Annotated in this window: 116 protein-coding genes and 1 other RNA gene (1 of these 117 only partly in view); 93 read left to right on the top strand and 24 right to left on the bottom strand. The window is 39.0% G+C overall.

Annotation, left to right across the window (positions count from 1 at the left end; translation table 11 throughout):
* Nucleotides 1-153: 153 nt before the first annotated feature.
* On the top strand, nt 154-354 hold the full coding sequence (locus ACQKN3_RS08030) for a cold-shock protein (protein WP_008404960.1): 201 nt from the start codon (nt 154-156) through the stop codon (nt 352-354).
* A 140-nt stretch (nt 355-494) separates the two neighbouring features.
* Here the strand turns inward: ACQKN3_RS08030 and ACQKN3_RS08025 are convergent, their stop codons facing one another.
* The 5 genes from ACQKN3_RS08025 to ACQKN3_RS08005 form a co-directional block, all read right to left on the bottom strand.
* On the bottom strand, nt 495-674 hold the full coding sequence (locus ACQKN3_RS08025; protein ID WP_251688924.1) for a hypothetical protein: 180 nt from the start codon (nt 672-674) through the stop codon (nt 495-497).
* A 221-nt stretch (nt 675-895) separates the two neighbouring features.
* On the bottom strand, nt 896-1594 hold the full coding sequence (locus ACQKN3_RS08020) for a glycerophosphodiester phosphodiesterase (RefSeq protein WP_427710667.1): 699 nt from the start codon (nt 1592-1594) through the stop codon (nt 896-898).
* A 14-nt stretch (nt 1595-1608) separates the two neighbouring features.
* Nucleotides 1609-1851 (bottom strand): excalibur calcium-binding domain-containing protein, encoded by a 243-nt coding sequence (locus tag ACQKN3_RS08015; RefSeq protein WP_427711641.1) that lies wholly within the window; start codon nt 1849-1851, stop codon nt 1609-1611.
* Nucleotides 1852-1969: 118 nt separating this feature from the next.
* Nucleotides 1970-2746: an enoyl-ACP reductase FabI gene (locus tag ACQKN3_RS08010; protein WP_079525816.1), complete on the bottom strand. Its 777-nt coding sequence runs from the start codon at nt 2744-2746 to the stop codon at nt 1970-1972.
* Between the two features lie 141 nt (nt 2747-2887).
* Complete coding sequence (locus ACQKN3_RS08005; RefSeq protein ID WP_008404945.1) at nt 2888-3136, bottom strand: ferredoxin; 249 nt, start codon at nt 3134-3136, stop codon at nt 2888-2890.
* Nucleotides 3137-3238: 102 nt separating this feature from the next.
* Between ACQKN3_RS08005 and ACQKN3_RS08000 the strand changes: the two genes are divergently transcribed.
* The 42 genes from ACQKN3_RS08000 (at nt 3239) to ACQKN3_RS07795 (ending at nt 40350) form a co-directional block, all read left to right on the top strand.
* Nucleotides 3239-4279, top strand: a complete 1041-nt coding sequence (locus tag ACQKN3_RS08000; RefSeq protein WP_427710664.1) for a helix-turn-helix domain-containing protein — start codon at nt 3239-3241, stop codon at nt 4277-4279.
* Entirely contained in the window at nt 4276-5721 is a 1446-nt protein-coding gene (locus ACQKN3_RS07995) for a RecQ family ATP-dependent DNA helicase (RefSeq protein ID WP_427710662.1), read from the top strand. The genes ACQKN3_RS08000 and ACQKN3_RS07995 overlap by 4 nt, the downstream gene beginning before the upstream one ends.
* Before the next feature lie 81 nt (nt 5722-5802).
* Nucleotides 5803-6498: a LysM peptidoglycan-binding domain-containing protein gene (locus tag ACQKN3_RS07990; protein ID WP_251688914.1), complete on the top strand. Its 696-nt coding sequence runs from the start codon at nt 5803-5805 to the stop codon at nt 6496-6498.
* 179 nt (nt 6499-6677) lie between these two features.
* Entirely contained in the window at nt 6678-7436 is a 759-nt protein-coding gene (locus tag ACQKN3_RS07985; RefSeq protein WP_427710660.1) for a metallophosphoesterase, read from the top strand.
* A gap of 42 nt (nt 7437-7478) precedes the next feature.
* Complete coding sequence (locus tag ACQKN3_RS07980; RefSeq protein ID WP_251688910.1) at nt 7479-8444, top strand: YpdA family putative bacillithiol disulfide reductase; 966 nt, start codon at nt 7479-7481, stop codon at nt 8442-8444.
* A 12-nt stretch (nt 8445-8456) separates the two neighbouring features.
* Nucleotides 8457-9422 carry an asparaginase gene (locus ACQKN3_RS07975; protein ID WP_251688908.1) on the top strand — a complete coding sequence of 322 codons (966 nt, stop codon included), beginning with the start codon at nt 8457-8459 and terminating at the stop codon, nt 9420-9422.
* 128 nt (nt 9423-9550) lie between these two features.
* Nucleotides 9551-10225, top strand: a complete 675-nt coding sequence (prsW, locus tag ACQKN3_RS07970; protein ID WP_251688907.1) for a glutamic-type intramembrane protease PrsW — start codon at nt 9551-9553, stop codon at nt 10223-10225.
* Nucleotides 10226-10387: 162 nt separating this feature from the next.
* Nucleotides 10388-11176, top strand: a complete 789-nt coding sequence (gene sleB, locus ACQKN3_RS07965; protein WP_251688892.1) for a spore cortex-lytic enzyme — start codon at nt 10388-10390, stop codon at nt 11174-11176.
* 13 nt (nt 11177-11189) lie between these two features.
* Nucleotides 11190-12473 carry a PepSY1/2 domain-containing protein gene (locus ACQKN3_RS07960; protein WP_427710656.1) on the top strand — a complete coding sequence of 428 codons (1284 nt, stop codon included), beginning with the start codon at nt 11190-11192 and terminating at the stop codon, nt 12471-12473.
* Between the two features lie 108 nt (nt 12474-12581).
* The gene (locus ACQKN3_RS07955; protein WP_251688888.1) at nt 12582-13235 is read left to right on the top strand and encodes a flagellar brake protein; all 654 of its coding nucleotides are present in this window, start codon (nt 12582-12584) and stop codon (nt 13233-13235) included.
* Nucleotides 13236-13661: 426 nt separating this feature from the next.
* Nucleotides 13662-14336, top strand: coding sequence for a (d)CMP kinase (cmk, locus tag ACQKN3_RS07950; protein WP_079525837.1), 675 nt, complete (start codon nt 13662-13664; stop codon nt 14334-14336).
* Between the two features lie 115 nt (nt 14337-14451).
* A complete protein-coding gene (gene rpsA / locus ACQKN3_RS07945) occupies nt 14452-15594 on the top strand; it encodes a 30S ribosomal protein S1 (protein WP_251688885.1) in 1143 nt (380 codons plus the stop codon).
* A 383-nt stretch (nt 15595-15977) separates the two neighbouring features.
* Nucleotides 15978-17288 (top strand): ribosome biogenesis GTPase Der, encoded by a 1311-nt coding sequence (der, locus tag ACQKN3_RS07940; RefSeq protein ID WP_251688883.1) that lies wholly within the window; start codon nt 15978-15980, stop codon nt 17286-17288.
* A 113-nt stretch (nt 17289-17401) separates the two neighbouring features.
* Entirely contained in the window at nt 17402-18415 is a 1014-nt protein-coding gene (locus tag ACQKN3_RS07935; protein ID WP_251688881.1) for an NAD(P)H-dependent glycerol-3-phosphate dehydrogenase, read from the top strand.
* A gap of 144 nt (nt 18416-18559) precedes the next feature.
* Nucleotides 18560-18829 carry a DUF2768 domain-containing protein gene (locus ACQKN3_RS07930; protein ID WP_251688880.1) on the top strand — a complete coding sequence of 90 codons (270 nt, stop codon included), beginning with the start codon at nt 18560-18562 and terminating at the stop codon, nt 18827-18829.
* A 20-nt stretch (nt 18830-18849) separates the two neighbouring features.
* Nucleotides 18850-19572 (top strand): hypothetical protein, encoded by a 723-nt coding sequence (locus tag ACQKN3_RS07925; RefSeq protein ID WP_427710652.1) that lies wholly within the window; start codon nt 18850-18852, stop codon nt 19570-19572.
* A 97-nt stretch (nt 19573-19669) separates the two neighbouring features.
* Nucleotides 19670-21184, top strand: coding sequence for a stage IV sporulation protein A (gene spoIVA, locus ACQKN3_RS07920; protein WP_285848802.1), 1515 nt, complete (start codon nt 19670-19672; stop codon nt 21182-21184).
* Nucleotides 21185-21383: 199 nt separating this feature from the next.
* On the top strand, nt 21384-21656 hold the full coding sequence (locus ACQKN3_RS07915) for an HU family DNA-binding protein (protein WP_004232618.1): 273 nt from the start codon (nt 21384-21386) through the stop codon (nt 21654-21656).
* A gap of 400 nt (nt 21657-22056) precedes the next feature.
* On the top strand, nt 22057-22626 hold the full coding sequence (gene folE, locus ACQKN3_RS07910; RefSeq protein WP_079525849.1) for a GTP cyclohydrolase I FolE: 570 nt from the start codon (nt 22057-22059) through the stop codon (nt 22624-22626).
* A gap of 55 nt (nt 22627-22681) precedes the next feature.
* Nucleotides 22682-22897: a trp RNA-binding attenuation protein MtrB gene (gene mtrB / locus ACQKN3_RS07905; protein ID WP_008404919.1), complete on the top strand. Its 216-nt coding sequence runs from the start codon at nt 22682-22684 to the stop codon at nt 22895-22897.
* Nucleotides 22898-22966: 69 nt separating this feature from the next.
* Nucleotides 22967-23707 carry a heptaprenyl diphosphate synthase component 1 gene (locus ACQKN3_RS07900; RefSeq protein WP_251688876.1) on the top strand — a complete coding sequence of 247 codons (741 nt, stop codon included), beginning with the start codon at nt 22967-22969 and terminating at the stop codon, nt 23705-23707.
* A 25-nt stretch (nt 23708-23732) separates the two neighbouring features.
* Nucleotides 23733-24434 carry a demethylmenaquinone methyltransferase gene (locus ACQKN3_RS07895; RefSeq protein WP_251688873.1) on the top strand — a complete coding sequence of 234 codons (702 nt, stop codon included), beginning with the start codon at nt 23733-23735 and terminating at the stop codon, nt 24432-24434.
* A gap of 22 nt (nt 24435-24456) precedes the next feature.
* Nucleotides 24457-25431, top strand: a complete 975-nt coding sequence (gene hepT / locus ACQKN3_RS07890; protein ID WP_065216960.1) for a heptaprenyl diphosphate synthase component II — start codon at nt 24457-24459, stop codon at nt 25429-25431.
* A gap of 114 nt (nt 25432-25545) precedes the next feature.
* Nucleotides 25546-25965, top strand: coding sequence for a nucleoside-diphosphate kinase (ndk, locus tag ACQKN3_RS07885; protein ID WP_008404915.1), 420 nt, complete (start codon nt 25546-25548; stop codon nt 25963-25965).
* Nucleotides 25966-26121: 156 nt separating this feature from the next.
* A complete protein-coding gene (locus ACQKN3_RS07880) occupies nt 26122-26337 on the top strand; it encodes a hypothetical protein (RefSeq protein WP_427710647.1) in 216 nt (71 codons plus the stop codon).
* A 39-nt stretch (nt 26338-26376) separates the two neighbouring features.
* Nucleotides 26377-26598, top strand: coding sequence for a hypothetical protein (locus ACQKN3_RS07875; protein WP_251688871.1), 222 nt, complete (start codon nt 26377-26379; stop codon nt 26596-26598).
* Nucleotides 26599-26619: 21 nt separating this feature from the next.
* Nucleotides 26620-26859: a hypothetical protein gene (locus ACQKN3_RS07870; protein ID WP_251688869.1), complete on the top strand. Its 240-nt coding sequence runs from the start codon at nt 26620-26622 to the stop codon at nt 26857-26859.
* An 80-nt stretch (nt 26860-26939) separates the two neighbouring features.
* A complete protein-coding gene (locus ACQKN3_RS07865) occupies nt 26940-27710 on the top strand; it encodes a CheR family methyltransferase (protein WP_251688867.1) in 771 nt (256 codons plus the stop codon).
* A 265-nt stretch (nt 27711-27975) separates the two neighbouring features.
* Nucleotides 27976-29157 (top strand): chorismate synthase, encoded by a 1182-nt coding sequence (gene aroC, locus ACQKN3_RS07860; RefSeq protein WP_079525863.1) that lies wholly within the window; start codon nt 27976-27978, stop codon nt 29155-29157.
* A 1-nt stretch (nt 29158) separates the two neighbouring features.
* Entirely contained in the window at nt 29159-30244 is a 1086-nt protein-coding gene (gene aroB, locus ACQKN3_RS07855) for a 3-dehydroquinate synthase (protein ID WP_251688865.1), read from the top strand.
* 2 nt (nt 30245-30246) lie between these two features.
* Nucleotides 30247-30609, top strand: coding sequence for a chorismate mutase (aroH, locus tag ACQKN3_RS07850; protein WP_251688863.1), 363 nt, complete (start codon nt 30247-30249; stop codon nt 30607-30609).
* A 25-nt stretch (nt 30610-30634) separates the two neighbouring features.
* Nucleotides 30635-31735 (top strand): histidinol-phosphate transaminase, encoded by a 1101-nt coding sequence (gene hisC, locus ACQKN3_RS07845; protein ID WP_427710643.1) that lies wholly within the window; start codon nt 30635-30637, stop codon nt 31733-31735.
* Entirely contained in the window at nt 31732-32829 is a 1098-nt protein-coding gene (locus tag ACQKN3_RS07840) for a prephenate dehydrogenase (RefSeq protein WP_427710641.1), read from the top strand. The genes hisC and ACQKN3_RS07840 overlap by 4 nt, the downstream gene beginning before the upstream one ends.
* 35 nt (nt 32830-32864) lie before the next feature.
* Entirely contained in the window at nt 32865-34151 is a 1287-nt protein-coding gene (gene aroA, locus ACQKN3_RS07835; protein WP_251688858.1) for a 3-phosphoshikimate 1-carboxyvinyltransferase, read from the top strand.
* A 153-nt stretch (nt 34152-34304) separates the two neighbouring features.
* Nucleotides 34305-35549, top strand: a complete 1245-nt coding sequence (locus ACQKN3_RS07830) for a tetratricopeptide repeat protein (RefSeq protein ID WP_251688856.1) — start codon at nt 34305-34307, stop codon at nt 35547-35549.
* Between the two features lie 15 nt (nt 35550-35564).
* Entirely contained in the window at nt 35565-36113 is a 549-nt protein-coding gene (locus ACQKN3_RS07825) for a ReoY family proteolytic degradation factor (RefSeq protein WP_079528701.1), read from the top strand.
* Nucleotides 36114-36183: 70 nt separating this feature from the next.
* Nucleotides 36184-36627 carry a YpiF family protein gene (locus ACQKN3_RS07820; RefSeq protein ID WP_427710638.1) on the top strand — a complete coding sequence of 148 codons (444 nt, stop codon included), beginning with the start codon at nt 36184-36186 and terminating at the stop codon, nt 36625-36627.
* Between the two features lie 175 nt (nt 36628-36802).
* Nucleotides 36803-37309, top strand: a complete 507-nt coding sequence (locus ACQKN3_RS07815) for a ubiquinol-cytochrome c reductase iron-sulfur subunit (protein ID WP_251688852.1) — start codon at nt 36803-36805, stop codon at nt 37307-37309.
* Between the two features lie 22 nt (nt 37310-37331).
* Nucleotides 37332-38006, top strand: coding sequence for a menaquinol-cytochrome c reductase cytochrome b subunit (gene qcrB, locus ACQKN3_RS07810; RefSeq protein WP_008404891.1), 675 nt, complete (start codon nt 37332-37334; stop codon nt 38004-38006).
* A 39-nt stretch (nt 38007-38045) separates the two neighbouring features.
* Nucleotides 38046-38840 (top strand): menaquinol-cytochrome c reductase cytochrome b/c subunit, encoded by a 795-nt coding sequence (locus ACQKN3_RS07805; RefSeq protein ID WP_251688850.1) that lies wholly within the window; start codon nt 38046-38048, stop codon nt 38838-38840.
* A 180-nt stretch (nt 38841-39020) separates the two neighbouring features.
* Entirely contained in the window at nt 39021-39620 is a 600-nt protein-coding gene (locus tag ACQKN3_RS07800) for a DUF1405 domain-containing protein (protein WP_427711639.1), read from the top strand.
* A 55-nt stretch (nt 39621-39675) separates the two neighbouring features.
* On the top strand, nt 39676-40350 hold the full coding sequence (locus ACQKN3_RS07795; RefSeq protein ID WP_251690030.1) for a zinc metallopeptidase: 675 nt from the start codon (nt 39676-39678) through the stop codon (nt 40348-40350).
* Nucleotides 40351-40511: 161 nt separating this feature from the next.
* Here the strand turns inward: ACQKN3_RS07795 and ACQKN3_RS07790 are convergent, their stop codons facing one another.
* Nucleotides 40512-41378: a YitT family protein gene (locus ACQKN3_RS07790; RefSeq protein ID WP_427710636.1), complete on the bottom strand. Its 867-nt coding sequence runs from the start codon at nt 41376-41378 to the stop codon at nt 40512-40514.
* Nucleotides 41379-41569: 191 nt separating this feature from the next.
* Here ACQKN3_RS07790 and dapB point away from each other — a divergent pair, with 191 nt between their 5' ends.
* From dapB to ACQKN3_RS07695, 19 genes are all read left to right on the top strand, one after another.
* A complete protein-coding gene (gene dapB / locus ACQKN3_RS07785; protein WP_427710633.1) occupies nt 41570-42367 on the top strand; it encodes a 4-hydroxy-tetrahydrodipicolinate reductase in 798 nt (265 codons plus the stop codon).
* Between the two features lie 16 nt (nt 42368-42383).
* The gene (gene mgsA, locus ACQKN3_RS07780) at nt 42384-42788 is read left to right on the top strand and encodes a methylglyoxal synthase (protein ID WP_251688844.1); all 405 of its coding nucleotides are present in this window, start codon (nt 42384-42386) and stop codon (nt 42786-42788) included.
* A 74-nt stretch (nt 42789-42862) separates the two neighbouring features.
* Nucleotides 42863-44035 (top strand): N-acetyl-alpha-D-glucosaminyl L-malate synthase BshA, encoded by a 1173-nt coding sequence (gene bshA, locus ACQKN3_RS07775; protein ID WP_251688842.1) that lies wholly within the window; start codon nt 42863-42865, stop codon nt 44033-44035.
* The gene (locus ACQKN3_RS07770) at nt 43959-45164 is read left to right on the top strand and encodes a CCA tRNA nucleotidyltransferase (protein WP_427710630.1); all 1206 of its coding nucleotides are present in this window, start codon (nt 43959-43961) and stop codon (nt 45162-45164) included. The genes bshA and ACQKN3_RS07770 overlap by 77 nt, the downstream gene beginning before the upstream one ends.
* On the top strand, nt 45142-46128 hold the full coding sequence (locus tag ACQKN3_RS07765) for a biotin--[acetyl-CoA-carboxylase] ligase (RefSeq protein ID WP_251688838.1): 987 nt from the start codon (nt 45142-45144) through the stop codon (nt 46126-46128). The genes ACQKN3_RS07770 and ACQKN3_RS07765 overlap by 23 nt, the downstream gene beginning before the upstream one ends.
* Before the next feature lie 316 nt (nt 46129-46444).
* Nucleotides 46445-47281 (top strand): 3-methyl-2-oxobutanoate hydroxymethyltransferase, encoded by an 837-nt coding sequence (gene panB, locus ACQKN3_RS07760; RefSeq protein WP_251688836.1) that lies wholly within the window; start codon nt 46445-46447, stop codon nt 47279-47281.
* A complete protein-coding gene (gene panC / locus ACQKN3_RS07755; protein WP_427710627.1) occupies nt 47281-48144 on the top strand; it encodes a pantoate--beta-alanine ligase in 864 nt (287 codons plus the stop codon). Before panB ends, panC begins: the two co-directional genes overlap by 1 nt.
* The gene (panD, locus tag ACQKN3_RS07750) at nt 48137-48520 is read left to right on the top strand and encodes an aspartate 1-decarboxylase (protein ID WP_251688834.1); all 384 of its coding nucleotides are present in this window, start codon (nt 48137-48139) and stop codon (nt 48518-48520) included. Before panC ends, panD begins: the two co-directional genes overlap by 8 nt.
* 197 nt (nt 48521-48717) lie before the next feature.
* Nucleotides 48718-49296, top strand: a complete 579-nt coding sequence (locus ACQKN3_RS07745) for a 3D domain-containing protein (protein ID WP_285848801.1) — start codon at nt 48718-48720, stop codon at nt 49294-49296.
* Between the two features lie 138 nt (nt 49297-49434).
* Nucleotides 49435-50772 (top strand): dihydrolipoyl dehydrogenase, encoded by a 1338-nt coding sequence (gene lpdA, locus ACQKN3_RS07740; RefSeq protein ID WP_251688833.1) that lies wholly within the window; start codon nt 49435-49437, stop codon nt 50770-50772.
* 112 nt (nt 50773-50884) lie between these two features.
* Nucleotides 50885-51223 (top strand): transketolase, encoded by a 339-nt coding sequence (locus ACQKN3_RS07735; protein WP_427710624.1) that lies wholly within the window; start codon nt 50885-50887, stop codon nt 51221-51223.
* A 166-nt stretch (nt 51224-51389) separates the two neighbouring features.
* Nucleotides 51390-52538 (top strand): cation:proton antiporter, encoded by a 1149-nt coding sequence (locus tag ACQKN3_RS07730; RefSeq protein ID WP_427710622.1) that lies wholly within the window; start codon nt 51390-51392, stop codon nt 52536-52538.
* Between the two features lie 559 nt (nt 52539-53097).
* On the top strand, nt 53098-55884 hold the full coding sequence (gene dinG / locus ACQKN3_RS07725) for an ATP-dependent DNA helicase DinG (protein ID WP_427710620.1): 2787 nt from the start codon (nt 53098-53100) through the stop codon (nt 55882-55884).
* A gap of 76 nt (nt 55885-55960) precedes the next feature.
* Nucleotides 55961-56443, top strand: a complete 483-nt coding sequence (locus tag ACQKN3_RS07720; protein ID WP_251688829.1) for a DUF5590 domain-containing protein — start codon at nt 55961-55963, stop codon at nt 56441-56443.
* Between the two features lie 13 nt (nt 56444-56456).
* Complete coding sequence (locus ACQKN3_RS07715) at nt 56457-57650, top strand: pyridoxal phosphate-dependent aminotransferase (protein WP_251688828.1); 1194 nt, start codon at nt 56457-56459, stop codon at nt 57648-57650.
* Nucleotides 57651-57682: 32 nt separating this feature from the next.
* The gene (gene asnS / locus ACQKN3_RS07710) at nt 57683-58978 is read left to right on the top strand and encodes an asparagine--tRNA ligase (RefSeq protein ID WP_251688827.1); all 1296 of its coding nucleotides are present in this window, start codon (nt 57683-57685) and stop codon (nt 58976-58978) included.
* An 84-nt stretch (nt 58979-59062) separates the two neighbouring features.
* The gene (locus ACQKN3_RS07705; RefSeq protein ID WP_427710617.1) at nt 59063-59794 is read left to right on the top strand and encodes a DnaD domain-containing protein; all 732 of its coding nucleotides are present in this window, start codon (nt 59063-59065) and stop codon (nt 59792-59794) included.
* Between the two features lie 18 nt (nt 59795-59812).
* The gene (gene nth / locus ACQKN3_RS07700) at nt 59813-60475 is read left to right on the top strand and encodes an endonuclease III (protein ID WP_251688824.1); all 663 of its coding nucleotides are present in this window, start codon (nt 59813-59815) and stop codon (nt 60473-60475) included.
* Nucleotides 60472-60819, top strand: coding sequence for a YpoC family protein (locus ACQKN3_RS07695; protein WP_427710615.1), 348 nt, complete (start codon nt 60472-60474; stop codon nt 60817-60819). Before nth ends, ACQKN3_RS07695 begins: the two co-directional genes overlap by 4 nt.
* A gap of 90 nt (nt 60820-60909) precedes the next feature.
* Here the strand turns inward: ACQKN3_RS07695 and ACQKN3_RS07690 are convergent, their stop codons facing one another.
* Complete coding sequence (locus ACQKN3_RS07690; RefSeq protein ID WP_251688820.1) at nt 60910-63603, bottom strand: PBP1A family penicillin-binding protein; 2694 nt, start codon at nt 63601-63603, stop codon at nt 60910-60912.
* On the bottom strand, nt 63590-64273 hold the full coding sequence (gene recU, locus ACQKN3_RS07685) for a Holliday junction resolvase RecU (protein ID WP_251688818.1): 684 nt from the start codon (nt 64271-64273) through the stop codon (nt 63590-63592). The genes ACQKN3_RS07690 and recU overlap by 14 nt, the downstream gene beginning before the upstream one ends.
* A 181-nt stretch (nt 64274-64454) precedes the next feature.
* On the opposite strand from recU, the gene ACQKN3_RS07680 reads away from it, so the two are divergent.
* The 9 genes from ACQKN3_RS07680 (at nt 64455) to ACQKN3_RS07640 (ending at nt 74719) form a co-directional block, all read left to right on the top strand.
* Nucleotides 64455-64685, top strand: coding sequence for a molecular chaperone (locus ACQKN3_RS07680; RefSeq protein WP_251688817.1), 231 nt, complete (start codon nt 64455-64457; stop codon nt 64683-64685).
* A gap of 108 nt (nt 64686-64793) precedes the next feature.
* A complete protein-coding gene (locus ACQKN3_RS07675) occupies nt 64794-65159 on the top strand; it encodes a YppE family protein (protein ID WP_251688815.1) in 366 nt (121 codons plus the stop codon).
* Nucleotides 65152-67428, top strand: coding sequence for a DEAD/DEAH box helicase (locus ACQKN3_RS07670; protein WP_427710611.1), 2277 nt, complete (start codon nt 65152-65154; stop codon nt 67426-67428). The genes ACQKN3_RS07675 and ACQKN3_RS07670 overlap by 8 nt, the downstream gene beginning before the upstream one ends.
* Before the next feature lie 4 nt (nt 67429-67432).
* Entirely contained in the window at nt 67433-68695 is a 1263-nt protein-coding gene (locus ACQKN3_RS07665) for a ribonuclease H-like domain-containing protein (protein ID WP_427710609.1), read from the top strand.
* Nucleotides 68696-68795: 100 nt separating this feature from the next.
* On the top strand, nt 68796-69095 hold the full coding sequence (gpsB, locus tag ACQKN3_RS07660; RefSeq protein ID WP_079528712.1) for a cell division regulator GpsB: 300 nt from the start codon (nt 68796-68798) through the stop codon (nt 69093-69095).
* A gap of 63 nt (nt 69096-69158) precedes the next feature.
* Nucleotides 69159-69542, top strand: an RNA gene (rnpB, locus tag ACQKN3_RS07655) — RNase P RNA component class B.
* A 195-nt stretch (nt 69543-69737) separates the two neighbouring features.
* A complete protein-coding gene (locus tag ACQKN3_RS07650) occupies nt 69738-71486 on the top strand; it encodes a putative bifunctional diguanylate cyclase/phosphodiesterase (RefSeq protein ID WP_427710607.1) in 1749 nt (582 codons plus the stop codon).
* 4 nt (nt 71487-71490) lie between these two features.
* Nucleotides 71491-72630 (top strand): THUMP domain-containing class I SAM-dependent RNA methyltransferase, encoded by a 1140-nt coding sequence (locus ACQKN3_RS07645; protein WP_251688807.1) that lies wholly within the window; start codon nt 71491-71493, stop codon nt 72628-72630.
* Nucleotides 72631-72817: 187 nt separating this feature from the next.
* Nucleotides 72818-74719 (top strand): ATP-dependent DNA helicase, encoded by a 1902-nt coding sequence (locus ACQKN3_RS07640; protein ID WP_251688805.1) that lies wholly within the window; start codon nt 72818-72820, stop codon nt 74717-74719.
* Nucleotides 74720-74998: 279 nt separating this feature from the next.
* On the opposite strand, the gene ACQKN3_RS07635 is transcribed toward ACQKN3_RS07640, so the two are convergent.
* Nucleotides 74999-75463: a chemotaxis protein CheX gene (locus ACQKN3_RS07635; protein WP_427710604.1), complete on the bottom strand. Its 465-nt coding sequence runs from the start codon at nt 75461-75463 to the stop codon at nt 74999-75001.
* Nucleotides 75464-75828: 365 nt separating this feature from the next.
* Here ACQKN3_RS07635 and ACQKN3_RS07630 point away from each other — a divergent pair, with 365 nt between their 5' ends.
* Together ACQKN3_RS07630 and ACQKN3_RS07625 are read left to right on the top strand one after the other, a co-directional pair.
* Nucleotides 75829-76623, top strand: a complete 795-nt coding sequence (locus ACQKN3_RS07630) for an alpha/beta fold hydrolase (RefSeq protein ID WP_427710602.1) — start codon at nt 75829-75831, stop codon at nt 76621-76623.
* Between the two features lie 20 nt (nt 76624-76643).
* Entirely contained in the window at nt 76644-77630 is a 987-nt protein-coding gene (locus ACQKN3_RS07625) for a diguanylate cyclase (protein ID WP_427710600.1), read from the top strand.
* 115 nt (nt 77631-77745) lie between these two features.
* Here the strand turns inward: ACQKN3_RS07625 and ACQKN3_RS07620 are convergent, their stop codons facing one another.
* Entirely contained in the window at nt 77746-78735 is a 990-nt protein-coding gene (locus ACQKN3_RS07620; RefSeq protein WP_427710598.1) for a S66 family peptidase, read from the bottom strand.
* A 145-nt stretch (nt 78736-78880) separates the two neighbouring features.
* On the opposite strand from ACQKN3_RS07620, the gene glsA reads away from it, so the two are divergent.
* Entirely contained in the window at nt 78881-79801 is a 921-nt protein-coding gene (glsA, locus tag ACQKN3_RS07615) for a glutaminase A (RefSeq protein ID WP_427710596.1), read from the top strand.
* A gap of 51 nt (nt 79802-79852) precedes the next feature.
* Here glsA and abc-f read toward each other — a convergent pair whose 3' ends face one another.
* On the bottom strand, nt 79853-81352 hold the full coding sequence (gene abc-f / locus ACQKN3_RS07610; RefSeq protein WP_427710594.1) for a ribosomal protection-like ABC-F family protein: 1500 nt from the start codon (nt 81350-81352) through the stop codon (nt 79853-79855).
* 388 nt (nt 81353-81740) lie between these two features.
* On the opposite strand from abc-f, the gene ACQKN3_RS07605 reads away from it, so the two are divergent.
* The 4 genes from ACQKN3_RS07605 (at nt 81741) to ACQKN3_RS07590 (ending at nt 84333) form a co-directional block, all read left to right on the top strand.
* Entirely contained in the window at nt 81741-82466 is a 726-nt protein-coding gene (locus tag ACQKN3_RS07605) for a DUF2087 domain-containing protein (RefSeq protein WP_427710592.1), read from the top strand.
* Nucleotides 82467-82480: 14 nt separating this feature from the next.
* Entirely contained in the window at nt 82481-82825 is a 345-nt protein-coding gene (locus ACQKN3_RS07600) for a DUF6176 family protein (protein WP_427710590.1), read from the top strand.
* Between the two features lie 220 nt (nt 82826-83045).
* Entirely contained in the window at nt 83046-84095 is a 1050-nt protein-coding gene (locus ACQKN3_RS07595; protein WP_427710588.1) for a YeeE/YedE thiosulfate transporter family protein, read from the top strand.
* 13 nt (nt 84096-84108) lie between these two features.
* Nucleotides 84109-84333, top strand: a complete 225-nt coding sequence (locus tag ACQKN3_RS07590; protein WP_008404823.1) for a sulfurtransferase TusA family protein — start codon at nt 84109-84111, stop codon at nt 84331-84333.
* Between the two features lie 351 nt (nt 84334-84684).
* On the opposite strand, the gene ACQKN3_RS07585 is transcribed toward ACQKN3_RS07590, so the two are convergent.
* On the bottom strand, nt 84685-85602 hold the full coding sequence (locus tag ACQKN3_RS07585) for a LysR family transcriptional regulator (protein ID WP_427710585.1): 918 nt from the start codon (nt 85600-85602) through the stop codon (nt 84685-84687).
* Nucleotides 85603-85776: 174 nt separating this feature from the next.
* On the opposite strand from ACQKN3_RS07585, the gene ACQKN3_RS07580 reads away from it, so the two are divergent.
* The gene (locus tag ACQKN3_RS07580; protein ID WP_427710584.1) at nt 85777-87696 is read left to right on the top strand and encodes a penicillin-binding transpeptidase domain-containing protein; all 1920 of its coding nucleotides are present in this window, start codon (nt 85777-85779) and stop codon (nt 87694-87696) included.
* A gap of 65 nt (nt 87697-87761) precedes the next feature.
* Here the strand turns inward: ACQKN3_RS07580 and ACQKN3_RS07575 are convergent, their stop codons facing one another.
* Both ACQKN3_RS07575 and ACQKN3_RS07570 read right to left on the bottom strand, forming a co-directional pair.
* On the bottom strand, nt 87762-88412 hold the full coding sequence (locus ACQKN3_RS07575) for a ZinT family metal-binding protein (RefSeq protein ID WP_427711637.1): 651 nt from the start codon (nt 88410-88412) through the stop codon (nt 87762-87764).
* A gap of 140 nt (nt 88413-88552) precedes the next feature.
* On the bottom strand, nt 88553-89563 hold the full coding sequence (locus ACQKN3_RS07570; protein ID WP_427710582.1) for a DUF2332 domain-containing protein: 1011 nt from the start codon (nt 89561-89563) through the stop codon (nt 88553-88555).
* A 78-nt stretch (nt 89564-89641) separates the two neighbouring features.
* On the opposite strand from ACQKN3_RS07570, the gene ACQKN3_RS07565 reads away from it, so the two are divergent.
* A complete protein-coding gene (locus tag ACQKN3_RS07565) occupies nt 89642-90559 on the top strand; it encodes a LysR family transcriptional regulator (RefSeq protein WP_427710580.1) in 918 nt (305 codons plus the stop codon).
* A gap of 91 nt (nt 90560-90650) precedes the next feature.
* Here ACQKN3_RS07565 and ACQKN3_RS07560 read toward each other — a convergent pair whose 3' ends face one another.
* Both ACQKN3_RS07560 and ACQKN3_RS07555 read right to left on the bottom strand, forming a co-directional pair.
* A complete protein-coding gene (locus ACQKN3_RS07560) occupies nt 90651-91112 on the bottom strand; it encodes a DUF2691 family protein (RefSeq protein ID WP_427710578.1) in 462 nt (153 codons plus the stop codon).
* Nucleotides 91109-91561, bottom strand: coding sequence for a DUF4275 family protein (locus ACQKN3_RS07555; RefSeq protein WP_427710576.1), 453 nt, complete (start codon nt 91559-91561; stop codon nt 91109-91111). Before ACQKN3_RS07555 ends, ACQKN3_RS07560 begins: the two co-directional genes overlap by 4 nt.
* 278 nt (nt 91562-91839) lie before the next feature.
* Here ACQKN3_RS07555 and ACQKN3_RS07550 point away from each other — a divergent pair, with 278 nt between their 5' ends.
* The 5 genes from ACQKN3_RS07550 to ACQKN3_RS07530 all read left to right on the top strand — a co-directional run bounded on the left by ACQKN3_RS07550 (nt 91840) and on the right by ACQKN3_RS07530 (nt 99268).
* Complete coding sequence (locus ACQKN3_RS07550) at nt 91840-95451, top strand: dynamin family protein (protein WP_427710574.1); 3612 nt, start codon at nt 91840-91842, stop codon at nt 95449-95451.
* A gap of 14 nt (nt 95452-95465) precedes the next feature.
* Nucleotides 95466-96263 (top strand): sulfurtransferase, encoded by a 798-nt coding sequence (locus ACQKN3_RS07545; RefSeq protein ID WP_427710572.1) that lies wholly within the window; start codon nt 95466-95468, stop codon nt 96261-96263.
* Between the two features lie 149 nt (nt 96264-96412).
* Nucleotides 96413-97219: an MBL fold metallo-hydrolase gene (locus tag ACQKN3_RS07540; protein ID WP_427710570.1), complete on the top strand. Its 807-nt coding sequence runs from the start codon at nt 96413-96415 to the stop codon at nt 97217-97219.
* A gap of 394 nt (nt 97220-97613) precedes the next feature.
* Nucleotides 97614-98234: a DUF47 domain-containing protein gene (locus tag ACQKN3_RS07535; protein WP_079525974.1), complete on the top strand. Its 621-nt coding sequence runs from the start codon at nt 97614-97616 to the stop codon at nt 98232-98234.
* A 17-nt stretch (nt 98235-98251) separates the two neighbouring features.
* Entirely contained in the window at nt 98252-99268 is a 1017-nt protein-coding gene (locus ACQKN3_RS07530; protein ID WP_251688765.1) for an inorganic phosphate transporter, read from the top strand.
* A gap of 292 nt (nt 99269-99560) precedes the next feature.
* Here ACQKN3_RS07530 and ACQKN3_RS07525 read toward each other — a convergent pair whose 3' ends face one another.
* On the bottom strand, nt 99561-100376 hold the full coding sequence (locus tag ACQKN3_RS07525; protein WP_251688763.1) for a S1C family serine protease: 816 nt from the start codon (nt 100374-100376) through the stop codon (nt 99561-99563).
* A gap of 389 nt (nt 100377-100765) precedes the next feature.
* On the opposite strand from ACQKN3_RS07525, the gene ACQKN3_RS07520 reads away from it, so the two are divergent.
* Nucleotides 100766-101980 carry an NAD(P)-dependent malic enzyme gene (locus ACQKN3_RS07520; protein WP_427710567.1) on the top strand — a complete coding sequence of 405 codons (1215 nt, stop codon included), beginning with the start codon at nt 100766-100768 and terminating at the stop codon, nt 101978-101980.
* 96 nt (nt 101981-102076) lie between these two features.
* Here ACQKN3_RS07520 and pepF read toward each other — a convergent pair whose 3' ends face one another.
* Nucleotides 102077-103882 carry an oligoendopeptidase F gene (pepF, locus tag ACQKN3_RS07515; RefSeq protein ID WP_427710565.1) on the bottom strand — a complete coding sequence of 602 codons (1806 nt, stop codon included), beginning with the start codon at nt 103880-103882 and terminating at the stop codon, nt 102077-102079.
* Between the two features lie 158 nt (nt 103883-104040).
* Here pepF and ACQKN3_RS07510 point away from each other — a divergent pair, with 158 nt between their 5' ends.
* A complete protein-coding gene (locus ACQKN3_RS07510; RefSeq protein ID WP_427710563.1) occupies nt 104041-104898 on the top strand; it encodes a patatin-like phospholipase family protein in 858 nt (285 codons plus the stop codon).
* 171 nt (nt 104899-105069) lie between these two features.
* Nucleotides 105070-106209: a cation:proton antiporter gene (locus tag ACQKN3_RS07505; protein ID WP_427710562.1), complete on the top strand. Its 1140-nt coding sequence runs from the start codon at nt 105070-105072 to the stop codon at nt 106207-106209.
* A 53-nt stretch (nt 106210-106262) separates the two neighbouring features.
* Here ACQKN3_RS07505 and ACQKN3_RS07500 read toward each other — a convergent pair whose 3' ends face one another.
* The 4 genes from ACQKN3_RS07500 to ACQKN3_RS07485 all read right to left on the bottom strand — a co-directional run bounded on the left by ACQKN3_RS07500 (nt 106263) and on the right by ACQKN3_RS07485 (nt 109682).
* On the bottom strand, nt 106263-106976 hold the full coding sequence (locus ACQKN3_RS07500) for a DUF2812 domain-containing protein (protein WP_427710560.1): 714 nt from the start codon (nt 106974-106976) through the stop codon (nt 106263-106265).
* On the bottom strand, nt 106973-107287 hold the full coding sequence (locus ACQKN3_RS07495; protein WP_427710558.1) for a PadR family transcriptional regulator: 315 nt from the start codon (nt 107285-107287) through the stop codon (nt 106973-106975). Before ACQKN3_RS07495 ends, ACQKN3_RS07500 begins: the two co-directional genes overlap by 4 nt.
* A 160-nt stretch (nt 107288-107447) precedes the next feature.
* A complete protein-coding gene (nhaC, locus tag ACQKN3_RS07490) occupies nt 107448-108830 on the bottom strand; it encodes a Na+/H+ antiporter NhaC (RefSeq protein ID WP_427710556.1) in 1383 nt (460 codons plus the stop codon).
* A 165-nt stretch (nt 108831-108995) separates the two neighbouring features.
* Nucleotides 108996-109682, bottom strand: coding sequence for a phosphoribosylaminoimidazolesuccinocarboxamide synthase (locus tag ACQKN3_RS07485; protein ID WP_427710554.1), 687 nt, complete (start codon nt 109680-109682; stop codon nt 108996-108998).
* Between the two features lie 175 nt (nt 109683-109857).
* Between ACQKN3_RS07485 and ACQKN3_RS07480 the strand changes: the two genes are divergently transcribed.
* Complete coding sequence (locus ACQKN3_RS07480) at nt 109858-110280, top strand: universal stress protein (protein WP_251688750.1); 423 nt, start codon at nt 109858-109860, stop codon at nt 110278-110280.
* A 51-nt stretch (nt 110281-110331) separates the two neighbouring features.
* Here ACQKN3_RS07480 and gdhA read toward each other — a convergent pair whose 3' ends face one another.
* Nucleotides 110332-111699 carry an NADP-specific glutamate dehydrogenase gene (gene gdhA / locus ACQKN3_RS07475; protein ID WP_251688748.1) on the bottom strand — a complete coding sequence of 456 codons (1368 nt, stop codon included), beginning with the start codon at nt 111697-111699 and terminating at the stop codon, nt 110332-110334.
* Between the two features lie 171 nt (nt 111700-111870).
* Here gdhA and ACQKN3_RS07470 point away from each other — a divergent pair, with 171 nt between their 5' ends.
* From ACQKN3_RS07470 to ACQKN3_RS07460, 3 genes are read left to right on the top strand one after another with little or no spacing between them, the layout of a single operon-like run.
* A complete protein-coding gene (locus ACQKN3_RS07470) occupies nt 111871-112329 on the top strand; it encodes a YaiI/YqxD family protein (protein ID WP_353056572.1) in 459 nt (152 codons plus the stop codon).
* Nucleotides 112330-113658, top strand: coding sequence for a D-serine ammonia-lyase (locus tag ACQKN3_RS07465; RefSeq protein WP_427710552.1), 1329 nt, complete (start codon nt 112330-112332; stop codon nt 113656-113658).
* Nucleotides 113659-113672: 14 nt separating this feature from the next.
* The gene (locus ACQKN3_RS07460; RefSeq protein ID WP_251688744.1) at nt 113673-114023 is read left to right on the top strand and encodes a DUF4181 domain-containing protein; all 351 of its coding nucleotides are present in this window, start codon (nt 113673-113675) and stop codon (nt 114021-114023) included.
* Nucleotides 114024-114065: 42 nt separating this feature from the next.
* Here ACQKN3_RS07460 and ACQKN3_RS07455 read toward each other — a convergent pair whose 3' ends face one another.
* Nucleotides 114066-114887 (bottom strand): squalene/phytoene synthase family protein, encoded by an 822-nt coding sequence (locus tag ACQKN3_RS07455; RefSeq protein WP_251688742.1) that lies wholly within the window; start codon nt 114885-114887, stop codon nt 114066-114068.
* A 332-nt stretch (nt 114888-115219) separates the two neighbouring features.
* Between ACQKN3_RS07455 and ACQKN3_RS07450 the strand changes: the two genes are divergently transcribed.
* Nucleotides 115220-115343, top strand: the 5' portion of a protein-coding gene (locus tag ACQKN3_RS07450) for an RAxF-45 family protein (protein WP_427710549.1). It continues 8 nt past the right edge of the window; only the first 124 of its 132 coding nucleotides appear in the window; the start codon lies at nt 115220-115222; its stop codon lies off the right edge, out of view.

The following is a 115343-nucleotide window of genomic DNA, read 5'->3' as shown; positions in this document are numbered from 1 at the left end:
ATACTAAGGTCAATGAGATAGTTATAAGACATTAAATTCACCTATTACAAAAAGTATTTCGTGGTTTAGTTGGTACTTTTTGTAATATGTGAATTTTTTTCTTTTTGAAGAATTGCGATCTTATTAAATTTAATTAATTGGAGGTCATTTATTATGACACAAGGTACAGTAAAATGGTTTAACTCAGAAAAAGGTTTCGGTTTCATCGAAGTTGAAGGCGGTTCTGACGTATTCGCTCACTTCTCAGCTATTCAAGGCGACGGTTTCAAAACTCTTGAAGAAGGTCAAAAAGTTGAGTTTTCAGTAGAAGACGGTCAACGTGGACCACAAGCTACAAACATCGTAAAACTTTAATTTTAATGATGTAACTATAAAAGAGGGATCCTTTCATTAGGATTCCTCTTTTTTTGAGTATTTTTAGACAAAAATAAAGCAGTTCAAATTTATGGGGAAGTAAATTTGAACTGCTATTAATTTTGCTTATTTTTTAAAGTTTAGCCGACTAAGTTATGCTTAACTACTTCATAAGCTTGGCAAATATTTTTGTAAGCATCTTTATGCTCAGCGATCATTTCAACTGCAATTTCATATAAATCAGAAGAGTCTGTTGTAACTAAATCGTTTAGTACAGCTGCTTCCATTTTCTCTACAAATGATAAAATTTCTGTATTCATAATTCCATCTCCGAATCTGTTTGTTGTTACTCTTAATATACAGTAAACAGACGTCTGACTTCAAAGGGAATGGGGGTGAAAACGGGTAAAAATTTTAAAGTTTGACGATAAAATGAACTTAACAAATTTTAGCTCTTTGAAAGCGTTTTTCTAAAAATTGTCCAAATATTACATAAAAAACTGTTTCAAAAGAGTTCTTCTGAAACAGTTTTTTAGCATCTTTATAGGTTTACTACATCGGAAAACACGGCATCCATACCAAGTGATTCCATTTGCCGGGCTATTGCTGCATCATTTACTGTATAAGTTCTGACAATCATGCCGTTCTTAATTGCTTGCTGAACAATGGAGCGCATCCCGTAGTAGTAGGGGATATGTATAGCATCAGCGCCAAGCTCCTTTACATAATCCTCTATGTTTACAATAAGCGAAGCGAATAGCAGCGCGGTTTTCACATTTGGCATGATTTGCTGGAAACGCGCAATGCTTTCATGATTGAAGGAAGAAATAATGACACGGTCTTCTAAATTAAAAGCATGAATTTCATTTGCAATGAGCGCTTCAATCCCGGGGTATTCAAAAATATCAGACTTTATCTCGATATTAATTTGAAAGGGGGTTGATTTAAAAATAGCCAAAGTTTCCGCTAATGTAGGTATTTTTTGACCTGCAAACTCCGGAGCAAACCATGAGCCATAGTCGAATGCTCGCAACTCTTCCAGTGTCATATCCTTTACATAGCCTTTACCTGTAGAAGTACGGTCAATTGATTCATCATGAATAACGACTAACTGGTTGTCCTTTGTTAAATGGACATCAAATTCAACTCCCCAAATGTCCATCTTTGCAGCTTCCTGAAAAGCGATCATCGTATTTTCAGGGTAGTTGGCACTGTAACCACGGTGAGCGAGAATCTTCATATTATTCACTTCTCCTATTTTTCGCAAGCAATCCCGTCTTTATCGCGATCGCTTTTCGCATTTAATTTGTAAAGCTCAGCTGATACGAAAGGTTTATATTTTGTTTTCCCGCCTTTGTTCGTAGTTTTGGCATCTTTCGCAACGCCGCCTTTATATACCTTATTTAAATCAGTGCAATTTTTATAAGCAACTGCTTTTGTAGCTGCTTCTGCTTCTATTGCCGAAAGTGAGAAACCGCCTATTAAAACAGCTCCCATTAATAATCCTGAAATGTACTTTTTCACTGAAAAACCCTCAATAAACAGTATTTTCTTTTCCAGTATTTTAACATATAAAAAAGCGAATTCACAAGGGAGGTAGTGAATTCGCTTTAGATTAACCCATAATATTATAACCGCTATCGATATAAATCGTTTCGCCTGTCACACCGCGGGATAGGTGGCTTAACATCACAATTGTCATGTCAGCTACTTCTTCCTGATTTGTGTTGCGTTTTAACGGAGAAGTTTCTTCGATTTTGTGCAGGATCTGATTGAAGCTAGGAACACCTTTTGCTGCCAATGTACGGATTGCTCCGGCAGAAATCGCATTAACACGAATATTATCCGCACCGACATCGGCTGCCAAATAGCGCATTGAAGCTTCCAGTGCTGCTTTCGCAACGCCCATTACATTGTAGCCGTCAAGAACACGCTGTGCACCTAAATAAGACATCGTTACGATAGAACCGCCTTCTGTCATATAAGGTTTTGCAGCTTTTGTTACAGCGATCAGCGAATAGGCACTCGTATCTTGTGCAAAGGCATAGCCATCGCGTGTTGTTTCGACGAATCGGTTGTGCAGATCTTCGGCATGTGCGAAGGCAACAGAGTGGATAATTCCATGAATTACTTTAAATTGCTCACCGATTTGATTGAATGCTTTTTCAATACTTTCGTCGCTGTTTACGTCACATTCAATCACTGTTGCATTGTGCTCTTCATAATTTGTTAATAATTTTTCGATTTTTCCTTTTGAACGTTCTTTACGATATGTGAAAATTACATTTGCTCCGACATCAAATAGTCGTTTCGCGATGCCCCAAGCAATACTGCGCTCATTGGCAACACCCATTACGACAATATTTTTCCCTTTTAATTGCAATAAATCCATAACGACACCCCTAAAATGATTAGTTAATATTAGTACCTACTACTAATATTAACTATAACATCTCGATTATAGATTCGCAATGAGAAAAAAGAGCAAAATAAAAAACGACCCTTGAAAGGAATCGTTTCGTATGTTTGTATACTATTCGAATTTTAATGAGTCGCCGTCAAATGTTTCATCTGCAACTTTAATTGAGTCAGTTGGACAGCCTTCAAATGCATCTTGCATATCTTCTAGTAGATCTTCTGGAACTTCAGCAGTACCCATGTTATCATCTAAAATAACGAAAGCGATTCCTTCATCATCATAATCATAAATATCCGGTGCAGCAGCGCCACAAGCGCCACATGCGATACAAGTATCTTTATCTACGATAGTATATTTTGGCATTGTTACCTCTCCTTTATCCGTTCGTTTCCATAAAGCTCTTACTTATTCTAATGGTGTTTTCGGCACTTTTCAACCTAATACTACGAAAATGAGGGATTTGATATGCTAATCCAACAAATTCTTTTAAAAATTTTACATACTTTTCAACAGGAACGTACTGTTTCCGCAGCCTATCATTTATTGAAAGGGAAGCGGTCAGGACAGACAATTCATGATGTGGGACTCTTTAATTTATATTCCTATTTTGGTCTGCTCCCAAAACTAGCTCGTCATAAATTTGATGAGCAAATTGATCTCATGTTTGCCAAGAGTATTATTATAATAGAGGAAAACGGTTTTTATACAATGACGGACAAAGGAAAACAGCTTGCTTCACAGCCGGTGCCTCTTTCTTTTGATGGCTGGCATTATCGCGGCAATGAACATATGTTTTTCGGCAGGCTTTCGCTTATTATTCAAAGTCTGTCACATCAGCTCCATCATAAAAAAGCGTTTATACCGATAGAAAGAAATGAACAGACACAGCAATGGGTACGTCAATTTTTAGTGCGCCACCATTATCAGAACGGCTTGCTGCAACAAGCAATTTACAGAGAAATGACGGCAAGCTTATCCGAAATTGCAATTGAAGAAAACATGAAAGATATACTCATGTATCGATTAACCGGCTATAATGAACCGGGATTTACTTGGCAGCAACTTGCATTTGGCTATAATATGCAGGAAATGGATGTTCAACTGCATTACATAAGCGCATTGCATACTTGGTTGAACGAATTGTACCGTGAAAAAACACAATACCCGATATTAAATGAAATTATGCAAAATATACGTGTAGAAGTAGTGTTGACTGCTTCGACAAACTCAACCGCCCAGTTATACAGATCGGGGAGAACATTGGAAGAAATCAGTCATATTCGTCGATTAAAAATGAGTACGATTGAAGATCATATTGTCGAACTTGCAATGAATGAACCGAACTTTTCGATTGAGCCATTTGTAACAAGTGAAGAACAGAAACAAATTCTGGCTGCAGTTGAAGGTTATGACACGAAACGATTAAAAACGTTGAAGGAACTACTGCCGCAGCTAAGCTATTTCCAACTTCGGCTAACGCTGGCGAAAGGAGCGACACCAACATGAATTTACAAAGTGCCTTAAAGCGATATTTCGGCTATGATGCATTCCGTCCAGGACAAGAAGAGATCATTAACAATATTATTGCTGGTAAAGATGTTGTTGCCATTTTACCAACCGGGATGGGGAAATCCCTTTGTTACCAGCTGCCGGGCTATTTATTTCAAAAACCGGTCCTTATTGTGTCGCCGCTTTTATCGCTCATGCAAGACCAGGTCGATCAGTTGAAGCAAATGGGGGAAAAGCGGGTTGTGGCATTGAATTCCTTTTTAACTCCAGACCAGAAAAGGTATGCCCTACACTATTTGGAAGAATACCGATTTATTTTCGTATCTCCTGAAATGCTGTTGCAGCCTCAAGTAAAGGCGAGAATCCAAGGAATGGAACTTTCATTAATTGTTGCGGATGAAGCACATTGCATTTCACAGTGGGGATTTGATTTTCGTCCGGACTATTTACGGATTGGCGAAATATTATCGGAATCGAAGCGTCCGCCAATCCTTGCGTTATCAGCGACAGCAACAGATACGGTTTTGGCAGATATCCAGTCTTATTTAAAAATGAATTCACCTTTTCACTATATGCATGATGTGAACAGGGAAAATATTCATCTAGTAAAAAAACTGTTCTCAGAGCGTGAGGAAAAGATGGAATGGATTATTGAACATGTTAAAAATACAGCCGGCCCGGGCATAATTTATACACAATCCCGGTCAAAAGCAGAGGCGATCAGTTTACAGCTTCTACAGCAAAATATTTCGGCGGCTGCTTATCATGCCGGGAAGGAAGCGCAGGACCGCCAGTTTATACAGCAGCAATTTTTAGCGGGTCAGCTTGAATGGATTGTTGCGACAAATGCATTTGGTATGGGTGTCCATAAAGAGAACGTCCGTCAAGTCATTCATGAAACAATGCCTGCAACGTTGTCGAATTATATGCAGGAAATTGGGCGGGCAGGTCGCGATGGCAAGAAAGCTGTAGCCTTTTTGTTATATTGTGATGGTGATGAGCAATTTGCAAAGTTTATCGCTTCAGAAGATTTGCCTAAAAATATACATGTTGACCGATTCACAGAAGTGATAGCAGCCGGGGAGCAGCCGCAGTCATTACTTGCAAACGGAGAAATGTCAGAAGTGGTTTTCCGTGTTTTAAGTTATTGGCTGGCACGTGAATCAGCCGAGGAAGTAAAGAGCCGGATGCTGAATTTACAGATTAAGAAATTTGAAGAAGTCCGACTTGTATTAAAGCTTATTGAACATTCGGATTGTATGCGAAAGCAAGTAGTTCAGTACTTTGGACAGCAATTAACAGAGCAGCAGGAAAATTGTTGTTCCAACTGTGGGATCGACCTGTCTCAACTTGTTGAAGAGAGAGATATTTCAAAAACTATGATTAAAATGACAAATTGGCAACACCGTCTCAAGAAAATATTGTTAATAAACTCTTAATCTACTATCGAACCGTTTACTTTTATGTAGAAATTGGTCATAATAAAGTTATAATTTTTAGTAGTTGGAGGGGTGCAGGCCATGACAAAAGAAGATTACCGGGAGAAGGTAGAGGAGCATCGTCAAGAGATTGACCTACATAACGAGTCAGGTACAAAAATGTCACGTGTTAGCCGACATCGAAAGAAAAACGGAAAAAAACAAACAAACCCGATTATGACGGTTTTAACAGTTGTCTTAATTTTTATTCCATTAGTTATTTTAGCTTATGTGTGGTTGATCTATGAACCAAATACATCTGCAAGTGAAAACGTAAATGCGGATAAGAAGGACGACTTAGTAGTGGAGATTCAAAAACAGGATCCGAAAACACAGCCATCTGCTACTAACGATGACGAAGAAAAAGAAGAAACAAATGATGACAATACGGCCGAAGTGGATGAGGCTAAAGCTAAAGCGGAAAAAGCTGCTGAAGAAGCGAAAAAGGCGGAAGCAAAAATCGCAAAAGAAAAAGCTGAAAAAGAAGCAGCGGAAATAAAAAAGGCGGAACAAGCACAGAAGGCAGCGGCGGCTAAAGCGAAAGAGCAGGAAGCGAAGAAAAAAGCTGCTCAAGCACAGCAAAAAACGCATACTGTACAATCGACTGACAATTTATACCGCATTGCATTAAAGTACTACGGTAATGGTGGTCCTGAATATGTTAATAAAATAAAAGCTGCCAACAATTTATCATCCGACAGTATTGCGACAGGGCAAGTTTTAGTAATTGTTCCATAATTTTTTCTATCTTGTATAACGACTAGTAAAAAGACGAACCGTTCCGGCTCTCGTCTTTTTCTTTATGAAAGAAATTTATTATTTTAGAAAACTTAATAATACTACGTTAAATTAATGGTTAATAAAACATTAAATCAGGCTATTGTATAATTAGTCTTTTTTGAATTGGAGGACCGTGTATGGTCATAATAAGTATTATCGGAATCGCCTGTATTTCAGTGCTTCTCTATATGTATAAAGAAGCGCATGAAAATAATATCCGGTCACATGAAGTGAAAGCAAATGGCGAAAGTGAAACAATCCATCTATTTTTTATATCGGATACGCATGCGCGCAAAATTAATGAGGCGATGATTGATTCGATTGATCAAAATATACATGCTGTCCTCATAGGGGGAGATTTTGTTGATCGTCGGACTTCTGAAGACACAGTGCTTCATAATATACGTATGCTTAAAAAACTTGGCCCTACCTATTTTATATGGGGGAATAATGATGTCGAATTCGGTGAACAAAAGCTGCGTCAACTACTGAAAGACCATCAAATCCATATTATAGAGAATGGGTCAATCAAGCTCGAAAGCAAAAATGATATGTCAGTGAGCGCGGTTTCATATCGTCCAGGGGAGCAGAACATCCAGCGTGCAATCGAGCAATGCGAAGAAAAGAACAACGTTTTCATTGCACATAATCCGGAGTTGTTCGGCAAAGTACATAAGCAGTTTCAGCCACTGCTCAGTATTGGGGCACATTTACATGGCGGGCAAATCCGCCTTGGGAAATTTGGACTGCAGCCGCACGGATATTTTAAAAAAATCAAAAACCGGTATGAACTTGTCAGTAACGGGTATGGTACGACTCTTGTCCCGATGCGCCTCTGCGCTAAGCCGGAAAGTCATTTTATTACAATTAAATTTGAGCAAGATGAATTGAAATGAGTAAATAATGTTTTACAGGAATTGGAATAAGGAGATGTTAGTATGCAAAAGGTAGAAGCAATCATTGTTGGTGGAGGTCCTTGTGGATTAGCTGCAGCGATTGAACTACAAAATCTCGGATTGTCGCCAATCATTATCGAAAAAGGTAATATTGTCAATGCGATTTACAATTACCCGACACATCAGACTTTTTTTAGTACGAGTGAAAAGTTGGCTATCGGTGATGTGCCGTTTATTATTGAGCAGCGAAAACCGAAACGCAATCAGGCACTCGTCTATTATCGTGAAGTGGTGAAGGCGAAAAAACTTCACGTAAATCGTTTTGAAACAGTGGAAAGTGTTAAAAAGACGGACGGTTTATTTCATGTACAGACAGATAAAGACAGCTATGAAACACCGTATGTAGTTATTGCAACTGGCTATTACGATCATCCGAACTATTTGAAGATACCGGGGGAAAGCTTACCGAAAGTCCATCATTATTTTAAAGAAGGACACCCGTTCTTCGATTTAAATGTACTTGTAATCGGCGGTAAAAACTCTGCAATTGATGCAGCATTGGAGCTCAATAAAGCAGGCGCACATGTGACAGTCATCTATCGGGGCAATGATTATTCCCCGAGCATTAAGCCATGGGTATTACCGGAATTTTTAGGGCTTGTCCGAGAAGGTGAAATTACAATGCACTTTAATACAGAAGTAAAAGAAATTAAAGAAAACGAAGTCATTGTGGAAATCGAGGGCAAACAAGAAACAATTGCTAATGATGTCGTATTTGCAATGACCGGTTATCACCCTGATCATCGCTTCATCCGTGAAATGGGCGTAGAGATTGATGAACAAACAGGAAGACCGACATTTAATCCTGAAACAATGGAAACAAATGTAGAAAATTTATTTATTGCCGGTGTCATTGCAGCAGGAAATAATGCAAATGAGATCTTTATTGAAAACGGCCGCTTTCATGGGAACATGATTGCTCAGAAAATTGCTCGTCAAACTACATAAGGGGTGAATGTTGTGAAGAAAAAAGTAGTGCTGATTACGACAGGTGGAACGATTGCGAGTACACGCAATAAGAAAAACAAACTGGAGTCCGGCAAGCTGGATGGGCAAGCCATTTTATCGATGTGCCAGCTTGAAAATGAGATGGATATTGAATTGATTGATTTATATCAGATTCCATCGATGCATATGACATTCGAAAATTTAAATCTATTGAATCAAACGGTCAAAAATGTATTTAAAGATCAAACGGTAAGCGGAATTGTCATTACACATGGTACGGACAGTTTAGAGGAGACGGCCTACTTTTTAGAGCTGACAATTCATGACGAACGTCCGGTTATTGTAACAGGTTCCCAAAAGTCACCTGGCGATATTGGTACAGATGTTTATTCCAATCTGCGCAATTCCTTATTGGTTGCTTCGAATGAAGAGGCAAAAAATATAGGGGTGTGCGTTGTCTTTAATGAAAAAATCATTCATTCTAAATACGTAAAAAAAATGCATTCTTCAAGCATTAACGGCTTTGGTTCAATCGGCTATGGGATGCTTGGCTTTATCGATAATGACGAGGTCATCATTTATCAGAAGCCAACCCATAAAGAAGTATACGAAACAAAAGAAAGCTATCCTGCTGTTGAAATAGTATTTGCCTATTTAGGAGCAAGTTCTATTATTTTGGATGCCCTCTATGAAGCAAATGTTGAAGGTGTGGTGCTAGTCGGTGCCGGCCGAGGACAAGTTGCTCCGAAAATGATGGATGCGATCGAAAAGCTTTGTCAAAAAGGAACGAAAGTTGTACTAACAACATCGACTGAAGAGGGACGTGTTTTCCCGACATACGATTATTACAGTAGTGCGAATTACTTGAAAGATACCGGTGTCATTATGGGCGGAGACTTTGATCCAAAGAAAGCGCGTCTAAAGCTCCTGTTGATGATTGCTAACGGTAATACGGATTTTGATACATTTATGCATTAATCATAAAAACTCGGCAGGAAATTAGCCGAGTTTTTATATTTTCTAGACAAATATTGGGTATGCTACACTGTTGTGAAAAAAATAGTGCTATACTAATTAGGAGTCAAGAATCGAAAGGAGCCGGCATGATGTTTATACTTTTATCAGCAGCGATTGCGCCGGGTTTAGCCCTTTTAAGCTACTTTTATTTACGCAATGAGATGGATACCGAACCACGGCGTACACTAATGCATTCATTCATATATGGTGGGGTTATTACATTCCCCGTTTTATTTATACAGTTCGTAATAAAAGAAGAACAGACATTTTCGAATCCTTTCTTTATCAATGCTGTTTTTACCAGTTCGATAGAAGAATTCGTGAAATGGCTCATTATTTTAGCGGTAATTTTACGTCATATTGAGTTTGATGATCCGTATGATGGTATTTTGTATGGTGCAGCTGTTTCATTAGGATTTGCTACTGTGGAAAACGTCCTCTATCTATTATCTTTCGGAATTGATCAAGCTTTTATGCGTGCGTTATTGCCGGTATCAAGTCATGCACTGTTCGGTGTAGTAATGGGTTACTATTACGGTAAAGGGAAGTTTTCAAGTAACGAAATACAGAAGAAATATATCGCGCTTGCACTCTTAGCCCCTGTAGGACTTCATATTATGTATAATTCAATTTTAATGTTAGAAGAATACTTTATGTATGTGATGCTGCCGTTTATGTTGTTTTTATGGACGTTTGCATTGCGCAAAGTAAAGCAGGCACACGAACATCTAATTGAGCACTTATCCCGCAGCAATCATTTATAAAAGGTTTGTTACAAATATTTTTGTAGCAAACCTTTTTCTATGTAAAAAACGGATTAGCAAACTCAAAATAAGTGATGAGAATATTCTCTATAGACATAAAAAAGCAACTTTACAATGTATAAACTTTTCAATTTTCTCCATCCTACTGAAAAAGGAGTGGAAATGTCAGTGAAAAAAATCGTCTTGTTCGTATTCATTATATCAAGTAGTTTTGTAAGTCATACATTTGCATTTTCAGGTCAGGATGTGCAACGGGGTGCATTTGGTGACGATGTAATTGAGTTACAGGCACGACTTCAATACTTAAGTTACTATAATGGAAAAATTGACGGAAAATTTGGTTATGGAACGTATTGGGCGCTTCGTAATTTCCAGGAGCAGTACGGGCTACCTGTAGACGGAATTGCCGGAAGAGCGACGAAGGAAAAGCTCGAGAATAATTCGGATTTTGATAAAGTATGGGTTCATAAACAAATCAATGCAGGGAACAGTTTTACGTATTATGGCGGAATAGCGTTGGAAAATCAGGTGAAAAAAGGCGGGAATGGCGGTAAAAGTGCAAATGATACAACCTCCATGCAGCTTCCGCCAGGCTACACAGATCAGGACTTGCAAATTTTAGCGAATGCAGTATACGGGGAAGCACGAGGCGAGCCGTATGAAGGACAAGTTGCAGTTGCAGCCGTAATTTTGAATCGTCTGGAATCACCGGAATTTCCGGATACGATTTCGGAAATTATTTTCCAACCGTTAGCTTTTACAGCAGTTGCGGACGGCCAGATTTGGCTTACACCAAATGAACGTGCCAAACAGGCTGTATTGGATGCAATTAACGGCTGGGACCCATCCGAGAATGCTTTGTATTATTTTAATCCTGTTACAGCGACAAGTGATTGGATTTGGTCTAGACCTCAAATCAAACAAATTGGTGAGCATATTTTCTGCTTATAGGCGGGGGTAAAACATGAAAAAATTTGCATATTTATTAGGTTTATTTGTCGTCATATTAGCCTTTGTTTCCTTTGATCTATTTACACAAAATAAGGATTTGGAGCGAGCTGTTTATGCTACCCAATCAAGGGACCTTTCGGCAGCCACTGAAAAATTATCGGTATTGCATACAACGGTAGAACAATCTTTACTCTTTCAGGATGAAAAAGCTCTAAATAATGAGTTGGATTCCATATGGCGGATGAGTAGTGATTTAAGAAAAACTGTCGCCAACTTACCGATCCAGGCAGAAGTACAAAATGAATGGATGCGTTATTTAGGAAGAATTGGTGATAATGCAAAACAAGCGGCCGCTACAGGAGACTACGAAAATTGGCGTAACAAAATGGGAACGGTAGCTTCCAATTTACATGCATTCGCAGAGGAATGGAATATTGCCACTGTTGCATTTTATGAAAATGACGGCAATTTTAAAAAATGGTCAACGAATCATACGACCAATCTTAAAGATTCGCCATTTATGAACGTATCGAAACAATTAAAAACATATAATGAAACCGATTTTCCATTAACGGCGAGTGAATCGGACTATGAGAAAAAGCGGGAATTACAGCATTTAAAAGATAAAAAAATTACGAAAAACGAAGCTATTCAAAAATTTAAAAACTTTTTCCCGAATATCGATGATTCGATTGTAACGGTTACGAAAAGCAGTGATGATGCACCATATCCGTTCTATCATATTCAATTTATCCACGGTTCAAAAATCGGTTATGCTGACATAACAGAAAATGGCGGTCACCTTCTTTCGTTCCTGCTAGAACGGCCGGTTAAAAAGGATGCACGTTCACATGAGGAGATTTTGAACACTGCAAAAAGCTTTATGAATAAAGTGGGATACACTGATGTGAAGCTTTCAGAGTCACGAGAAAATCACGAAGCATGGCATCTCGTGTTTACGCGAGTGTATGGAGATGATGAAGCATTAATTTACCCGGATAGTATTCAAGTGAAAATTGCGAAAGATAACGCTGAGATTTTAGGTGTCAACGCAATGGAATATATTCAGGAAGAGAAAATTAAAGAGCAAAGCGAAGTGCCGATAGATTGGGGTAAATTTTTTGCAGATCATGTAGGTGTTGAACAAGTGCAAAAAATTTATACAGGCAATGGAAATCTGGAACTTCGTAAATGTTATGAAGTCATTGCAAGGCTCGACAATAAGACACAGGATACGTATCGTGTTGTAATTGATGCGGAAACACATGAAGTAATTAAAAATGAAAAAGTGTTTTAGTTGCATGTATCTGGTGCAAGGTCCAGTAAAGTTAATTGTAAAAATATAGCTATATTTACATTCCCATGAGATAATAAAGTATCAATAATTTCTTATGGGGAGAGGCAAATGGAACTAAAAATTGGAACGCAACTAACGCTGGAGCCAACCTATACGGAAAGGGCCGAAAAATTTAAATGTCGAGTTGTCGATCGACAAGACAATATGATTTTTATCGATTATCCAATTAATACGGCAACTAAAAAAATCGCTTTTTTAATAGATGGTGCACAATTCCGAGCAACATTCAGTACCGAAAAAAAAGAAAGTTACTGCTTTAATACAGAAGTTTTAGGACGTAAAGGCGGCAATGTTCAGATGATTCTGCTTGCGTGTCCACCTGCTGAAGAATTTATTAAAATCCAGCGACGCGAATATGTTCGTGTGGAAACACCTGTAGATATTGCGATAGAACATGACGGACAGAAATTTCAGTTTGCGGCCGAAGACATTAGCGCAGGGGGAACATTAATTCATATTAAGTCACCTGTTAATTTTACTGAGGGCGATACAGTTAAAGCTTTCGTCGTCCTGCCATTTGTAAATGGTGAAATTCGCTATGTCGAAACAGATGCGAGAGTCGTGAACACGTTCGAACGTAATGAAATGACGATGGCATCATTGAATTTCACAGATACGGATGATTATGATAAGCAGCAGATTGTCCGATTCTGCTTCGAACGACAAGTAATGATCCGCAAAAAAGAAATGAATGAATTATAAGCGGGATTGGCTAGAACTTTGAATTGAAAGAACACTTAAATAGAAAACGGATATTTTGTAAAATTGATTGGAATGAAGGGCGACTCCAGCGGGAATTGCGTGATGCCTGAGACTAGGAACAAAAGCTAAGAACGCCACTTCCTGTGGCAACGCTTTTGTGACCAACATCCTGTTGGCCTCACGCCAGCGCAAAGCGTCCCGGAATGGAAATTAATTTTTACGCACAGCAAAAAAATGCCATTTTTCTCCGGAGAAAAATGGCATTTTTGCATTATGTGCCAGCCTGTTTTAAATAAGTACAACGAATGTGATGGGAGACGGTCCAGATTGTATGGAGGGGCAGCTTTTTTTCAAAAAATATAGCGTAAAGAAGGTAAAAATTTTTTCGGTTATGATACAATAGCAACGGAAAGTAGGGAGTTAATTATGATGAAAAAAATTCAAATTGCAATTGATGGTCCTGCAGGTGCGGGGAAAAGTACCATTGCAAAAATTGTAGCCGAAGCACTTCGATTTACATATATCGACACAGGTGCAATGTATCGGGCAGTGACGTATAAAGCGATGAAAGAAAACATACAATTACATGACGCAGAAGCAATTGAAAAAATGCTGCAAGAAACGGCGATTACATTGAAACCGTCGGAGCAGGGACAACTCGTTTTTGTGGATGGACAAGATGTGTCACAGGCTATACGTTCAAATGAAGTTACGGCAAATGTTTCAGAAGTTGCGGCGCATGCAAATATTCGTGAAATTCTCGTAGCGATGCAGCAAAAGCTGGCTGCGGACGGTGGAGTTGTCATGGATGGACGTGATATTGCAACACATGTATTAAAAGATGCAGAGCTTAAAATTTACATGTCTGCCACAGTCGAAGAACGTGCACATCGACGCTTCCTGGATAATGAACGCCGCGGTATTCCTTCAACAATCGAATCCTTACAGAAGGAAATTGCACTGCGGGACAAGCTTGATAGTGAACGTGAAGCTTCACCGCTCATCCAAGCAGAAGATGCTTTATTTTTAGATACGACGCATTTATCAATTGATGAAGCAGCGCAGGAAATTTTGAAATTAGCGCAGCAAAAGATGCAGTAAACGCTAGTGCAAAATGAAGCTAACGTACGAAATTTCTGAAAATAAAGGGTTATTTTTTGTCTTTGTAGAAATTATCGAATAAAATAAAAGTGGAATACGCGAAGGAGGGCTACATATGTCTGAGGAAATGAATTTAGGGTCAAACCAAAAATTTCAAGAAGGAGATATTGTGAAAGGTGTTGCTGAACAGGTTGAAGAGAAGTCAGTAACGGTTTCGATCGAGGGGGCACCTTTCGACGGGATTATACCTATTAGCGAACTTTCAAGCTTACACATTGAAAAAGCTTCTGATATAGTTTCAGTTGGCGATCAGCTAGAGCTTATGATTACGAAAGTTGAAGAAGAGAATTTTGTATTATCAAAACGCAAAGTAGATGCACTACACGCGTGGGATGAATTAAAAGCAAAATTCGAATCTGGTGAAGTATTCGAAGCAGAAGTAAAAGATGTTGTGAAAGGCGGACTTGTCGTCGATTTAGGCGTGCGCGGTTTCGTTCCGGCTTCACTCGTTGAAGATTATTTTGTTGAAGATTTTGAGGATTACAAAGGCAAAACATTACGTTTAAAAATTACAGAGTTAGATAAAGAAAAAGGCCGACTTATTTTATCTCATCGTGCAGTACTAGATGAAGAAAAAGCGTCGAAAAAGCAACAAGTGATTCAAAACATCCATCAGGGTGATATGCTGGAAGGTACTGTTCAGCGCTTGGCGAAATTCGGTGCGTTCATTGATTTGGGCGGCATCGATGGATTAGTCCACATTTCACAAGTAGCGCATGAACATGTTGAAGATATTTCAACGGTATTACAGGAAGGACAATCTGTCACTGTAAAAGTACTTTCAGTCGATATTCCGAATGAGCGTGTTTCATTATCAATCAAAGATACGCTTCCTGGTCCGTGGACAGACATTGAAGAAAAAGCTTCTAAAGGCGCAATCTTAACGGGTACTGTAAAACGTCTTGTTACATTCGGTGCGTTTGTAGAAGTATTCCCTGGTGTAGAAGGTCTTGTCCATATTTCTCAAATTTCCCACAAGCATATTACGACACCACATGAAGTCTTAAAAGACGGGCAAGAGGTGGAAGTAAAAGTACTTGAGGTAAATGAAGCGGAAAAACGCCTTGCACTAAGCATTAAAGCATTGCAGGAAGATTCAGCGAGCGACGAGGACTTCGATTACGAGCTGCCTGAAGAAACTAAAGGCTTCTCATTCAGCGATGTTATCGGTGATCAGCTAAAAGGATTTAAAAAATAATAACACGAAAACCGCCAATGTAAGCATTGCTTATGTGGGCGGTTTTTTTGCTTTTCGGGAAGTTGTTGTCTTCAGGGCGTGTGACTTTATTAGAACAATTATGCAGTTTACTAGAAAAAGATAGTTAGATTTTAGAAGAACTGTAATCAATATTTGAACAAATGGCATTCATTTTAGCACTTTTGGGAACTATATTAGAAAACCGCATATTTATTAGAACAAATAAAATTATATTAGATAATCTCTAACTATTATAGAAAATCACACCGTGCGAAAAGTTTGACGATAAATCGAAATCGATTTTGAATGTTGCGAAAAAATGATATAATAGTCAAATTCGTGTATAATACGGAAAGACAAGAGTTTGGAAGGATGAAGTACAGATGACAAAACCAGTAATCGCCATCGTAGGACGTCCGAACGTAGGTAAATCGACAATTTTTAACCGAATTGTTGGAGAACGTGTATCGATCGTGGAAGATATCCCAGGTGTAACACGTGACCGTATTTATAGTTCGGCTGATTGGCTAGCACATGAATTTAATATTATCGACACTGGTGGTATTGAAATTGGAGACGAGCCGTTTTTAGAGCAAATTCGTCAGCAAGCGGAAATCGCTATTGATGAGGCGGACGTTATTATTTTTATGACTAATGGACGTGAAGGTGTTACAGCTGCAGATGAACAAGTAGCAAGAATTTTATATAAAACTAAAAAACCGGTTGTCTTGGCAATTAATAAAATCGATAACCCGGATATGCGTCATATGATTTATGACTTCTATTCATTGGGCTTCGGTGAGCCTTGGCCGATTTCAGGTTCACACGGTTTAGGTTTAGGGGATTTATTGGATGAATGTGCCAAACATTTCCCGCAGCCGGATGAAGAACAATATGATGATGATACAATTAAATTCTCTTTAATTGGACGCCCGAATGTTGGGAAATCATCTCTTGTGAATGCCTTTTTAGGTCAGGATCGAGTTATTGTAAGTGAAATTCAAGGAACGACTCGTGATGCAATTGACTCTCCGTACTCATATGATGGACAAGATTATGTCATCATTGATACTGCAGGAATGCGTAAAAAAGGGAAAGTCTATGAATCAACAGAAAAGTATTCGGTACTTCGTGCACTGCGCGCAATCGAACGTTCAGATGTTGTTTTAGTTGTTCTGAATGCTGATGAAGGTATCCAGGAACAGGATAAAAAAATCGCTGGCTATGCACATGAAGCTGGTAAAGCAGTCATTATTGTTGTAAACAAATGGGATGCGATTGAAAAAGACGAAAAAACGATGAATCTCTTTACAGAGCAAATTCGTGAGCATTTCCTGTTTTTAGATTACGCACCGATCATTTTCGTTTCAGCAAAAACGAAACAGCGTGTCCACAATATTTTACCGATCATCAAGCGTGTGAGTGAAAACCATGCAATGCGTATTCAATCATCAATTTTAAATGAAGTAATTGAAGATTCGATCGCACGTAATCCGGCACCAACAGATAAAGGCAAGCGTTTACGTATTTACTATGCAACACAAGTAGCGATTAAACCGCCTACATTTGTTGTATTCGTAAATGAACCGGAAATGATGCACTTCTCATACGAGCGCTTTTTAGAAAACCGTATTCGAGAGACTTTCGACTTTGAAGGAACTCCAATACGCCTAATTACACGTGCTCGTGACTAAATCAATAAAAAGAACGCTAGTTTATGAAAATGAACTAGCGTTTTTGTTCATAATAGGGTTTGACTTGAAGGATAAATTTTCAACTGACTTTAAGTGAAATTGGGGGTTATTTAATGGAAAATGTAGTAGTTTTAGGAGCAGGTTCCTGGGGAACGGCACTGGCCATTGTTTTAGCTGAAAATGGTCATAATACGTTAATTTGGTCGCATCGCGAAGATCAGGCAGCTGAAATTAATGAACAGCATACAAATAAAAAATATTTGCCGAATACAATTTTGCCAAGTAACTTAAAGGCGACTTCAAATTTAGAAGAGGCTGCAAAACACGGTTCTACTATTGTAATGGCAGTACCGACAAAAGGGATTCGGGAAGTTTGCGGTAAGATTTCGGGCTACTTAACTGAGAAAGCATTATTTGTCCATGTTTCTAAAGGAATTGAACCGGATACATTAATGCGTATTTCAGAGCTGATGAAGGAAAGCCTTGCTGACAATGCAGTAAGTGATATCGTAGTTTTATCAGGTCCTTCGCACGCGGAAGAAGTCGTTTTAAAACATCCGACAACCGTAACGGCTGCTTGCGAAAATTTAGAAGCTGCGGAAAAGGTGCAGGATTTATTTATGAATCAGTACTTGCGTGTCTACACGAATGATGATGTAATTGGCGTTGAAATTGGCGGTGCACTTAAAAACGTCATCGCGCTGGCTGCAGGGATGACGGATGGTCTGGATTTCGGTGATAACGCAAAGGCTGCCTTGATAACACGTGGTCTAGCTGAAATTACGCGGCTCGGTGTAAAAATGGGCGGGAATCCATTTACGTTTGCCGGACTGACAGGTATGGGTGATTTAATCGTTACATGTACGAGTGTCCATTCCCGAAACTGGCGCGCAGGCAATATGCTCGGTAAAGGAATGAAGCTTGAACAAGTATTGGATGAGATGGGAATGGTTGTCGAAGGTGTACGTACGACAAAGGCTACATACCAGCTCTCAAAAAAATACGATGTTTCGATGCCGATAACATCAGCCTTATATGATGTGCTGTTTAATAATATGGAACCGAGAGCATTGGTCGAATCATTAATGTTGCGTACGAAAAAAAGTGAAATTGATGAGATGAGCTGAACTAGTATATTTTGCAGGATTTCCAATTAATTTAATAACTTGTCACAAATAAGGAGGGATACTTGTATGCCTCCTGTTTTTTTTTACCTGAAAAGGCTATAATTATTAGCGGTATCAACAATAAATAGAAAGGCGGTTTTAATAGTGCAACTTACTTTGCAGCTCATGCATCCACTATCAAATTTACTCTTAAATTCTGCACGTGGCCCATTAGCGAGCATGCATGCGTTAGATGTTATGTGGATTTCTTTTTATTCGATTGGTTTACTGTTAGTATCAATTCTCATTATTACAGCAGTCCGTAAGTGGGTACATAATATGGTTTTGTCATTTTTATTGAAATTAGTAGCTTATGTCATGTTTTTTATCGGCACATTGTTAATGGTACTTGTCATACTTACATGGCCGAACTAATATAGGGGGAAATACATAATATGAAATCATCAAAATGGTTTGTTCTTTTATCGTTGGTCATTTTAGTGTTGACCGGCTGCGGCTCACCGACAAATTTTGACCAGTCCAGTTTAAGGCCGGATGTCGATATGCTTGCCGGCGTACAGCGTGCGGTCAATGAATATCGAGAAGATACAGGGGTTCTTCCGATTAAAACACGTGACCAGGATACAGATATCTTCATTAAATACTTAATCGATTTTGAAAAGCTTATCCCAAAATATATCGGCTCACCGCCGGCAAATTCCTATGAGAAGGGCGGTATTTTCCAATATATCATTTGGGATCCGGAAGAAAATCCAACTGTAAAGCTCGTCGATTTACGAACACCGGAACGTATTCGTGAGATTAATATCCGTTTCAAAGGAACAACATATCCACAATTCAAAGATAAAATAGTGGAGCACGTCTACACGGTTAATTTTGAGAATATTGGCTATAAGGAAGATATAACTGTACAAAGTCCTTATTCGAACAATCAGCTCCCGATTGTCGTATCTGCTGAAGGGGATTTATATGTCGATTATTCGATTGATTTATATAATTATATGAAAGACAATAATATTACAGCAGAACCGGGTGATGACATTCGCGAAATATTGGTGGAAAACTTTCCGGTTGTCCCTGCTTACTCATTGCCATATACGGTAGATGAGAACAATGAGCCTGTCATTATGTATGATCCAACCAAAAAAGAAAATTAAACTAAAAAAGGTGTGTAAAAAGTTAAATCTTTCTGCACACCTTTTTCATATTTAAAAATGTCAGTACATATAGTGTTTTGATAATGAATACTTCTAATTGGAGAAGATTACGGTATATAAAGGAGGCAATACAATTAGCGAGCATATTTTTCAGCAATTGGCAGAACGTACGAATGGTGATCTTTATATCGGCGTTGTAGGACCTGTTAGGGTAGGGAAATCCACGTTTGTTAAGAAGGTAATGGAAGGCGTGATTTTACCTAATATCGAAAATGCCGAGGACCGTATGCGGGCGATGGATGAACTTCCTCAAAGCTCACCTGGACCAACAATTATGACGGCTGAGCCAAAGTTTGTCCCAGCACAGGGAACTACGGTTGCCTTTGGGGAAAGTGCAATACCGTTTCGTGTTAGATTGGTAGATTGTGTAGGTTATGTAATTGATGGAGCAAAAGGCTATGAAGATGAGTCAGGACCGAAGTTTGTGCAAACACCTTGGCATAATGAAGCGATAGCGTTTCAGGAGGCTGCTAAAATCGGTACCGACAAAGTTATTCGGGACCATGCCAATATCGGAATTGTTGTAACAACAGACGGAACTGTAAATGGCATGTCGCGAGCAGCGGTAGAAAAAGCGGAGCAGCAAATTATTGAGCAGCTTACAGAGATCGGAAAGCCTTTTGTCATTGTGCTCAATAGTACGACACCGCATTCAGCTGAAACACTGCACTTACAAAATGCCCTGGCACAAAAATATGATGTTCCTGTTATTCCGACAGCCATTCAACATATGCAGTTGAATGACGTAATGCTCATTTTGCAAGAAGCATTATTTGAATTTAATGTGAATGAAATTCAAGTGGAAAAACCGGATTGGTTGGATGTTTTAGATGATACTCACCATTTAAATGAAACATTGGCATTTGCGACGGCGCAATTACAAGATGATGCAATGAAAATCCGTGATGTGGAAGCTGCAAGTCAACTGCTTCGCGAAATAGATTTTGTAGAAAGTTGCACCGTTGAAAATATTGATGCTGGACAGGGGATTGCGACATTACGTGTCAACATTCACAATGATTACTATAAGGAAACGTGTACCGAGTTTCTTGAAAAACCAGTCGATACAAAGAAAGAGTGGCTCCTATTTATTAAGGAAGCTTCAGAGGCAAAAGCAGCACAGCGAAGATTCCGCGATGCGATTGAACAAGCGAAGGAACACGGCTATGGTGTCACACTGCCTGCGATGGATGAATTTGATCCGAGCGAGCCGGAGCTGATCGAGCAAAATAATTTCTATGGTGTTCGTATGAAGGCGAAAGCCCCTTCTTATCACATTATCCGAATTGATATGGAAGCGGAATTCTCACCATTAATCGGATCTGAATTCCACAGTCAGCACTTGCTGAAAGACTTGCAGCATGCGTATGAATTTGACCGCCAGGCATTATGGCAAACGCAATTGTTTGGGACACCGCTTCATGAAGTACTGACGGAAAGTATCCGTTTCAAAATGAAAAGTGTTCCGACACATGCGAAAAATAGAATGCGCCTCATGCTGGAAAGATTAATAAACGAAGGCGAAAGAGGTTTAATCACGTTTATTATCTAACATACTAATTGAATAGGAAGTACCTACGATTACAGGACCGTTCACTTTTATAGGTGAATTGTCCTGTAATTTTAGTTTTTTTTCAAAAAATGTTGAAATATATACAAAACATGAAGGAATTCAGTTGCGTCGCGGTTTTCTGTATGTTAATCTTTTTACAGGATTTAGATTCATGACCCTTTGAGAGGAGGTGAATGGTGTGAATAAAACAGAATTAGTAAACTCTGTTGCTGAAGCTGCAGGTCTTTCTAAAAAAGACGCTTCTAAAGCAGTTGAAGCTGTATTTGATACAATTCAAGATGCTCTTGCAAAGGGTGACAAAGTACAATTAATCGGTTTTGGTAACTTTGAAGTTCGTGAGCGTGCAGCACGTAAAGGTCGTAACCCACAAACGGGTAAGGAAATCGAAATTGCTGCTTCTAAAGTACCTGCTTTCAAGCCAGGTAAAGCACTTAAGGACGCTGTAAAATAATTCAGTTTCTCGAGGTACATAGAGCAGCTCTCAGTCTAACTGAGAGCTGCTCTTTTTTACGTCTAGGCTCAAGCGCCAGCTCCTCGCACCATTAGGTCCCTCGTGCAAAAGTGGTGAAGCGTTTACTTTTGCGTCGGGCCCTCCAATGTCTGTCGGAGCTGAACGTGCGCTTTAGCGCTTTTGTTCATTTCAGTTGTTTTTACCTAACTATGCTAAAAATAGTATAACTGTTTTGAACTTATGAGCTTTATGTGCTACGATTCAAGAGTGTATTTAACCTTTTTTGCTAAGGTATTATCAACTAGCGAAAAATTTAATATAGAATAAAAATTAATTAAAAATTAATTAGATATAGATTTGTACATAATAAACGTTTTGGTTTGTAGGAGGAATTTGTTTCATGTCAAATGTCGATTTAAAAAAGATAGAAGAAGCGGTAAAGATGATTTTGGAAGCAGTTGGGGAAGATGTAGAGCGTGAAGGATTACTGGATACACCAAAACGTGTTTCAAAAATGTATGCAGAAATGTTCAGTGGCTTACAAGAAGATCCGCGTGATTATTTCAGTACGGTATTCCATGAAGATCACGAAGAACTAGTTTTAGTGAAAGATATTCCATTTTATTCAATGTGTGAACATCACTTAGTTCCTTTTTACGGAACAGCCCATATCGCCTACATACCTAAAGACGGAAAAGTTGCAGGATTAAGCAAACTTGGACGCTGCCTCGAATCAGTAGCACGCCGCCCTCAACTTCAGGAACGCATTACATCAACTGTAGCGGATACAATTATGGAAATGCTGAATCCTAAAGGAGTGTATGTTGTCGTGGAAGCGGAACATATGTGTATGACGATGCGCGGATTAAAAAAACCGGGTTCTAAAACAGTTACAGCGGTTGCGCGCGGTATTTATGAACAGGATGATGTAAAGCGCAATGAAGTGAATACATTCATCCAAATGAAATAATAATAACAATTATGGTATTATAGACAAAGAAATTAACACGTGGGGAGATTGTATAATGGGACAATCAGAGTATATTATTATCGAAGCAGAAGAAGATGGTGTACATGTTATTGGTTTAACACGCGGGACAGATACAAAATTTCACCATTCAGAAAAGCTGGATGCTGGTGAAGTTATGATCGCCCAATTTACTGAACATACATCGGCCATGAAAATACGCGGAAAAGCTAAAATTCACTCTGCACATGGTACAGTACAAAGTAAAAAGTAGCATATCGTAATTCTCACATAAATATAAAATCGTACTTATGCTTTATAACATTGAAATGGAGTAATTTCTATGAATGCAACATCTATTACACAATCGGTTCAGACGCTAAAATCTAATATTCTTCAGCATGTTCATCATAGAGCATTACTTCAAAATGTTGGACAACCGACCTTACAGGAAGAACAGCTTTTTTTCATTCAGCTCCCTTTTTTAAATGGCGCTCTTATGACTGATGAACACCAAATAAGTGCGGTCACAGTCGGGATTGTACATGCTTCACTTACAGAGCACGAAAAAGTGAAGGAAGTGGAAGCGACGAGTAAAGAACAGCAGCTGCTTGTCCTTTCCGGTGATTATTATAGTGGTCGGTATTATCAGTTACTCGCAAAAACGGGCAATATTTTCTTAATCCATAAGTTATCGGAAGGAATCGTAAAGCGCTGTGAGCATCAAATCCGTATTTACGAGGACCAAAAACGGTCACTTGAACAGTGGATTGAGAGTTTAATGACGATAGAAAGCGAATTGATTGCCCAATATTATGATGTATACGGTTTCACATCCTATACAGAACTGATGCAGCAAACTTTAACATATATTCGATTGAAAAAAGAGCTGGATTTATTGAAAAAGGGGCAGCAAAGCTTTTTAAATAAGGCGTTTGCAGCTGATTTGACTATGATGAATTCTATTATTGAAGCCTTCCAGGATCATTTATATGACATGGAGCGACAATTGAGAGGAAATTTGACGAATATTGATTTAACAGATGAATTAAAACATTCCATTGAGCAATACATCACTTTTTAGTGGATTTAGAAAGGTCTTGAAAAAAATGGCGAAATCGAAAGAACAACATGTTCATGAAGTGTTTGAAAGCATTTCAGAGAGCTACGATAAAATGAACTCGGTCATTAGTTTCCAAATGCATGTTGGATGGCGTGAAGATACGATGAAACGTATGGCAGTAAAAAAAGGTTCGAAATGCCTTGATGTATGCTGCGGTACAGCTGATTGGACAATCGCTTTATCGAAGGCAGTCGGTGAAGAAGGGGAAGTAAAAGGGCTTGATTTCAGTGAAAATATGCTGAAAGTCGGTAAGCAGAAAACCGAAAATATCCCGAATATTGAACTGATTCACGGAAATGCAATGGAACTACCATTTGAGGATAATACATTTGATTATGTAACAATTGGCTTTGGCTTACGAAATGTACCGGATTATATACAAGTTTTGCGTGAAATGAACCGGGTCGTTAAACCAGGCGGAATGGTTGTATGTCTGGAAACTTCTCAGTCCGAAATTCCGGTATACCGCCAACTTTTCCGTTTTTACTTTAATCATATTATGCCGCTGTTCGGAAAGATTTTTGCGAAAAGCTATAAAGAATATTCTTGGCTGCAAAAGTCGGCGAATGATTTTCCTGGCATGAAAAAATTAGCGCAAATGTTCCGGGAAGCCGGATATGAGAATGTCACATATAAACCATATAGCGGTGGGGCAGCAGCTATGCACATGGGTTTTAAGAAGAAATAAAAGTGGGAGTAGGTTTTGACGCGTGGAAAAGATGAAAATCAAAATGCTATATGCCGATATTAAATCAGATATAGAAGTCATCGAAAACGAATTGGAACAAGCGTTGAATTCATCTTCACACTTATTGAATGATGCCTCAGTCCATTTACTGCAAGCTGGTGGAAAACGTATTCGACCAGTATTTACGTTACTAAGTGCCAAGTTTGGTGACTATAATATTGACCGAATGAAAAACATTGCCGTCCCCCTGGAATTAATTCATATGGGTTCATTGGTGCATGATGATGTAATTGACAATTCAGATATGCGCCGTGGCCGGGAGACGGTGAAAGCACAGTGGAACAACCGTGTGGCGATGTATACAGGTAATTTTATATTTGCACGTGCATTACAATATGTAACAAGCATAGAAAATCCAAGAGCCCATCAAATATTAGCAAAAACAATGGTTGAGCTAGTAAATGGTGAAGTCATTCAAATTGAGGATAAGTTTCGTTTAGATCAAAGTTTGAAAGATTACTTCCGACGTATTAAACGTAAAACAGCTTTACTGATTGAATCGAGTTGTGAACTTGGAGCAGTCGTAAGTGGTGCCGATGAAAAAACAGCAAGGCATTTAAAGCGTTACGGTTATTTTGTAGGAATGAGCTTTCAAATAGTAGATGATATATTAGATTTTACAGCGACAGACAAACAGCTCGGGAAACCGGCTGGCAGTGACTTAATGAACGGGAATGTCACATTGCCGATATTGTTGATGAAAGATGATCCGCAGCTTGCCCCTTATTTGACGAAAGTGGCAGAAGCAGGATTAACGGAAGAAGAGCGTCAAAGTATGCTGGCATTAGTTCGGAATTCGGAAGCAATAAAAGAAGCAACCCATATTAGTAATTTGTATTTAAAAAAGGCTTTAAAAGAGGTCGAGGCATTGCCGAAGCACCCAATGAAGAAAAAATTGCGTGATATTGCGCTGTTTATGGGTAAGAGAAAATCTTAAAATAATCTAGCCAATTTATGGGCAAATCTAATATTTGTTGCAGTATGAGTAGGATTTTGGTAATATTTATCGGTAGGTGTAAAACCTTTTACTCAAATTTAAGGAGTGTTTATAATGGCAATCGAAAAAACATTTTTAATGGTTAAACCAGACGGCGTAGAACGTCAAGTAATCGGAGATATCGTTGATCGTTTTGAGCGTCGCGGTTTCGTAATGCGCGGAGCAAAATTAATGGTACCAACTCGTGATTTAGCTGAAAAACACTATGCAGAGCACGCTGAGCGTCCTTTCTTCGGTGAATTAGTAGACTTCATCACTTCAGGCCCAGTATTCGGTATGGTATGGGAAGGCGAAAACGTTATCCAATTATCTCGTATCATGATGGGTGCTACAAAGCCAGAAGAATCAGCTCCTGGTACAATCCGCGGTGACTACGCTGTAACTTTATCACACAACGTAATCCACGGTTCTGACTCTTTAGCTTCTGCTGAGCGTGAAATCGGTTTATGGTTCCCAGAAGGAATCGCTGAATAATTAAACTTACAGAAAAGCTATCACTTTTAAGTGATAGCTTTTTTTATATGGAACAGGAAAAAGATGGACTATTAATGGTATAATAAATCGGAATAATGAAACTATTTTTGGAATACATACGTATAAAAAGTACTGATTGAAATTAGGGGGATGTATATGTGGGTTTTGGCCGTTATTTCAGTTATGGCAGTAGGGGCGATTGCAGTCATCACCGATGCACGCAATGAAAGTAAACGGATTGAAGTAAATAAATTAACAAAAGAAATTGAGCTGGAACAATTACGTCTTGAAAATTACGATAAAGAAACAGAAAAAATGAGACTGGAATTGGAACATTCAAAGCAGATATTGTTGGAGTATAACCAAAAATAATTTTTCTTCTAATTTAACTATTCATAAGGGGTGACATCCATGTTCTGGGTAATGATTACAATAGTCGCTGTAGTAGGGATTTTAACGGATACGTACACGAAAAATAAAAATATTGAACTAAAACGCCTTGATAAAGAAATCAAGCTGGAAAAACTAAGACTCGAAACTTACGATAAAGAAACAGCGAAGATGCAGCTTGAATTGGAACAGACAAAGCAATTGCTGCTTGAAACACAATTGACAGATCGATCAGACAGGTAAAATAATAATTAGAGGAGCGTAATGAAACGAATGGAAGATATTATTATTATATGTATTATTTTCGGGTCAGGGGCTTTGATTGCATTAACGGCAATACTGACAGCACATAAACGATCGAGTATGAAACTGCAAATTAGAATGTTGGAGAAAGAGGCCGAACTTGAACAGATTCGTTTGCAGAGCTACAATTCCGAGACGGAGAAGATGAAGCTTGAACTTGAACAATCGAAACAACTTTTGCTGGAAAGACACATTGATTAACGTTTATGGACGAAATCTGTTTCGGGTTCTGAAATTTTCAGCTATAATAGGCATACGTTAGATGAGGGGAAAGATGAATAATGTCAGATTATGTACAATTTATTGATGGCATTAAGCGCAAAACGGGCATTGATTTAGCCCTTTATAAAGAAGCGCAAATGAAACGTCGGTTAACATCATTATATGAAAAAAAGGGATATCGGGACTTTGTTGATTTTTATAATGCATTGATAAAAGACCGTGAACTGATGAATGAATTTTTGGATCGCATGACGATAAACGTTTCTGAATTTTACCGAAACGGAAAACGCTGGGAAGTATTACAAAATAAAATTTTCCCTTTACTGCTTCAATCTAACAAACGCCCGAAAATATGGAGTGCGGCTTGTTCAACTGGAGAAGAGCCGTATAGTTTGGCGATGGTGTTGTCCCACCACTTACCGTTGTCCCAAGTGAATATACTGGCAACGGATTTGGATGAAAATGTTATCCAAAAGGCGAAGTTGGGTCTTTACCCGGAACGTTCTCTTGCAGAAGTGCCAAAACCTGTTCAATCAAAGTACTTCGTTCAAGAAGGTCCGTTTTACAAAGTGAAAGATGAGATTAAGCGTACGGTTAATTTTAAGAAACATAATTTACTGAATGATCCTTATGAATCGAATTTTGATTTGATTGTTTGCCGAAACGTGATGATTTATTTCACTGAAGAAGCGAAAGATCAGATCTATGCAAACTTCAGTAAAGCATTGCGTCCAGGCGGCATTTTGTTTGTAGGCTCAACTGAGCAGATATTTAATCCTGCAAAATATGATTTTGAAGTAGAAGATACATTTTTTTACCGTAAAAAATAATAGTACAATATTAGATGCTCTGTAGAACGTAGAAGCTTAAGTTGAGATATACTTTAAAAAGCTATATATGAATGCGCTTTTCGGATAATAGAGCGAAAAGCGTATTTTTGTTTCTTTTTGCTGATAAATGTGTCATTTTCTAGTTGGAACGTTCAGAATATTCTAAAATAGCTTATCGGATGGCGGAAACAGTACTGTTATTTAATTTGAAATATGTTATAGTGAAAAATACATACTTTAGCGAGTTGAAGGGAGAAAGTGTTTAATGCGTTATTTAACAGCAGGTGAGTCACACGGACCACAATTAACAACAATTATCGAGGGGTTGCCTTCTTTACTTCCAGTAACAGCAGAAAAAATAAATTATGATTTAAAACGTCGTCAAGGTGGTCACGGTCGTGGTCGTCGCATGCAGATCGAAACAGATACAGTGGAAATTGTATCAGGAGTTCGTCACGGGAAAACATTAGGCTCACCGGTCGCATTAGTCGTTACAAATGATGACTGGAAGCATTGGACAAAAATTATGGGTGCGGCAGAGTTGCCGGAAGATATCGACCCATCTGAAATTAAACGTCAAATCTCACGTCCACGTCCAGGTCATGCCGATTTAGTCGGAGGGATGAAATACGGTCACCGTGATCTGCGTAACGTACTGGAGCGTTCAAGTGCACGTGAAACGACAGTGCGTGTGGCAGTTGGCTCTGTTGCAAAAGCATTGTTAAACGAGCTTGGAATTTCGATTGTTTCTCATGTTACGGAAATTGTAGGGATTAAAGCAGACAGCAGTTTGTTGGAAGGTAAAACAGCAGATGAAATCCGTGCAATTATTGAAAACGATCCATGTTACTGTATCGATCCTGAAGCATCAGCAAAAATGGTTACAGCCATTGATGAAGCAAAGCAAGCTGGAGACTCAATCGGCGGTGTCGTAGAAGTCATCGTGGAAGGTTTGCCGGCAGGTATCGGATCTTATGTGCATTACGACCGCAAACTGGATGCGAAACTGGCATCTGCAATGCTGAGCATCAATGCATTTAAAGGCGTTGAGTTTGGAATCGGTTTTGAAATGGCACGCAAAAAAGGTTCAGAAGTACATGATGAAATTTTATGGGATGAAGAAAAGGGCTATACGCGCGCAACAAATCGTTTAGGCGGTTTGGAAGGCGGTATGACGACAGGAATGCCGATTGTCGTTCGCGGTGTGATGAAGCCAATTCCAACATTATATAAGCCATTGCAAAGTGTTGACATTGAAACAAAGGAGCCGTTTAAAGCAAGCGTGGAGCGTTCTGACAGCTGTGCAGTACCTGCAGCATCAATCGTTGCCGAACATGTTATTGCCTGGGAAATCGCAAATGCAATTGTAGAGCAGTTCCATAGTGATCAATTACCACAATTAAAGGCGCAGTTAGATGAAATGCGTCAGTACACGAAGGAGTATTAATATGGAGATTCCGGTTCGAACTCCTTCACACTCGTACGCTGTAACGATTGGGAAAGGTATATTACGTGATGCTTTGACAGCACAGCATGACTTGCTTACAAAAGCAGATAAAATCATCGTATTGACAGATGAAAATGTTTGGACAGCACAGCAAAGCTATTTTGAAGCGAACTTTCCATATACTTTCGAAGTACATGTTATGCCGGCAGGGGAAAAGTGTAAAAGCTTTGAAAACTATAACGACGTGCAAACATATTTACTTAAGCAAAAGTGTACTAGAAAATCGCTCATTATCGCATTTGGCGGTGGTGCAGTCGGTGATTTGGCCGGTTTTGTTGCAGCCACTTATATGCGGGGCATTCCGTTCATCCAAGTGCCGACAACAATTTTGGCGCATGATTCAGCTGTTGGCGGAAAGACGGCCATCAATCACGAATTAGGAAAAAATATGATCGGTGCTTTTTATCAGCCTGAAGCCGTAATTTTCGATACAGAATTTTTACATAGTCTTTCCGAAAAAGAAGTGCGTTCAGGGATGGCGGAAGTGATTAAGCATGCTTTAATTTCCGATGCACAATGGGTGGAAGAGCTGCTCGAGGGAGATCATGTAACGGAACTTCCGGAAGATCTGTTGGCAAATTATTTGGCGCATGGCATTCAAGTAAAAGCTACGATTGTTGAGCAGGATGAAACAGAACAGTCCGTCAGAAAGTATCTTAACTTAGGCCATACATACGGGCATGCGATTGAAGCTGCTGCAGGCTATGGACGTGTAGCACATGGTGAAGCTGTGATGATTGGCCTTATTTATTCACTTCTATTAAGCGAAAAATACGGTAAAGTCAATCATCAGTTTACAAAGCGCTTTTTACATTTTGCAATGGAAAACGGCTATCCGTTTGAAGCGGTTCATGAATTTACATTCGATCAACTGATTGAATATTTACTTAAAGATAAAAAAGCCGACTACGGACAATTGCAGTTCGTGCTGCTTGAAACAATCGGACAACCATTTGTCCAAAAAGTTGAACTTGAACAATGCAGAGAAATTGATCGTCAACTTAGAGCATTATTAGCGGAGGTGTAGCAATGATTCGTGGAATTCGCGGTGCAATTACGATTGCTGAAGATAAAGCCGAGTACGTATGGGGAGAAACGGCAAGACTAGTGAAAGAAGTTGCGAAACAAAATACTATTGAACCGGAAGATATTGCCTCTGTGACAATTTCTACAACACCGGATATTCATTCCGCCTTTCCTGCAAAGTCGGTACGGTCAATGCCAGGATGGCAGTATGTGCCGATTATGTGCATGCATGAGATGGATGTGCCGGGTGCGCTGCCATTATGTATCCGCGTATTATTACATGTAAATACGGATACACCACAGCATGAAATTCAACATGTATATTTAGAAGATGCGGTAAAATTAAGACCAGATTTAGTGAAATAATTGCGAGTTAGAGGAGACGTTGAGGATGAAGTGGAAACAACAGTTATTTGGAATGAAAGCTTACCAACCGGGAAAACCAATCGAAGAAGTTAAGAAGCTTTTCGGATTAGATGAAGTCGTGAAGCTTGCTTCAAATGAAAATCCCTTTGGCAGCTCACCAAAAGTAAAACAATTTTTACAAAAAGATGAATCCAATCATGCAATATATCCGGACGGTTATGCTCAAAGCTTACGAACATCATTGGCGAATTTCTACGGCGTTGCCGAGAATGAACTCATTTTAGGGAATGGTTCGGATGATTTAATCGCAATCATTACCCGTGCATTATTATATCCAGGTGTGAACACAGTCATGGCAGATTTGTCATTTTCTCAATACTGGCATAATGCAGAGATTGAAGGAGCAGAAGTGCGTAAAGTACCATTGAAAAATGGAGTCCATGATTTAGAAGCAATGCTGGAGGCAATTGATGAAAATACATCGGTTGTTTGGGTATGTAATCCGAACAATCCGACAGGTACAATCGTATCGGATGAAACATTGAGTGCTTTCTTGGCTAAAGTGCCTAAGGATGTTTTCGTTGTATTGGATGAAGCATATGTGGAATACATTAACGATGCCTCTTATAAAGATACATTGCATTATTTCCGTGACTACCCGAACTTAATTTTATTGCGTACATTCTCAAAAGCGTATGGACTGGCTTCTTTCCGTGTCGGCTACGGAATTGCCCAAGCAGAAGTTATTGCGAAGCTTGATCCGGTGCGTGCACCATTCAACAATACGATCCTAAGCCAACAAATTGCGCAGGTCGCTCTACAGGACCAGGAATACATTGCCAGCTGCCGTGAAGCGAATGAAATCGGCAAAAAGCAGTTTGTTGAATTTTGCGAGCAGTACGGTTTAAATTATTTCCCTTCGCAAACGAACTTTGTCATGTTTGAAGTGAAAGCTCCAAGTAATGTTGTATTTGAAGAAATGATGAAGCGCGGATTTATTATCCGAAGCGGAGCAGCATTAGGATTGGAAGGCTATATTCGCGTGACGATCGGTACAGAAGCTCAAAATGCAAGATTTTTACAACTACTGGCAGAAGTCTTAAATGAGCAAGGAGTACTTGCATGACACGAAATGTCTTCGTAATCGGACTAGGGTTAATTGGTGGATCTGTAGCGATGGCTTTGCAGAAGGCACCACATACAAAAGTGTTCGGCTATGATGCTCATGAACAAACACGACAATTAGCGGATACATTACAAGTCGTTCATGAAGTAGTTAAAAATCCTGCTGAGTTTGCAAAAGAGGCGGACGTAATTATTTTTGGTACACCGGTAAATGTCACACTCGACTTTATGGAACAGTTGAAGTCGTGGGAATTAAAACGCAATGTCATTATTACAGATACTGGCAGTACAAAAGCAAAAATAATGGAAAAAGCATTAGAGCTGCGGCAACTGGGTATTACCTTTATCGGCGGGCACCCAATGGCGGGTTCCCATAAAAGCGGAATTACAGCAGCAAAGCCATATTTACTGGAAAATGCCTACTATATGCTGACACCCCATGAAGGGGAAGAACTTGAAAAACTTGCTGCACTGGACGATCTGCTGAAATTTACGCTCGGGAAAATGGTCGTTGTCGATGCAAAGGTACATGATCATATGACAGCGGTTGTCAGCCATTTCCCTCATATTATCGCGGCATCTTTAGTACATCAGCTTAATAGTGAAAAACAGACATATCCAATGACCTCTTCGTTAGCTGCTGGCGGTTTCCGTGATATTACACGTATTGCTTCCTCAAACCCTGCTTTATGGCGTGATATTACTATGCAAAACAAGCAGGAATTAGTCGGACAGCTTGATAATTGGCTTACTGAAATGCAGCGTGTCCGTGATCTATTGGCTGAAGGTGATGCGAAGGCAATCGAGAACTATTTCAGTGAAGCGCGTGATGTCCGGGACAGTTTGCCGGTTGCCAACGGTGCCTTGTATATGCCGTATGATCTTTATGTCGATATACCGGATTATCCAGGGGTCATTTCAGAAGTAACAGGTTTATTGGCGGAAAATAATATAAGTATTACAAATATACGTATCGTTGAAACACGTGTTGATGTATTCGGTATTTTGGTCATTAGTTTCCAGACAAACGAAGACCGTGAACGTGCCGCACAATGCATTGCACACAAGGCAAAGTTTGATACTTATATTTCATAAAGACAAATGGGATTTTCTTAAAAGGGGGTTCATATATGAGTACAACATTGCAATACAGTCAACCGTCATTACAAGGAGATATTACGGTACCGGGTGACAAATCGGTATCGCATCGCTCGGTGATGTTCGGCTCCATTGCAAAAGGAAAAACGACTGTCAGAGGCTTCTTATTAGGAGAAGATTGTCTGCGTACAATTGACTGCTTCCAAAAGCTTGGGGTAGATATCGAAGTTGACGGGACAGATGTAACGATTAACAGTCCAGGAATCGACGGTTGGACAGAACCGAAAGAAGTGCTTTACACAGGAAATTCGGGTACAACAACGCGTTTAATGCTAGGCCTGTTATCCGGCACGAAACTACATACAATCATGACAGGTGATGCATCGATTGGTAAGCGTCCAATGCGTCGCGTTGCAGACCCTTTACGTTTAATGGGTGCGCAAATAGCAGGACGTGACAATGGACAATATACGCCACTCGCGATTCAAGGTGGACCGTTAAAAGCGATCGACTACAAAATGCCTGTAGCAAGTGCCCAAGTGAAATCAGCTATTCTACTTGCCGGTATACGTGCGGAAGGTACAACGGTTGTGCGTGAGGAAGAGATTTCACGTGACCATACAGAGCGTATGCTGCGACAGTTCGGGGCAACGGTAACTGTTGAAGATGGTGTTGTGTCATTGCAAGGCGGCCAAACACTGACAGGAACACATGTAAATGTACCAGGTGATATTTCCTCGGCTGCATTTTTCCTTGTTGCTGGTGCCATTGCGAAAAACAGCAAAATTGTTCTGAAAAACGTGGGTGTCAATGAGACGCGTGACGGCATTTTGGAAGTGCTTCAAAAAATGGGTGCTGAAATGTCGGTTGCAATCGATGACGAGAATGCGGCAGAACCAACTGCTACTATTACGATTGAAACGTCCGATCTAAAAGGAACGACAGTGGAGGGCGCTATTATTCCTCGCCTAATCGATGAAATTCCGATTATTGCGCTGCTAGCTACACAGGCAGCTGGTAAAACAGTCATTAAAGATGCGGAAGAACTTAAAGTGAAAGAAACAAACCGCATTGATGCGGTTGTAAATGAGTTAAAGAAGCTAGGCGCAAATATTGAAGCAACAGATGACGGTATGGTTATCGAAGGTCCGACATCTTTACATGGAGGAAGCTTAAAAACATATGGTGATCACCGTATTGGAATGATGGGTGCAATCGCTGCCCTTATAGCGGACGGAGAAGTGGAATTGGATGATGCGGACTGTATCGCTGTTTCCTACCCAACTTTTTTTGATCATATCAATAATATTTTAAAATAATGATTTGCGGAGATGTAAAAAGAACTCACTTTTTACATCTCCTTTTCACTTTGCCAAGATGAATTTTATAAAACAACCAGATTCTTTTTCTTGTGATGCATTGCTTCGTCATGTAGCATAATATTGAGAACAAAAGAAAAAGGTGAACTACACATGGAACTATTACTACAAGCGATTCAAGAAGGAAATTTAGAGGAGATTAATCGACTTCTTGAATCTTTTTTAATGGATGCTGAACCCGCAGCACAATATGAAGTGGCAGAAGCACTTATGCATTACGGATTTTTAAATGAAGCAGACCGTGTATTTGAACATCTGCAATTTTTATTTCCTGAGGAAGCGCAAATTTCAATCGATCGTGCAAGCGTATTAATTGAGCTAGGTGAAGAGGATAATGCCCTTGATTTATTAATGGGGATTGCCGATGATGCACCAGAATATCCTCAGGCATTGTTAGTATTGGCGGACTATTATCAAATGCAGGGATTATTTGAAGTGGCGGAACAACGAATTAATGATGCGTTGCAAATTTTACCGCATGAGCCTTTACTGCAATTTGCCAAAGCAGAATTATTATTTGAAACAGGACGTTTTACAGAGGCTGTTCGAATTTATGAAGAGCTTTATGCAATCGATAAAAAGTTTGCTGGTATAATTTTAGCCCAACGTCTTGCGGAAGTTTATCGTGCAGGTGCAGGCTATGAAACTGCCCTGGATTATTATATGGAAGCACTTGAAGAAGAAGTTACAGCAGACTTGCTGTTTGGCTCGGCCTATGCAGCTTTCCAGACGGAAAAATATGAGTTAGCTATAAAACAGTTGGAAGATTTAAAAGAGTTGGACCCTGATTATTTCTCAGCGTATTTACTGCTGGCTGAAAGTTATGCAATGCTCGAGGATAATGAGCGTGCATTAAAAGTTATTAAAGAAGGTCTTAAACGAGACGAATACGATAAATCCCTCTATTTATTTGCAGGGAAAATGGCGATAAAAAATGGCAAACAACAGGAAGCGATAGAATTTTTAAGTGAGGCCATTGCCTTGGATCCGGAATATATGGAAGCGATTTTAGTATTGATGTCTGTTTACAATACGGAACAACGCTATGAAGAAATTATTTCACTATATGAACAATTGCATCAAAATGAATTCGAATGGGTCGCATTATATCCATTTGTAGCCAATGCTTATAATGAAGAAGAACTGTTCGAAAAAGCATACGAAATTTACAAAGAGGCATATAATGAATTTAACGATGATGTTGAGTTTTTAGAGAAATATTTCCTGTTTTTAGTTGAGGACGGCAAGCGTGATGAAGCAAAACAAATTGCCGAGCGACTTGTCCAATTACAGCCTTCTGAACAGCAATGGACTGATTTATTAGAACGCTTTGAGTAAAGGGAGGATTGCATGTTGACATATTCCGTACCACTGAATGACAAAAAGTTGTTTATCAGGTGGTTTTTAAAAAATTTTCAGTTAAAAAGACGTGAAGGTGTATGGATTTTAAATTACTTATTAAGTAATGACGACTTGTTGCAAAACGTTCATTTCGTTGATGAAGCACATTATTGCCCGCGCTCCATTGTAATGTCGACAATTGAGACAACGAGTATCCCATTCCGATTTTATAAAGAAAATATTATGACATCCGATGCTGAAAAAGCATTTCATGATTTACGAATCAATGCACATGAAGCAATTTACTTTCAGCTGAACTTCCCGAGTGTACCGCCTGATCCTCTGTATTTGGCGGTACTGGAGGAAAACCCGTATGTACCTGCTGATATCTTTATTAGTGAAAAAGACCGTCTAGCAGCAGAGCGTTTACTGGAAAATAGTGTACTAGAATTCCAGGAACAGCAACTGTTAAAAGAAATAGATGAAGCGCTGGACAGTGGAGATAAAGATCGTTTTTTCGAGTTATCTAATTTATTGCAAGCATTAAAGCATACGAAGTAATTTTGAACTTTATTAAAAAAATTACTTCTTTCCTATTTTCAGAAGTTTAAAGGTACTAGGAGGAAAGAATATGAACTTTATTGTAAAAGATGTAGAGCAGTTCCAGGCACAAAAGCAGTTTATAGATACGGCAATTGTCCCGCTCGTGCAATTGGATTTTTCTGATCAAGGAATAAAGCAGAGCAGTTCTGCTTCAGAATATTTAATGACGTTGACCAATTTCATAGAACAGCAGTTTAAAGGTCGTCTTTTATTATTGCCCCCCTTTTCATATACGATGGGAACCAAGTCAGATAATATGCCAGCAACAATGGAAAAAGAATTGAAGGAAGCAGGTTTTAAAGCAGTGGTCTTTATTACCTGTGACCATTCATGGACTGAATTTAAAGAATATTTAAATATTATTTGGCTTCCGGCTATCCCACTTGAGTCCATGGATCAGGGTGTAAAACAGAGAATTTTGGAAGACCAGTTAAAACAAGTCATCCCAACTTTTACGAAAATTTGGGTTTAACGAGCATATATGTGCGACATTTGTTTCATTAAATGTTCACAAACTACACTTTTGGAAATGAATGCTATATTGACCAACTTATTCAGTTGATATATCATAGATATGTCCTAGTTATTTACTATTTTTAAAAGTATATGTCCGTTGGACTGACCTTTTAGTAAGAGGGGGGAAAAGGATGAGTAGGAATCGAGTTACAAGACGTCAATTTTTAACTTATACAATTACTGGTGTAGGTGGATTTATGGCGGCAGGAATGTTAATGCCAATGGTACGTTTTGCTATTGACCCAATTCTTCAGTCAAAAGAAGATGGTGATTTTGTACAAACAAGCAAAAAAATTGCCGAGATTACAGAAGTTCCAGTCAAAGTGGATTTCTCGTATGAACAGACGGATGGTTGGTACAAATCAGAAGTAGCAGATGCTGCTTGGGTTTACAAAGAAGGCGACGAAATCATCGCAATCTCACCTGTATGTAAACATTTAGGGTGTACTGTAAACTGGGAAGGTAATCCAGAACACGCAAATCAATTCTTCTGTGCATGTCATGCGGGACGTTATGAAAAAACAGGCGTAAACGTAAAAGGTACACCGCCTCTTGGACCACTGGATATGTATGAAGTGTCAGAAAATGATGGTTTCTTAATGCTTGGGAAAAAAATCGCTAACACACACAGTAACTAAATAAGTTAGGGGGTACGACACAGTGCTAAATAAAATTTATGATTGGGTCGATGAACGTTTAGATATTACTCCTATTTGGCGTGATATTGCCGACCATGAAGTGCCAGAGCACGTTAACCCTGCCCATCACTTTTCAGCATTCGTTTACTGTTTCGGAGGATTAACATTCTTTATTACAGTAATCCAAATTCTATCAGGTATGTTCTTAACTATGTATTATGTACCAGATGTAGAGAATGCTTGGAAATCAGTTTACTATTTACAAAACGAAGTAGCATTCGGTGAAATCGTTCGTGGTATGCACCATTGGGGGGCATCTTTAGTAATTGTTATGATGTTCTTACATACACTTCGTGTATTCTTCACAGGTTCTTATAAAAAACCGCGTGAATTAAACTGGTTAGTTGGTGTAGGTATCTTTGCCATTATGTTAGGTTTAGGTTTCACAGGTTATTTATTACCATGGGATATGAAAGCGTTATTCGCGACTAAAGTAGGTATCGAAATTGCTGCATCTGTTCCGTTTTTAGGTGAAACGATAAAAATATTATTAGCTGGGGATTCTACGATTATCGGGGCACAAACTTTAACTCGTTTCTTTGCTATTCATGTATTCTTCTTACCAGCAGCACTATTTGCTCTATTGGCAGTTCACTTTATTATGATCCGCCGCCAAGGTATTTCAGGACCTCTATGATCCGAAACTAATTGTACTATTTTTTAAGGAGGGGACACTATGCAACGCGGAAAAGGTATGAAGTTCGTAGGTGATTCACGTGTAAAAGCGAGTAACCGTATGCCGAACGTGCCAAAAGATTATTCCGAGTATCCAGGGAAAACAGAAGCTTTCTGGCCTGACTTCTTATTAAAAGAATGGATGGTTGGTGCAGTTTTCTTAATCGGTTATTTATTATTAACTGTCGCACATCCTTCACCACTTGAAGGCCCGGCAGATCCAACAAATGCATCGTATATACCGTTACCGGACTGGTACTTCCTATCAATGTACCAACTATTAAAATATTCTTATGCGTCTGGTCCATATAACGTTATTGGCGCAATGGTTATTCCAGGTATTGCATTTGGTTCATTAGCATTGATACCATTTTTAGATAGAACACCTGAACGTCGACCATTTAAACGACCATTACCTACAGCATTTATGTTGTTGGCAATAGCAGCACTTATTTATACAACATGGGAATCTGTTCAGGCTACTAACTGGGAAGCAGTTCATGCTCAAGGTGAAATTACGGATAAACATTTAGGCTTACTTCCGGATGTTGAAGTAGATGAAACGTCCGAAGGATATGAAATCTATCAAGCTCAAGCTTCATGTATCGGCTGTCATGGTGGAGACTTGGCTGGGGTTTCCGGGCCAATGCTTCTTGGCAATGAGTTATCAGCTGAAGAAGTTCAAGAAGTAATTGTGAATGGACGTGGCGGTATGCCGGCTGGAGCATTTACAGGTACAGAGGAAGAACTTCAAGTTTTAGCTGAATTTATCGCAGGATTAAAAGAAGCTGAATAATTTTTACACTAGAGAGTCAGAATATTGACTCTCTTTTTTATTTTCATTTATTTGTATTTTTTAACGAAAGCTTGCGTAACAAATAAGAACATATATAATTAAAGACGTACAATATTTGGTTTAGTTGCACACACTACATAATAAGGAATAATGAAGAATGAGGAAGAAAAAGGTGAACAAATGAAAGCATATATGATGCAATTGTGGTACGTATTAAACCATCGTGCCTTTTTAACATTACTGCTTATTATTAACTTGCTTGGTACAGTTTACGGCTATTACTGGTATCGGGGGCAGTTGGCAGTAACAGACCCGATTTACTATATATTCGTACCGGATTCGCCCACTGCAAGCTTATTTTTCTGTTTTGCCATTATTGGTTGGCTGATCGGCAAAAACTTCAAATTAATGGAAGTTCTTGCCTTTATCACGTTAATTAAATATGGATTATGGGCAGTTGCGATGAATCTTCTAACATTTGCGGAGAATGGACAGTTGGGAGCAGACGGGTGGATGCTCGTTGCTTCACATTTTTTAATGGCAGTACAGGCTGTTCTGTATTTACCGAATTACCGATTTAAAATGTGGCACGTGATGGTTGCGGCTATTTGGACATTGCATAACGATATAATCGACTATTTATTTGGCCAAATGCCATTTTACAGAGTCATTTACCAGTATCCAAGCGAGATCGGCTACTTCACTTTTTGGCTTTCGATGGCATGTATAGTCTTTGCTTTTCTTGAAAGCCGTAAGCGTGAATATTTGCAACAAGACTAGAAAGCCTTTAAAATTAAAGCATAGAAAGAGATAGAAAGGGAGTTTGATAATAGTGATGTATATTATTTACTTTATCATCATTTTGCTGTTACCGTTGTATGCGCAAATGAAGGTAAAGAGTACTTACAAAAAGTTTGCTAAAGTTCCAGCTGAAAAAGGAATGACAGGTGCTCAAGTAGCACGTTATATTTTAGATCAACATGGTTTAACAGATGTTCGTGTAGTACCGACTCAAGGTTTTTTAGCTGACCACTATAATCCTGCAACTAAAACGGTTGCCTTGTCTGAAGACAACTACTACAATTCTTCAATCGCCGGTACATCTGTAGCAGCGCACGAAGTCGGTCATGCGATACAGCATGCGGAGGCTTATTCGTTCTTAACATTGCGTTCGAAATTAGTGCCGGTAGCTAATATTTCATCGAATATGTCTTGGATTTTTGTAATAATCGGTATTTTAGCTTCATCTTCAGGCTTCCTGTTGCTGGGTATTGCTTTATTATTAGCGGGTGTTGTGTTCCAAGTTGTAACATTACCGGTAGAGTTCGATGCATCCAAACGTGCGATGAATGAAGTCGTATCTTTAGGGATTATCAACAATACTGAAGAACGCTCAGCGCGTAAAGTTTTAAATGCAGCGGCAATGACATACGTGGCAGCAGCAGCTGTAGCAATAATGGAACTATTACGTTTAATCCTGATTTACACAGGCATGACTTCGGAAGATTAATTTTTAAACTAATAGAAATTAAAAAAGTCATTTTCTCATTAGGGAAAATGACTTTTTTGTTTGAACATTATTCAAGCATTGAATGTTCTTACTAAGTTGTGTCCGTTTTGATTAAACGGATACTGTAAGAGAGGGCAAAACGATTAGATAACTTATTTAGCCTAATGAAGAGGCTGTTTTTTATCGTCCAATGTGAAACCTTCTCCAGTTACATCGCGGACATCCATGACGGATACGAATGCATGCGGATCGATGCCGTGGACAATATTTTTTAGACGGACAAGTTCATTTCGTCCGATTACACAGTACAGAACATCCCGGTGTTCTTTTGTAAAATGACCATGACCGTCAAAAACGGTTACGCCACGGTCCATATTATTCGTAATTAGGTTTGCGATCTCATGGGACTTCACCGAAATAATAAATGCACCTTTTGCTGAATAGGCGCCTTCCTGCACTAAATCAATGACACGGCCGCCAACATATACGGCTACTAATGTATACATCATCGAACGGGCATCCAAAAATGTCATCCAGGAAAGGATAATGACAAAGAAATCAAAGCCGAACATCGTTTTACCCATACTCCAACCAAGATATTTATTTGCAAGTCGGGCTAAAATATCGACCCCGCCGGTTGTCCCGCCGAATCGAAACACAATTCCTAAACCGATCCCGACAAATACCCCTGCAAACAACGATACAAGGAATAGATCATCCTGCAAGTTCATATCCACTTCGTATATTTGGAAGATTTTTAAGAATACTGATACGCTAAGTGTACCGATGATCGTATAGATAAATGATTTTTTCCCTAGTAAACGCCATCCTAGAATAAACATTGGAATATTTAATAACAAATTCATTAATGCTGGGTCCCAATTTAGTGTAAAATATAAAATAAGTGTAATACCACTAAATCCACCTTCACCCAGTTGGTTTTGCATATTGAAGTGGACAAAACCGAAACTGAATATTGCGGAACCGATAAGAATTCCGATGATATTCTGTATTTTTATTCCTTGCATAGTAATCCCCCTAAAATCAGTTGAGTAAGAATATATGTGTTGGAGCAGAAAAAAGGTTACATTGTTTATTATGTTTGATTTTGTCGTATTTGACAACAATATGGATGAACGCAAAAATGGCGCATCTTATTACTCAAGATTATTTAAATAAGGATAAAAAGCAACTAACAGTAAAAAGGAGTTTTTTTAGTATGACAATCAGAGTAGCAATTGCCGGTGCACGAGGCAAGATGGGAACAGAAGCAGTACATACAATCATGAATAATGAAGGAATGGAGCTTGTATCAGCACTTGATTATAAAGAAGTCGGTACATCACTAGCCTTACTTGAAGAGTTTCCGAATCATTATGAAGTTCCGATTTATACTAATTTTGTTGAGCTTGTGCGTGAAACAAAGCCGGATGTACTTTTAGATTTAACAAATCCGCTTTGTGTTTATGAACGAACAAAACAGGCATTATTACATAACATACGTCCAGTTGTTGGGACGACCGGTTTTACCGACGAACAACTTGAAGAACTGCAGCAAATGGCAACAGAAAAACAATTAGGCTGTATTATTGCGCCGAATTTCGCGATTGGTGCAATATTAATGATGAAGTTTGCCAAAGATGCCGCAAAATATTTCCCGGATGTGGAAATTATCGAAATGCATCATGATCAAAAGCTAGATGCGCCATCTGGTACTGGTATTAAAACAGCACAAATGATCAGTGAAGTTCGAAAAGCGAAAAAGCAAGGGCATCCGGAAGAAAAAGAAACACATACTGGTGCAAGAGGCGCAAACTTTGACGGCATGCATATCCATTCAGTAAGACTTCCGGGTTTAGTTGCGCATCAACAAGTACTGTTTGGCAGCACAGGTGAATTATTAACGATTCGTCATGATTCATTAAATCGCGGAAGCTTTATGAGCGGTGTTACATTTAGTATTGAAGAAGTAATGAAAACCAATACATTAATCTACGGATTAGAGAACATCATTTAGAAATGGGTTGATAATTATGAAAATAGCATTAATAGCACATGACCGGAAAAAAGATAATTTAATTCAGTTTGCGATTGCGTATCGCGATATTTTAAAAGAGCATGATCTATATGCGACAGGCACTACGGGTACGATGATTGAAGCGGAAACAAGACTTCCGATTACGAAGTTTCGCTCAGGTCCATTAGGGGGAGATCAGCAAATCGGTGCGATGATCGCCAATAATGATATGGATATGGTATTTTTCTTCCGTGATCCATTGACAGCACAGCCACATGAGCCGGATGTCATGGCATTAGTGCGGTTATGTGACTTGTATCATATACCGCTTGCGACAAATATGGGAACAGCAGAAATTCTATTAAAAGGGCTTCAGGAAGGTTTTGTTGACTGGCGCATTTTAGAAGAACGCAGAAAATAAAAAGGCAGTCAATTTTACTTTGTTTCATTTTTGAAGAAAGTTAAAATCGTATAGTTGAAAGGATGGGGAGCCGAATGAAAAAATTAAAAATTGGTATTACATGTTACCCGACAGTGGGAGGTTCGGGTGTAATTGCAACAGAGTTAGGCAAAATGTTAGCAGAACGAGGACATGAAATTCACTTTATTACTTCAAGTGTGCCATTTCGACTTAATAAAATTTATTCAAACGTTTTTTTCCACGAGGTGGAAGTGAATAATTATTCGGTATTTCAATACCCACCATACGATATTGCATTAGCAAGTAAAATGGCTGATGTTGTTAAAGAGGAAAAACTTGATTTATTACATGTTCATTATGCGATTCCTCATGCGGTTTGTGCGGTTTTGGCCCGCCATATGAGCGGCGAGAACTTTGGCATTGTCACAACACTTCACGGAACAGATATTTCTGTTTTAGGCGAAGATTCTACATTGGCACAGGCGATCAAGTATGGGATTGATTGTTCCGATGCAGTAACGACTGTTTCGGAATCATTGAAACAGCAGACATATGCTATGATCGATACGAAAAAACCGATTGAGACGATTTATAATTTCGTTGATGAGGACGTATTTAAGCCTGTGGATCCCGGTAATTTAAAAGAGCAATTTGGTATTTTGCCGCATGAAAAAGTAATTATCCATGTCTCGAATTTCCGTAAAATAAAAAATCTGCCTGACGTGGTCGATTCATTCCTGAAGATTCGTGAGCGCATGCCGGCCAAATTATTATTAGTCGGGGATGGACCGGAAAAGCATCGTGTCACAGATATTGTTAAAGATTCACCTTATACGGATGATGTATTGTTTTTAGGTAAGCAGGAAAACATTACAGAACTTTTTGCAATCAGTGATTTAAAGTTATTGCTTTCAGAAAAAGAATCGTTCGGGCTTGTATTATTGGAAGCTATGGCATGCGGTATACCTGGCATAGGTACAGCGATCGGCGGGATTCCTGAAGTGATCGAACATGGTGTGAACGGCTATTTGGTTCCGCTTGGAGATACGCAAGCTGTCGCGGATTATGCGGTCGAACTGCTGCAGGATGAGGAAAAACATAAAGCTTTCAAAGAAGCCGCACTACAATCGGTACGCGAACAATTCCATGAATCAAAAATGGTTGAACAATATGAACGTATATATGAAAGTGTGGTTGAAAAAAAGAATGATTCCGCAACAATGGCAAGCGGCAAAGGAAGTCATTAAAAAGATTGAACATGCCGGTTTTGAAGCTTTTATTGTAGGAGGAGCGGTGCGGGATTATTATTTGCAAAAAGAAAATAATGATGTCGATATCGCAACGAGTGCATTGCCAGAAGAAATTCAAACAATCTTTTCCCAAACAATTGATGTCGGCATCGCTCACGGGACGGTCATTGTACTGGACTGTGGAGAACCAATCGAAGTAACAACTTACCGGACAGAGTCTACTTACAGTGACCATCGTCGTCCAGATACAGTAGAGTTCGTTCGAAATTTACAAGAGGATTTAAAACGCCGGGATTTTACAATGAATGCAATGGCCCTAAGTCAAACGGGAGAGTACATCGATTATTACAATGGCCGCCACCATATCGACAGCAAAGTTATTTGTGCTGTAGGGGAGCCTGATCAACGTTTTGAAGAAGATGCTCTCCGAATGCTGCGGGCTGTCCGATTTGCTGCACAGCTTCACTTCTCAATCGAGGAAAACACTTTCGAAGCAATCCGGAAAAAAGCAGCATCGATTGAATATGTTGCAATCGAGCGCATTCAAGTAGAACTTTCAAAGATTTTTATCTCTGCTCATGCTGCATTCGGTATTGAATATATGGAAAAAACGAATTTGGGTAATTTTCTATATGGCGATTTTACTTCTTCTGATTGGGCATGCTTTTATTCGGAAGACCGACAAGTTGGCTGGGCATATCTCTGTTTAGTAAACGGCAGTGAATTGACGCTCCTTACGAAGTATCGCTGTTCGAATAAGGATAAGCTCTTCGTGAAAACGGTGTTGGAAGCTTATGAAAGCCTGCTCAGTGGGATGAGCCTTGGTGATCTAATGCGCTTTGATACAACGATTCTTAAAACAGCCCACCAATTTACTATTTGGCAAAATCATAAACTTGAATTGAGTTATGAAGAATTAGTGGCACGAAAGAGCGTATTGCCGATTCAGCATGTGCATGAGCTTGCGATTACAGGAAAAGACTTGTTGGAGTGGTCCCCGAAAAAACGCGGCAGCTGGATTAAACAGACGCTTGATGCAGCAGTGGAAGTGGTCTTAAATGGGAAAGTCCAAAATGATAAACAACAATTAAAGGAATGGTTTTATGCATTTCACGATGAAGGATGAAATTTTGAAACGATTTTTGACTGCGGATGGAGAACCGATTTCCGGCCAAGTGTTGGCGGATGAGCTTAACGTCTCCCGAACAGCAATATGGAAGCATATGCAAACATTGAAACAGGAAGGCTATGAGTTTGAAACGGTAAAAAAACGCGGGTATAAACTGTTATCTGTACCGGATAAAGTGGATATGGGTCAATTACAGCAATTTTTGACAACGGAACGCTATGGCCGACAAGTTCATTGTTATGAAACGGTTGAGTCGACACAGCTTGTTGCGCATGAACTTGTCCGAGCGGGTGCACCGGATGGCACGGTTGTTATCGCTGAGCACCAAAAGGCAGGGCGAGGGCGCATGATGCGTGAATGGGAATCGACAGAAGGACAAGGGATTTGGATGACTGTCATCATACGCCCGGATGTTGCCCCGCACCAGGCCCCACAATTTACTTTAGTTACTGCTGTGGCCATTGTTGAAGCGATGAAGTCGAGTTTTAAAAATTTCACACCTGAAATCAAATGGCCGAATGATATTTTAATTAACGGCAAAAAAACAACGGGAATTTTGACTGAAATGGTAGCTGAGGCTGATCGTATCCAGGCTTTACTCATTGGTATTGGGATTAATGTCAATCAGCAGAAGAGTGATTTCCCTGAACAGCTGCAATCGATTGCAACTTCGATTGCGATTGAAGAAGGAGAGCCGATTGAACGTGTGCATTTCGTCGCCGATGTGCTTGAATCATTGGAGAAATACAGTGATGAATACGTGAAAAACGGTTTCGGTCAAATTAAACAACTATGGGAACAGTCTTCGGGGACAATCGGAAAACAGGTGAAAGCAACAACACTCCGTGAAGTCGTTGAAGGGGAAGCTGTCAGTATTACTGAGAGCGGTGTCCTGGAAATTCGTAAAGAGAACGGAGAAATTATTGGTATTTATTCTGCTGATATTGAACTTTTATCGTAAAGGCCTCGTTAAAAAAAGTTTTTACAGTAATTATTTATTCTGTACGTTTTCTTCCAAACTTGTTATAGTAGCTTTAGGACAGTATCTTAATAGAACTGTACCTGCAACTGCTAGTCAACATTAAAAAAATCTGCTTTGATCTACACAAGACAGAGACGGAAGAAAACGCGCATAAATTAATTCATTTTATACTGGTAATTCGATTCTATTTCCACTTAAAGTATGAAATGTGTTGAATTTACGTATGGTACTACCCTTCTGTCTAATTTTAGATAGAAGGGTATTTTTGTTTTCTTTCCACTTAAGGAGGAAGAATATGAAAACAACTGCACAGTTTTTAAAAATGAAAGAGCAAGGCGAAAAAATTGTCATGATTACCGCCTATGATTATCCCGCAGCGAAATTTTCCGAAGCGGCAGGTGTTGATATGATACTTGTCGGGGATTCCCTCGGGATGGTTGTACTAGGCTATGAATCGACAATGCGTGTAACTGTGGAAGATATGATTCACCATAGTAAAGCGGTTCGCCGAGGTGCACCAGATACGTTCATCGTCGTCGACATGCCATTTGGTTCTTATCACGGAGATGTGAACGAAACATTGAAAACGGCTGTGAAAATGATGCAGGAAACGAATGCAAATGCCGTAAAAGTAGAAGGGGCCGATGATATCGTACCTGTTATTAAGAAGTTAACCGATGCGGGTATCCCGGTAGTGGCACATTTAGGATTGCTGCCACAATCGGCAGGAGTTCTTGGAGGTTATAAAGTGCAAGGCAAAACAGCCGAGCAAGCGGAAAAATTAATAAAAGATGCTCTACTTGTTGAACAGGCAGGTGCATGTGCTGTCGTGCTGGAATGTATTCCACATCAGTTGACGGAAGTTGTCTCGCATAACTTAACGATCCCGACAATTGGTATCGGTGCAGGTGTAAAAGCTGATGGGCAAGTACTTGTATACCATGATTTATTACAATACGGAAAACATCATATACCAAAATTTGTTGAAGCATTCGCACAAGTCGGTGAAGAGGTAGCGAAGGGGATTACGAATTATACAAATGCTGTAAAATCAGGTACATTCCCGACCTTACAACAAAGTTTCACAATGAAAGAGACAGAGCTAATCGAGCTCTACGGAGGCGTAAAATAATGAACGTATTAACAACAATAGCCGAGTTGCGGGAAGTAGTTCAAATGGCAAAATACAATCGCCAATCAATCGGTCTTGTCCCGACAATGGGTTATTTACATGAAGGCCATCTAACATTGGCTGCAAACGCACGCAGCGAAAATGAACTTGTTATCATGAGTATATTCGTCAACCCAACACAATTTGGTCCAAATGAAGATTTTGAATCATACCCAAGAGATTTACCACGCGATACAGAATTGGCAAAATCGGTAGGGGTAGATTATATATTTGCACCGTCTGTAGAGGAAATGTATCCACACAATGGAGGGATTTCTATTCGTGCAGGACGGCAGGCGCATATTTTATGCGGAGCGACCCGTCCTGGTCATTTTGACGGAGTTTTGCAAGTCGTGGCGAAGCTCTTTAATTTAGTACAGCCGGACCGTGCTTATTTCGGTCAAAAGGATGCCCAGCAAGTGGCGATCATTCAAACAATGGTACGCGATTACAATTTCCCGGTGACAATCCGTGTTGTTCCGGTTGTACGCGAAGAGGACGGTTTGGCAAAATCAAGCCGCAACGTTTATTTGTCTGCTGAAGAACGTTCACAGGCACCTGCAATTCAGCAGGGACTACAACTGGCGAAAAGAGAGCTGTTGGAATCCGGAAGTGTGGAATCGGCAATTGCACTCGCAAAAAGAATCATTCATGACAACACGGATGGCCACGTTGATTATTTAATGATTTTATCTTACCCGGATTTACAGGAAATTGATGATCGGACAGAGCAAATCGTTGTTGCAGCTGCCGTTCAAATTGGTAAAACACGTTTAATCGATAATTCAATTTTTTCATTAAAAGGGGAAGTAATCCATGTTTAGAATGATGATGAACAGTAAAATCCACCGTGCCCAAGTGACACAGGCAGATTTGAATTATGTTGGATCCATTACAATAGATGAAGATATTTTGGATGCGGTTGGAATGCTGCCGAATGAAAAAGTTCATATTGTCAATAACAACAACGGAGCACGCTTTGAGACGTACATTATCGCCGGAGAGCGTGGTTCAGGAGTTATTTGCGTAAATGGAGCAGCAGCTCGTCTTGTTCAAAAAGGTGATATTGTTATCATTATTTCTTACGTGTATGTGGATAATAAAGAAGTTGCCGAACATACTCCGACTGTTGCGATTATGGGGGAAAACAATACAATTAAAGAAATAATCGAATACGAACCGGAAGCAACAATTATGTAAAATTTAAATATGAAAAGCTGTCATGAAGGATTATTCCTATATGACAGCTTTTTTTATATTACATTTTTGGTTTAAAAAGGATATTTTTGTAATTTTTATATCATCTCCTTGTAATCTTTTTGAAATATTAAATGTGTAGACTTGGATTTAGCTTTATTTTACAAAATAGACAAAAGATACAGGGGGAAATAATTAATATGTTTCAAAATAAACTATTATTTAGCTTTGCCTTCTTTGTGGTCACTGCCTTATTCTTCACAAGCGCGGCAATTGCAGCAACGCATACTGTGAAGAAAGGTGAGGAATTGGATGAAATTGCAGATCTTTATGACACATCAGTATATACATTGCTTGAATTAAATGAAGTTAACGACATAGAAGAAGTAACGGAAGGCTTCGTACTGAAATTACCGGATCATATTCAAAATAAGAAGGTTCCGGTTGAAAAAAAGGAGAAAAAGGAAACAATTGATGACTTTGAAGTTGTTAAAACTTTAACAGTTGAAGCAAGCGCTTTTACAGCATACTGTAAAGGATGTTCGGGAAAAACGGCGTCGGGAATTGACTTGAAGAAAAATCCGGATATTAAGCTGATTGCGGTTGATCCAAAGATTATCCCGCTTGGAACGAAAGTATGGGTGGAAGGGTACGGAATTGCAGTTGCTGGTGATACAGGCGGTTCGATTAAAGGAAACCGAATTGATGTTTTTGTTAAAACAAAAAAAATCGCGCTTAATTGGGGACGTAAAAATGTAGAAATTAAAGTATTAAAATAACGAATAAATGGGCGGCGAATGCGATTGGCATTTCGCTGCTTTTTATTTGTGTGAATATTGGGAATTAAAAGAATATCGGTGGCCGAATTGTTGCATTCACCATACTGTAATGCTAATGTGAAAAATGAGGTGGTATATATGGAAAAATTTGATTTAGCCGTCATTGGTGCAGGGCCTGGTGGATATGTAGCGGCAATCCATGCCGCAAAAAGCGGGTTAAAAGTAGCGCTTGTCGAAAAAGATAAAGTTGGTGGTGCCTGCTATAATGTCGGCTGTATTCCATCAAAAATTATGCTTGAGCATAGTAAGCTGGTGCAGGAAATTCGGCGCGGAACTGATTGGGGTGTGACGGTACCAACGATTAATATTGATTTTCCGAAGTTAATGCAGCGAAAAGATCAAGTGGTTGATGAACTGTTATCTAATATTGAAACATTTATCGGAAATGCACAGATCACAATGTTTCGGGGGAAGGCGACAGTGACCGCAGAACGAAAAGTGATTATCGGTAATGAGGCGTTTACAGCAGATCATGTCATTTTAGCAACAGGCAGCCGTCCGTTCGTTCCGCCATTTAAAGGGCTTGAAAACGCCAATTATCATACGACGGATACGTTTTTTTCGATCCAGGAGCTGCCGAAACAATTAACAATCATCGGAGGCGGGGTCATTGCAATTGAAATGGCATTTGCTTTAGCGCCAATGGGAACAAAAGTAACCGTATTAAACCATAGTAAAGATATTCTGCAAACAGAAGAACCGGATGCACGACCGATTATTAAAGAAAAAATGAAACAACTGGGAATTGAACTTGTGACCGACTTTACATTTGAAGAAATCCATGCTGACCATGTTCAAACATCAATCGGCAATTTCCCGTTTGAAAATTTACTGTTTGCTACAGGGCGCCGACCAAACACTGAAATTGCTGAAGCGCTGGAAATGCAGATGGATGGCCGTTTAATTAAAGTAAATAATCACTATGAAACGAGTATTCCCGGTATTTATGCGATAGGTGATTTAGTCGGCGGATTCCAGCTTGCCCACTCTGCAAGTGCAGAAGGTGTACATGCAGTAGACTATATTTTAGGAAAGCATCCGAAAGTGATCAATCAGCAGGAAATCCCGCGATGTGTATATACACATCCTGAAATTGCGACTTTCGGCATGCTGGAACACGAAGCACCTGCAGATAGTATTGTAACGAAGATGTATTTACCTACGAACCCTAAAGCATTGCTTGAAGGAAATACACAGGGCTTTATGAAGTTTGTGGCGAGTCCTGAAGGTGATATTTACGGGGCATGTGTCGTTGGTGATGGCGCGACGGAAATGATTAACTCTATGCTTGCGGCAAAAGTATTAGGAGGATCAGTAAAAGATTTGGCAAGGCTTATTTTCCCGCATCCGACGGTCAGCGAGCACGTCGGCGATGCGGCACGTTCTGTTTTCGGAAAAGCGATTCATGCAAAATAACTTGTTGCTACGGTGCAGTTGAGATGTACCGTAGTTTTTTCAATCCAATTTCTTTTTTATTGTGCTGAATTCTACTATACTTGTTGTATACAATTCCAACATGAGGTGACATATGAAAAATCAGTCAATGGAGCTTGTAGAAAAAGAAGTGGAAAACACATTATATCAATGTATTGATTTTAATATAGAAGAAAACTATATTGCGATGGGACAAGAGTTTGCTAAGGTGCTCGCGCTACTGCAGGAACATGGTCTTATTAGTCCGGCATTAAAAGTGATTACTGACCCGGAACAATGTCTGACGGAAACGCGTATATTGCTCGAAAGTCTGCAGGAAGCGCAAAAAAGGCATACTTCACGGAGAAAACTGCTGACACATCGGCATATTTTAAATGTATGGCTTAGAAAAAATCAGTATTTTCAGCGAGAGGTTTTACCGGGTTTTTTCTAATCTATCTCTTTGTTTATGTATAAGAAATATTCAGATAATGATAAAATGTTATTGCTTTTTCTTTTTTTATTGTTTAAAATAAAGCTAATCTTATACGAAGCAAGGCATGGTGGAGTCAGTCAAATCTGGCTCCTTCATGCCTTTTTGTATGGAAAAGGGGGATATTATGTTTATTTTTCAAATTGTTATCGTACTATTGGCTACTAAACTCGCAGGACATTTATCAGTACGTTTAGGCCAGCCTTCAGTACTCGGTAAAATTCTGATCGGTATCATTATCGGTCCTGCAATGCTTGGCTGGATTACTGACAATGAAATTATGCAAACATTCAGTCAAATAGGGGTAATTTTATTAATGTTTTTAGCCGGTTTGGAAACAGACCTGGAAGATTTAAATGCAAATATGAAGGGGGCAATTTTCGTAGCAATTGGCGGTGTCATTTTACCGATTGCAATGAGTTATCCGTTAGCATTGGCATTTGGCCTTACACAAGGTCAGGCGATTTTCATCGGATTAACATTAGCCGCTACATCTGTAAGTATTTCGGTTCAGACATTAAGTGAAATTGGGTGGCTGAAGAGTAAAGAAGGTTCTACTTTGCTAGGAGCTGCTGTACTGGATGATATTATCGTCGTTGTGTTAATTGCAATTGCAATGAGTTTCCTTGTAGGGGATGATGTTTCGATTCCAGCATTAATCGGCGGAAAAGTATTCTTTTTTGTTCTATTGGCTGTTGTAATGATATGGGTGATTCCGACATTCTTAAAACTGTTTAGCCGCCTGAAGGTAACGGAGGCCCTGTTAAGCGGAGCACTTGTTGCATGTTTTGCTTTAGCTTACATAGGAGAACATTATTTTGGTATTGCTACAATTATCGGAGCGTTCTTTATCGGTATTGCGATTGGACGTACTCCATTTAAAGATACAGTCGAACATAAAGTAGAACCGATTGCAAACGGGTTATTTGTGCCATTCTTCTTCGTAAGTATCGGATTGTCCGTTACATTCGCTGGAATTACAGAAAATATCTGGTTCTTAGTGATTTTCTCGATCGTGGCAATTATATCGAAGCTTATCGGTTCTGGTCTTGGTGCAAAATTGGCAGGCTTCAGCTGGAAATCTTCAACAGGTATCGGTGCCGGGATGATTTCTCGTGGTGAAGTTGCACTGATTCTCGCGGGTATGGGATTATCAAGCGGATTGCTGCCGGCGGAAGATTATACACCAATGGTAATCGTAATTATTATTACAACGTTGGTTACACCACCAATGTTAAAAGGTATTTTCGGAAATCGTTCAAATTTAATTGATTAATCTAGTTGAATGATTCCTCAAATTGTTGTATTCTATGTTTTAGGTGCCAAAACCTCGGTGAAGATTTAGTCTTCACAACAAAAGCCTCCACCAACAGCACGGATTTGCTGGGAAGCTTTTGAATTGTGCAGGGAGATGAGCCCCTGCACACCTATACATAGTATATTAACCTAGTGTTGTCCTTGAGGCGGCACTAGGTTTTTTTGTCGCCAAATAAAGTAGAGGTGCCCTTAAATTTTATTAGAACATTTAGGATATATTAGAAAACTTGGATGGATATTCGAATAACCGGAAAGGATATTAGCACAAACGGGACTTATTTTAGAACAGTTAGCGGTTATATTAGAAAATCGTGGCTTTATTAGAATAAATAAAATTTTATTAGATGATTTTAAAATATATTAGAACTTTTAGAACGTTCATATATCGGCTCTAACTCTATATTTACGAACGCAGCATTCCACCTCCACGTTTCAGCCGTTCTATCCAATTACATGACCTCATCACCTCCAGTATGATAAAATGCCGTTATATTACTTGAACTGTGAGTTGAAGAAAAATGAAGGAAAGTCAAAAATATGCGATTGTGGACATTGAAACAACAGGGCATTCCCCTGCAAGCGGCGACCGTATGATTCAAATCGCCATTGTCATTATGCAAGGTTGGGAAATCGTTAAAAAATATTCTAAATTTATTAATCCGGGAAAACCGATTCCGTTATTTATACAGGATTTAACTAATATTACAGACGAAGATGTAAAAGATGCTTTACCATTTGAAGCGCATGCGGATTATATTTATGAGCTGCTTGAAGGGGCTGTATTTGTAGCCCATAATACAGATTTTGACTTGAACTTTTTACAGGCGGAGTTTAACCGTGCCGGAATATCGAAATGGCACGGAAAGAAAATCGACACGGTTGAATTGACTAAAATTTTGTTCCCGATGTCGTTAAGCTACAAATTATCGGATTTAGCGAATGATTTTCATATCGAGCTGCAAAGTGCACACCGCGCGGATGACGATGCACTCGCGACAGCGTACCTGCTTAAACGTTGTTGGGAAGAGCTGTTAACATTGCCGCTCGTTACTTTGGAGCAATTGCATAAACGTTCTTTCCGTTTGAGAACAGACTTGTCCCAGCTGTTTTTTGATGCGCTTGTCATTAAACGCAATAAAGCAATAACGGATGAAGGGCATGTCTTTTACCGTAAAATCGCCATCCGCAAAATGGCACCGACGCCAAAAAGTGATGGAGATGAACTTGTTTACCCGCAAACAACAGATGAAAAGATGGCCTTATTATTAAAAGGGATTCCCGATTTTGAAGAGCGCCCGCAGCAGTTTCAAATGATGGACAGCATATGGCATGCATTCAACGCAAAGGCGGAACATGTCATTGAAGCATCAACGGGAATCGGAAAAACAATGGGTTATTTAGTGCCGTCGATTTATTATGCTAAGAAAACGAATCTGAAAATAGGAATCAGTACGTATACTTCTCATTTGCTGGATCAGCTTATGCAAAATGATATTCCGATATTGGAACAGGCGCTTGGCCAGCCGATTAAAATGACCTTGTTAAAAGGGATGAATCATTATATCGACGTCGAAAAATTCGAGAAAGAGCTTAAGACACAGGATGTTTCATATGATCAGACATTTACAGTACTGCAAACACTTATCTGGCTTTCGAAAACGGAGACGGGTGATTTAAGTGAACTGAATGTGTCGGGTGGTGGCCAGCTGCTCATTGATAAAATCCGAAAGACCGCATTGCCGAAAACGACAATGCCACTTTATGATTTTTATTCACGTGCAATTCAAAATAGTCGCCAGGCGGACATTATTGTGACAAACCATGCGATGCTGCTCAGTGATCTTGTACGCAATGAACAGATTTTTAATTCATTAGGCGGCTGGGTAATCGATGAGGCCCATCAGTTTATACAAGCTGCAATCAATCAGCACGAAAAAATATTCACTTATATGAATTGGAAATATTTATTTGGACAAATTGGTATACAGGAAGATGAACAGCTATTTTATAAAATCCGTCGAGTGGCAATAAAAAAACAGTTGTTGAATTATCAAACACTTGATCAGCTGGAAAAGCGCTATATTCAAATGGTCAATGCATTTGATACGGCAATGACGGCATTGCTTCGAGGAGTGAAAGAAGCGCATCATCACCAGACTAAGCAACTTCAGAAAATCGAAGTTTTCATTTCTGAATTGAAATTAGGTCGTGAAGTTTTAATGAAAGTTTCACTCACTGTGCAGCAATGGGTGGATGAAGCGACCGAGCTTATCCGGAAGTTTACTTCAAGTGTGGAAGAGCTTGCACCGGAGCATGAATATTTAATTGAGCAATGGCAGTATATCGTCAATGAGTTTACAATAAAACTGGCAGAATGGGACGATGTATTTTTAAGTGAAAATCCTGACTATTCATGCTGGCTTGAGCTGGACCAGCGCAGTGTACCGGGCAGTATCCAGCTCTATAAAAAACCGATTGAAGTGACATCAACGATCAGGAAACTTTTTGATCCGATCCGTGAAAAAAGCGGCATCGTCTGGACATCCGGTACGTTAACAGTACCAAGTAATGAGCGTTTTATTACGAACCAGCTTGGGATCAATCCGACGATCCCGATTGAAAAGCTGCATGCGGACCCGAGTTATTATGACGGGGCAGAAGTGTATATTGTCAATGACATGCCTGACATTCAGGCCGTTTCACAGTCTGAGTATATCGAAGAGGTTGCACATGCCGTTACAAATACAGTGCGCATGACGAATGGAAGATGCTTTGTTTTATTCACGTCACAGGACATGCTGCGTAAAACAGTCAACCTTATACAGGAAAGTGAATTGTTAAGCGACTATATGATTTTTGCGCAAGGTGTGACATCCGGAAGCCGTATGCGATTATTAAAGTCTTTCCAAAAGTTTAATCATTCCGTATTATTCGGAACGAACAGCTTCTGGGAAGGGGTCGATGTACCGGGCGACGGTCTGTCTGCGGTCATTGTTGTAAGGCTGCCGTTTTCTTCACCGGAAGAACCTGCGTTTAAAGCGCGGGCTAATTATATAACGCAGCAAGGGCGAAATTCCTTTACAGAACTGGCCCTGCCGGATGCCATTATCCGGTTCAAGCAAGGATTCGGCCGATTAATTCGTTCCAGCCATGATAAAGGGGTATTTATCGTTTTGGATCGACGGATTGAAACGAAATCATACGGACAACAGTTTATCGAGTCATTACCGCCAATTTCTATACAAAAACTGCCTCTACACAGTATGGTGCAAAGCTTAGGAAATTGGTATAATGAAAAACGATGAGGAAGGAAAGCAGGTTGACAAAAATGAAACAAAACTTTAAACAACATACAAATACATCGGATTGCAAGGTGCAGTTATGAAAAACTGGATTATCTTTTCGGTTGTCTTTATTTTATCTTTGTCGCTTGTTATTTCAGTGTTCGTATTTTGGAAGGCCAATGCACCGTTTAGTGAAATAGAACAAAAGGCGGAAAGTTTTGCGCTGGATACGAAAGCACTTGCTGTTGTTGATGATTCCTATGTTTACAATGGGAATAAGCCATATGTCACTGTTTTCGGAGTGGATGAGTATGGGAAGGAAAAGGCAGTCTTCGTCCCGATGAGTTTAGATGAGAATTCAATGCAGGAAGTATTTTTAGCAGATGGCATCACTGAAGAAAAGGCGTTGTCTGTTTTTCAGGAAGATACTGCTGCGAAAGAGATTCTTCATATGAAGTTAGGATTCGAGGAGCCGGGTCCAGTATGGGAAATTACCTATAAAAATGAATCCGGCAGCTTGAATTATGTCTATCTTCTATTTGAAGATGGGCAATGGTGGAAACGCATATTGAATTTGTAGAGGAGAGAGCAACATGAAACAATTGTTGGCAAATCGTGTAAAAACTTTAACACCATCTTCTACTTTAGCGATTACAGCTAAAGCGAAAGAGTTAAAGGAGCAAGGTATTGATGTAATTGGTTTAGGTGCAGGGGAGCCGGACTTTAATACACCGGAGAATATTTTAAATGCAGCAAAACAATCGATGGATGCTGGACTGACAAAATATACACCGGCTGGAGGTTTACCTGCTTTAAAGAAAGCAATTATTGATAAATTGGCTCGAGACAATAATCTTACATACAAAGCAAATGAGATAATCGTTGGTGTCGGAGCAAAACACGTTCTGTATACATTGTTCCAAGTTATTTTAAATGAGGGCGATGAAGTAATTATCCCAATTCCTTACTGGGTATCTTACCCTGAACAAGTGAAGCTTGCTGGCGGTGTTCCTGTATATGTGGAAGGAACACAGGAACAGAATTTTAAAATTACAGCACAGCAACTACGTAATGCCATTACAGAGAAAACAAAGGCGGTGATTATTAACTCGCCGTCCAATCCTTCTGGTATGATTTATTCGAAGGAAGAATTGGCTGAGCTTGCACAAGTGGCAGAAGAAAAGGATATTTTAATCGTTTCAGATGAAATTTATGAAAAGCTTGTTTACAATGGAATAGAACATTATTCAATTGCGGAAGTTTCAGACGCAGTGAAAGCACGTACAATTGTTGTGAACGGTGTTGCAAAATCTCACTCTATGACAGGATGGCGCATTGGCTATGCAGCTGGTGACGCGACAATCATTAAAGCGATGACGGATTTAGCATCTCACTCTACTTCAAATGCAACAACAACAGCACAATATGCAACGATTGAAGCATATAACGGCTCGCAGGATGCAGTAGAAAAGATGAGACAAGCGTTTGAATCACGTTTAGAAGCGATTTTCCCGAAATTAGCAGCAATTCCTGGTGTGAAAGTATTAAAGCCACAAGGTGCTTTCTACTTATTGCCGGATGTTTCGGAAACAGCTGAGAAAACAGGCTATACTTCAGTGGACGATTTTGTATCGGCACTATTAACAGAAGCAAATGTTGCGGTCATTCCAGGTTCAGGATTTGGTGCACCAGCGACAATACGTTTATCGTATGCGACATCTTTAGAATTATTAGAAGAAGCAGTTCGCCGAATCGATGCCTTTGTTAAAGCAAAATGGCAAGATTAAGCGTCCTTGCAACATAAGCTTTGGAGGACTTTATGAAAAAAATTATGATTAAAGATATGCCAAATCATATTGGCGAAACAGTAAAGATTGGTACATGGTTAGCTAACAAACGTTCTAGCGGTAAATTAGCTTTCCTACAGTTACGTGATGGCTCGGGCTTTGCGCAAGGTGTAGTTGTAAAAGCAGAGGTGGGCGAAGAACTATTCGCAGTAGCTAAAGGCATGACACAGGAAACATCGATGTATGTTATTGGTGAAGTTAAAGCGGACGAGCGTTCTTCTTTCGGTGCTGAGTTAAATGTTACAGGTATCGAAGTAATCAGTCCTGCTAAAGACTACCCAATTACACCAAAAGAGCATGGTACAGAATTTTTAATGGATAACCGTCACTTATGGTTACGTTCTCGTAAACAACATGCAATCATGAAAGTACGTAACGAAATTATTCGCGCAACATATGAATTTTTCAATGAAAATGGCTTTACAAAAATGGATCCGCCAATCTTAACAGGTTCTTCACCTGAAGGTACGTCAGAGCTGTTCCATACAAAATATTTCGATGAAGACGCATTCCTATCTCAATCTGGTCAGCTTTACATGGAAGCTGCTGCAATGGCATTAGGAAAAGTATTCTCGTTTGGTCCTACATTCCGAGCAGAAAAATCTAAAACACGTCGTCACTTAATCGAATTCTGGATGATCGAGCCTGAAATGGCATTTGTAGAGCATGATGAAAGCTTGGAAGTACAGGAACAATACGTATCTCATATCGTACAATCTGTACTGAAAAACTGTAAGCTTGATTTAGAGCGTCTAGGCCGTGATACATCAAAACTGGAAAACGTGAAAGCACCATTCCCGCGTATTTCTTATGATGAAGCGATCGAGTTCTTACATGAGCAAGGCTTTGATGATATCCAGTGGGGTGATGACTTCGGTGCACCACACGAAACAGCAATTGCCAACCATTACGACAAACCAGTATTTATCACATGCTACCCGATCGGTATTAAACCGTTCTACATGCAGCCGCACCCAGAGCGCGATGATGTCGTTTTATGTGCAGACTTAATCGCTCCTGAAGGCTATGGTGAGATTATCGGTGGTTCTGAACGTATTTATGATTATGAATTAATGAAATCTCGTTTAGAACAACATAACTTATCGATGGATGCATATGCATGGTATTTAGATTTATGTAAACAAGGTGCAGTACCTCACTCAGGCTTCGGTTTAGGGTTAGAGCGTACAGTTGCATGGATTTCCGGAACAGAACATATCCGTGAATCTATCCCGTTCCCACGTTTATTAAACCGTTTATATCCATAATTAATTTTAATTTATACAACGAGAAAACGTCCGGAATTTTGCCGGGCGTTTTGTCGTTACGAGCGCACAAAGGGGGATTCAACTATGTCTAAAAATTTTAATCGAATCCGCGTTTGGACGGAGCAATTACAAATTACTATTCCACAATTATATTTTAAACATTATAGCGAACTAAATATACAAGATGACGAAGCATTAATCATTCTACATTTATTAACGTTCGAACAGGAAGGAATCGACTTTCCGACACCAAATGATTTAATGCAGCGGACAAATTTCCAATTGACGGCTATTTCTCAAATAATTCAACGCTTAATGCAAAAAGGATATGTCGAAATTTCTCAAAGCACTGATGAGTCTGGACGCCTTGCCGAGAAATATTCGATTTATCCTTTATGGGAAAGACTGCTGGATCTGCTGCAATCAAAAGCACAACAACAGGTTTCAACTGCCAACAAATTGGACGAGGCGAAAATTTTTCAGCTGTTTGAACAAGAGCTGGGACGCCTGCTTTCTCCAATGGAAATTGAAACAATCGGTATGTGGATGGACTTGGATCAGCATAGTCCTGAAATTATAAAAGCTGCATTAAAAGAAGCGGTACTTGCTGATAAAGTGAACTTACGCTACATTGACCGTATTTTGATCGAGTGGAAGAAGCGCAACATAAAAACACTCGCACAAATTGAAAAACATAGTGAGCAATACCGGAAAAATACGATGGCCGCAGCACCGATTCAACCGGTACATCAGCAAGAAACAGTTCAGAAAACGGAAAAAGTTTCTTTCTATAATTGGTTAGAGGAGCGAGAATAGGAGGACACCAAAACTTTTATGTTAACAAAAGCAAAATGGAATCACTTTTTAGATGAGATGGATCGCATGTTTCCGGATGCACATTGTGAATTAGTGCATGACAATCCGTTTGAGTTGACGATTGCGACATTATTATCTGCGCAATGTACGGATGTCCTCGTCAATAAAGTGACGAAACAATTATTTCAAAAATATAAAACTCCGCAGGATTATTTAAACGTTTCGCTTGAGGAACTGCAAAATGATATTCGTTCAATTGGCCTTTACCGGAATAAAGCGAAAAATATTCAATTATTATGTGCACGTCTGTTAAATGAATATGGCGGGGAAGTTCCGGCATCTCGTGAAGATCTTGTCACATTGCCAGGTGTCGGCCGTAAAACAGCGAATGTTGTCTTGTCGGTTGCATTTGATATTCCTGCGATGGCTGTCGATACGCATGTAGAGCGTGTCTCGAAGCGATTAGGGCTTTGTCGTTGGAAAGACAGTGTGCTGGAAGTAGAAGAAACAATCATGAAAAAAACGCCGATTGAACGATGGAGCCGTGCACACCATCAAATTATTTTCTTTGGTCGTTATCATTGTAAAGCGCAAAATCCCGGCTGCGGGTCATGTCCGTTATTGGATGACTGTCGGGAAGGGCAAAAACGTTTGAAAAAAGGTTTGGTAAAAATAGGATGATTTCAGTTCAACAAGAGGCAATTTCAAAAGAAGTGGTGGACGCTTGGTACGGTGAATGGGAGACAATGCGTGAAACGATTCACGCAGCCCATGAACGACGTGACGGATCAGCACAGCAATTCATGGTAGAAGGAATCGAACATTTTGAACAGTTTATTGTAAACGGTTCTATTACAGATATACCGTTTTCAGTGCAAAGCGAGTATGAGCTCATGCCAATCAACGGGATGGAACGACTGCAGTTTATAAAAGCTCGTCCAGGGCAATATGCATGCTATCGTCAATTGGACGAACTTTATAAAGAAACGAAAAAGCGCTGCGCAAGGCTGAGAATGAAAAAGTAAAATAACCGAACAATCGTTATTTTTCAACTTAAATAAAAAAGAAAAAAACATCAATTTTTCTCCTTGTGAGAAAAATTGATGTTTTTTAGTTTAATCTTCTTCTGAGTCTTCAGGCCTTGTTTCGCCGCCCGAAGTAGGAGGGTTTGGTTGGTTCGGTACTGATGGATCAGGGTCGGACTCATCCGGCTCTACAGTATTACCGCTGCCATTGCCGTTGCCGTTATTTCCATTTCCATTGCCGTTTCCATTGTTTCCATTCCCGTTCCCGTTGTTGCCATTGCCATTGCCGTTATTCCCATTGTTGTTCCCGTTACCAGGCTGTTCCGGTTGTTCTGCTTCATTCGGATCTTCAATGGAGTCATTCGGATCTTCTGGCTCTGTTGTCGCATCGCCTTCGACGAATAATGCAACGCTTGCCGGATCACTTCGTAAATCACCCGAAATGGCTGTAACTGTAAATGTATATTCTTTACCTCGTTCGATGTTAGGTACTTGAATTGCGGTTGCGCTTGTCGTAGAAATGACCGTTGCCGGACCGCCATCAACTTTCATCGATACTTCAAATGTAACAGGATCTGTATCTTCACCGGAACCGTCAAGTGAAGAATGTGACCAGGAAACATCTGCTAGTTGTGCTGCTTCATTGTATGCCGCTTGTAAACTAGTAGGTGAATCTAGATTTTGAGGTACAAATTCCTGCGTATACTCAGTTGGCTCGGTTCCCTTAACAAACAGCTCTGTTGCTTTTTGTGTAGCTGGTGTATATTCATTCGCCAGTTTTAATGGATTCGATCCGACAACAATCGAAGCCGATACGACACTGCTTGGCTGTTTAAATGATGACGACGGGTTATGCTGATTTAAATCCGTCATGATCGATTTAAACAATGTTTGTGGCAACCAGCGCTCTTCCCATGTTGTAATGGCATCTTTACGCTGTGAATAACCGCCCCAAATAGCGATTGAGTAGTTTGTTGTATACCCGGCAAACCATGTATCCGGTACTGAGCCACTCTTTAAATTGAACTTTTCAAATTCATCTGAGCCATAGTTTGTTGTACCTGTTTTACCGGCGATATCAACGCCTGATACTATCGCACGTGTCGCAGAGGCATTGCGTTTGTTACTAACTACATCACGTAAAATATCCGTTACCATATAAGCGGTATAATCACTCATTGCTTTTTTGGATTCCGGTTTAAACGATTTTGATGTTTTTCCATCACGGAAAACAATCTTAGTAATGGCATGCGGACTATTATAAGTACCGTTGTTGCCGAATGCTGCATAAGAAGCGGCCATTTGGACAGGAGAAATATTGACGCGTCCTCCACCTAAAGCCTCGGATTCTGTCAATCCGCTTGACTCAATACCTAAATTGCCTAAAAACTCTTTAGCACGTTCCGGACCAACTTCACGGAAAGTCTTCACTGCCGGAATATTTCGTGATGTATAGAGTGCTTCACGTACTGTCATCGTACCTAAATAGCGGCCGTCCCAGTTCCCGATAACTTGATCTGAACCGGAATACGTAATTTTTTCATCGACCGTTGTTTGACCAGTCGACCATTTTAAATATTCAATGGCAGGACCATAATCAATTAAAGGTTTTAAAGTCGAACCAGGCTGGCGGGTTGTCATATCGTAGGCGAAGTTATAGTTAAACTCACCTGTATAATTGCGTCCGCCGCCAATTGCACGAATTTCACCTGTAGGTGTATCGATGACTGCAACACCGGCCTGCATCTCTTCAGTAGGGAAGTTGCTGTCATTGTTCATCAAATCTTCTACAATCGTCTGTGCTTTTGGGTCTAGCGTTGTATAAACTTTGATCCCTTCGGAAGTCAGTTCGCTATCTCCATTTTTTTCGAGTTCTGCTAAAACGACATCCAAAAATGCAGGATATTTCGTTGTGCTGTTTGCTACACGCTCTTCTTCAGGAATGAGCCCGCCAGTAATAGGTTCCTTTTTCGCTTTTTCCGCTTCAGCCTCGGTAATTTTCCCGTGCTGAACCATTAAGCCTAAAACGATATTACGGCGTTTTTTTGCACGGTCCGGCTTTTTGTATGGGTTATAATTGTTCGGACTTTGCGGCATCCCTGCTAATTGAGCATATTCAGCCAATGATAATTCACTTAATTCTTTTCCGTAAAATTCTTTTGCTGCTGTACCAAAGCCATGAATTCTACCTGACATTAGGATTTTATTAAAGTACATTTCAAAAATTTCTTCTTTACTATATTGACGTTCCAGCTTAATTGCGAGCCAAGCTTCCTGCGCTTTACGCTCCAACTTTTTCTCATTGGTAAAGAATGAGTTTTTTACAACTTGCTGTGTAATTGTACTCGCACCTTGAGCACCAAATCCATCACGGAAGTTGGCAAGTACGGCACCGCCAAGGCGCCACAAGTCAACACCGAAGTGATCAAAAAATCGTGCATCTTCTGTTGCGATAATCGCGTCAATCATTTGCTGTGGAATATCTTCATATTTTACATAATTTCGTTTTTCTGCACCAATTGTTGCAAAAAGTTCTCCATTTATATCATAAAATTCCGATGAAATCGGATCCTTTAATGCATCCTCATCCAGTTCAGGTGCTTTGCTTACATAGTAGCCAAACAATGCGGCACCACTTAAGAAACCAATTACCCCAATTAAAACGATTGCTAAGACAATGCGCTTAATCCATTTCCCTGCAGAAGTTTTCGGTTTTCTGGATTTTTTGTTTTTTTGTTGACGTTCGCGCTTAATTTGTTCGCGTGTTTTTCTATTTTCCGTCACGATGTTTCTCCTCACTTTCACAAACATTATTGTTTGCGATTAACTTTTTTACCGCCTGTAAGTAATCGAGCCTTGGTAAATAGCCTTCGGAAATTTCGATGGCATCCTGCTCAAAAACGGCGATTGGTATAGATTTTCTTCCCCCTTCATCCATTGCTGAAAACCATTTTGCCACAGCATGATACGAAATGACAAAATTACGGTTTAACGTGCTGAATCGTACAATGAAAAACGCAACTCCTCGCTGATTTGTCACGGAATGCATATGATCCATTTGGTGAGGGTGAATGTTTTTTAATGGAAAGGATGTTTTACTATCCGTTTCTTTTGCTTCAAAGTCAATGTAATATCCATTCCATACGCCATTATAATCCGTCGTTGAAGGGGTGCGGAAATAAGCCTCTTTAATAACAGCAGCACTTCTAGCCGGATAATCTACTTTGACGATTTGTATAGGAACAGGTTTCTTGTGTATATTTGCCATATTCCTATGTAAATAAAACATATTTGTTTCATTTAGGTCATCTTCTAAGCTTTTTCCACGGTTACTGTAATTGACGGCTCTTTTATTTTTTTCTTTAGCAACCGATTGAGATTTAGCGGATTCCTTTTTTTTCTCAATCTTTGGCGCACTTTCATAGAGTTTACCGTTTGGATAACGAATCACCATGGAATCACCTTCTTTCCTGGAAGAAATAATACTTTAATAGTGTATCACAAACAATGTACCCGTTAATAATTTTGTAAAAGCTATGCAAAATATAACTTCTTTTAGCGAATGGACACTATTTTTGCCACATGACAAGGATTCCGTGGAAAAAGAAAGAATCATTGTGAAAAGGGGGCATTATATGTCGAAATTATCACGCTTAATCGAACAAGTAGAAATGGCACAAACATTATTATCATTGCAAATGGAACGCGAACAATTAAGAATGAAAGTGGAGCATTTAACCAATCTACTCACAGTTTATCAAAAAGTTAGCTTAGCAGAAACAAAGAGTCAAGTAAAGAATGCCTGTTCGCATATGAGTAGTACAAACGATGAGAATTTGATACACTTAAGAACAAATATACTTTAGCCTGAATGGGCAAAGATGAATAAATTAATAAAAAAGTAGCTGTTGTAGCGAACTATGATATTTTACGCTACAAGGTTAAAACAGATGAAATTACTCGAGGTGCTCTTTATGCAATTAATAGATGAAACATACCAATTAATAGAAGAATGTGATGCGTGTTTACACCGTTTTCATGAAATGCGACGTTTAGACAAGGAGCCGGATTTCTTTAATGAGGTCAAGCCACATGTCGATGAAGTCCATACACGTATTCACGAATGGCAGCAGCATGCGACAAATTGGATAAAAAGCCAGCACCCAAAAAATTTATATGTACAACAAATTGACCACGCAGCCGATGCAATGGAGCAATTTGTTGTACAGTCTTTCTTTAAAGGAACGAGCAAAAAACGGTTTATTCAATCGATCCAATCTGCCCAATATACATTAAAGCTACTCGCAACAAAGGTTGAGGAAGGTGAAGACGATGCTTAGCAAAAAAAGAACCATTTCGCAGCTTGTCGACGAGTGGCAATATGATGAGGAAATGAAGCAAAATATTGTCGCCATGCATACGATTGATGAAAAGCAGGCCCAATATGCAGATTTTCCGTCTAATTTACACCCATCGATCATTAAAGCATTGCATGGGCGCGGTATTGAGCAGCTTTATATCCATCAGCGCCAAGCATTCGACTATGCACAACAGCAAAAGCATTTTACTGCGATTACACCGACTGCTTCGGGAAAATCGTATTGCTACCATCTGCCGGTTTTACAGCAAATTTTAGAAGATCGCTCAAGTCGCGCTATTTATTTGTTTCCTACAAAAGCGCTTGCACAGGACCAGAAATCAGATCTTAATGAATTGATTGAACTGATGGATGAGGATATTTTGAGTTACACATATGATGGAGATACTGCACCAGGCATTCGCCAAAAAATCCGGAAAGCCGGCCATATTGTCATGACAAATCCCGATATGCTGCATTCAGGCATTTTACCGCACCATACGAAATGGGTATCCCTTTTTGAAAACTTGAAGTATATCGTCATTGATGAGTTACATACGTATAAAGGCGTGTTCGGTTCACATGTCGCGCATGTTATAAGAAGACTTCAGCGTATTTGCGAATTTTATGGAAGCAATCCGATTTTTATTTGTACGAGTGCCACAATCAAAAACCCTAAAGAACTAGCGGAAAGCCTGACAAACAGTAAGCATGAGCTGATCGAACAATCAGGTGCGCCTATCGGGAAGAAGACATTTATTTTTTACAACCCGCCGATCGTCCACCCGACATTTGGAGTTAGACGGAGCGCAGTGCTCGAAGTACGCGATATTTCGAAGCGCTTGTTTGAAGCGGGCATACAAACGATTATTTTTGCGAAATCAAGAGTTCGTGTGGAAATGCTCGTGACGTATTTAAAGTCGTTAACATCGAAAAAAATTATGGACGAATCGATTCAAGGATATCGTGGCGGTTATTTGCCGAGTGAACGGCGGGAAATCGAAAAAGGCTTACGAACAGGATCAATACAGATGGTCGTTAGTACGAATGCACTTGAATTGGGTGTTGATATCGGCCAATTACAGGCATGTATTATGACAGGCTACCCAGGGAATATCGCGAGTGCGTGGCAGCAAGCGGGCAGAGCAGGAAGACGTCAGGACGAGGCGCTCATTGTTTATGTTGCGCAATCAACGGCATTGGATCAATATGTTGTCCAAAATCCTAGTTATCTATTAGGAAGTTCACCAGAAGAAGCGCGTATTAATCCGGAAAACCTGTTAATTTTAATGGAGCATCTAAAATGTGCGGCATTCGAACTGCCATTTTCGATGGAAGATACGTATGGGGAATATGAAGTTCAGGAACTATTAGCCTATTTAGAAGAAGAGGGTGTTCTTGTCCGTACAAGCACGAAATGGCATTGGATGAGCGACAGATTCCCGGCACATGAAATTTCACTGCGTTCAGCTGCACAGGAAAATGTTGTCATTATCGATATCTCAACACCTGCCAATACGAAAGTAATCGGTGAAATGGATACGTACAGTGCAATGACTCTTTTACATGAAGAAGCTATCTATTTGCATCAAGGTATTCAGTTCCAGGTCGAAAAACTCGATTGGGAAGAGAAAAAGGCATTCGTTCGGGAAGTGGATGTCGACTACTTTACAGATGCAAATTTGGCTGTCGAGCTGAAGGTGCTAAGTGAAGATAAATCGGCCCCATATAAAAACTCGACAGTAAGTTACGGAGATGTAAGTATCTTAGCTATTCCGACCATTTTTAAGAAAATCCGTTTTAATACACATGATAATATCGGATCTGGTCCGATTACGATTCCTCCAATGGAAATGCATACAAATGCGACATGGATGAGCTTTGAGTTGCCGAATAACTGGACGGAAGAACAACTGACCGATGCGCTGACAGGAGCTGCCTATGCAATGGGAAGCTTTATCCCGTTATTCATCCACTGTGACCGGTCGGATGTGTCGGTAGTCCCGCAAGTAAAAGCGGTTCATAATGAAAAACCGACATTGTTTATTTATGACAGTTATCCTGGTGGTATCGGTTTAAGTGAACGTGTGTACGATGTTTTACTGTCGCTGCTTGAAAGAACAGCTCAGCATGTGGAGAACTGTCCGTGTCAGCAAGGTTGTCCTTCATGCATTGGTGCGCAGGATAGTTTGGGAGAAAACAAAAAACAAGTTATGAAAGTGTTAAATATTTTAATCAACGAAATGATGTGAGAACATGTCGTATGAAAATAAGCTATTGCAAATGAAAAAACTGCTAGGCAAAAAAACGGAGCAAAAAAAAGAGAAACCAAAATTCATCAAACCTGAACCGCCTTTATATAGCGAACAATGGCAACAGGAAGGGCTTGAACTGGTAGAAAATGAATTCGGCATGCTTTTTAAACGGGAAGTGCATTATCCATTTGATTATCAGCACGGTGACTACAAGCTTGGGGAATTGTTTCCTTCCTTAAAGCGCTGGAAGTCCCAAGCTGAGGATCATCCGTTTGCCATTAGCGGTGATGAAACGATCGTGTTTTTTGATACAGAAACAACCGGTTTAAAAGGCGCGGGTACCCATATTTTTTTACTTGGTTTCCTGGAAGCAAATGATGAAGGTTTTACGCTCACACAATATGTATTGGCGGACCCTTCGAATGAAGCGGCACTACTGTTTGAATCAGAGCTATGGCAGCGAAATGTAACGATTGTTTCCTATAACGGAAAAAGTTTCGACTGGCCGCAGCTTCAAGTGCGCTGGACATTGAACCAGCAATTTTTGCCGCCGCTGAAATCACAGCGGCAAATTGATTTGCTGCATAGTACGAAACGACTTTGGAAAGACGATTTATCACGCATGAAGCTTACCCAAGTTGAACAGGATAAGCTTGGGTTTTACCGAATCGGGGATATACCGGGTCATTTGGCTCCGATTATATATTTTGATGCGGTCAAAAGCGGGAATGCGGAAACGCTGATGAAAGTACTGTTGCATAATGAATGGGATTTACTGTCGCTGATTACATTGTATATTCATTCGACGAATTTATTGTTTGATGATATATCAACGGAGTCGGCAACTACGTATACGAATATCGGAAAATGGTTTGGCGATTTGAAAAAGCGGCAAACAAGTACGGAAATACTACAGGCAGTGACGGTACATTTCGAAACAAAAGATACCGGTTATGCACATTTTTATTTGGCATTTGAATTAAAGCGGATTGGAGAAACGGATTTAGCGATCCAATCATTCCAAACAGCACTTCCGGCCATCCCTGTCAGAAAACAGCTGCAGGCATACGAACAACTGGCAATGCTATATGAACATAAATTAAAAGACTACGAGCAGGCATACATTTATACGGAAATAGGGAATAATTTACTTCCTGAAATCCCTTTTCAAAAAGAATCACAGCTGCAAAATCAGCAAAGAAATTGGCAGAAAAGGCTTAGTCGTTTGGCCAATAAAAGAAATAAAAATTTTTTCGACAAATAATGAAAAATTTTTCGACAACTAGAACATATGTAGTCGTCCCATTTGTCAGACCTATGCTATAATAAATCAAAGAAGTAGCGTGATGGAAGGACGAGGAATAATGGATATTAAATTAACAGCTGACCATATATTGGAAAAAGAATTTAAAAAGAGTATGAAAGGTTATAACATTGACGAAGTGGATCAATTTTTGGATCTGATTCGTGAAGATTATGACACATTTACTGCAAAGATTGCTTCTTTAGAAGAGGAAAACGAGCGCTTAAAGCAAGAGCTGGCAAACTCAAGCCGCAAATCGGCGGTAGCTCCTGCTCCAACAGCGAATAGTACAAACTTCGATATTTTAAAGCGACTTTCAAACTTGGAGAAGCATGTTTTCGGGAGTAAGCTTTACGAATAGTTAAACTATTCATGGGAATATTGTTTTTTTTCTATTATTGCAGTATACTTTATTCATACATCAATATTCGAGTAATCGCTGCGACTTTTAAGGTCGTAGAGGAAAGTCCATGCTCACACGGTGCTGCGATGCCCGTAGTGTTCGTGCTTACTGAAAAAATAAGGTAAGGCAAGAGAATTTCTCTTGACGGCGGAAGGAACTCCTAAGTCTTTTAGATACGGACGAAACTTCCTGAAAGTGCCACAGTGACGGAGCTTATAGTGAAAACTATGAGGTGGAACGAGGTAAACCCCATGAGTGAGAAACCCAAATTATGGTAGGGGCACTCTCCTGAAGGAATTGAACGGATGGAGGGACGGTCAGCTTGGCCGTAGATAGATGATTACTACCTAGTCGTACGAGGCGCAAGCTGCTTGAGTACTTAGGAACAAAACATGGCTTATTGATTATTGATGCTTTTTTTTGAACATATAAAAGGGCTCTCCATTCTTTTGTGGAGAGCCTTTCTTAGTAGAAAAAATTATTATAAATATAAAAATAAAGGTTCATGACGGGGAATTAGGGAACTAAATCAATAAAACAATACCTCCTTCTGTCGGAGTGAATATATAAAAACTGTTCTTTATATAAGGGTGAGATGTCTTGAGCGAATTGAAGTCTAATAAATCCATCATACAAGAGCTGGCATTGTCACAGTTTCCAAAAGAATTAATCGAAAGAGTTTTTGAAAATATTGCGGAAGGTATTATGATTACCGATCGATATAGAAGAATTTTATCGATTAATGTTGCTTTTGAGTTTGTTACAGGCTTTAAATTGGAAGAGGTACAAGGGAAGAAACCGTCTATTTTGCAGTCTGGCGTGCATGACAGAGCTTTTTATATTGATATGTGGAAACAAATTGGCAAGGCAGGCATGTGGCAAGGTGAAATTTGGAATAGACGCAAGACGGGTGAATTATACCCCGAATGGCTGACAATACTAGCAATTAAAGATGATGCAGGTAAAATTACAAATTACTGCGGCATTTTTACAGATTTATCTGAACGTAAAATCGTGGAAGACGAACTTGAAAAAAGGGCTCTTCATGATTCATTAACAGATGTGTGCAATCGTTTTGCCTATATTGAACGTATGAATGCACTTCTGGAAGTGACAGAGAACAAGGTGATGCCGATACAGCATGCGGTTCTTTTTATGGATTTAGACCGCTTTAAGCAAGTGAATGATTTGCTCGGTCATGCCATTGGTGATCAGTTATTGGTAGAAGTATCCAAACGCGTGAAAACTTTAGTGAGAAATAAGGATATTTTAGCGCGCTTTGGTGGGGATGAATTTGTCATTACATTAGCAAATATCCAACATCCAAGAGAAGCTGCAAAATTTGCTGAGCAGGTGCTTCGGGTTTTTGAAACGCCGATTAAAATTCACGATCAGGATATTTATATATCGACAAGTATGGGAATCAGCATTTACCCGGCGGACGGTATGACAACAGAACAACTATTGAATCGTGCTGATCGGGCCATGTCATTTTCAAAAGACAATGGGCGCAATTGCTACTCATTTTACTTTGACGATTTGGAAACTGATTCGAATCGAGTGCTGACACTTGATAGTGAGCTCCGTAAAGCGATTGAAAACAGGGAATTTACGCTTGCCTACCAGCCGAAAGTTAGTACCGAAAACAATGAAATTATCGGAATCGAAGCATTAGTACGTTGGAACAGTGAGAAACTTGGCTTTGTATCACCTGCTGAATTTATCGAACATGCCGAAGAATCGGGTTTAATTATCCCACTGAGCGAAATGATTTTCGAGCTTGCATGTGAAGGCTATCATCAGCTTGTTTCTGCCGGGTACCCAAATGTACCGATAGCAGTAAATGTTTCGAGCATTCACTTCCAGCAGCAAAGCTTCTTAGATTCGGTTCAAAAAATTTTAGAGCGGAATAATGCTTCGGCACAGAGCTTTGAAATCGAAGTGACTGAGCGAACAGTGATGAACAGTGCGCAGGAGACAGTGAGTAAACTAGTAAAACTGAAGCAATTAGGTTTTAAGCTTTCGATCGACGACTTCGGGACAGGGTATTCTTCATTAAGTTACTTAGTGCGATTCCCGCTCGATGTGCTGAAAATTGACCGCAGCTTCATTCAGCATATTTGCTCGCTTGATGATAAGCAGGCAATTGTCGATGCGATTATTCAAATGGCGCATCGCCTGCAAATGAAAGTAGTAGCTGAAGGTGTGGAAACAAGCCAGCAAGTCGATTTGCTTAAATCGATGGGCTGTGATTATATACAAGGGTATTACTACAGTAAACCTTTGCCTATGGAAGAATTAATCGACTTCATCCAATATTGGGAAGTCGAGCATCAAGGAAGGATTTAAACGCATGACAAAATTTAATTTAGTTGCAACAGCTGCGATGGGCCTAGAGGCAATTGTAGCAGAAGAAGTACGTGATCTAGGATACGAAACGCGTGTCGATAACGGCAAAGTATATTTTGAAGGCGATGAGATGGCGATTGCTCGCACGAATCTATGGTTGCGTGTAGCAGACCGTGTGAAAATCGTCGTTGCCCAATTCCCGGCTAAAACATTTGACCAGCTATTTGAAGGTGTAAAAGCTGTTCAATGGGAAAAATACTTGCCGGTGGATGCAAATTTCCCGGTGTCAGGTAAATCGGTCAAATCAACATTATTCAGTGTACCGGATTGTCAGGCAATCACGAAAAAAGCGATTGTTGAACGAATGAAGCTTGCCTATAAACGTTTAGGGTTTTTAGATGAATCCGGCCCGACATTTAAAATCGAAATTTCGATTTTAAAAGATATGGCAACATTAACGATTGATACATCGGGTGTAGGCTTGCATAAACGCGGATACCGCACGACACAAGGTGAAGCACCATTAAAAGAAACACTTGCAGCAGCATTAGTGAAAATTTCAAAATGGTCACCAAGCCGTCCGTTCGTAGACCCTTTCTGTGGTTCGGGAACGATTGCATTGGAAGCGGCTATGATAGGCCAAAATATCGCACCAGGCTATAACCGTGAATTTATTTCGGAATCATGGCCATGGATGAAGCAGGATATTTGGGATAAAGCGCGTGATGAAGCGGATTCTTTAGCGAATTATGATCAGGAATTAACGATCATCGGTACAGATATCGATCATAAAATGGTTGCCATTGCGCAAGAAAATGCACTTGAAGCAGGCTTTGGCGATCTATTAACATTCAAGCAAATGCAGGCGACAGATTTCACAACGAAGCTGACAGACGGGGTTATTGTTACAAACCCTCCATATGGTGAGCGTATCGGTGAAGTAGAAGAGATCGAGAAAATGCTGCGCCAGTTTGGTCAAGTTATGCAAAACTACCCAACATGGTCAGTATACATGCTGTCATCAATGGAAGACTTTGAAGTACATTACGGTAAAAAAGCGACGAAAAAGCGTAAATTATTTAACGGATTCATCCGCACAGATTTATACCAGTATTGGGGTCAAAAATCTAAGCGCGAAAATTAATAACGAAGAGCGTGTCCGAGAAGACATTCCGGAGAGCGCTCTTTTTGTTGCATATTATTAGTCTTTTTTATGTGAATCGTTGTATAATGATAAGTACGGAATTTTTTAATATAAATTGTAAATTGTTATTATTTGCGGGAGGAATTGTATATGTTCCTTCCGCCTCATATTGAGGGGGAACATCCATTTGAGAAAATCTTTACCTTTTGAATTATCGAGAGAGAAAACTTTCTTCGACTCTTTAGGCGATTGGTTAGGCGATGTCCTGTATGACGAATTGCCTGAACGAGGATTTGAATGCCGTGACGAACAAATTTTCATGGCTTACCAAATAGAGCAAGCTTTAAAAGAAAAGAACGTGTTATTTGCGGAAGCTGGGGTAGGAACAGGAAAAACAATTGCCTACTTATTACCGGCAGTATCTTATGCACGTTATACAGGAAAACCGGCACTTATTGCCTGTGCAGATGAAACTTTAATCGACCAGCTCGTAAAAGAGGGCGGCGATATTCATAAACTTCGTGATGTATTAGGACTGGATATTGATGTCCGTCTTGCAAAATCACGTGACCAATATTTATGTTTAAAACGCTTTGAAGAAGCGGAAAAAACGGAAACAGAAGAGTGGATTGATGATATTGCATTTTCAATTCCGGATGGGGTATATGCACAGGGCAGTATGATTGCCGTGCAGCCATACGGGGAGCGCTCGGATTATCCGTTAGTGACGGATGAAGACTGGGAGAAAGTAAACTACAATTCAATCATGCAATGTGCGGTTTGTGATTTACGTAATCGTTGCGGCCAAACATTACACCGTGCACATTACCGTAAATCGACGGATCTTATCATTTGTTCACAAGACTTTTTAATGGAGCATTTGGCGACAAAGGAATCACGTGAACGTGAAGGGCAATTACCGCTATTACCGGAAGTTTCAATGATGGTGCTTGATGAAGGACATTTACTTGAATATGCAGCCCAAAAAGCATTAACGTACAAAGTTCAGGCGTATACGATTGTAGAGTTATTGGAACGATTAATGGTAGATGGTGTTCGTGAGCGTACATTATATGCGATGGAACATTTACAAGATCACCATGAACTGTTTTTTGACCAGTTGCGTGAAGATGTCATTAAATCAGAAGAAGACCGTAAACGTATTGTGAAATCAGAGCGACTGATCCACTTAGGCGAGCGCGTCATTGCATATGTCGATCAGCTGCTGGAAGAATTCGTTTTTGAATCGGAACTCTATATGATTCCGGAATATGAGCTGAATATGGCGGAAGAGTTTTTAGAGCATTATGTAGCGGCAATTCGTATTTTTGTTGCACAAGGCGATGCTGTTGATTGGCTGGAGGATAATGATGGAGAAGAGACGCTCGTCATTATGCCACGCCTGATTACAGATGTTCTTTCTGAAACGTTATTCTCGAAAAAAATGCCAATCGTGTTCTCATCGGCTACACTATCGGTAAATAAGGATTTCAGCTATATCGCATCAAGCTTAGGCATCGAACAATACCAAAGCTTCAGTGTACCATCACCGTTTGATTACGAAGAAGTAATGAAAATTTATTTACATGAACTTTCGCAATCCGAAAAAACTGCAAAAGTAGAGCAGCTTTTGAAAGATGGTAAACAAACATTAATTTTATTTAAATCAAAACAGGCAATGAATCACTTTAAATCTAATGTTGGTTTAATGGAACGCTTAAATATCGCATTTGAAGGTGACCGTGAGCTTTCGGCAATTGTCCGTGAGTTCCAAAACGGTGAAGTGAAAACATTATGTTCGTATCATTTATGGGAAGGCTTGGATTTACCGGAAGAAGCGTTAACGCGCGTCATTATTTTCGACTTGCCATTCCCGCCGCATGACCCATTATTTGATGCAAAACGTTCATTTGCACAAAATCCATTTGAAGAAGTTGAGTTACCATTCATGCAGCTTCGTCTTCAGCAAGGAATGGGCCGTCTAATTCGTACATCGAATGATCATGGTGACATTCATATTTTATTAAATAATGAAGAAGCAAGCGTGAAATCACACTTCACAGATATTTTAGCAGTGGATCCACAATAATGTTCAACCCCGTTCGAGTGTTTCGAGCGGGGTTTTCCTTTGGATTTGTAGGGCGCGCTATTTTCTAATAAGTAGTAGTGATGTTCTAATTTAATAAAAAATCTTCTAATAAAATGCTGATTTTCTAATAAGTGAATCATTTCTTTTTAATATGAAGATGAAAAGTTCAAAGATAGTAGTGAAATCTTCTAATAATTATTAGGGTTGTTCTAATATCCGTAAATTTCTTCAAATAAAAAAAACCTTTCATTGAAAGAATCAACAAAAGGCAAAAATGATTTACTCTTCTTCTTCAGTATCAATTGTATATAGAATAATTAAATCCCCGATACCTTCTAAAGTAGCAGGTATTTTAAATGCTTGCTTAAAGCCGTATAATTTTGTATGACCAACCATCACGGTAGGTGGCGTAATATCAAGTTCCAAATCATGTTGGACTGTGTATGTACATAAATTACCGGCAATCATATTCCCGAGTTCGCCTGTAAAGGACTCAAGCATAGCACCTTCTAAAGGCATTCCGAACATCGCAGAGCCGATTGCACTAAAACTTTCCGGTGTGCCGTCAATGATAATGCGTCCTTTAACATCACCAACTAATCCTATAAGCACACCCATCTCAAGTTGTTCGTACGGTTCATTTATGATGGAAGGAGATTTCACATCTATAATCATAGGTAATATAGTTTTTAGTGAATGGATTGTCCCGTTTAAAATAGTTTGAATATGCGTCGAATTACTCAATAATAATTTCTCCTTCCTAGACTTTTAATTCATATTAACATGTTGTTTCGGTATATGTATAGAAGAAAATTAAAAGACACTGTATTGACAGAAAATTTCGGAGCATATATAATGAAAATGATAATTATTATCAACTAATGGGGCGGTGTTTAAAATGTTGTATGCTTTTATTGGAGCAACAGTGATCGTTTATGTGGCAATTGGAAACTATGTTATGAAAAATACAGCAAATTAAAAATAAAATATTAAAAACTATTCATCGCATTGTCATATTGACAATGCGATTTTTATGTAATAGAGTAGAAATTTCATGAAATATGTTCCAAAATAGGAAGTATAGATATTTAATAAGTGAGGTCATCACATTGGTCAACGTTGTAAAGAGAAATAATATTTCGATCAAGGGTAAGGGAGAGCAAGTTTTATTATTTGCGCATGGGTTTGGCTGTGATCAAACTTTATGGCAAAGTTTGATTTCTTATTTTGAGGAATCGTACAAAATTATTCTTTTTGATTATGTAGGTGCTGGTAACTCCGATATAACGGCATATGATAGGGTGAAATATAATAGCTTAGATGGTTATGTACAGGACGTCATTGACATTATTGAGGCATACGATCTTAAAAATATTATTTTTATTGGTCACTCTGTAAGTTCGATGATCGGTATGCTCGCTGCTATAAAAATGCCGCAATACTTTTCAAAGCTTATTATGATAGGCCCTTCCCCTTATTATTTGAATGATGGAGATTATAAAGGGGGATTTGATCGAAGTGAAATTGATGAACTGCTTGTAACAATGGAAATGAACTTTGAAGGTTGGGCAAGCTATTTGGCCCCAATTGCAATGGATCAATCAAGTGATTCACCATTAACAAAGAGACTTGAAGAAACATTTGTATCAACGAATTCAAGTATTGCGAGACAGTTTGCAGAAGTCACTTTCTTTAGTGATTCACGATATCGATTAGGGGAGACGCAAATTCCTATATTAATCCTGCAATGCGCGAATGATAGTATTGTACCGATTGACGTAGGCTATTATTTAAGCGCTCATATTCCGAACAATGAATTGGTAATATTAGATACTAGGGGTCATTATCCACATTTAAGCGACCCGAAATTAACAGCAGAAATCATATTAAACTATATAAAATAAGAATAGGGGCGTATGCATCGATGGAGAGACGTCTAGCTCAATTGCCTTGTGGATATATTGTTACAAACGAGCAATATACAATTATTGATGTAAATGAAACATTTTTGCAATGGACAAATTACAGGCTTGAAGAGTTATATGGACAACATCTTGAAAAGTTGTTTTCATCCAGTAGTAAATTAATTTTCCATTCGTATTTTTATCCTAATATGGCAATGTATCAATTTGTAGATGAACTTTTTATTAATATACAGAATGCTGCTGGACAAACAATGCCATGTTTAGTCAATGCAAAACAAGTAAATAAGGAAGGTAAGAATTTTGTCGATATTGTCATGATGCCAATGAACAAGCGAATTGAATATGAGCGTGAAGTTCGACAAGCGAAACTATTATTGGAAGAAGCATATAACGAAAAAACAACCGCCCATGAACATTTGCAGCGAATTAATAAAAAAATTGAAGAGAAACAGCAGCAATTAATTCAACTGAACGAAGAACTACAGTATATTTCCAATACAGACAACTTAACCGGTATTGGCAATCGCCGTTTTTTCCAGCAAAAGCTTCAAATCCATATTGAGCAGTTTGATAAATATGGAATTCCATTTTCCTTGCTCGTAATGGATATTGACCATTTCAAACAGGTGAATGATATATATGGGCATGCAATAGGAGATTTGGTTTTAGCACAATTAGGAGTTCTATTGAAAACAGCTGCTCGTGACCAGGATATTCCTGCACGATTTGGGGGCGAAGAATTTATTTTACTGTTAGGCCAAACAGATGAAGAGAAAGCGTTTGAAATTGCCCAACAGTTGATTAAACAGTTTGAGAAAACAATATGGCCATCAGTTGGTCGGTTAACGGTAAGTATCGGCTGTACAACATTTAAAAAGGGTGATACTGAGAGCTCTGTTTTTGAACATGCGGATGATGCACTCTATGAATCAAAGCGAAATGGACGCAACCAGGCAACACAGTATGAAGCGATGAAAAGGATGTAGCTTTCTTTTTAGTTTTAGGATAATAGATACATACAATAAAAGGCTATTGAATTAATTACTTCATTAGCCTTTTTAATGTCGATGAAGTTTTCGTACAATTACATTTTCTTAATAGCTAAAGCCAATGTTCAATACAAGTAATTGATTGGTTGATCGTATCCAGACGGATTTTTTTGCCGATCGCCAAAGGGAACATCGGGTGGGTATGGGCACAGTCGATATCGGCAAGAATAGGAATAGTTTTATCATCCAGCTGTTCCAATAACAGGTCAAGCGGCAGCTTGCCTGTCCCTTCATCATCAAAGAGCTCGTGTTTTCCAAGGATAATACCGCCAACTTTGTCGAATATCCCGTGCAATTTCAACATCGCAAAATTCTTTTCTACAGTTGACGCACACTTCAATGAATCCTCAATGAGTAATATATCACCGGTATTAATAACAGGAAAATAAGCTGTTCCGATGAAACCGTACATTGTATTATTATTGCCGCCTATTAAACGCCCTTCAACAACACCTTCATGAACACTGATCCATTTATTTGAGTAGAGTGTTTTTGGCTTCTCATAATCTAGCCAGTTAATCATTTCATCTGACCAAATTCGTGGCATTGGAATCGAGTACGGAACGCTTGGTTGACAAAAATAGCGGTCAAAATAATTGTATGTTTCATGGACAAGCGGCTCAAATTCTCCGAACGAAGGGATGAGTGCCGGACCGTAAAATGTAGGAATATTCGTTTTGGCAAAAAGAGCCAATAAAATTGCAGTAGTATCAGAGTAGCCGACCACAATTTTCGGGTCATTTTTAAACGCATCGTAATCTATATAGGGGAGAAGGCTATTCGAATTCGTACCGCCGATTGAGGACATGATCATTTTAATTGATGGATCTCTTAGTAGCTGATTAAATTCTTCAGCACGTTCCTTTGGCGTCCCTGACCGATAGCCATCTTGTTTACCTGTAAGATTACCCTCGATAATTTGAAATCCTTTTTCCTCCAAAAATTCTTTACCGCGACCGTATCGCAACTTTGCGGTAGTTGTTGCCGGTACAGAAGATGAGAAAATGCCGATCTTATCTCCACGTTGTAATGGATGAAACATATAATCACCTATCTTTGCTAATTTATAGTTTCGGGTATATGTTAAAATTATACAATATATTCGCGCAGAAAAAAGGAAATAATAAATGTAGAGTATATGATAGAAAATGAGGAGGTGAGCAGCTAGTTACGGCAACTAGTGTCCAATGAACAAATTACAAAAAATTTATGATCAGGCAAAGCAAATGACAGCAGGTGGTAAGGTCGCCTCATATATACCAGCACTTGCTGCAGCAAATAGCGATTTGTTTGCGGTGAGTTTACTAAGTACAGAACAGGAAATTGAATTAGGTGATTGTACAGAAACTTTTACACTTCAAAGTGTCGTGAAAGTAATCAGTTTTATGGTTGCTGCAAATCATCACGGTATTGAGGAAATCATGCATTATGTTGATGTGGAGCCGACAGGAGACTCATTTAACTCAATTGTGCGATTGGAAGGGCATAATAATAAGCCTTTTAACCCGATGATCAATGCAGGGGCGATAACAATTGCTTCGTTACTTCCGGGTGAGACAATGTTCGAAAAAGTGAAATCTGTGACGACTTATTTAGAACGCATGATCGGAAAGAAAGTGCATATTAATAATGAAATCTATTTTTCGGAATACCAGTCAGCTGATTATAATCGGGCAATCGCCTATATATTACAGGCGAACGGTTTCCTGAAATCTGATGTTGAGGAAGCTCTCCAAGTCTATTTACAGCTTTGCTCGATTTCAGTAGATGTGACCGACTTAGCGAAAATGGCATTTTATTTTGCGACTAATGGAAAAGATAGTGAAGCTTGCTGCAATAAAGAGGTAATTAATATTGCAAAAGCTTTAATGCTCACATGCGGCATGTACAATGCATCCGGAAAATTTGCAGCGTTTGTAGGGTTGCCGGCAAAAAGCGGTGTATCCGGTGCAATCATTGCCGTAGTCCGTAATGGTGAAATAGAACAACTGCAAGGTCCGATTGGAATTGGCATTTATGGACCAGCCATTGATCAAGTCGGCAATAGTGTAGCGGGTATCGAGTTTTTGATGCATCTGTCAAAGGAATATGATTTGTTTTGTTTATAACAGGAAAAGGAACATTCTCTCAAAAAAATGAAGGAATGTTCCTTTTTTAATTTAACGATAAGGAAGGAGCTCAATAACTTTCGTTGCTGTGTTTTTTACGAATGTGGCATCATGCTCCACAAATAACAAAGTTGGTTTAAATTGAGCAATCATTTTTTCGATCTGTTGATGGTTAAAAACATCTAAATAGTTCAGCGGTTCATCCCAAATATAAAATTCTGCTTCGAGTCCGAGCGACTTTGAAAATTCGACTTTCTTTTGTTGACCCATGCTCATCTTTTCAATTGGTACTTGAAAAACATCACGGTTAAATCCGAAAATACGTAAATTGTTTAAAAATAATGTGTAGTCGATTTGCTGCTCAAAGGCAAAGTTTTTTAACATCCCTTGATTATCCTCATAATTTTGGCGAATAACACTTGTGCTCAACCCTTGTGGCATAATCATTTCGCCGTCTACAGTACCAGGAAATGTACCCTGTAAATATTGAACAAGTGATGTTTTACCACTGCCATTCGGTCCGACAATAGCAACTTGCTCCCCTTGGAAAATTTCAAATGAAATAGGTTGGAACAGGGGTTGATCATTGTAGCTCAACGTAAGGTTTTTCACGCGAAGTACAGGATTCCGATGCTTCAATTGGCAGTTAATCGTCAAATCGCTTATTGTTTCAATATTTTTCAGCAGCTTCGTTTTATCCTCAATTTTTTCCTGTGTGCGTTTTTCAATTGCTTTTGCTCGTTTATTCATACGCTTTGCAATTGCATTTCCGAATGGATCATTTCCTGAAGGCTTTTCACGTTGCGCGGCCCAGTTAGACTTTTCGCGAGCCGTTTTTTGCAGGCGGTTGATTTCAGCGTTTAATGAGCGATTTTGCTCGAGTTCAAACTCGTCCTGTAGCTTCTTCTGCTGTTCATAAACTGAAAAGTTTCCTTTGTATACGCTAATTTGACTTTTTTCAATCGCCAAAATATGTGTGACAACTTCATCGATAAATTGACGGTCATGACTGACGACGATAAAGCCTTTTTTCTTTTTTAAATAGTTTGCAACGATGGACCGGCCTTTCAGATCGAGGTGATTCGTAGGTTCGTCAAGCAGAAGAAAACGGTTTTCTTCACCGAAGACAGCAGCAAGCATTACTTTTGTTTGTTCGCCGCCCGACAATTGTTCAAAAGGCATCCATAACAACGATGAGTCAAGCGACAAAAGCTGGCATTCCCGTTCGAGCTTCCATAACTCAACGGGCATGGCCTCTTTAATCGCATAATACGTAGTAACCTTTGGATCACGAATGGCAAAGGGAAAATAATGAAATTCTTCATCACTTATTACTGTTCCGCTATATGGTAATTTATTTTGCAGTAAATGAAGTAAAGTTGTTTTTCCGCGACCATTACGTCCTATTAGACCAAGCTTCCAAGTATTATCGATCGTTATGTTTATATTTTTAAATAATGGTTCTTCGAGTAAATCATAGCTAAATGATACGTTTTTCAATTCTATTGGCATATAGCATACCTCCAAATTTTGATTTGAAAGTATACGCATTCACAAAGAATATTTATATATAAAAAATCCTTCTGAAAGTGTCAGAAGGATTAGTAATCATACGTAAATAAGCCTTTAAGTTCGCTAAAGGAGTATAAATGGGCAGACTAATCCTATTTTATGTGAAAATGCGTATACATTTTTACGTGTAAAATAGAATTACTTATCCATCAGCCATTCATCTTCCTTTCCAGTAAATTATTAGTAGTATGCCATAGATTGTTCGGAAATTCAACCCACTAATTCTAGAGGATACAACTCCTATAGAAAATCCTGTTGTTCTCTGGAGAAAATTATAAAATCAGAATGGCCTAAAATAGTAAACATAAAATAAAAATGTTTACAAATATAGTAACGTATATTATAAATGTTATAGAGGTGATATTTTTTGGAAATTCAAAATATTTCAATGGAAGTACTTATAAAAGGATATGAAATGAAACAGGAAAGGTATCAATGTTTGTTTTGTAAACAGTCCTATCATTTAGATGAAGTCTTCCCATATGACAATCGTTTTCTGACAGCGAATGGCATGATTAAAAAACACATTGAGCTGGTACATATTTCACCATTTCACGCATTGCTTGCTTTAGATAAAAAAGTAAGCGGGTTATCAGATGTTCAAATTGAAATGTTGCAGCATTTTTTCGAAGGCAAAACCGATCAGGAAATTGTAAATGATAGCAATGTATCGAGTGTATCAACAGTTCGCCAGCACCGCTTTAAATTTCGCGAAAAGGAAAAACAGGCGAAAATTTTTGTTGCTCTCATGCAGCTAATGAAAAACCCTGAACATTATCAAATACATAAAGGGGCGAGACAAGTGGACGAACGTTATAGTATTGAACAGAAGGAACGAGAAAAAGTATTGACTACCTATTTTAAAAACGGGTTGGATGCGGGGGTTGAAACAATTCCTAGTAAGGAAAAGAAAAAGCTCATTATCCTCCAGCATATTTTAAAGCGTTTTGATGCAGGAAAGCGCTACCATGAAAAAGAAGTAAATGAAATTTTAAAGACTGTCCACGATGATTTTGTATCACTGCGCCGTCATCTGATTGAGTATGGCTTTATGGAGCGGAGTGACGATGGTTCAGAGTACTGGGTGAAATGATAGGGGGTCTTTCAATGAAGGTAGAGCTGACACGATATCGTGTAAAAGCCGGGAAAACTTCTAAAGTAAAAGAATGGATGGATTTTTTAAATGATCATATAGAAGATGTACTTGTAACACTTGAGGGAGAGAAAATGTTTGTGGAAACGATTTTCCACGAACATTTGAATGGTGAAGAATATTTATACTGGTATTCGGTACAAGGAAGCGGTGGGGTGGATGTAGATGATTCTACCCATTGGATTGATAAAAATCATTTGGAATACTGGGAGGAATGCATCGATGAAAATTTTGGTTCTATTGATTTGAAAACAGAAGTCGTAATGATTCCTGAAAATGTACGAGCTAGTATGAACTGATAAAAGTATAATTTGTAATATTAGGAAAGTAAATTTGCTGAATATAAATTTTACTCTGTAGGATTTCAATAAAATACATTCATTTTCGTCCTTTAAACCATAAAACCAACTAAATTTATACGATTATCTTAATCTTAAACAAAATACTTGTATTATAGTAGTAAAATATTATATTATATCCCTATTGATAAACTTGGTTTTAATAATAGGAGGAATTATTTTGTTGCAAATGGCAATTACGGGTATCCTTTGTGGTACTCTTTTAGGCTTTGTGATGCAACGTGGACGTTTCTGTTTAACAGGCGGTTTCCGTGATATGTACATCGCAAAAGATAATCGTATGTTTTATGCTTTACTAGTAGCCATTGCAGTTCAAGCGGTAGGTGTATTCCTACTAATTGAGGCAGGGGCGTTTGAATATACAGCAGGTCAGTTCCCATTATGGGCAACGATTGCAGGCGCATTTATTTTCGGTATCGGGATTATTTTTGCAGGCGGTTGTGCTACAGGTACTTGGTATCGTGCAGGGGAAGGCTTAATCGGAAGCTGGATAGCATTAGCATTTTACATGTTGATGGCAGCTATTATGAAGTCAGGTCCATTAGCACAATTTACAGTTGATGCACGTACACCGGTAGTAGGTACTGATTCAATTGCCGATACATTTGGCATTAATGTCTGGTTTTTAGTCATTCCATTTGTTGCATTGGTGGCGTTCATTGTTTACCGTGAATTACGCAAACCACGTGTGAAAATTCCAGGCTTGAAACCTAAGAAAACAGGCTTGGCACATATTTTATTCGAAAAACGCTGGAATCCTTATGTGACAGCAACTTTAATCGGTTTGATCGCAACATTGGCTTGGCCTTTAAGTGCGGCATCAGGACGTATTTTCGGTTTAGGGATTACAACACCTTCAGCAAATATTCTACAGTTTTTAGTAACTGGGGACTTAGACATCATTAATTGGGGAGTATTCCTTGTAATGGGTATTTTATTCGGTTCTTACTTCGCTGCTAAAATGAGCGGTGAATTCCGATTACGTACACCAGATACAAAAACAGTTGTCCGAAGCTCTGCCGGCGGTATTTTAATGGGGTTCGGCGCAAGTCTTGCAGGCGGCTGTTCAATCGGGAACGGTCTTGTAATGACATCAATGATGACTTGGTCAGGTTGGGTTGCTTTACTATTCATGATTTTGGGTACTTGGACAGCATCGTACTTCGTATTTGTGCGTCCATCAAAAAAACGTGCAACAGCGCGTGCTTAAGGAGAGAATTTAAATGAAAAAAACATTAGAAGTATTAGGAATGGTTTGTCCGTTTCCATTGATCGAAGCAAAAGAAGCAATTAAAGAGTTAAACACAGGTGATGAGCTGGAAGTACAATTCGATTGTACTCAAGGCACGGAATCAATTCCGCGCTGGGCAGCAGAAGACGGCCATGAAGTAACAAACTACGAGCAATTAGGCGAAGCTTCTTGGACAATTACAATTAAGAAAAAATAATTTATGAGTTACAGGCAGCATCTCGATTTATGAGGTGCTGTTTTTTTATTGGGGTGACAGGATAGATAGGGATTACATATTACCCGACACTATAAGTTGTGAGATTTTATTTATTATGAAGCTATTAAGGCAAATTAAATTTAAAATAAATTTAGGCTATGGCAGAGCTTTTATTAGAACATTTAGGGGAGTTATTAGAAAAAAACGGAGCGATGTTAGAAGTTTGAACAACGATATTAGAATATAGCGTGCCAAAATTTATTTGAAGATTTCCGATTATATTAGAAGAACTCCCATCATCACAGCCCTTCATCTTTTAATAAATGACAAAAGGGACTATTGTATAGCCCCTTACAATGAATTAGCAGACAATGACAACTGATAATTTGTCAGCGCAGGTTTCAATAAATCAAGAAACGCTTTAAAAGCTGGTGATTGCTGGCGCTCCTTCTGATAGATCAGCAATGTTTCTCTTTCCAGTATAGGGTGCTGAATGATATGAGCCTGCAGTTTGTCCGACGCATGTAAATCAAACAATGTTTTGGCTACAATCGTTCCGCCAAGGCATTGCTCGACAAACTGAAAAATAGCCGGAATGCTGGAAGTTTCAAACTTTGGCTCAACCGTTAATTTGTCCGATTTAGCTGCAGCATTTAATATCCGCCGGCAAAGATGCGCATTTGGAAACAAAACAAGTGGTTCTTTTAAAATATGGCACAATTGCACGGGTTCTTCAAGTCGTGTAGCAGAGTCTTTGCTTTCTACATAGCAGAACTTTTCAGTGTATAAAGGAATCTCCACAAACTGTTCATCGTAGTTTTCAATTAGTGGTGAAAAAGTAAATCCGAAATCGATGGTATTGTTTTTTATTAATGAATGAATATCTTCACCGGAAGTAACCGTTACTTGTATATGCGGATATTTATGCATGAACTTTAAAACTAAATCTGACACAATATTAGTCAATTCACCAGGCAACGCGCCTACACGAAGAATCCCTTTTTCAAGTGAAGCCAATTGTTGCATTTGCATTTTAGTTGTATGCAATGTTTGAAATATCGTTTGTGCTTGGCGATAAAGAATCTGACCAGCTTCCGTAAGGGTGATTTTCTTACCAATCCGGTTAAACAACGGGGTATTCACTTCATTTTCGAGCACTTTAATTTGCTGGCTTAAAGTTGGCTGTGCAATATTAAGCCGTTCAGCAGCTCGAGTAAATTGCATCTCCTCACATAACATTAAAAAGTATTCTAACTGCCGTAATTCCATAGAAAACGCCTCACTTTTATAGTTATAAACTATTATATGTACTGTTTATATAATTAATATCTATTGTAAGGTAGAACCATATAAATAGAAAGGGGTTTAATATCCCTATTCGACTGGCAGCTGCTTGAATAGAAATTCCCTTTTATTCATAACGTGAATATTGAGGTGAATTTTTTGAAGTGGATTTCAACTATTTCCAAAAAAAGATTGAGATTAATCTTTTCTGCTTTTATTCTTTTCGGAGTAATTGTTTTTATAAGACTGTTTTATGTGCAAATTATTCAGCATGATAAACTAACGGAACTTGCCAAGACGAATTGGGATCGGGAAATTCCGTTTACTTCAGAGCGCGGGAAAATTACGGATCGAAACGGTAAACTTATTGTTACGAATGAATTAGCGCCAACGCTTTATTTCATGCCAACACAGAATGAGAATATTGAAGAAGCTGCAAACCAGATTGCAGAGGTGCTTAAGTTGGACGCCAAAAAATTATACGAAAAAATGAATTCTAAAAGCTATCTAGTCAAACTTGCACCGGAAGCGAAAAATATTTCATACGAACAAGCCGTTAAAATACAAGAATTGAAAATTGACGGGCTATATAGTGGTGTAGATTATGACAGGAGTTATCCGTACGGGAATTTGTTATCACGACTAGTCGGATTTACAGGGTATGATTCGCAGGGACTTGCAGGAATTGAATATCAATATGATAAACTTTTGACTTCTAAAGATGCAGCAATTAAGTTGTTTACTGATGCAAAGGGGAAGGCATTACCCCATGTGAATGATGAATGGCGAGAAGGGAAGCAAGGGGCAACGCTAGGCTTAACAATTGATGTGGAAGTTCAGAAAGTAATTGAACGAGAACTGTCTCAAGCTATGACAAAATATAACGCAGAACAGGCACTGGCCATTGCGATGAATCCTAAAACAGGTGAGATTTTAGCTCTTTCTTCATATCCTACATACGATCCTTCTAAGTTTGAAGAAGTAGAATCATCTATTTATAACCGGAACTTGCCGGTCTGGATGACATATGAGCCGGGATCAACCTTTAAAATTATTACACTGAGTGCTGCTGTTGAAGAAAATGTAGTGGATCTCGAAAAAGATACTTTTTTTGATAAAGGTTATACGATGGTGGAAGGTGTAAGACTTCGCTGTTGGAAACGTGATGGTCATGGAGAGGAAACGTTTTTACAAGTAGTGGAAAATTCTTGTAACCCGGGATTTATCGAACTTGGTCAACGAGTAGGTGCTGACAAGTTAATGAAGTACATTAAGGATTTTGGGTTTGGTAAAACAACTGGTTCTAATATTGCCGGAGAAGCGTCAGGTATATTATTTTCCGAAGAGGCATTTGGACCGGTTGAACATGCCACCACTTCTTTTGGGCAAGGTATATCTGTGACACCTATTCAACAAGTGCAGGCAGTTTCTGCAGCTGTAAATGGCGGTAAACTCTTTACGCCATATGTTGTTTCAAAAGTATACAACCCGGAAAGTGGAGAAGTGGTTATAGAAAATAAGCCGACCTTAAAACGCAATGTGGTCAGTGAGGAAACTTCCAAAATAGTAAGAGACGCGCTGGAGTCAGTAGTAGCAAATGGGTCGGGGCGGGCTGCTTACCGGGATGGACTTCGCATAGGCGGGAAAACGGGTACTGCTCAAAAAGTAGAAAATGGACGCTATAAAGATGGGGACTATATCGTATCATTTATAGGTTTTGCACCGGCAAATGATCCTGAAGTTGTCGTATATGTAGCGGTTGACAGTCCTAAAGGCGAATTAGTATTCGGCAGTACAATTGTAGCGCCGATTGTTGGACAGATTATTGAAGATATTGCACTTATTTTAGGGATCGAAAAAGATCGAGAAGGCCAATTGGAAAAGCAATATCGCTGGGGTGATGAATTGACGGAGCGCGTACCTGATTTAGTAGGTGTATCTGTTAATGAAATTATGGAGTTGGAATATCCTTATCAAATTAAAGTACATGGAGAAGGCGAGACAGTAAAAGCGCAGTTACCTGAGCCGGAAAGTGTATTAGAACTAGATGGCACTATTCATCTTTATTTAGAAAAATAATATTAAACTTTTTGAAGAACAACCATTTGCTCAATGAGCAAATGGTTGTTTTTGTGTACACATTTTTAATGTACTATCATCTCGTGTGCAATCTCATGGCCATCCATATTTGAAGGGTAATAGGTTGGCCAATTCGTTATTTCTTTTAATAAAGCTTCACGATCATCCCCCCAGTAGATGTGGTAATGCCCTGATTTTTGAGGTGCGATTATATGGTCACTGAACTGAACATAAGCCGGGACGCCTGTTTCTTCGCCGACATGTTTGAAAATAAACCGGACCCCACGATTACCTTTTTCATAGGTTAATATTTCATAACCATCATATGTGTATTCTCCTTTATGCGCGTGACCGTGATCATGAAATGTAATAAAACGATCTTCAATGACAATACGGTCCGTAGTAGTATTATAGCCAGTTTCATAATAAGATTTAATATCCTCAAATGTTTGGCTGTCATCATGGGAAGCCTTATGTTCAAAAACTTCATCCAAAGTACCATCCTGCAAATAAGGGTAGACCGATTGCCAGTCGCCGCTCCAATCGCTTAATGGCCGGTCCTGTACTTCTTCGTCTTCAAAATAACCGTTATAAATTTTTTCCTGTTTTTCATTAATTTCATGTTGATGATCATGCTCATGAGCCTTTTCTTCTGTTACAACATCCGCAGTTGCATTGACCTCTTCTTTAGAATTTTCAGCACAACCAACCAGCATGATGCTAAACGCTAAAATACTTAAACAATTTAATTTCCTTTTCATACCTTACCTCCTAAATAGTAACTGTTACGATTTATAATATTATATAGTTGTGCCTTGCTTGTCAATGCAAATCGTAATTATTACTATTTGAGAAGTTAATTCCACCTAAAATACTTCCCATGACCATCAGTATTTTCTAGTATTTTGACGGTTCTAGTTATACCAGCATCAATGAAATCCACATGTAAATCCTTATCATACATATTGTTGTAGATGTGATAAATGCTATGAATATGGCTTAGTTGCTGAAGCAGTGCCAACAATTCTGACTTTAATGTAGCGGAAAACTGATTTGCTACATGTGTGTGGAAAATAATAATTTGGCTATTTTTAAGTTCATGGTTTTCAAATAGTGGGGGAATAAGGTTTCTAAAATCTCCGGTTAGTAAAAGCTTTGAATATTGCCGGTGAATCACCAATGCTCTCGCTAAATTTTCTTTCCGTGTAATTTGTTCGGGCCAATTTAAACTTTTCAGCCATAAATATTCATCAGAATCTTGTAGATCAATAATATTTAAATCAATTCCAAATCGGTGTACAATGTTCAGGCTTTTCACAGAAGTTATAGGCGTGCCGTAGTTTTTCGCAAAAAGAGTGAGAGGGCTATTTTCATTGCCAAATGAAATCGGCGGTTCTTGTTCAATTTCATATCGGTACCCATCCAAATTAAGCAAAAGTCCTGCACTTGTACCGATTTCCAATAATGATAATGGTAGTTTCGCCTCTTCGGCAATTTCCGAGAAAATCGGGTAAAGATAGCTGGCACGTTGGACTTCATTTGTTTGAACAGATTTTGTCTGAAACAACTGCAACAGTTCATCCGAGTGTTGTGTACAGAAACCGATGAGTAATTGAAAGCTTTCTTCCAGATTTACTTCATAAGGATTTTCGAATATTCGTTTTAGAGGGGTTTCTTTTTGGGCTGATAAATACTGGACAGACCCAAAAAATAAATTCGGCTTTGGCTGTGTCTCCGGAATATGCATAATGAGATGCAATAGTTGCTCATTTGTTATAATCCTTTCACACCAATATTCGTAAAGTGGGCTATTGTTTTTCGCTTCCTGTTTGGCAAAACGTCTAAAAACTGCGACTAGTTGTTCCATTTAAAACACCTCATTTCATGTATTGCTTACAGTGTATAATAGACTTACAATTAATAGAATTAATGAGTTTTAATGTATTTGATTAATAATATTAATAAGAAGGTGATAAATATGGATATAAAATGGCTGAAATCATTTATAGCGGTTGTTGAAGAAGGGAGCTTTCGAGCGGCGGCAGAAAAACTGTATATTTCCCAGCCCAGTATTACTGTACATATGAAGTTATTGGAGGAACATTTACAGGTTCAATTGTTTCACCGGGAACATACAAAGGTAAAGGTATCTGCAATTGGTGAAAAATATTATCCTATGGCCAAAAAACTTGTGGCTGAAATAGAAGCAAGTACGAAAGAAATTCTCCTGGAATCTCTACATCCGACTGTTCCATTAATAATTTCGGTTTCACCCGCTTTGCTTCATACGAATCTATTAGAGCGAATACATAATTTTATTGAAGTACATCAACAATACAACGTGGAAATTAAAATGGAAGATCACATGCAGTTAGAGAGTGCAATAAAAGAACAGCGAATAGATGTAGCACTAGGTTTACATAAATTCATTTCTAAAGAATTTCATTCGGAGCGAATTGACCGTTCCCCGTTGAGAATAGTATATGCTTCAAAATTTCAGCTTGCGGAAAAGGAGCTTGATTTACAGCTTAAGGCGCTTTTTAATGAGCAACCGCTTTATATAGGTTATTTAGATGAACATACCCCGTTAGTTGAATGGTTAAATAATGAGTACGATATAAAGAAATTCAACAAAATATATGATGTTATTTTTGCTATAAAATTGATTAAGGAAGGGTTAGGTATCGGGCTATTGCCTGAAATTTTGATTGCAGAGGAAGTTGAAGAGGATTTATTAAGGGTTGTGGATATAGGTCCGATCGGGACTATTTATCCAGTTGATATTTATATGAGCCACTTAAGAAATTCTACTAAAATTATTCCTCTGACGAGTTTCATCCGAAAAAGCTCAATAGATTATTGAGGAAAAGGGGGGAGCATAGTTAAGTTTTTTATTAGTGAATTTAAATTTAATAAAAAAAGGTGAAGCAATAATTATTGCTTCACCCATTTATTTAAAATGAGGTCAATGCTGTACGAGGGTCATTATGATCCGTAATGTAAGCTATATTTTCGTACCCATTCTGAACCGCTTTTCTATAAATACGTTCAGTTACATGTTGATCTTTTACATAAATTGTTATATAGGAACTATCAACAATTAAAAGGGCGATTTCACACTGGCTATTAAGGAAATCTTCATATGTAGCAATACCCTGTATATGTGTGTTTTCCTTAAATGCTTTTAAGTCTGCAAATAAAACATAATAGTCTTTTGCAGAGATTCGGTTGTAAAGGTCTTGACCGTTATATGTATAAGGCTGCGGGAACATTGCTTCGCCTATCTGTTTATTATCAATATAATATGCCTCTCCGTCACCTGATTTCCAAAAGTAATTTTTGATGTTGATGTCTTCTAAAATGTCATATAAATAACGGCCGTACCGGTTCGGTATTTCAAAGGATACCCCTCTCATTGCTTCATCATCTCCTCCAGTAATTTAATTGTAAAATAAGGACCGCAGCTCTCCTCGTGAGTAACGACATACGTCCAAGTAAAATTTTTATCTACTATATAAATATCTTCTTCCTCTAATAAATCTTCTGCTTTTAATGAATTAGCGTCCTCAACATCGAAAACTTCAGGGAAATGTTCATAAAAAATATAGCACTCTGTTTTCTTAAGTGAATTAAAAGTTTCTTCGGCTTTAATCTGGCTCAGATGGGGAATCATTTTGTAACTGAACAGATGCCACAAGTAACCACTAAAATAATGGTCTCCAATAAGAAAAATTCTTTCTTTTTCTTCCTGAAGTAAATGATGGGCAAATGCGTTTTCCCATCGCTTTTTAAAATATATCCCCCAGTGAAGATTCTCGGTAAATTTCATGTTTTTTCTACTCAATCTTTTAGATAAATCGTCCATTAGCTGCTCCAATCTTTTTATTTTCTCATTATACTGATATTATGTTGGGTAATAATAAGATTTTTTATATCTTTAGACAACAATCATAAAAATGCTTTCAAATGCGCATAATAATCTGGTTATTCCGAAATAGCAATTTCATAAGATAAAAGTTGATCTTTAATGGAAAAATAATGAAATAATAATTTTAATAAAATACTAGCCGATTTTCTTGACTGGGCATGGTACTATAGAAATATGGCGAATTTAAGGCAAAAAGATATAAAGGGGTAAGTTATATGACGATGTTTGACGAGAAAATTCAGGGATTGTTACAGCAATCGGCATTACAATACATAATTTATAAAGAAAATGAAGATACAGAACGAATTGAAAAGCTTCATTTATTTGCACGCAAACTTTTACAAAAGGAATTTGTTATCGGGTTTGCCGGTCACTTTTCTGCAGGTAAATCGAGTATGATCAATGCACTGTCGGGGGAAAACATTTTAGCGACAAGTCCAATTCCGACAAGTGCGAACATTGTTAAAGTGCATAAATCGGATGAAGATTATGCGATTCTATATTTGCACAATGAAAAGCCGGTAAAATTTGAAGCGGGCTATGATATTAAACAAGTAAAAGAATTGAGCAAAAACGGCGAATTGGTATCACAAATCGAAATTGGACATAGTACATCAAGCTTGCCTGAAGGGGTTACTGTGATGGATACTCCGGGTGTTGACTCAACGGACGATGCGCATGCGATGAGTACGGAATCTGCGTTGCATATTGCCGATATGGTATTTTACACAATGGATTACAACCATGTGCAATCAGAGTTGAATTTCCAATTTACAAAGCAATTGATGAAATACAATCCGAACGTGTATTTGATCGTCAATCAAATAGACAAGCACCGTGAAGCTGAACTGTCATTTGAAGATTTCAAGCAGTCAGTTCATAACTCATTTGCTGCTTGGGGTGTTTACCCGAAAAATATTTTCTTCACATCACTGCGTGAAAAAGAGCTTCCGAACAACGATTTTGAACAAGTGAAGAAAATCGTAATGGATTCAATGAATGACTGGCAGGAACAATTAATTTCAACTGCAGAAAATACATTGACGAAGCTACAGCATGAGCATGAAGCGTATTTGGAAGAGGAGAAGCAGGATCGCTTCACTACGTACGCTGAACTCGTTTCTGAAGATGACTGGCAGCATCGCGATGATATTTTAGAGCAATATGAAAAACTGACGCGTCAAACAGAACTATTCTCGTTTGATGTATTTGATAAGCAGTTCGATGAAAAACGTAAAGACTTGCTTGCAAATGCTGCGATTATGCCGGCGGATGTTCGTGATAAACTACGTGCCTATTTAGAAAGTCAGCAAGAGGACTTTAAAGTTGGCGGACTGTTTACTGCGAAAAAGAAAACAGCAGAAGAGAAAGCGCGACGTCAGGAAGAAGCATATGCAAGCTTTAACCATGTTGTCCAATCGCAAATTACCGGTCATATAAAAGCATTGATGAAGCAAGCGTTAAAAGATGTCGGTGCATTGAATGACGAACGTGCCGCAAGCATTGACAAGAAGGAATTTAATTTCCCGTTCTCGATTATTGAAGATCAAGTGCAAAAGAGCGCGATAATAACGGGAGATGCGGTATTAAACTTTGCAAATCGTGTTTCAGATGCGACAAAACGTTACTTTATTCAAACAACGGATGCATGGAAGCTAGAGCAAAAAGATACATTGGAACAGGTTGCGCGTGAAGCAGCAGCACCTGTTAAGCTTAAAATTAGTGCAATGTCCGAAAAAGTGCATGCGCTTCAGCATATACTGCAAATTGAGAAATTCCAGGCTTTCAGCAATACATTAATGAAACAAGTTTCCAATGAAGTTCGCGCGGAATCCAAAATTCATTTGGAAAACTGGAAGCGTGAGCATGAGCAGGCATTGAAAGATATTCGTCCATTTGATGAATCGATGCTGCAGTTAAAGGGTCAAGAAACAGAAATTGCTGCTGAACAAACGCAGGAAAAAGTGGGTTCAGGTTTGAATGTTGATAAAGTAACTGAAAAAGCATTGAAGACGGCGCATATTATTAAAGATGTTCAAGGCTTCAAAGAAGTTTCCAGCTTCTTGACGAAAAAAGTGGAACGTCTGCAAAAACGCGACTTTACGATTGCCTTATTCGGAGCATTCAGTGCGGGTAAGTCAAGCTTTTCAAATGCATTGATGGGTGAGCGCGTATTACCTGTATCACCAAACCCGACGACAGCAGCGATCAATAAAATCCGTCCTGTCTCACCGGAACATCCGCATGAAACAGCCGATGTTCATCTGAAAAATGAAGCGCAGCTACTTGAAGATATTCAAGGTTCGTATGCAGCGATTGGCCTTCAAGTATCTTCACTAAAAGAAGCGTATGATCGTGCAGATGAAGGGCTGGCTGTTCCATTAACAGATGAGCGCCTGAATGTTCATAAATCATTTATCCGTGCGTATTCGGAAGGTTATGAAACATTCATCACAAAATTGGGAACGACATTACGTGTTAACCGCCATGATTTTGAAAAGTACGTAGCACAGGAAAACCGTTCTTGTTTCGTGGACAATATCGATTTCTACTTCGATTCACCACTAACGCGTATGGGTGTAACATTAGTAGATACGCCGGGTGCCGATTCGATCAACGCACGTCATACTGGTGTAGCGTTCGATTATATTCGAAATGCCGATGCCATTCTTTTCATTACGTACTACAACCATGCATTTGCAAAAGCGGACCGTGAGTTCTTAATCCAGCTAGGACGAGTAAAAGATGCGTTTGAACTGGATAAAATGTTCTTTATCGTAAATGCGATTGACTTGGCTTCTACAATGGAAGAAGAGGAAGAGGTAAAAGGCTATGTTCGTTCAGAGCTACAACGCTTCGGTATCCGTTTCCCAAGACTGTACGGAGTATCGAGTTTACTGGCCTTAAAAGAAAAGCAGGATCAGCTAGAGCATCAGTCAGGTATGGCACCATTTGAAGATGCATTCCATCACTTCCTGAATGATGAACTGATGGGAATTGCGGTACAGGCACTTCAAGAAGAAGTGGATAAAACAGAAGCACGTCTGAATGATTTAATTACACAAACTGAAGAAAACCTGAAACGTAAAGATGAGCGTCTTGAAGAATTGGCTCATTTGGAAAAGCTAGTGCGCTCCAAGTTCCAGTCAACTCAGACAGCCATGCTTGAAAGTGAAACAAAGCAAGAACTGGATGAACTGTTATACTATGTACTGCAACGTGTGTACTACCGCTATCCGGACTTCTACCGTGAAAGCTATAATCCGTCCACTTTCGCGCAAATGCCTGCACAGCAAGCATTGCAAACAGCATTAAAAGAAGTGTTGCAGGCGTTAAGCTTTGACTTCGCTCAGGAATTACGTGTAACGAACTTCCGTTTAGCGCAATTTGTTGAGAAGAAAATGAAGGAACTGTTTAAAGATGAGTCACGTGAATTAAAAGAACTGAACCCAAGCTTTGCATTTTTAAGCTATGAATCAAAAGAGCCGGAAATTTTGGATTTTACAGGTCCATTTACAGATTCGGCGCCATATGAAGGGGTAAAATCCCACTTTAAAAATGTGAAAGCATTCTTTGAAAAGAACGAGAAAGAGCAATTGCGTGATGCATTGGAGCAATTAACAAAACCAAATGCACAAAATTATCTGGATGCTGAAAAAGCCAAAATTATGGAATGGGCGGGAAGCTACATCGCCATTGTGGCAGAAGGATTGCGCCAGCATATGCTTGAACAGGCAGTCGAGCAGATTGAAACAGAACGTTTATTACTTCAAGAAGAAAGTCGCTTAGCTGTTTGGAAAGATATTTACGCGCAACTACAAGCGTAAGGAGGATCTTTTTAATGACGAATATTTTTGTGACCGCAAATCGAATGGAAAGAACAGGTCGTTTAATCGATACAAGATTTGATATGAACAATTTAGAGTCAGGCAGAAAGATGTATGAAGAGGGCCATATTGAAGGAGCTGTATACTGGGATTTAAATACCGACCTATCGGATTTAACGAAAGAAGAAGGCAGACATCCGCTTCCGGAAAAGAAGCAACTTCAGGCTTTGTTTCAAAAGCATGGTTTAAATTACAATGATGCCATCTATATTTATGATCAAGGTGCTGCAGCTTTCGCAACTCGTGCATGGTGGATATTGCATTATGCTGGCTTCAAGCATGCCTATGTTGTAAATGGCGGTTTTGAGGCACTGAAGGAAGCTGGATTCCCAGTTTCGACAGAAGTACCTGTATTTAAGGAAAGCAAGCTTGATTTGCAGTGGAATGATGATATTTTAATAAAACGTCAGGATATTATGCATATTATTGAAGGTAAGCGAAAAGCGACAATAATTGATGCCCGCGCACCGGAACGTTACCGTGGTGAATTAGAGCCGTTTGATAAAGTGGCAGGACATATTCCGACAGCGAAAAACTATGATTGGGAACAGTTGCGTAATGGCTCAGAACTGGTTATTACGTCTTCTCTTCTCGAGCAAGTTCCAAAAGAAGAGGAAGTAGTTGTCTATTGCGGATCAGGTGTTACTGCTACACCGGTCTATACAGTATTAAAGGAAGCAGGCTATCAAAATATAAAAATCTATATGGCAGGCTATAGTGATTGGGTAAATCATCACTCTGTCGAAAAATAGATTGGAACTGCTGAATAGGTCGTTATGTAAGTTAATTTTACATAGCGGCTTTTTGGCGTCCGGAAAATTTAACGAAAGTATGGCCTTGATTTCCAATATTTACAATAAAGTGGTATTGTAGAAAAATAACGGTCAAAGGAGTGAGAAATGTGTTATTGAAGAAAAAAATTGAGCTGAGTGAAAAGAACGGAGTAAAAATGATAAATGGATCTGTTCAATTTCAGGCAGTTTATTTAAATGTTCATTGCTTTGAAGTGGACGGTATATTAATTGATACGGGTTCTGCCTCACTTCTTAAGCAGTTTATACCTTTTTTTGAACAGATGGACGTTGATCAGATTATGTTGACCCATTATCATGAAGATCACTCCGGAGGCGCGCATTATTTGCAGAAAACATACAACTTGCCGATATTTATGCATTCGTTCAACATTGAAGAATGTGCTAAGAAGGCAGGCTATCCTTTATATCGCAAACTTTTCTGGGGGGCAAGGCGGCCGTTTCTTGCACAGCCGGTCGGAGATGCTTTTTCATCAAGAACAGCAGATTGGAAAGTGATTGAAACTCCCGGACACACAGAAGACCATGTAGCCTATTTAAATGAATCGACAGGTCAACTCTTTACAGGTGATCTGTATGTGACGCCGAAAACAAAAGTCGTCTTGCGAGAAGAGAGCATCCCTCAAATTATCCGATCACTGGAGAAAGTATTAACGTATGATTTTCTTGAAATATATTGTAACCATGCGGGATATATCGAAAATGGTAGAGACGCTTTAATGCGAAAACTTAATTATTTAAAAGAGCTAAGTTATAAAATAGAAATGATGAACGAAGAGGGTTTGACAGCTGCCGAAATCACAGCGCAGCTTTTCAATAAAAAGTATCCGATTACAAAACTGTCTTTAGGTGAATGGGATGCGGCACATATCGTATCTTCTGTCTTAAACAAGTAAATAATATATGTTTACCGTCTAGTAAGTAGGAACTTACTAGGCTTTTTTTATATTTGAAATTGAAGCGGAAATAATAACTATTACGAAACTTAAAATTTACATTAGCTTTACAATTAACATTACTTAATAATGGGTATGAAAGAATACAAGTTAACTTTTGTAGAAAATGCTGAAAAAAAGGCTGAATAAAAGCATTAAATCAACAAATAGTGATTGACTTCAGAATATTTCATCAAAAAAGGGCTAAAATTAACAAGATGTGTTTATAAAACTATGTTTCACAATTGTAAAGCTTTTGTAAATAACATAAATTAATGTTGAAGATATTGAAAACTCGGTGTTATGATTACCTAGGTTTTAATTTACAAACTTCATTTTAGGAGGATTTTATTCGATGTTTAACTCTAAAAAGCCGGATCCATTTTTTGAAGGATTATTAAATATTGCAAAAAATGTACAACAAGGTGCCAACTATGCAAAAGAATCGACAATTACTACAGTATCAGAACTAAAACAAATTCAAATTAAAATGAAGTCCTATGAAACAGCTGGAGACAAGCTGATTCATGAATTAATCGTGAAATTAAACGATTCGTTTATGACACCAATTGAACGTGAAGATATTCTATCATTAGCCATTAAACTGGACGATATTCTGGATGGCATTGAAAATACAATTGCCCACTTTGAAATGTATTCATTTACAGAAGTAAATCAGTATATGCGTGACTTCGTAGACTATATTGCCAAATCATCAGATGAAGCAGTAAAAGCAATGGAGTTATTGAATAAAAAAGATTTAATCGGAATGCGTCAACATGCCATTCTGATCAAAGATTATGAGCGTGAATGTGATGAAATTTTCCGTAAATCCATTACTGAACTATTCCAGACTGAGAAAGATCCAATTCGCTTAATCATCTTTAAAGATTTATATGAGCAGTTAGAAGAAATTGCGGACTACTGCCAAAATGTAGCGAATACAATCGAATCAATTATTATGCGAAATGCATAATGAAAAAGGAGTAAATTATGGATACGTTATTAATCATTACCGTACTCGTTGTCATCTTTGCGCTGGCATTCGACTTTATTAACGGTTTCCATGATACAGCCAATGCGATCGCCACATCTGTTTCGACGCGTGCTTTAAAACCTCGAGTAGCTGTTCTTTTAGCGGCAGTGATGAACTTCGTAGGTGCGATGACGTTTGTAGGCGTAGCAAAAGCTGTAGCATCTGGAATTGTGGATCCTTTCTCTTTGAACGCGTTTGAAGGGGATACAACAGGATCTGTAGTTATTTTGGCAGCATTATGTTCTGCCATCACATGGAACTTACTAACTTGGTATTTCGGTATTCCATCAAGTTCTTCACATACATTGATCGGATCAATTGCTGGTGCAGCAGTTGCATCGGCAGGTATGAATATTTTAAACTATGAAGGTTTCTTTAAAATATTGCAGGCGTTAATTATTTCGCCTATTTTAGCTTTAACTCTTGGTTTTATCGTAATGAAGTTATTCAAATTTATTTTCCACCGCTCACCACTGTATGGAACAACGAAAGCGTTCCGTTTGACGCAAATCGGTACAGCGGCTTTACAATCGTTTACACATGGTACGAACGATGCCCAAAAAGCGATGGGTATTATTACAATGGCTCTAATCGCAGCAAACTTGCAATCAACAGATGAAGTACAGAATTGGGTACGTTTTGCCTGTGCATTGGCGATGGGTCTTGGGACATCAGTAGGCGGATATAAAATCATTAAAACAGTCGGCGGTAAAATTATGAAAATCCGTCCGGTCAACGGGGTAGCGGCGGACTTAACTTCTGCATCAATCATTTTTGGTGCAACAGTTATCGCATTACCGGTTTCGACTACACATGTAATTTCTTCTGCAATTATGGGTGTTGGTGCAGCACAGCGTGTGAAAGGTGTTAAATGGGGAATGGCGCGTAAAATTGTAGTTACGTGGTTTATCACATTGCCAATTTCCGCATTAATGGCCGCATTATTCTACTTCTTAATTAGCCTTATTTTCTAATTTTAAAACGGCGCTCAATATTTAATATTGAGCAGCCGTTTTTTGTTTGTGGGTGGAGGGTGGATTTTCCCATAAAATTGCGAGTTGTTCTAATATAACTTGAAAAGTTCTAATATATCGCAGATCTTCTAATAAAGTGCAAGTTTGTTCTAATATGAGCGCTCGATCTTCAAATAAACTATATGAAAGTTCTAAAATAGCATTCAACTCTTCTAATATCAGTAATAAATGTTCTAATATACAATACGCCGCACTCTCACCACACCGTAACACGAGTTTTTCACTCCCCAGATCATTTCAAATATGTCTGAAACAGCGCATGCACATTTTCAACCGGAATAAATAATCCGACTTTCCCGTGCCCTTCACGAGTTCCTGTTGCAAACACAACACCAATTACATCTTCGTTTTCATTAATGACCGGGCTACCACTATTTCCGCGATAAACAGGTGCGTCCATCATAATGATATCTGGCTGAATGTCTGCGGCAGTTGTATAGCCGATAATCGTTCCTTTATTGGCAATCCCGCTAAATGCAAGCGGATTTCCGATAAAAAAGACGGCCTCATTTTTACGGAATTCGCTCGTTGTGGCAAGTGGCAGGAACGGCAAGTTTTCAGCATCCACTTTCAACAATGCCAAATCATAATCTTCATATGATTCTACAACCTCAGCTTTATAAAGCGTATCATCCGGAAATACAACGGTAATCGTCAACGCATCCTCAATTACATGATCATTTGTTATTATGTAGCCATTCTCTGATACCGCAAACCCTGTCCCTTTCCCTGAGTCGGTATTAATTGTGACAACAGATTGTTTATATGTTTGAATATTTTCCTGATTAGATAATTGTGATGATACTTTTAAAAATTCAATCGCAGGAATGGAATATACATTGAAAATCACGGCAAACGTACTAAAAGCTAATGTTAATGCCATCAACCATACTACAATTCGAACAAATGGTTTTTGCTTTTTCGTTTTTTTCGGCTGTGGGTTTAAACGTTCTTCTCGTGCTTTTGCAAGCGCCTTTTCCTGTTCTTCCAAAACAAGTTCCAAAAATTCTTCTTCTGTCAGTTCCTCAGTATTCGTTTTCTCTGTCATTGTGTTCCCTCCGATATGTATAAGTGTAACAAAAGTACACGAAATTTGAGACAAAAAGAGCAGATTCAAAATTTTTTTTGGAAGTTTGTGAATTATTTCATATTACTAAATTGAAAATACTTCGTGCAATCCATCACATACTTTAGCTTGATAAAGCGGGATTTTAAAAATGACAGCCCTTACATTTATTATTTAGAAATAATAGATTGTGTTTGAAATCACAAATGGAACAAGCGGTTGGTAAACGATATAATTATTGTTATATCAACGTTTTCGGCTTGTTTTTAGTAATTCGAACGATTTATTAAAGCTATCGTTGACAAAGTAAAAATTAAAGGTTAACATTCGTAATTACAAAGGATTTCAAAAATTAGAAGGGGATGGTAAATATGGATTTAATGAAAAAGTCACTTGAAATGCACGAACACTTTGGCGGGAAAATGGAAATTCGTGCAAAAGTTCCGGTACAGGATAAATATGATTTGAGTTTAGCTTATTCTCCGGGTGTTGCTGCCCCTTGCCTTGCAATTGAACAGAATCCTTCAACCGTGTATGACTATACGATGAAAGGGAATTTAGTAGCGGTTATCACAGACGGAACCGCGGTATTAGGGTTAGGGGATATTGGTCCGGAAGCCGCTTTACCAGTAATGGAAGGTAAGGCGTTATTATTAAAGCGCTTTGCAAATGTTGACGCAGTACCGGTATGCTTAAACACTAAAGACGTAGACGAAATTGTCAACATTGTAAAAGCGATTTCGCCGACCTATGGAGCAATCAATCTGGAAGATATTTCAGCGCCGCGCTGTTTTGAAATTGAAGACCGGCTGCGTGCTGAATGTTCAATCCCGGTATTTCATGATGACCAGCATGGAACGGCAATTGTCGTTGGGGCAGGTTTAATCAATGCGGTGAAACTGGTGAAAAAAGATGTCAATAAGATGAAGGTTGTCATTAACGGAGCCGGGGCAGCAGGTATTGCGATTCTCCGTATTTTAATTCAAATGGGTTACACAAATGTCGTTATGTGTGACACGAAAGGCATTATTTATGAAGGGCGTCCTGAAGGGATGAATCCGGTAAAAGAACAGGTTGCTCATTTATCGAATCCGGATCAATTACGCGGTACTTTGGATGATGCATTAGTAGGAGCAGATGTGTTTATCGGGGTGTCCGCAGCAAATATTTTAACGGAAAAACATATTAAATCGATGGCTATAGATCCGATTGTCTTTGCTTTGGCAAATCCTGATCCTGAAATAACGCCGGATAATGCAAAAAAATGGGGCGTAAAAATTATCGGTACCGGCCGTTCTGACCATGCCAACCAAGTGAATAATATGCTTGCCTTCCCGGGGATTTTCCGTGGTGCACTTGATGTAAGAGCGACAGATATCAACGAGGCGATGAAGCTGGCGGCGGTTGAAGCTATTGCATCGCTAGTAACAGAAGAAGAGCTGAATGAAGACTTTATTATTCCGAGCTCGATGGATGAACGGGTTGCAGGTGTAGTTGCAAAAACAGTTGGATCCGCAGCCATCGCATCAGGAGTTTCTGAATTGTTCCAGCAAGTAGATCTAATTAACACTTCGGTAGCCATTTAAAAAGGATGTGCATGAAGTTACATTCAGCACATCCTATAAAATAGTGAAGACGATCAATCAGTGGGAATCCAAAATCTCCACTGATTGCAGTGTCACTTAAACTGTTTGAAGCTCTGCAGTCAGTTGTTCCAATTGTGTAATTAAATCACCAATAAACGCGATTGTGTCACGTAATGGCTGTTCAGTCGTAATGTCGACACCTGCCATTTGTGCAAGTTCAACAGGTGTTTTTGTGCCGCCTGCTTTTAATACATCGATCCATTGCTCAACAGCTGCTTCGTCACCGTTTAAAATACGTTGTGATACTTGTGTTGAAATAGTTAAACCTGCAGAATACGTATATGGATATAAGCCCATATAGTAATGAGGCTGACGCATCCAAGTCAATTCTGCACCTTCAGTTACTTCAACTGCGTCTCCCCAGAATTGCTCAAGTACTTCACGTTTTAATTCATTCAGTTTCGGTGCGTTAACGCTTCCGCCTTCATCGATAATTTCGTACACTTTACGCTGGTAAGCTGCCTCAAGTAAATGAGTTACGAAGTTATGGTAGTACGTACGGCTAATAATCGTTGAGATGACCCAACGTTTAAAGCGCGCATCCGTAGAATTTTTTAATAAGTGGTTGGCCATAAGCATTTCATTCATTGTTGACGGTGCTTCTATGAAGTAAAGTGATGGTCTTGCATTGAAAATATTTTGCGCATCATTTGCCAAATAGAAATGACCTGCATGACCTAGTTCATGGGCTAAAACGAATACTTCATTCATTCGGCTCGTCCATGAAATCAATACATACGGGTGTACACCATATGGGCTTGAACAGAATGCGCCAGTTGATTTTCCGGCATTTTGTGCAAAATCAATCCATCGCTCATCAAAAGAACGATCGATCATATGCGTATAATGCTCGCCCATAATCGATAAACCGTCTTTCATATATTGACGGGATTCTTCCACCGTAATAGTAGGCTCATATGATGGGTCCAACGAAATTTTAAGGTCTGCAAACGTCATTTTGTCCAACTGATGTGTTTTTTGCAACAGTTTTGCATAGCGGCGCATATGTGGTGCAAGCTCATTCATAATTAAATCGATTTGGCGGTTATACATTGAGCGGTCCACTTGCTGTGACTCTAATAAAGAATCAAAAATATTGTCGTAGCCGCGAAGGTCTGCTTCCGTTTTTTCAATTGCCAAGTGTGTATTATATGTTTTGGCAGTCGTATGCTGATAGTCGCGCAGTTTTTTTGAAAAGGCTTCAAATGCAGCACGACGTTTATTCGTGTCCGTTTCAAGCTCCCAATCGCCCTCAAACAAGTTATAGCTAAGCGGGAATGATTCACCATCTACTTCAAAGTTAGGGAACTGCATATCTACCAATTTTGTCGTATTGTACAGCTCATATGGCGCGTTGAATGTAGCACCGAATGCAGCCAGTGCTTTTTCCGCTTCAGGATGTAACTGGTGCGGTTTTTGTACGAGCAGTTTATCAATAAAATTAGCGTATTCCGGTTTAGCAGTTTGTGCTTCTTTTAAAACAGCTTCGTCCAATGCAAGTAAATCACTTTTTACAAAGGATAATTTTGTTGCAAGTTTTGCAGCGAAAGAACCGAAGCTTGCGGCACGCATCTGATTTTCAGTGCTCGTTTGGTCAACGCTATGTGAAAGGCTCGCATATGTGCCGATTACAACCATTTTCTCCTGAATTTTTTCCGTTGCTTCAATTGCATTAATCGCGCCTTGTACATCAGTAATTGTCCCTGCAAGCCCCTCTGCAGTTTTCTCTACAAGTTGTCTTAATTCTTCGATTGCCGCTGTGTAGGCTTGTTCTGTAGCAAATAAATCTTCCAAATTCCAAGTTTCTTCAACCGGTACATCACTACGATTCAACATTGACATAAGTATCCTCCTAATATTACGATATTCGAAATAAATAATACCATATTTCTGAAAATTTAGGAAGTAGTGAAAATTTGGTCGATAAATATTTTTAATATTATTTAGAAGACATATAGTAAAATAGAGAAACGATGGAAATAGGGAAAGAGTGTGATAATATGCAAGAAGTGAAGGATTGTAGTCTAATTCTTGAAGGCGGGACATTTCGAACGGTTTTTACTGCGGGAGTGTTGGATGCCCTTATGGAGGAACATATAAAGATGCCGTATATTGCGGCGATTTCGGCAGGTGCCATCAATGCGGTATCCTATATGTCCAATCAGCCTGAACGGACGATGCGAGTTTTGACAACGTACCGCAATGATCCCCGCTATATGGGAATGCTTAATTTTCTGAAGGAAAAAAGTCTGTTCGGATTGGATTTTGCCTATAATATTGTGCCGAATCAGCTTGATTTGTTTGATTGGGACGCCTATTACAACTATCCGGGTGAGGTGGAGTTCGGGCTGACGAATGCATATACCGGAAAAGTAGAGTATAAAAGTGCGCATACAATGACAAAAGCATGTGATATTTTACAGGCAACATGTGCCATTCCTATACTGTTCCCTGAGATTAAAATTGACAATGTTCCGTATTATGATGGGGGACTATCCGATTCGATTCCAATTAAACGTGCCATCGAAAAAGGATATAACAAGCATTTGCTAATTTTGACGAGGGAACCCGGCTATATAAAAAGTGCCTCTAAAACGAATCAGTGGGCAACGAAGCTTTTCCAAAAACGTTACCCAAGACTCGCGGCTGCGATGAGACATCGTGCGGATATGTATAATGAAACAATGCAATATATTGCTCAAAAAGAGATTGATCAGGAAGCGTTTATTTTTAAACCGGACCGTCCGATAAAAAGTTTTGAAAGCAAAGTTGATCAAATGAAAGCCAATTATGAGGTTGGCTATGAACAGGCACAAAAGCAAATGCCTGAGTTGAAGGCGTTTTTGGAGATTATTTAAAGATAAAGCATAATACTGTAATAGTTTAATATAGAATATACTTGCAAAAGCGAGTGGAATTATATTAAAATAAAGCTAAGAACATTAAATTAAATAAAAAGTGCAAGACAAGGTGGAGCCATAGTCAACTATGGCACCGCCTTGTCTTTTTTGCATTGGAAGGGGAAATTTATGTTTATTTTACAAATTGTTCTAGTTTTATTTGCTACCAAACTCGCCGGACATCTTGCTGCGAGAATCGGGCAACCATCTGTACTAGGGAAAATAATTGTAGGTATTATTCTTGGTCCAGCACTCCTTGGCTGGGTTCATGATACTGAACTTTTAACCGTGTTCAGTCAAATAGGTGTTTTACTGTTAATGTTTTTAGCTGGTCTTGAAACCGACCTACAGGAAATGAATAGAAACAAAAAAGCGGCAATCTATGTTGCTTTAGGTGGTATTCTCCTGCCGATTATTTTAGGGTATGCAGGTTCGCAATATTACGGATTGTCTGTAGGAGAATCCATTTTTATTGGATTATTACTTTCTGCAACATCTGTCAGTATTTCGGTACAGGCGTTAAGGGAGCTTGGTTGGCTGAATAGTAAAGAAGGGTCAACATTACTTGGAGCTGCGGTTTTGGATGATATTGTAGTTGTAATTTTAATCGCCATTGCTATGAGTTTCTTTGCCGGATCAGATACGAATATCGGTTTATTAATCGGTAAGAAAGTATTATTCTTCGCCATCTTGATTGTGCTGGCAAAATGGTTTATCCCACACTTTATAAGAATCTTCAAGAAATTTAGAGTTACTGAATCAATATTGAGTGCCGGCCTGATTATTTGTTTTGGTTTGTCATATTTTGCGGAATTCCTTGGTATCGCTGGTATTATCGGTGCTTTCTTTGCAGGGATTGCGATTGCACAAACAGAATATAAAGATGAAATCGAACATAAGGTTGAGCCGATTGCTTACGGGATTTTTGTTCCGTTCTTCTTTGTTAGTATCGGATTAGCGGTTTCATTCGATGGAATTGGAGAACAAATCGGGTTTATTATCGTATTTTCAATAATTGCAGTTGTATCCAAATTTGTTGGTTCAGGATTAGGTGCGAAATTAGCCGGATTCAATACGAAATCATCGATGGGGGTCGGTGCTGGGATGGTTTCCCGAGGCGAGGTTGCACTAATATTAGCTGCAATGGGACTTGAAGGTGGCTTGCTGCCGGCTAATTACTATACATCGATTATTATCGTAATTATCGTAACAACAATCGTGACACCGCCTTTGTTAAAAGCAATTTTTGGGAAGAGAATAGTCGTATAAATTTAAGGGTTTAGATAGAAAAGATAGGCACATTTTCATGAGCCTATCTTTTTTTACGCCTTTTTTACTTTAAACCGGTAATAAAGAGACATAAACAATGTAATGAACGTTACAAAGACGGTTGCACCAATGACAGCAGCGGCTACGATTTGTACTGCTTTTAAGTCGGATTCAACTATTGCATAAAGCGCCATAACTACTGCAACAGCGGGAAGCAGCTTTGTAAGTAGAACAAGCCCCTTTTTATTTTCTGCCTTCCATTGGTTACCGTAAGAAGTCAGTCCAGTCCACAGTAAAGGAATCGTAAGTATTGTCAGTAAAAGGGCTAAACCAAAGAAAAGTGTGTGTATGCTGTCAGTTGTTTGTAGTGAAATCAGCCAAGATATAATTGTACCTGGAACAAGTGTCACCATAGCAAGATTCAGTGGTTTTACTTGGTTTTTATACTTCTCAATCGTTGTATCACGGTCCGTGTAAATCGGCTTCGTGTTGGGAGGAGCACGAAATAAATGGATATCACCTGCAGAATCCACAAGTGACCAGCCTGCATCTTTGAAAAGTTCAAAGTATTCTTCATCCGTATTTTCCAGTGTCCGATAATCGATACTGTATACATAATCAGCATATTCACCTTTTTCAAGTGTGTAGCCTAAAAATGAAAAACTTCGGACATGCCAACCTTCAAGCGAAAGTTTATGCATTTTTTCCAAATCCTTTTGCTCAGAAAATGCTAATCCACCAGACATCATATACTTCGTTTTTGTCATACTTCATCCTCCATTCCTCTTTCAGCTAACTGAATCATCAGCTTTCTAATTGTTAACTCCATTTTTAAAACGGTTTTGCCTTTTTGCGTCAGTAAATACACTTTACGCCTTGAATCTGTATCGTCGTATAAATAAATCCAATCATTTTGTAAAAGTTTTTTTATAATCGTGTACATTGAAGCTGGACCGATTGAAATATTCCCTTTAGATGTTTCTTCAATTAAATTCATAATCGCGTATCCGTGTTGGGGCGTTGTTAATGTGGCCATAATATGAAACATTGAATCGGTCAATTGCTCATTGTTTTTCACTATGTCACCTCCCGATATATCATAAAGTGATATATATGTCTGAAAACAATATATCACTTTATGATATATATGTAAACAGAATTATCTATTAATTTGATGGGGGAGTGGGAATGCGGGAAAATAAAAAGCCTGCTCGTTCTATAACGGAGCAGGCGATCTTTTAATTATTGGTGATTTTCGTAATCGTAATATTCAACCAGCCAAACAAAATCGTAATGACTGGACTTAACAGGCAAAAGAATGCGAACGGTAAATAGTCGATGACAGAAATATTCAATGTAGAAGCAATGAACAGACCGCACACGCTCCATGGAACGAGTGGATTGATAACAGTACCTGCATCCTCAATTGTACGGGCTAAATTTTTCGGATGAAGCTGAACGGCTTTAAATTTTTCCTTAAATGCTTCACCTGTTAATAACAGCGATAAATACTGTTCACCGATTGTAACGTTAATTCCGATTGCGGTAAAAGCTGTTCCCGTAATAACAGATCCGACCGATTTCAACTGGTTTTGAAGTGCCTGCAGCAATGTTTGGATAATGCCGAGTGTAAAGAGCAATCCGCCCATAGACAGGGACAATACAATTAAAATAATCGTAAACAGCATACTGTTCATTCCGCCTCGAGTCAGTAATGAATCAATTGCTTCGACTCCTGTTTCCATTGAATAGCCGTTATATAAAATTGCAAACAGTTCGTTCAATGGAATAGAACTGTGGAAATATGATAGCACGATACCGGAAATAGCACTTATCGCTAATGTAGCAAGGCTTGGTAATTTAAAGATCGTGCACACAATAAGAACGACAAGCGGAATGATTGCATACCAATGAATTAGATTTGTTGCGAACAGTGTTTCTTTAAAGCTTGTAATAAGCTCTGTGTCCATATGCTGGCTTTTGGGAGAAAGCCAGGCATATACGATGAGTGAAATAATAAATGCCGGAATGGTCGTGAACATCATATTTCTAATATGCGTAAACAAGTCAATACCGGCAACAGTCGCCGCCAAGTTCGTCGTATCGGACAACGGGGACATTTTATCCCCAAAAAAGGCTCCCGAAACAATTGCTCCTGCTGTAATAGCAAGTGAAGCGTCTATAGAACTCGCAACCCCTACCATTGCAACACCAACTGTTGCAACGGTAGTAAGAGAACTGCCGATCGCTGTGCCGATAATGCTTGTAATAAGGAAGACAACCGCATAAAAAAAGCTCGCAGTAATGATTGAAAGACCTATATACAATAGTGTAGGAATTGTCCCACTTATTAACCAACTGCTGATTAAAACACCGATCAAAAGAAAAATATAAACTGCGCCGATACTTGTTGAAACAGAAGCAATCATACTTTGCTCCATGATGCGGTACGGTACTTTTCGCAGAACACCATACATGATAAGTATAATAATGGCTATGAAAATCGGAACATGCGGGACACTGCCGAGTTTCATAATGCTATAGGAGATGAGTGCAATAATAAATAAAATTAAAATAAGTGCTTCAAAAAAATGTGGTTTTACATGTTGTTTTGCATTCATGATGACTAGACCTCGCTATATAGTTTCGCGCTTCAACGCGTTGAAGTACAAAAGTTAGTGTAGCATTTTATTTAGAAAAAGGGAAGGGGGTAAAAATAAAAGGAACATACCGGAAAGTCCGAGATGTCCCTATAGTGCTTGATGAATGGCATTAAAAAAATAAAATTACTCAGCAAGCATAATCTTTTCTAATTGTAATGGTTCAATATATGTATCGCCTTGATACGCCCGCATATTACCGCCTGAAATTTCATCAATGAGTAAAATTTCACCTGTTTTTGCATCGCGGCCAAATTCCAATTTAATATCATAAAGCGTTAACCCTTTTTTCTCTAACTCTGCGCCAACAAACTTTGAAATTTCGATTGTGCGCTGTTTCAAGATGGCATATTCATCATGTGTTAAAATACCAAGCATTGAAAGCGCATCTTCTGAAATAGGAGGATCCAGGCGTTCATCGTCCTTAATAGTCACTTCTACAAATGAATCCAAATCCTGACCTTCTGTTGCATAAGCACCATAGCGGCGTAAAAAAGATCCGACTGCTTTAAAACGGCAAATAACTTCCAAACCTTTACCGAAAACAGTCGCCGGTTTAACCGTCATTGTCGCTTCATTAAAATTTGCCTCAACATAATGTGTCGGTACCTTTAATTCGTTTAATTTAGAATAAAAGAAAGAAGTAAGTTTCAATCCGGCAAGGCCTGCACCATCAATTGTTAAACCGACTGTGTTTGCGCCTGGATCAAAAACCCCGTTTTCTCCAGTTACGTCATCTTTAAATTTCAGCAAATATAATTCGTTTTCAAGTTTAAATACATCTTTAGTTTTACCAGTATACATTAATTCCATGAGAGATACCTCCAAAAGTAATTTCAAATTAATTATAACACGAATGATTTTATAATATTAGTGTAAAAATGTTCGTATTTTAAAGAAAGACGTCTAACCTTTGATATAGTATGCTCTTTGTTACCAGTGTAATGGTAACATTTGTTATACTAATCTTAGACAAGGAGTGATTTAGATGCTAAAAACGTATAATAATATTGTTGTAGCAATTGACTTTTCAGAAAAAGCAAAAATTGCTTTTGAGCGCGGTATGAACGTTGCTCGATTGACGGATGCGACATTGAATTTAGTGAGTGTAATTGATACACATTCATTCGGATCAGTGGAAGCATATGATTTAAAGTATGCAAAAGCTCTAAAGGAAAAAACACTTGATCAGTTAAAGGAATACAAGGTTATAGCAGAACAGGCCGGCGTTAAAAATGTACAAGTATCCGTTGAAGAAGGATCGCCGAAAGCGGTATTGACGAACCTGACCGATGCCGATTTAATCATTATCGGAGCGACCGGTTTAAACCGTGCAGAACGTTTCTTACTAGGGTCTGTATCGGAAAATGTTGTACGCAGCGCCAATTGTGATGTTCTCGTAGTACGTTAAAAAATAAACCCGCAATACTCCTTGTTCAAAGGGGATTGCGGGTTTTGTTAATTAATATACGCCTTCTACAAGCATACCGTTTGCTACTTTAATGAAGCCGGCAATGTTTGAGCCGACAACTAAATTGCCTTCATAGCCATATTTTTTCGCCGCATCCGAACTTTCTTTGAAAATTGATTTCATAATACCGTGAAGTTTTTCATCAACTTCCTGGAAAGACCAGTAGTTACGGCCGGAATTTTGAGCCATTTCAAGTGCAGATACAGCAACACCGCCTGCATTTGCTGCTTTACCAGGGCCGAATAAAACATCGCTTGCTAAAAACTCATTGATTGCATCTAAATTCGATGGCATATTTGCACCTTCTGCAACGACTTTCACGCCATTTGCAATTAAAGTACGGGCCTGTTCACCGTTAATTTCATTTTGAGTTGCACATGGAAGAGCGATATCACATGGAATTGTCCAGATGCCGTCACAGCCTTCTGTATAAATAGCATTTGGACGATAATTTACATATTCTTTAATACGCTTCCCTTCAACTTCTTTTAACTGTTTTACAATTTTTAAGTTAATGCCTTCCGGGTCGTAAATGTAGCCTGCCGAGTCGGAGCAGGCAACAACTTTTGCTCCAAAGTGCTGAGCTTTTTCAATTGCATAAATCGCTACATTACCAGAACCTGAAACGACAACCGTTTTATCATTAATTGAAAGTTTTGCTTCACGCAGCATTTCTTCAACAAAGTATACTAAACCATATCCTGTTGCTTCTGTACGCGCCAATGAACCACCATAGCCAGGTTTTTTCCCAGTTAATACACCTGCCTCATATGCACCGCGAATACGCTTGTATTGCCCCCATAAATAGCCGACTTCACGTGAACCTACACCAATATCTCCGGCCGGAACATCGACATCAGGACCGACATAGCGGTATAATTCTGTCATGAAAGCTTGACAGAAGCGCATAATTTCTGCATTTGATTTCCCTTTTGGATCAAAGTCTGAACCACCCTTACCGCCGCCGATCGGTTGACCAGTTAAAGCGTTTTTAAAAATTTGTTCAAAGGCTAAAAATTTCATAATCGATTCATTTACTGTAGGATGGAAGCGTAATCCACCTTTATATGGCCCGATAACATTGTTATATTGAACGCGGTACCCACGGTTTACTTGTACTTGGTTTTGATCATCTTGCCAAGCGACACGGAAAGAGATGATTCTGTCCGGCTCAATGATACGTTCTAAAATATTATGCTGAATGTATTCGGGATGTTGTTCGAATACTGGAACTAGAGAAAGGAAAATTTCTTCCGCGGCTTGTAAGAATTCTAACTGATGTGCGTTCTTAGCTTTTAATTTTTCAAACACTCCATCAACATATTGCTGTGCGTTACTCGTTGTTGTCATTGTCGTCATGTTAATACCCCCAAATGGATTAATAAGTATACATTAGTATGAATTATCAAACAATTCAATTATATTTTATGTGACATCACTGTGTGAAATCGATGTTAAAAAAGAGAAAACGTTTTCAATTATTATATCTATATAATAATTTGAAGTTGCTTTTGGAAAGGATGATTAACTATTTTACAACTATTAATTGATGCAGATGCATGCCCGGTTGTTGATTTAGCGCTGTTTATTTCATCTCGATATGAGATAAGACCGATCTTGTTCTGCGATACATCACATCGAATGGAACGGGATGGTGCAAAAACAATTATTGTTGACAAAGGACCAGATTCAGTTGATTTTAAGCTTCTAAGTGTCTTAAAGCGAGGAGATATTGTCATAACAGGTGATTATGGTCTTGCTGCAATGTGTATAGCAAAAGGTGGAATTGTTATTACTCATAACGGAAAAGAACTGACGTCTGACAACATAGATCAACTGTTGGCTTTTCGATTTGAAAGTGCGAAAATAAGACGTGCAGGGGGACGTACGAAAGGTCCCAAAAAGCGCACGGAAGAAAATAATTTGGCTTTTGAAACGAAATTTCGACAAATTTGTGAACGTGCGATTTTTGAGAAGGAGGAATCATAAATGAATCAGCAAATCTTAAATTTAGACGAACTAAAAGAACGCTTTCCGTTAATTGAAAAGCTGCAATCCGAACAATATGTATTTTGGGAAAATGAAAGTGTAGCTAAAGAAAGCCAAGTATCTGACCAAGTGACACCAGATATGATTCAAGACGCAGAAAGTAGATTGAAGCGTTTTTCTTCTTATATAAAGGTTGCATTTCCAATCACGAAATTTTCAGACGGCATTATTGAATCGGAATTAAGAGAAATTGCCGCGATGAAAAAACTCATAGAAGGACGACGCGGTTTTAATATTCCTGGCAAATTAATGCTTAAATGTGATCATGCATTACCGATCGCCGGTTCGATTAAAGCGCGTGGCGGTATATACGAAGTGTTGAGTCATGCGGAAAAGCTGGTAATCGATGCAGGAATGATAACAGAACAAGAGGATTACGCAAAATTCCATAGTGAAGAATTCCGGAATTTTTTCAGCAAATATAAAATAGCTGTCGGGTCAACGGGGAACTTGGGCCTAAGTATCGGTATTATTAGCGCACAGCTGGGTTTCCAGGTGACTGTGCATATGTCGATTGAGGCAAAAGAGTGGAAAAAAGAACTGCTGCGTGAAAAAGGTGTTGCAGTAATCGAATACGAATCCGATTACACTTCTGCAGTGGAAAACGGCCGCCAAATAGCAGAACAAGATCCTGCTTGCCATTTCGTTGATGATGAAAATTCAATCGATCTGTTTTTAGGATATTCGGTAGCGGGATCTCGCCTGAAAGACCAGCTTCAGCAAGCAAAAATTAAAGTTGATGCGAATCATCCGCTATTTGTTTATCTGCCATGCGGAGTTGGTGGTGCGCCCGGGGGAATTGCCTACTCTTTAAAACAAATTTACGGCGAACATATTCATCTTTTCTTTGCGGAACCATTTGCATCTCCTTGTATGCTCCTAGGTTTGATGACAGGCATGCATGACAAAATCAGTGTGAATGATATTGGTTTGTCCAACAAGACAGAAGCTGACGGATTGGCGGTAGGGCGTCCTTCACGATTTGTCGGAACATTGATGGAATCCGTAATAAGCGGATGTTATACTGTGGATGACAGCTTTTTATATAGAAGTTTAAAAGGTATGTTTGAGACGGAAAACATTTTTATGGAACCTTCAGCACATGCAGGTGTGTATGGTCCGATTGAATTAATGATGCAGGGGACTTCGTATATTGAAAAGCATGGGCTTACAGATAAAATGGAAAACGCCACACATATTATTTGGTCAACAGGCGGCGATCTAGTGCCTGAAGAATTACGACAGCAGTATTTACAATCAGAGATATAGAAGGGAAGTCGCTTGTGTTAATTGTAGTAGTCATCATCGCATTTTTTGGAGCAGGTTTACTCGATTTAAACTTACGCAAAAAATATAACATCCCAAAAAACGAGAAATTTATGGATCAGTATGTGGGGATTTGGCATTTCGTCTTGGAAATCCTTCTATGTTTCATGTTTTTATCGTATGTAACTATTAATCTATTTGACCAAAAAACATTATATTCGGTATTGTTTGCGTTCATTATGATTTTATTTATAGTCCGTGGATTATTGGAGTTTTGGTTTAGAAGAGAAAAGCGTCGTCATATAATTTCATTTACTTATGTAGTGCTTTGTGCAATTTGCAGTATCGCAATTGCCATTATAATGTAAGAAAAGAAGTGTGTTGGAGGGTATCCCTCAACACACTTCTTTTTAGTCTACCTGGATTTCTTCTACTGTTGCTTCAACTTCTGAGCGGGACATTTTTTCTCGTCCTTCTCTCATCGCCTGTAACGTTTTATGTGCCAATGCTAAAGGCAGTCTGCAGAACAATTTGATCGAACGTTTATCTAAATCCTTCATATAAAGGTCGGCCTTTGCCAGGTTTTCCTCCGCATAAGCAAATAGTTCAGCCCGTGTCCAGCCATCCGGAACGAAGCTGACACCGCGCTCATCCAAATCTTCCTGCTCATTTCGTAAAATGTTTACTGCCTGTAAGCCGCGACCATAGCCAATTGCCAGCTCACGGTCTGTTTTCGTACCGGCGCTCCATTCCCAAAGCTCCGAAAGCATGACACCGACCAAACCAGCCACATAGTATGTATAGTCGTCCAAGTCTTCCTTCGTATGCACCTGCCAATTTGCGAGTGCCCATTTAGCCATTCCCTCCGCCATTTCACTCGTCGCAGAAGTGACAATCGGGAATGCCCCTTTAGGACAAACTTCCAGCCAGTCAGCTAGACGAAGTGTAACTTCAGGCATTTTGTCCTTTACAGGTGCAAGTGCAGCAAGATAAGCATCGTTATCAAAGGCAGGAGCTTTCAATAATTCCGCTACTTTTAATAATGTCGCATTTTTCATTTCATTGGAAACATCTTCGTGATCTTCAATTTCATCAATTGCCCGCATTGCTAAATATGCAGCAGCAACCGTTAATTTTAATTCTTTATCTAAAAAAGTAATGGGGATATAAAATGTACGGCTCGTCTCTTTTAAAACGCGCATCGCATCTTTTTGTAAAGCTTTGTTCGACATAAGGAAAACTTCCTCCATTCTAAATTGCATCCACTTCCTATCGTATCGCAAATCTGTGAAAAGTGAAAATAAAAGTTCCGGCTTTTGAAGATTTGTGGCCGGGAGTGATTAGTAGGGAGAAAGAAAGCGGCGTATTAGAACCTAGGAGCTCAATTGTGGAACGAGTGGAACGAAAAATAGAAAGTTTAAATGCTAAAGTAGAACCGCTTGCCATGAAAGTAGAAACCCTAGAGCCGCAACTCCCAATAAGAAAACACACACATTTCCAGTATGTACATATTAATTGAAATATGGTAATATTAGAACAATTATAATGGACGGAGGTGAACGGAATGAAAAAGTTAGCGATCGAGACAGGTGTAAAAGTGGATACAGCTATGTATTTTGCACGTGTCATTACTTTTAAATTTGGGTCTAACGGGATAGGTATGTCCTTTTTTAGACAATTTAAAAATA

Origin of the sequence: Solibacillus sp. NPDC093137 (assembly GCF_050280445.1) — a bacterium.
GTDB lineage: Bacteria > Bacillota > Bacilli > Bacillales_A > Planococcaceae > Solibacillus > Solibacillus isronensis_B.
The sequence above is the reverse complement of the archived record's forward strand: the minus strand, read 5'-3'. Positions and strand labels throughout refer to the sequence as shown.

Coding starts and splice junctions, on each gene's coding strand:
- nhaC (WP_427710556.1), bottom strand. CDS start 108,830: ATGAATGCAAAACAACATGTAAAACCACATTTTTTTGAAGCACTTATT.
- prsW (WP_251688907.1), top strand. CDS start 9,551: ATGTTTATACTTTTATCAGCAGCGATTGCGCCGGGTTTAGCCCTTTTA.
- ACQKN3_RS07520 (WP_427710567.1), top strand. CDS start 100,766: ATGGATTTAATGAAAAAGTCACTTGAAATGCACGAACACTTTGGCGGG.
- ACQKN3_RS07590 (WP_008404823.1), top strand. CDS start 84,109: ATGAAAAAAACATTAGAAGTATTAGGAATGGTTTGTCCGTTTCCATTG.
- ACQKN3_RS07585 (WP_427710585.1), bottom strand. CDS start 85,602: ATGGAATTACGGCAGTTAGAATACTTTTTAATGTTATGTGAGGAGATG.
- panC (WP_427710627.1), top strand. CDS start 47,281: ATGAACGTATTAACAACAATAGCCGAGTTGCGGGAAGTAGTTCAAATG.
- ACQKN3_RS07720 (WP_251688829.1), top strand. CDS start 55,961: ATGAAAAACTGGATTATCTTTTCGGTTGTCTTTATTTTATCTTTGTCG.
- ACQKN3_RS07545 (WP_427710572.1), top strand. CDS start 95,466: ATGACGAATATTTTTGTGACCGCAAATCGAATGGAAAGAACAGGTCGT.
- hisC (WP_427710643.1), top strand. CDS start 30,635: ATGAAGTGGAAACAACAGTTATTTGGAATGAAAGCTTACCAACCGGGA.
- sleB (WP_251688892.1), top strand. CDS start 10,388: ATGTCAGTGAAAAAAATCGTCTTGTTCGTATTCATTATATCAAGTAGT.
- ACQKN3_RS07745 (WP_285848801.1), top strand. CDS start 48,718: ATGTTTCAAAATAAACTATTATTTAGCTTTGCCTTCTTTGTGGTCACT.
- mtrB (WP_008404919.1), top strand. CDS start 22,682: ATGGGACAATCAGAGTATATTATTATCGAAGCAGAAGAAGATGGTGTA.
- aroH (WP_251688863.1), top strand. CDS start 30,247: ATGATTCGTGGAATTCGCGGTGCAATTACGATTGCTGAAGATAAAGCC.
- panB (WP_251688836.1), top strand. CDS start 46,445: ATGAAAACAACTGCACAGTTTTTAAAAATGAAAGAGCAAGGCGAAAAA.
- ACQKN3_RS07560 (WP_427710578.1), bottom strand. CDS start 91,112: ATGAGAGGGGTATCCTTTGAAATACCGAACCGGTACGGCCGTTATTTA.
- ACQKN3_RS07600 (WP_427710590.1), top strand. CDS start 82,481: ATGAAGGTAGAGCTGACACGATATCGTGTAAAAGCCGGGAAAACTTCT.
- ACQKN3_RS07980 (WP_251688910.1), top strand. CDS start 7,479: ATGCAAAAGGTAGAAGCAATCATTGTTGGTGGAGGTCCTTGTGGATTA.
- ACQKN3_RS07990 (WP_251688914.1), top strand. CDS start 5,803: ATGACAAAAGAAGATTACCGGGAGAAGGTAGAGGAGCATCGTCAAGAG.
- ACQKN3_RS07625 (WP_427710600.1), top strand. CDS start 76,644: ATGGAGAGACGTCTAGCTCAATTGCCTTGTGGATATATTGTTACAAAC.
- ACQKN3_RS07955 (WP_251688888.1), top strand. CDS start 12,582: ATGGAACTAAAAATTGGAACGCAACTAACGCTGGAGCCAACCTATACG.
- ACQKN3_RS07925 (WP_427710652.1), top strand. CDS start 18,850: ATGAAATCATCAAAATGGTTTGTTCTTTTATCGTTGGTCATTTTAGTG.
- ACQKN3_RS07665 (WP_427710609.1), top strand. CDS start 67,433: ATGTCGTATGAAAATAAGCTATTGCAAATGAAAAAACTGCTAGGCAAA.
- ACQKN3_RS07995 (WP_427710662.1), top strand. CDS start 4,276: ATGAATTTACAAAGTGCCTTAAAGCGATATTTCGGCTATGATGCATTC.
- ACQKN3_RS08000 (WP_427710664.1), top strand. CDS start 3,239: ATGCTAATCCAACAAATTCTTTTAAAAATTTTACATACTTTTCAACAG.
- ACQKN3_RS07575 (WP_427711637.1), bottom strand. CDS start 88,412: ATGCTGGTTGGTTGTGCTGAAAATTCTAAAGAAGAGGTCAATGCAACT.
- ACQKN3_RS07525 (WP_251688763.1), bottom strand. CDS start 100,376: ATGACAGAGAAAACGAATACTGAGGAACTGACAGAAGAAGAATTTTTG.
- ACQKN3_RS07735 (WP_427710624.1), top strand. CDS start 50,885: ATGAAAAATCAGTCAATGGAGCTTGTAGAAAAAGAAGTGGAAAACACA.
- ACQKN3_RS07795 (WP_251690030.1), top strand. CDS start 39,676: ATGTATATTATTTACTTTATCATCATTTTGCTGTTACCGTTGTATGCG.
- ACQKN3_RS07895 (WP_251688873.1), top strand. CDS start 23,733: ATGGCGAAATCGAAAGAACAACATGTTCATGAAGTGTTTGAAAGCATT.
- lpdA (WP_251688833.1), top strand. CDS start 49,435: ATGGAAAAATTTGATTTAGCCGTCATTGGTGCAGGGCCTGGTGGATAT.
- gdhA (WP_251688748.1), bottom strand. CDS start 111,699: ATGACGACAATGACAACAACGAGTAACGCACAGCAATATGTTGATGGA.
- ACQKN3_RS07675 (WP_251688815.1), top strand. CDS start 64,794: ATGCAATTAATAGATGAAACATACCAATTAATAGAAGAATGTGATGCG.
- nth (WP_251688824.1), top strand. CDS start 59,813: ATGTTAACAAAAGCAAAATGGAATCACTTTTTAGATGAGATGGATCGC.
- ACQKN3_RS07800 (WP_427711639.1), top strand. CDS start 39,021: ATGAAAGCATATATGATGCAATTGTGGTACGTATTAAACCATCGTGCC.
- ACQKN3_RS07705 (WP_427710617.1), top strand. CDS start 59,063: ATGTCTAAAAATTTTAATCGAATCCGCGTTTGGACGGAGCAATTACAA.
- ACQKN3_RS07765 (WP_251688838.1), top strand. CDS start 45,142: ATGCATTTCACGATGAAGGATGAAATTTTGAAACGATTTTTGACTGCG.
- glsA (WP_427710596.1), top strand. CDS start 78,881: ATGAACAAATTACAAAAAATTTATGATCAGGCAAAGCAAATGACAGCA.
- der (WP_251688883.1), top strand. CDS start 15,978: ATGACAAAACCAGTAATCGCCATCGTAGGACGTCCGAACGTAGGTAAA.
- abc-f (WP_427710594.1), bottom strand. CDS start 81,352: ATGCGTATACTTTCAAATCAAAATTTGGAGGTATGCTATATGCCAATA.
- ACQKN3_RS07815 (WP_251688852.1), top strand. CDS start 36,803: ATGAGTAGGAATCGAGTTACAAGACGTCAATTTTTAACTTATACAATT.
- ACQKN3_RS07480 (WP_251688750.1), top strand. CDS start 109,858: ATGCTAAAAACGTATAATAATATTGTTGTAGCAATTGACTTTTCAGAA.
- ACQKN3_RS08025 (WP_251688924.1), bottom strand. CDS start 674: ATGAATACAGAAATTTTATCATTTGTAGAGAAAATGGAAGCAGCTGTA.
- ACQKN3_RS08010 (WP_079525816.1), bottom strand. CDS start 2,746: ATGGATTTATTGCAATTAAAAGGGAAAAATATTGTCGTAATGGGTGTT.
- ACQKN3_RS07620 (WP_427710598.1), bottom strand. CDS start 78,735: ATGTTTCATCCATTACAACGTGGAGATAAGATCGGCATTTTCTCATCT.
- ACQKN3_RS07670 (WP_427710611.1), top strand. CDS start 65,152: ATGCTTAGCAAAAAAAGAACCATTTCGCAGCTTGTCGACGAGTGGCAA.
- ACQKN3_RS07530 (WP_251688765.1), top strand. CDS start 98,252: ATGGATACGTTATTAATCATTACCGTACTCGTTGTCATCTTTGCGCTG.
- ACQKN3_RS07485 (WP_427710554.1), bottom strand. CDS start 109,682: ATGGAATTAATGTATACTGGTAAAACTAAAGATGTATTTAAACTTGAA.
- ACQKN3_RS07695 (WP_427710615.1), top strand. CDS start 60,472: ATGATTTCAGTTCAACAAGAGGCAATTTCAAAAGAAGTGGTGGACGCT.
- ACQKN3_RS07985 (WP_427710660.1), top strand. CDS start 6,678: ATGGTCATAATAAGTATTATCGGAATCGCCTGTATTTCAGTGCTTCTC.
- ACQKN3_RS07570 (WP_427710582.1), bottom strand. CDS start 89,563: ATGGAACAACTAGTCGCAGTTTTTAGACGTTTTGCCAAACAGGAAGCG.
- ACQKN3_RS07465 (WP_427710552.1), top strand. CDS start 112,330: ATGAATCAGCAAATCTTAAATTTAGACGAACTAAAAGAACGCTTTCCG.
- ACQKN3_RS07935 (WP_251688881.1), top strand. CDS start 17,402: ATGGAAAATGTAGTAGTTTTAGGAGCAGGTTCCTGGGGAACGGCACTG.
- ACQKN3_RS07770 (WP_427710630.1), top strand. CDS start 43,959: ATGAACGTATATATGAAAGTGTGGTTGAAAAAAAGAATGATTCCGCAA.
- ACQKN3_RS07555 (WP_427710576.1), bottom strand. CDS start 91,561: ATGGACGATTTATCTAAAAGATTGAGTAGAAAAAACATGAAATTTACC.
- ACQKN3_RS08015 (WP_427711641.1), bottom strand. CDS start 1,851: ATGGGAGCTGTTTTAATAGGCGGTTTCTCACTTTCGGCAATAGAAGCA.
- ACQKN3_RS07680 (WP_251688817.1), top strand. CDS start 64,455: ATGTCGAAATTATCACGCTTAATCGAACAAGTAGAAATGGCACAAACA.
- ACQKN3_RS07715 (WP_251688828.1), top strand. CDS start 56,457: ATGAAACAATTGTTGGCAAATCGTGTAAAAACTTTAACACCATCTTCT.
- ACQKN3_RS07820 (WP_427710638.1), top strand. CDS start 36,184: ATGAACTTTATTGTAAAAGATGTAGAGCAGTTCCAGGCACAAAAGCAG.
- recU (WP_251688818.1), bottom strand. CDS start 64,273: ATGGTGATTCGTTATCCAAACGGTAAACTCTATGAAAGTGCGCCAAAG.
- aroC (WP_079525863.1), top strand. CDS start 27,976: ATGCGTTATTTAACAGCAGGTGAGTCACACGGACCACAATTAACAACA.
- rpsA (WP_251688885.1), top strand. CDS start 14,452: ATGTCTGAGGAAATGAATTTAGGGTCAAACCAAAAATTTCAAGAAGGA.
- ACQKN3_RS07865 (WP_251688867.1), top strand. CDS start 26,940: ATGTCAGATTATGTACAATTTATTGATGGCATTAAGCGCAAAACGGGC.
- ndk (WP_008404915.1), top strand. CDS start 25,546: ATGGCAATCGAAAAAACATTTTTAATGGTTAAACCAGACGGCGTAGAA.
- folE (WP_079525849.1), top strand. CDS start 22,057: ATGTCAAATGTCGATTTAAAAAAGATAGAAGAAGCGGTAAAGATGATT.
- ACQKN3_RS07645 (WP_251688807.1), top strand. CDS start 71,491: ATGACAAAATTTAATTTAGTTGCAACAGCTGCGATGGGCCTAGAGGCA.
- aroA (WP_251688858.1), top strand. CDS start 32,865: ATGAGTACAACATTGCAATACAGTCAACCGTCATTACAAGGAGATATT.
- ACQKN3_RS07805 (WP_251688850.1), top strand. CDS start 38,046: ATGCAACGCGGAAAAGGTATGAAGTTCGTAGGTGATTCACGTGTAAAA.
- aroB (WP_251688865.1), top strand. CDS start 29,159: ATGGAGATTCCGGTTCGAACTCCTTCACACTCGTACGCTGTAACGATT.
- ACQKN3_RS07875 (WP_251688871.1), top strand. CDS start 26,377: ATGTTCTGGGTAATGATTACAATAGTCGCTGTAGTAGGGATTTTAACG.
- ACQKN3_RS07505 (WP_427710562.1), top strand. CDS start 105,070: ATGTTTATTTTACAAATTGTTCTAGTTTTATTTGCTACCAAACTCGCC.
- ACQKN3_RS07510 (WP_427710563.1), top strand. CDS start 104,041: ATGCAAGAAGTGAAGGATTGTAGTCTAATTCTTGAAGGCGGGACATTT.
- ACQKN3_RS07960 (WP_427710656.1), top strand. CDS start 11,190: ATGAAAAAATTTGCATATTTATTAGGTTTATTTGTCGTCATATTAGCC.
- dinG (WP_427710620.1), top strand. CDS start 53,098: ATGAAGGAAAGTCAAAAATATGCGATTGTGGACATTGAAACAACAGGG.
- mgsA (WP_251688844.1), top strand. CDS start 42,384: ATGAAAATAGCATTAATAGCACATGACCGGAAAAAAGATAATTTAATT.
- ACQKN3_RS07535 (WP_079525974.1), top strand. CDS start 97,614: ATGTTTAACTCTAAAAAGCCGGATCCATTTTTTGAAGGATTATTAAAT.
- dapB (WP_427710633.1), top strand. CDS start 41,570: ATGACAATCAGAGTAGCAATTGCCGGTGCACGAGGCAAGATGGGAACA.
- ACQKN3_RS07880 (WP_427710647.1), top strand. CDS start 26,122: ATGTGGGTTTTGGCCGTTATTTCAGTTATGGCAGTAGGGGCGATTGCA.
- ACQKN3_RS07790 (WP_427710636.1), bottom strand. CDS start 41,378: ATGCAAGGAATAAAAATACAGAATATCATCGGAATTCTTATCGGTTCC.
- ACQKN3_RS07730 (WP_427710622.1), top strand. CDS start 51,390: ATGTTTATTTTTCAAATTGTTATCGTACTATTGGCTACTAAACTCGCA.
- ACQKN3_RS07870 (WP_251688869.1), top strand. CDS start 26,620: ATGAAACGAATGGAAGATATTATTATTATATGTATTATTTTCGGGTCA.
- gpsB (WP_079528712.1), top strand. CDS start 68,796: ATGGATATTAAATTAACAGCTGACCATATATTGGAAAAAGAATTTAAA.
- pepF (WP_427710565.1), bottom strand. CDS start 103,882: ATGTCAATGTTGAATCGTAGTGATGTACCGGTTGAAGAAACTTGGAAT.
- ACQKN3_RS07840 (WP_427710641.1), top strand. CDS start 31,732: ATGACACGAAATGTCTTCGTAATCGGACTAGGGTTAATTGGTGGATCT.
- asnS (WP_251688827.1), top strand. CDS start 57,683: ATGAAAAAAATTATGATTAAAGATATGCCAAATCATATTGGCGAAACA.
- ACQKN3_RS07830 (WP_251688856.1), top strand. CDS start 34,305: ATGGAACTATTACTACAAGCGATTCAAGAAGGAAATTTAGAGGAGATT.
- ACQKN3_RS08030 (WP_008404960.1), top strand. CDS start 154: ATGACACAAGGTACAGTAAAATGGTTTAACTCAGAAAAAGGTTTCGGT.
- ACQKN3_RS07550 (WP_427710574.1), top strand. CDS start 91,840: ATGACGATGTTTGACGAGAAAATTCAGGGATTGTTACAGCAATCGGCA.
- ACQKN3_RS07900 (WP_251688876.1), top strand. CDS start 22,967: ATGAATGCAACATCTATTACACAATCGGTTCAGACGCTAAAATCTAAT.
- panD (WP_251688834.1), top strand. CDS start 48,137: ATGTTTAGAATGATGATGAACAGTAAAATCCACCGTGCCCAAGTGACA.
- ACQKN3_RS08020 (WP_427710667.1), bottom strand. CDS start 1,594: ATGAAGATTCTCGCTCACCGTGGTTACAGTGCCAACTACCCTGAAAAT.
- cmk (WP_079525837.1), top strand. CDS start 13,662: ATGATGAAAAAAATTCAAATTGCAATTGATGGTCCTGCAGGTGCGGGG.
- ACQKN3_RS07455 (WP_251688742.1), bottom strand. CDS start 114,887: ATGTCGAACAAAGCTTTACAAAAAGATGCGATGCGCGTTTTAAAAGAG.
- ACQKN3_RS08005 (WP_008404945.1), bottom strand. CDS start 3,136: ATGCCAAAATATACTATCGTAGATAAAGATACTTGTATCGCATGTGGC.
- bshA (WP_251688842.1), top strand. CDS start 42,863: ATGAAAAAATTAAAAATTGGTATTACATGTTACCCGACAGTGGGAGGT.
- ACQKN3_RS07500 (WP_427710560.1), bottom strand. CDS start 106,976: ATGACAAAAACGAAGTATATGATGTCTGGTGGATTAGCATTTTCTGAG.